This window comes from Bacillus cereus group sp. MG20 (genome assembly GCF_040459885.1).
Taxonomy (GTDB): Bacteria; Bacillota; Bacilli; order Bacillales; family Bacillaceae_G; genus Bacillus_A; species Bacillus_A cereus.
This window is the reverse complement of the sequence record NZ_JARVHF010000001.1, coordinates 2,942,501-3,035,000: the sequence shown is the minus strand read 5'-3', so window position 1 is coordinate 3,035,000 and position 92,500 is coordinate 2,942,501. Positions and strand designations below refer to the sequence as shown.

Sequence of the window (92,500 nt, the reverse complement as noted above, 5' to 3'; positions counted from 1 at the left end):
TTTTCGTCGTTGTATTTTGGCGACTCAATTATCTTATCATACTACATTTTCAAATGCAAGTACTTTTTTAAAGATTTTTTTGATGCGGCCGAGAGGACTTGAACCTCCACGGGGTTTCCCCCACTAGGCCCTCAACCTAGCGCGTCTGCCGTTCCGCCACGACCGCGCGGAAAAAACAAAAGTGAGCCATGAAGGATTCGAACCTTCGACCCTCTGATTAAAAGTCAGATGCTCTACCAACTGAGCTAATGGCTCGTAAATGGCTGGGCTAGCTGGATTCGAACCAGCGCATGACGGAGTCAAAGTCCGTTGCCTTACCGCTTGGCTATAGCCCATCGAAAAAATATCTTATTTTCAAAGACAAATGTTATTGTACCATAATGTCCAATAAAAAACAACTGCCAATTAGCAGAAGTTAAAATGGCGGTCCCGACCGGGGTCGAACCGGCGATCTCCTGCGTGACAGGCAGGCATGTTAACCACTACACCACGGGACCATTTGGTTGCGGGGACAGGATTTGAACCTGCGACCTTCGGGTTATGAGCCCGACGAGCTACCGTACTGCTCCACCCCGCGATAATACTATTCATATAAAATTCATATGGTGGAGGATGACGGGATCGAACCGCCGACCCCCTGCTTGTAAGGCAGGTGCTCTCCCAGCTGAGCTAATCCTCCGAAGTGGTGACCCGTACGGGATTCGAACCCGTGTTACCGCCGTGAAAGGGCGGTGTCTTAACCACTTGACCAACGGGCCAATATGTATGGCAGAGAAGAAGGGATTCGAACCCTCGCACCGCGTTAGCGATCTACTCCCTTAGCAGGGGAGCCCCTTGAGCCACTTGGGTACTTCTCTGTATGGCTCCGCAGGTAGGACTCGAACCTACGACCGATCGGTTAACAGCCGATAGCTCTACCACTGAGCTACTGCGGAATAATGAAGACAATTTGTATCTTATAAAAATTCTTTCTGTAAGTCAAGAAGTTTTTAACAACATCTTGTTCAAACGTGACATGTTTATAATATACTGGATTGCGTTTTTACTGTCAAGATGTTTTCGATATCGGTTTGAGTTTCCCTTTACACTTTCCGCAGACATATCTTTTTGTATTTATTTGACGCCTTCTTACATATTGAAGTAAACACTCCATACATTCATACTTATAAATCTTTTTTTCCTTCTCTTCATTAATCATTCGTTTACAAAAACGAGGTGCATCAACTTTCTTTAACAACTCACGAAAATCTCTGTCCCTGTGCTTATACCCTCTTCCTGTAATATGCAAGTGATAATGACACAGTTCATGTTTGATGATTCCGATTAACTCCTCCTTACCATACATTTCGTAATATCGATAATTCAGTTCAACATTGTGACTCTTCAACAGATAACGCCCACCAGTTGTACGCAGCCTACTATTGAACGTTGCTTTATGTAAAAATGGCATTCCGAAGTATTGTAGCGATACTTCTTCCACTAGCCGTTGAATTTCTTCCTCGTCCATTCTCATTCCTCCTAAACAAAAAAATATTTTTACACTTTTCACGCTTCTTATACATATATTAAATAGTACATATACCCATCCTCATTCAAGACGCGTGGTTTCTAAAAACACAACATGAATAGAAATCCACTCACCAACCTCTCATCAATAGCACTTTAGATTTTTGAGAGTAGGATTAAACAAGGAGGGATTCCTATGCCTACGTGGCTAAAAAAACAGATGCAACGTGCATATTTCGAAAAAAACCGGTATCAAATTAAATTGCTAAATGAATGCTGGTTTTATTATAGCAAAATACATCAAAACTCATAATCCATTACACTTTTTATTCTATAAAAAAAGAGCAGTTTCATCTGCTCTCTTCTCTTACTATTCAATCGGCAACATAGATAGTGCAACGCGTCCTTTTTTTGTATCAATATCATCTACCCATACTTTTACAATTTGTCCTACTGATACAACATCTAACGGATGCTTTACAAACTGTTTACTAAGCTTAGAAATATGCACTAAACCATCTTGCTTTACGCCTACATCAACAAAAGCACCAAAATCAACAACATTACGCACTGTTCCTTCTAGTTCCATACCACGTTTTAAATCTTCTAATTTCAAAATCCCTTTTTTCAGAAGTGGTTTAGGCAACTCATCCCTCATATCTCGTTCTGGGCTAATGAGCGCATCTATAATATCAACTAACGTCGGCTCCCCAACCCCCGTTTCTTGAGACAACTTAGAAATCTCTACTTCTTCCAATCTCTTTTGTAATTGCGGTTGTCCTACGTCATCTATCGATAACCCTAAACTCTTCAATAACAATTCAACATTTTTATATTGTTCGGGATGAATACCTGTTCGATCTAATGGATTCGCTCCTTCTAATATACGCAAGAAACCTATACATTGTTCGTACGTCTTTGCACCTAAACGTGGGATTTTCTTTAATTCCGTGCGCTTTGTGAATTTCCCACCCTCTTCTCTCTTTGCCACAATATTTTTCGCAACAGTTTTCGATAAACCTGAAACATATTGTAACAATGCAACCGAAGCCGTATTTACATTAACCCCAACTTGGTTAACAGCTGTCTCTACTACAAATGTTAATGACTCATTCAATCTCTTTTGAGATACATCATGTTGGTATTGTCCAACCCCAACTGATTTAGGATCAATTTTCACAAGTTCAGCCAGTGGATCTTGCAGACGTCTTCCAATAGAAACGGCACTTCTCTCTTCAACTTGTAAATTCGGGAATTCTTCACGAGCTAAATCAGAAGCTGAATATACACTAGCACCCGCTTCATTTACAATAATATAAAAGACTTCCTGTTTCACACTTTGTAATACATCTACTATAAATTCCTCTGTTTCTCTAGATGCTGTCCCATTACCAATTGCAATCATTTCAACTTGATATTTATCTATAATAGAAAGAACTTTCGTTTTTGCGTCATCATATTTACGAACAGGCGGATGCGGATAAATAACATCAATATGTAGTACTTTCCCCGTATCATCTACTACAGATAATTTACAACCAGTTCTATATGCCGGGTCTACCGCTAGCACGACTTTCCCTTTCATCGGAGGTTGTAATAATAAGTTACGTAAGTTCTCAGAGAAAATATGTATCGCTTGTTCTTCAGCTGTTTCTGTTAATTCTTTACGAATTTCTCTTTCGATTGAAGATTGAATTAATCGTTTATAACCATCTTCAATCGCTAATTGTACATACTGCGCACTTTTAGAATCGTTATCACGAATTACTTTCTTATATAAGAAATTTAATATCTCATCTACTGGTGGGACAACAGAAACTCTCAATATATCTTCTTTCTCACCGCGATTCATTGCTAATACACGATGTGGTACTACTTTTTGCAATGGTTCTTCATAACTGTAATACATTTCATATATATTCTTTTCATCTTTTTCTTCACCTTTTACAGACGAAGACATAATACCTTTTCTAAAAGTAATATTTCGAATCCAACTACGATACGTAGCTTCATCTGAAATCATTTCTGCGATAATGTCTTGTGCACCTTGTAAAGCTTCTTCTGCAGATTGCACTTCTTTCTCTGCATTAATAAATTCCACTGCCTTTTTAGCCGGATCTTCTTTCTTATATAACAACAACCATTCAGCTAACGGTTCTAACCCTTTTTCTTTTGCAATCGTCGCTTTCGTTCTTCTTTTCTCTTTATATGGACGATACAAATCTTCTACTTCCTGCAACTTTGTAGCTTTAACAATTTGCTGCCTTAGCTCTCCTGTCAGTTTTCCCTTCTCATCAATAAGACGAATAACTTCTTCCTTCCTATCTTCAAGTTGCATCATATATTGCCATCTCTCTAAAATCGCACGAATTTGCACCTCATCTAAAGAGCCTGTCCATTCTTTTCGGTAACGAGCAATAAATGGAACTGTATTACCTTCTTCTGTTAATTGAATAACATGACGAACTTGCTTTTCGCTAAAGCCTAATTCTTTCACTAACATTTTCATTAACGCTTGTCGATTATCTACCATTTCCATATACAACCGTAACCTCCTCTATAATAAAAAAAAGTTGCCCTTTAAAGAGAGCAACTTAAACTGCCGATTTAAAAATCTATTAGTCCTAAACTAATTTGTAACGCTTCATCTACACGACTCATCATCACTTCATCTAAATGAGTGATTTTGTCCGTTAAGCGTTGCTTATCGATTGTTCGAATCTGCTCAAGTAAAATAACAGAATCTCTCTCAAAACCATACTTTTTCGCATCAATTTCCACATGAGTGGGTAATTTCGCTTTTTGAATCTGTGCAGTAATAGCCGCTACAATCACCGTTGGACTAAAACGATTTCCGATGTCATTTTGAATGACAAGAACCGGACGAACGCCTCCTTGCTCAGAACCAACAACTGGGGAAAGGTCTGCAAAATACACGTCGCCGCGTTTTACAATCAAAATATTACCCCCCGCTAACTAAGCGTTCTACTGTATGAGCTGCTTCATACTCCGCTAAGAAAGCTTCAGATGCAATACCAAGATTAATTTTTCCCATTTCAATATACCCACGTCGCATTGATTCATGTTGGTAGCGTTTCTTCGTCTTATGTTGACGCAATAACAATTGTGTTGCCTGGCAAATTAGTTCATGGCGATTCTTATTCTCTTGTTTTCCAATTCCGTCCAATTCCGTTACCATTTGCTTTGGCAACCGAACCACGATTTCAGTAGTTACACTTGATTCGGACACAAAAATACACCTCCACCGTCAACTACACACCCAAATATATATATGACACCTATTGTAATAATACCATTGTATGGAGCCTGTTGCAAAGACTTCCTTATTCCTTGCTTATGTTTTCCAATTCATAAACAAAACATTCATCTTCTTAAATTTTTTATCTCATAACTAACTAAAAACAATAGAACTCCTCTTCAAAACTTACGTGTAACTTATATAAAAAATGATTATAAGTAAAAAGCTTCTCATCAAAAAGAGCTTATTATCCAGCAATGAACAGTCACTCCAATGACAAGAAGCAATCATACTACCTTCTATATATTGTTCAAGTAATTAATTATCTCTACAACCTTACCATTCCGTATAAATATTCTTGGCACACGGAAACTGATCGTTGCAATAATTTCATAATTAATAGTCCCTGAATATTCCGCAACCTCTGTAGCGCTAATATACTCATCTCCCTGCCTTCCAATAAGCGTAACTTTCGTACCAAGCGGCACTTCACAAGGAAGATGAATCATGAACTGATCCATTGTTACTCGCCCTACAATCGGTACCCTTTTACCATTTATAAGCACTTCAAATCCTTGTAATCTTCTAAGCCATCCATCTGCATAACCAATCGCTACAGTCGCGATCCATTCTTCAGTTTTCGTTCGATAAGTGACGTTATAACTAATTCCATCACCTTTAATCACCTGTTTAATATGAGCTACTTTCGTATGCAGTGATAGCGCCGGTTCTAATTCAAATGGTAAAAAAGGACGTATTTCTACAGAAGGAGATAATCCATACATTGCAATCCCAATTCGCACTGCATTAAATGTAATCCCTTGAAAACGTAACGTGGCAGCACTATTAGCTGTATGGACAAACTTAGGATCCACTCCGAATTCTTTCAACCAACTTAACTGCTCTAAGAACGTGTTATATTGCTTATCAAAATACGAAGTCTCAACCTCATCTGCCGTTGCAAAATGCGTGTATACTCCTTCTAACTCTAAAAACGGTGCACCTTCTAAACTCTTTAAAAATGCTTTCAGTTCTTTTCTTTCACGTATTCCAATTCTCCCCATACCACTATCAAAGTTAATATGGAATTTCATTACAGATGAACCATCCCAAAGTTTAATTGCTTCGTCCACCCATTCTTTTTGAAAAACAGTTAGCGCTACATCATTTTCAGCAGCTACATTTACATCACGCGGCGGCGAGGGACCTAACACTAAAATCGGCACAGTAATACCAGCCCTCCGAAGCACTAAAGCTTCATCTAAAAAAGCAACTGCTAACCTTGTTGCACCCGCTTCTAATGCCGTTTTAGCCACCGGTACATAATCGTGCCCATATGCATTTGCTTTAACTACAGCAAAAATCTCTACATCACTCGGGATGAACTCTTTAATATGCGTAACGTTGTTATAAATGGCATCTAAATCCACTTCCACCCAAGTGTCACGGTAAAATGGTGCTTCTTCCATAAATACACTTCCTTATACACGATATGCGAAGCTTATTCTTTTATATGCTTCTTTTATGAAATCCACCTTCAAACTAAGAAAAGACGTGGTGCACATATATCACCACGTCTAAGAAGTTTACTTCACCTGCTTCGCTGTAACTGAACGAGCAACCATTAGTAGCTCCTTCGGCTCTAAACCTTTAGACACGAGCATATATTCTACTCCGTTATGCGACCACGTTACAGAGTCTTTCGTCAATGCACCAATCGTAAACCCAAGATCAACTGGTTCTCCACTTACACTTACCGCTGATGAAGCCTCTGCAACTTTTGCCTTTTCTTGTATTAAAGTAAAGGATTTCTTATTTCCAGTGTATGTGAGTATCGCACGCTTGCCACTGTCTGTCTTCAACTCTTTTTCATCTTGCAGATTCATACCTTGCGGTGTATCAAGTGGATACAAAATAGCAAACGGTTTGTCTTCTTTCGCTGTTGTTTGAACATCTACCTGCGCTCTAGACATATTTTGTTTCGTATCAAATGCACCTTTATCAAATTTCGCATCGAATTTCACCTTCGAGAAATCTACTTTTACAAGAACATTTTGATCATTATCCATTAACTTCACTGAAACTGGAGTCAAATCGCTCTTCTTCAGCGTAATCTCTTGTTTCGGCAACATATTTTGATGTTGATAGTTTGTTTTTGTTTTAAAAATATAATACTTATCTGTTTTCTCGAAAGTAAGGTTTTTCTTATCCTGCAAAATATCTCTTACAAGTGATTCATATAAATAAGCCTGGCTGCTATTTTGCGGCCAATCACTTTGAAAACGGAAGCTCTTATTAAGTGCTGGCGTTAATACAAATACACCTTCTTCATTTCTTAAAATGATTTGGCTCTGATCTTTTTTTGCATTCTTTAAATTCACACGATAAAAAGACGGTTCCTTATGCCAAATCTCTACATTATACTCCTGAGGCTCATTTCCTGTTTTAATAGATAATTTCGCTTCAGCTTGATAACTTTTCATCCCTTTTACTTTCGCCTCTAAATCTCTCACGACATCATCTTGTTTCTTTTCCACACAACCCGCCAACACAAAAACGGTCAACAAACCGACAAGAACTAAAAACAGACGCCTTTTCATCACTTCAGCCCCTTTGCCCCTATAAATGAATGGAAGATGTACCTTCCTTATCGCTACCTCAAATATATGAGACAAAGATATAAAATATGCAGACTAGCGTGACGAGCTTTCTAAAACAACTTGAGCAACAGCAAATTCCTTACTATGACTAATTGATAAATGAACAACATACTCTGTACTTGTAATCAGCATCGGCTTACCTCTTTCATCATTTTTCACTTCAATATCTAAAAAGCTCACTTCTTTCCCGATACCAGTACCTACAGCTTTTGAATACGCCTCTTTCGCTGCAAACCTTCCAGCTACAAACTCTGTAAGACGACTTCCTTTCAGCTCCATAGCAACATTACGTTCATTTTCTGTTAAAATACGTTCCATAAATTTAAGCTTTCCATCTAGCATTTTTTCAATACGATTTAATTCAATAATATCGATTCCAATCCCTATAATCATTTCAAAATCCCCTTCTTCTATTTAACTTTCTTCTTTCATATTGATAAGAATAACAGAGAATCTTTCTGATGCAAAAGGGGTGATAGTAACCGTATGCTAATAAGATCTACTCAGATTTCTTTACAACCGACTATTCTCACCTTACTTTTTATTCACTTAGTCATGATGATATTAGGCGACTTTTTCCTCTTCCCACTGGCAGCCTCTAATGAATATATCGCTAAAGGAGAATGGTGGCGTGTCATAACTTCCCTTCTGGTACATGTAGACTTACAACATTTTCTTTCTAATAGTATTTTTTTGTTTGCACTTGGTTCTTCTATCGAAAAGCAACTCGGACACTTTTCTTTTTTTATTCTATTTTTTCTTTCTGGAATTTCCGGAAATATTTCTTCTTATATTATTATGCCTCCTGAATATATTCACGCAGGTGCATCAGGTGGTATTTTCGGACTATTAGGCGCACAATTATTTTTATTGTACAATCGATACCGCTCTTCAAAACCAAAAGAAATTGCCATTTTCTCAATTATGATACTTCTATTACTGCTATTTACTTTCTTTAATCCTTCCGCCAATCCGATCAGTCATTTAACAGGTTTAATAACCGGCGGCATTTTAACTCCTTTTTTAACAAAAAAAAACGATGGTGCAAAGCTTATTTAATATAAAAGCTTGCACCATCGATAATTTCTACATCTACCTGTTCGTTTAAATCCCTCATTAATTGAAATAAAGACTCATCCTTCATCTTCGCCTCAATCATACAATCAATTTGCGGCACACTTCCCTTTATCCTTCTTAAAAAAGATAAAAATGCGTCTACATTAATATAATCTGCATGAGCTCTTGGATCTTTTCCCTCTCTAGGGCTAGAGATATGCATTTTAACCGGTAACAAAGATGTTTCCCACGTATGAACAACACGTGCCCAATCTTCATACCAATCTTCTTGCTCATTATTCATCATATGGTGATGCAAATCAAACACGACGGGAATATCTAATTTTTCTCCTAAATATAATGTTTCCTCTAACGTAAAAGTTGTATCATCATTTTCTAATATAATCATTTCTTGAATACCCCTTGGGACATTAGACCAATTCTCTATAAAACGCTCTAATGCAAGTTCTTTATCTTTATACCCTCCTCCAACATGTAGTACACATCGTTGCTTATGTTCAATCCCCATGCCTTTTAATAATTTTTTGTGCATCTGCAATGTCTTTACAGATTGTTTAAAAACACTCTCCTCAGGTGAATTTAGTACAACAAAATGATCTGGATGGAAATCAATTCGCATATTCATATGAATTGCATATTCACCTAATTCTTTCAATTTTTCTTTTAAAGGACGAATATAGTTCCACTCTAGCAATTCCTCATGATTCGCTAAAGGAATGAGCTTAGAACTAAGCCGAAAGAAAGATATGTCATGTCCCTTATTATGCTTTAATAAACGTAAACAATTTTCCAAATTGGAATTAGCAATTCTTTCAAGTTTACGAATTGCAGCATCACGATCATCTATTTTCTGAAACTGTGCGTACGTCATCGTTTGAGATGGGGATGCATTCTTCAAATGCACACTCATCGCAACGTAACCAAGCCTTACAAGCATATAACAGCCCCTTTTCTATCATAACTACTATGTAGTATGCACAATTACAGAAATAAAAAAAAGAGAATGCCAACAAAGGGCATTCTCTTTTTTATTAAGCTTGTGGACGGCTATGATGTTTTCTTTCGCCGCGTCCATTTGAAGATCCTGGACGACCTTGACCTTCACCTCTACGACCACGACTACCACCATCACGATTACGATCACGGTTTCCATCACGATTGCGATCACGGTTTCCGTCACGATTACGTCCATCACGGTTACGACCATCGCCACCGCCACGTCCGTCACGACTACGATTACGGTTACCATCACGGTATCCGCCTCCGTTACCGCCACGTTTTTTAGAACCGCCACCTCTTGAAACAACTGGTGGTTCTGATGTTAAAGCAATCGGAGTTGTATCCGGCTCTTTAGTCATCATTTTTAAAGCAGCAGCTACTACTGTTACAGAGTCATTCTCTTCTAACATTTCTTCTGCAATACGCTTGTAGTATGATAAGTTCTCATTTTGGATTGTGCTTTGAAGTTTTTCAGCGATTAAACGTTGTTGACCTTCTAATGCCTCATCAAGTGTCGGTGCTTCCATACGATCAACTTTACGCTTTGTTGTACGCTCGATATTTTTTAATTGTCCTGATTCACGTGGTGTTACAAATAACATTGCAATACCTTTTTTACCTGCACGGCCAGTACGACCGATACGGTGAACGTATGATTCTGGATCTTGTGGGATATCGAAGTTGTATACGTGTGTTACGCCTGAAATATCAAGACCACGTGCAGCAACGTCTGTTGCAACAAGAACTTCAATAGCACCTTCTTTAAATTTACGTAATACAGACATACGTTTCGCCTGTGTTAAGTCACCATGAATACCTTCTGCTGCATAACCACGTAAGTTTAATGCTTCTGATAATTCATCAACACGACGCTTTGTACGACCGAATACGATCGCAAGCTCTGGAGATTGAATATCTAGTAAGCGTGTTAACACGTCAAACTTTTTCTTTTCTTGCACTTCTAAATAGAACTGCTGAATGTTTGGCATTGTTACTTCTTTTGCTTTTACTTTAATGTGTTGAGGCTCAGTCATGAAACGCTCAGCAATACGACGGATTGGATCTGGCATTGTCGCTGAGAATAATAATGTTTGATGTGTTTCTGGCACATCTGTTAAAATCGCTTCAATATCTTCAATGAAGCCCATGTTTAACATTTCATCCGCTTCATCAAGAACAACAGTCTCTACGTTTTGTAAGCGAAGTGTTTTACGGTTAATATGATCTAAAATACGACCCGGCGTACCAACAATAATGTGTGGGTGTTTTTTTAGAGCACGAATTTGGCGGTTAATATCTTGACCACCATAAATTGGTAGAATACGAACACGTTTATGTTTACCAATTTTGTATAGCTCTTCTCCAACTTGAATTGCTAATTCACGCGTTGGCGCGATAACAATACCTTGAACTGCTTCTTTATTTGTATCCACTTTATCTAATAGTGGTAATCCGAATGCTGCTGTTTTCCCTGTACCTGTTTGCGCTTGCCCAATAATATCCTTACCTTGCAATGCATGTGGAATTGTTTCAGCTTGAATCGGCGTAGCCTCTTCAAAGCCCATACTTTCAACCGATTGCAGTAAAGACTCACTTAATCCTAATTCTCGAAATGTTGTCAATGTTACTTCTCCTTTTCTATCCTATACTTATCATTTAAAAAAAGGCGTTTTCCGAATTTGCGGAAAAGCCCTTTTCCTGAATGCTCACGTATATAACCGGGCGTATATTCTTCACGAAAATACTTCTAAACGTTATTACACTTTATCAATTATAAGTTTTGTATGTGTAAAAAGCAAACCCAACTGTTACCTTATTTTATATTCAGGGCCTTTTTCTTTACTTTTATTTTTTTATCATTTACTGTAAGCGCTTATTATAAGTTTCTTCTATTTTCGTGACTATCATCCCTATTTATATACACCAATTATTTCAACATCGTAATTACTTCTTCTAATTTCATACCGCGAGATGCTTTTATTAATACAACATCTTTCGCATCGACTACTGCTTGTAAATCTCTTACTAACTCTTCTTTATTATCATACGCCTTTACACGTTCATTAGGGAAATTAATTTTCGCTCCTTCAGCAATTTGAGCTCCTAATCTACCGTATGTGAATACATGTGAGATTTTTGCTGGATCGATTAATTTACCTACCTCATAATGGAACTGCACTTCTTGATTTCCAAGTTCTAACATATCACCAAGCACAACGATTTTTTTAGTAAATCCATCTAAACCATTCATTAAATGGAATGCTGCCTCCATAGCCGTCGGACTTGCATTATAAGCATCGTTGATAATTGTTAATCCACTATCCGTTTTTACAATCTCCATACGCATGCCCGTCATTTGAAGTGTTACTAAACCTTGTTTCATTTCTTCCCACGTCACACCAAAATGTGTCGCAATTGCCATTGAAGCAAGTGTATTGTACACATTATGTTTTCCTAACACCGGTAGGTAGAATGAAATATTTTCATCTCTATTCATTTTAAAATGTGTCCCAGTTGCCTGTAATGTTACAGTTGTTGGATAGTAATCGTTGGCTCTTGCATCACCAAACGTAACTGTTTCCACTGCTAAATTCATTTCAGGAACACGATTCGTTAATAACGGCTCATCTCCATTATATACGAACACGCCACCTTCTTGTAACCCTGTAACAATTTCTAATTTCGCTTCAGCAATGGCCTCACGAGATCCTAAATCCATTAAATGTGCTTCACCAATATTCGTAATGATAGCTGCATTAGGACGAGCTAACTTAGATAAAAATTCAATCTCTCCTCGGCTTGACATACCCATTTCTAATACAGCTACTTCTGTATTTTCTTCTAAGTTTAAAATAGTGAGAGGTAACCCAATATGGTTATTGAAATTTCCTTCTGTTTTTTGAACTTTGAACTTAGTCGCGAGAATACTTGTCACAATATCTTTCGTGGATGTTTTACCGTTACTACCTGTCACACCAACAACTTTAACATCCAATTGATCGCGATAGTTTTTCGCTAACATTTGCAGTGCAGATAGCGTATCTTCTACAAAAATAACCGGAAGATTCTCGGGTGGATTTGCTACATCTTTCATCCACAATGTAGCTACAGCTCCATTTTCAACTGCTTTATCTACAAAAGCATGTCCATCGAAACGCTCCCCTTGAATCGGAACATATAAGTTTCCTTTTTCAATTTTTCTCGTATCAATAGACACGCCTTGAATAATAGTTCCCTCATATTGCTCTGCTAATCCAGTACCATTTACCATCTGTTCTACTTGCTTTAACATTCGCTTTATCATATAGAAACGCTCCTTACATAGAGGAAGCACTATTCCTACGAATAGTGCTTCCTCCTTTTTTTGTTAGATTGTATATTTAATTTTTTGTTTTTCTTCGTGACGTTCAATCGCTAAACGAATTAACTCTTCGATTAACTCTGGATACGGTAACCCAGTATGTTGCCATAATAGAGGGAACATACTAAACGGTGTAAATCCTGGCATAGTGTTTACTTCGTTAATATACACTTCTCCGTCTTTCGTTAAGAAGAAATCAGCTCGCGTTAAGCCTGCACCATCTAATGATTGGAACGCAATAATTGCATCACGCTTAATCACATCAGATTCTTCTTCTGTCATTTCAGCTGGAATAATTAATGCCGTATCACCATCGATATATTTCGACTTATAATCATAGAAGTCCTTTTTCGGAACGATTTCACCTACAACTGAACATTTCGGCTCATCATTACCTAGTACCCCAACTTCTACTTCACGACCTACAATATTTTCTTCTACAATAATTTTGCGATCAAATTGGAATGCCTCTACAAATGCATTCTCAAGTTCTTCACGATTTTTACACTTATTAATACCAACACTTGAACCAAGGTTTGCTGGTTTTACGAAACAAGGATATCCTAACTTATCTTCTACTTTAGAATAAGCTTCCTGACGATCTTTTTCCCATGCACTGCGAATGAAAGACGCATATTTTGCTTGTTTTAAACCAGCCTCTGCAAAGATGTTTTTCATAACAACTTTATCCATACCAGCAGATGATGCTAGAACACCATTTCCTACATACGGAATATTCATCAATTCTAATAATCCTTGAACCGTTCCATCTTCACCGTTTGGTCCATGTAGTAATGGGAAAATAACATCAATAGCGTTTTCCTCAGAAGCTGCAGATGGAATAATCTCTGTACTTAATGATAACGGAGAAATCGCATTTTCTGCACCACTCATTTTTAAAGCTTCAACATCTGTTACTTCACCTTCAATACGCTCACCACGTACCCATTGACCTTGTTCTGTAATATAAATTGGATGAATCTCGAATTTATCTTGATTTAACGCTTTAATAGCAGCAAGAGCCGTCTGTAACGAAACTTGATGCTCAGCTGATTTTCCACCATATAATAAACCTAATTTAATTTTTGTCACTGAAATCACCCTAACCAATTGTTTTCATTTTTCTATTTTAGCACTTTTTATAAAAATAGGTAGTTCCTATTTGAAATAAAATGTAACTTCCACAAATAATTAAATGACACCACTTATTGGTTTTCTACACTTTTTCTATTCCACTACTATACAAAGGTGAATTTTAAAATGAAATGGTAATCCTATCTAGTTATGTACCTAAAATATGTAGAAATCCCCTTTTTTGTGTATGTCACCTATTTACTAAGAAGATTGTTTGGTTAGTGTATCTTTTTGCCTTTGCTCAACAAGGCGATCTAAAGAAATATATACAATACCTGCAACTACACATCCTACAGCTAAAATTGTAAATAGCAAGTGGCCAAGTAATCGATCTAATAAAAAGCCTCCCAAAAGTGGACCAAATGCGCTTCCTGTAATCCACTGCAAACTTGCAGCGCCCATATAAGTCCCTCTCAAATGCTCAGGGGCCAAGTTTGCTACAAATGTCATCTGTACAGGCGACATAATCATCTCACCTAACGTATATATAGCATAAACGAACAGTAGTGTTATTAAAATAACTGTAGCATTTGTATTAAACTCTCCAAACCACTTGGGTAACCACCCTATAAAAAACAATCCAATCCCGAACAAACATGCACCATATAACATCGTCTTCCCGACTGGTTTATCCGTAGCCCATTTTGAAATTTGAAATTGGAATAAAACAACTAATAGTCCGTTTAACGCCATTAAATATGGATATGGATTATTCGCTCCAAAAATACGCTTCATTTCGTTATCAAAATGTAGTGGCAACATGCCTTCTGTTTGAGAAAACCCCATCGAAATGATAATACCTGCTAATAAGTAAATCATTAATGCCTTATCTCGCATGACAATTTTCCAAACTGCCCCAGATTCCTTTTCTTTATGTTCTTCCTTATCTGTCCTCTTTGGCATCGTCTCTTGAATAAGAAGTAATACAAGTAACGCATAAAATAGCATTGTAGAAGAGGCAATAATAAACACAAGATTCTTTGACAACACAACTACTGATGCTCCCATTATCGGACCAATCGCAGCACCTATATTGTGTCCCATTCGTAATAAACCATATGCCTCTGTTCTTTTTTCTGGTGCCGTTACATCTGCGACCATAGCTGATGCAGCTGGATGAAATAAAGAATTACTCAATCCTAAAAAAATAGATAAAATTGCATATGGAATAAATCCTTCTATAAATAGAAAACCGAGCATTAATAATGCATTACTTGCCATAGAAAATATCATAATCGGCTTTCTTCCATATATGTCAGCAATTCTCCCTCCTATAAGTGAACCAAAGCTTGCAGCAATTGGAGAAAGCGCCATAATAACCCCAACTTCCAACAACGAATCTACCTTATCTTTTAAATATAATGCAAAAAAAGGCATTAACATCATCATTGCAATTCCATTTAACGTCTCTCCAATAAATCGAATCCATACGTTACGGTCCATCTCCCTTAACTCACGCCACGTATTTTTCATCATTTCACTCCTTTAGTTAGCCAACAATTATCTTATAATAAATTCAGAAAAAATGTAAATTTTCAAATAAAAAAATCCATTCTAACAGAATTAGAATGGATTTTTTTCGCTTATAAATTCGCAACATCTTCTTCTTTTTTACTATTATTTAAAGCACTATGTTTTCGGCTATATAAGAAGTAAACCGCTATACCAATAACCATCCATATCCCAAAACTAATCCATGCTGTCCCCGATAATTGAAGCATTAAGTATAAACAGAAAATCACTGTTAACGCTGGTAAAAATGGTACAAGCGGAGCCTTAAATGCCCTTGGTAAGTCTGGATGGGTTCTTCTCATTACAATTACCGCAACAGCTACGAGTGCAAATGCTGACAATGTCCCCATGTTTACAAGATGTGCTAAAACATTTAAATCTATTAATCCTGAAATCAGTGCCGCAATAATTCCCGTTGTCCATGTATTTAAAAATGGCGTTTTAAATTTCGGATGAACTTTAGCAAGACGCTTCGGTAATAAACCATCTCGGCTCATCGCATAAGAAACACGAACTTGCCCATACATCATAACTAGCATTACTGTTGTAATCCCTGTAATTGCTCCTACTGAAATTACCCCCGCTAAGCCATCTTGTCCAATAAATTGCAGTGCAAAAGCAACTGGATCTGATATATTTAGCTGGCCGTATGGAACAATTCCTGTCAAAATAAGCGAAACAACGATATAAAGAACTGTACAAATTAATAACGATGCAATAATACCAATTGGTAAATCACGTTGCGGACGTTTCACTTCTTCTGCCGCTGTTGAAACTGCATCAAATCCTATAAATGCGAAGAATACTGTGGCCGCTCCAGCCATTACACCATCTAAACCAAATGGCATAAAAGGCGTCCAGTTTTCAGGTTTCACATAATTAAAACCAGCAAAAATAAAAATAAGAACAACTGCTATTTTAATAAATACCATAATGTTATTTACTCGTGCACTTTCACGAACACCTCTAGATAAAAGAACTGTCATCACTAAAATAATTAGAACTGCAGGTAGATCAATTATTCCACCCTTTCCTGTACCAGGAGCCGAGGAGAGAATAGTCGGAATGTGGATTCCAAACCCCTTTAATAAAGATTGAAAATATGCAGACCAACCGTTTGCTACAGCAGATGTAGCAAGTAAATATTCAAGCATTAAGTCCCAGCCAATTAAAAATGCGAATACTTCCCCCATCGTCGCGTATGTATACGTATACACACTGCCCGAGACAGGAACTGAAGAAGCAAATTCAGCATAACAAAATGCAGCAAAGGCACAAGCTAGCGCGGCAATCGCAAATGATAATATAATAGCTGGCCCAGAATGTTTCGCTGCCACAACACCCGTTAGAACAAAAATACCAGTTCCAACAATTGCTCCGATTCCAAGCATAGTTAAATCTAGCGCGCCCAATGTTCTTGCTAACGTTTTTTGCTTACTTTCTTGCATTAACTTTGCAATTGGCTTCTTTTGAAAAATTTGCTTCATCTTTCACTCCTCCAAGTTTTAAATTTTCTGAAAATTTTTAATTCGCTTTTTTATTTTACTCATTACGCTTTTCCTAGTCAATACTTTTGTCGAAACAAGTAGAAATTCTTCTGAATATGCACTATCCTTATCATTCTTTCTATATATCTTTCGACAACTCTTTTTGGTATTATTATACATGTCGATTCCACAAAAAAGGCATGCTCCCTTATTGAGAGCATGCCTTTTTTTACTTATTTCACAGTATATGAACCTTGTTCAATCCAACTATACATATACTTTTCATCTTCTGTTTCATGTGCTTGTTTTACAATACGAAGCGGACGGAATGTGTCTATCATAACAGCTAATTCAAGTGTCTCTTTCTTCCCGATACTTGCCTCTGTTTTCCCCGGATGCGGCCCATGGGGAATCCCGCTCGGATGAAGTGTAATAGAACCTTCTTCCACACCTTTGCGACTCATAAAGTTTCCTTCTACATAGTAAAGAACTTCATCACTATTAACATTACTATGATAATATGGTGCCGGAATTGACTCTGGATGATAATCGTATAAACGTGGTACGAAAGAGCAAATAACAAAATTATGCCCTTCAAATGTTTGATGTACTGGCGGTGGCTGATGAATGCGCCCTGTAATTGGTTCAAAATCCTCTACATTAAATACCCACGGATATAAATAGCCATCCCATCCAACAACATCTAACGGGTGGTGTCCTAAAACATGTTTATGCATATAGCCTCTTGATTTTGTCATTACGACAAACTCGCCTTTTTCATCATATGTCTCTAATTTTTCTGGACCACGAAGATCTCTTTCACAAAACGGACTATGCTCTAACAATTGTCCGTATTCATTTCGATAACGACGCGGCGTTGTAATTTGGCTATTCGCCTCTACAACAAGAAACTTAGTCTCTCCTTCATCTGGAATAACACGATAAATCGTTCCAATTGGGATCGTTACATAGTCGCCTTTTCTATAGTGAATCGTTCCAAACATTGTTTCAATTTTCCCTGTTCCATAATGAACAAATAACATTTCGTCGCCATCACCATTACGATAGAAATAATCCATTTTTTCTGTTGGGCTCACTACTCCAATTAACAAATCTTCATTTCCAAGTATGAAATTTCGTCCACTTATTGCATCACCACTTTTTTTATTTTCTTTCGTTCGGAAGTGGCGATGAGAAAGGGCAACATCCTCTTCATACTGCAACTGACAAGAATGCGATAATGCAGAATGACCTACTTCTGTTGGCATATAGTGATGATACAAAATAGACTGCGTACCAGAAAATCCTTTCGTTCCCATTACCTGTTCACGATAAAGCGATCCATCTTTTTTACGAAATTGTACATGTCGTTTATGAGGTAGTTCTCCCATGTGACGATAAAACATGCCCATCACCCGCTTCCTTTTCTTTTTTGATCGTATTACGTAGTGTACCTAAACCAGTAATCGACAGCTCTACAACATCTCCATCTTGTAGCCACTCTTCTGTACCAAGTTCTAAAATACAGCCTGTTCCTACTGTCCCAGAACCAATCACATCTCCTGGATATAACGTCACGTCCTCTGAAGCACGTTCAATCATTTCAGCAAATGTATAGTAAATATCTTGGAAGTTTCCCTTTGATAATAGTTTTCCATTTACATGAGCAGTCATTTCTAAATCATATCGATCACCATTACGATAAACATCTAATTCCTCTTTCGTAACAAGATGTGTTCCTAACGAAGTTGCAAAGTCCTTTCCTTTCGCAGGACCGAGACCTACTTTCATTTCTGTTGCTTGTAAGTCTCTCGCACTCCAGTCGTTCATAATACAATAACCAAAAATATATTCCTCTGCTTGCTCACGAGAAATATTTCGCCCTTCTTTTCCTATTACGCAAGCAATCTCCAGCTCATAATCAAGCTTTTTAGACTTTTTCGGACCAATTACAAAATCACCGGAACCAATTACAGCACGATGATTAGTAAAATAAAAAACCGGAATATCATACCATTCAGGCACAACATCTAGTCCTCTTCGTCCACGAGCTGTTTTTACATGTTGTTCAAATGCGTAAAAATCTCGAATACTACTCGGATTAGGCAGAGCAGCTGTCAATTGTACTTCTTCTAAAGCATGTATACCCTTATTTGGATTCTTAATATTCTGCACTACTTCTACATACTCATCAGCTTTCTCTAAAAAAGCCATCATAGAAGAAGGGATTTTCCCTTCACTAACAAGATTCATATCTATTACTTTGTCACCTTCAAGCCATCCAGCCCGTATTTCTTTTGAAGGAAGACGAAATGTAACAAATTTCATCCTGATTCCTCCTTATAAAAATGAAATTTCCACCAGCAAAGGGACTTTTGCTGGTGGATATGAATCTTATAAGTTTCCGCGACGCTCTTGTTCTCTTTCAATTGATTCGAATAACGCTTTAAAGTTTCCTTCACCAAATCCACGAGAACCTTTACGTTGAATGATTTCAATAAATAAAGTCGGGCGATCTACAATTGGTTTCGTAAAGATTTGTAGTAAGTAACCTTCATCATCACGATCTACTAAGATCTTTAATTCTTTTAATTTATCAATTTCTTCATCAATTTTTCCAACTCGTGCAGTTAACTCATCATAATAAGTATCAGGTGTATCTAAAAACTCCACCCCATTTGCACGAAGCGCTTCAACCGTTTTAACAATATCACTTGTTAATAAAGCAAGATGCTGTACACCAGCTCCATTATAGAATTCTAGATACTCTTGAATTTGTGACTTTCTCTTTCCGTCTGCTGGTTCGTTAATAGGAAACTTAATACGGCTTCCATTTGTCATAACTTTCGACATTAAAGCCGAATACTCTGTACTAATATCATCATCATCAAAATGAATCATTTGTTTAAAGCCCATGACATTCTCGTAATAACTAACCCACTCTTCCATTTTTTCAACATTACCAACTACATGATCGACAGCAATTAAGCCAGACTCTTCAAATGGAATATTAAACTCTACCTTTTCGAATCCTGGCATAAATGCCCCTTTATAATTTTTACGCTCTACAAGCGTATGAATTGTATCACCATACGTACCAATAACTGCTTTTTTCAATGTACCGTCCTCATCTGTTAATTCCTCTGGTGGAGCAATTGCGACGGCACCACGTTTCACTGCTTCTGAGTATGCTTTATCAACATCATCAACAAGTAGTGCCACATCCTTGACGCCATCACCATGAGTCTTTACAAACTCTGCAATACGATTTTCACTACTTAAAGCTCCAGACACAACAAAACGCATATTTTTTTGCACAAGAACATAAGATACCTTTTCACGGTTTCCAGTTTCTAATCCAGAGTAAGCCACAATTTTGAATCCGAATGCTCTCGCAAGATAATAACTCGATTGCTTTGCATTCCCTACGTAAAATTCCAAATGATCTACATCACGTACTGGAAAAAAGTCCTCCATTTGTGCAGCTAGCGTATCCATAGATTTTTGTTTCATAATATCTTCATCCCCCTGTAAATAGATTAAATGGTCCATACTTAAAACCAACCGAAAACGCTTCCAACATTAATTAATAGAAATTAGTTAGCAAGCTAACAAATTCTGACCTTTAAAATTTTCTATCTTTTCTGTCAAATTCCTCTTTTTTTCTTACATATAAAATTCGACTTTTTTCTCTTTGAAATAAAGTGAAACTTTAATCAGCCCTCACCAATCAGGCTTTTACTCAGTTGATTTTTGATTATTCGTTGAATCAAGTTGCAACCGCAGCGTCTAATTAGCCATGGATGCTAAATAATGAGGTAACTTTAATACTTGAAGGTATATAAGAAGAAAATAAAAAAGACTCCAACATATTAACTACTTACTAATACGTTAGAGTCTTTATTTTTTTTGAATGGTTGTATTTACATATATCATACTAATACACTTGCAAGGAATAGAATAAATGATGTTAATATTACCGCTCCACCTAAGGATCCTAATAAATCCGTTTTTGTTACTTGAAACACTTGTTCACTGTTCATATCCCTCATTCTCCTTCCATTTTTGTTTGATTTAAAACTTCTATTATACTAATACACTTGATAGAAATACGATTAATGCTGTTAATACTACTGCTCCACTTGCTGATCCTACGAAGTCACCTTTTGTTACTTGTAATACTTGCTCTTTCATATCTTTCATTCTCCCTTCTTTTTCTTTTGTTACAAAACTTCTATTATACTAATACACTTGATAGAAATACGATTAATGCTGTTAATACTACTGCTCCACTTGCTGATCCTACGAAGTCACCTTTTGTTACTTGTAATACTTGCTCTTTCATATCTTTCATTCTCCCTTCTTTTTCTTTTGTTACAAAGTTTCTATTATACTAATACGCTTGATAGAAATACGATTAATGCTGTTAATACTACCGCTCCACTTGCTGATCCTACGAAGTCACCTTTTGTTACTTGTAATACTTGCTCTTTCATATCTTTCATTCTCCCTTCTTTTTCTTTTGTTACAAAGTTTCTATTATACTAATACGCTTGATAGAAATACGATTAATGCTGTTAATACTACCGCTCCACTTGCTGATCCTACGAAGTCACCTTTTGTTACTTGTAATACTTGCTCTTTCATATCATTTATCCTCCCTTTTCATAAGTTATCTATATGTAATTTCTAAGAAATGTTTATTTCATAGTTTTTATGTTAACGTTACATTAAATTTGATAACGTAACGTTTGTAACATTAATGTAACATAACTATTGTTACGTTGCAATATAATAACGTGAAATTTATTACACTTTTTTTACGTTTTTTTATAATAATCCCTGAAAACCTTTATTTAATGCGCTTTTCACTAAACTCACGTTTGTAACATTCGTGTAATATTACAGTCATAAAGTGAAATATAGTCATCCTCCTCTCTATTTTTGTTACAAACAGTTTATTTAGTGACACTAAACTTATCTAATCTTTACTTACTTTTAATATGAGATAAAATACCGTCTTTCCAAGATAAGTTTATATGTTTCCTCTATATAACTATGTATAATAAAAACAAAGAGGTGGTCATTTTGAAATTAATCGCATTAGATATGGATGGTACACTACTATCATCTAATCTTGAAATCTCCAAAGAAAACCTACAAGCAATCCAAACTGCACAAGAAGCTGGTCATATTGTAATGATTTGTTCTGGTCGTGCGAAAGAGGATGCTTTAAAGCTATTGGAAGAATATAAATTATCTCTTCCAGTCGGAGCAAGCAATGGGGCTATTGTTTATGTGGATGGAAAAGTAATTAACTCTCGTTGTATACAAAACGACAAAGTGTACAAACTTGCAAAATTACTAGAATCTGAAGGTTTCCCATATAAGCTATATACGAATAAAGGAGTTTATTCTCCATATACATGGCAAGATCAAGTGATGCAAGCGTTCGAAGAAAATAAGCATGCGCTCGATGTTACATTAGAGGAGCTTGAACGAATTACAGAAAAGCAAAAGAAATCGAACCTAATTACCGATTTCAAAAAAATAGAAGATGTTGTAAATAACCAAGAACTAGAAATATCTAAATTCTTCATTTCAACATTTAATGCAGCGCATCGCGCACAGCTATTAAGCGTGTTACAAGAAGACGCTGATATTATGGTTACAGCATCAGCTCCTACTAACTTAGAAATTATGGATAAGAATGGACATAAAGGAAACGGGCTACAGCAGATGGCAGCTCATTTTAATATCCCTATTGAAGATACAGTTGCTATTGGTGATAATTTTAATGATGTACCAATGTTAGAAGTAGCAGGCTTATCTGTTGCAATGGGCAACGCTGAAGAAGATGTAAAAAAACTATGTGATGTTATAACATTAACAAACAATGAACATGGTGTTTCTCACGCAATCGAGCAATTTGTATTGAAACAAACTTCATCTAGTAAATAAAAAAAGGACTCTTTCCATTTGAAAGAGTCCTTTTTTTATACATGATGACAAGAAACAAAATGATCATCACCAACATTACGAAATTCTGGTATTGTTTTTTTACAAACATCTGTTGCAAACGGGCAACGTGTATGAAAACGACAACCCGAAGGTGGATTTGCTGGACTTGGAATATCCCCTTCTAGTATAATTCGCTCTCGCTTCACTGTTGGATCTGGTATTGGAACAGCTGATAACAATGCTTTTGTATACGGATGTAGCGGATTGGTAAATAACTCATCACGCGGCGCCGTCTCCACAATTGTACCTAAATACATAATTCCGATTTTCGTACATAAATGTTCTACTACACTCAAATCATGTGAAATGAATAAATAAGATAATCCCTTTTTCTCCTGTAACTCACTAAATAAATTAATAATTTGTGCTTGGATAGATACATCTAGTGCCGCCACAGGTTCATCAGCTACAATGAATTCTGGATTTAATACCATAGCCCTTGCGATTACGATACGCTGACGTTGTCCACCAGAAAACTCATGGGGATACCGGTCAATATGATAAGGAGCTAAGCCACATAACTCCAATACTTCAATTACCTTTTCACGAACATTTTCTTTCGTCGCTAATCCGTGGGCCAACATCGGCTCTCCAAGCGCTTCACCAATTCTCATTCTCGGATTTAATGAGCTAAATGGATCTTGGAAAACGAGCTGCATATTAGGGCGATGTTTTCTCAATTCATCCTTGGATAAAGAATGAACATCTTTCCCTTTAAACTTCACTTCCCCCTCCGTTTTTTGAACGAGACGTAAAATTGTTTTTCCTATCGTTGTTTTTCCGCTCCCTGATTCGCCAACGAGACCAAACACTTCACCTTTATTAATAGTAAAACTTACTCCATCAACTGCTTTTACATGCCCAATCGTTCTACTAAATATGCCACCTTTAATTGGAAAATATGTCTTTAGGTTTTTCACCTCTAATAATGGTTCACTCATCGTTCCGCACGCTCCTCATATAACCAGCAAGCTACTTTATGATTTTCATCATTTACATTTAGATTTGGGGCTTCTTTTTCACATATTTCCATACAATGCTCACAACGCCCACTAAAGTAGCAAAACTCACCTAAACCAACTAAATTCGGAACTTGCCCTGGAATAGAATATAGTTTATCTATTCGTTTTCCCATTACTGGTTTTGATTTCAACAATCCTTTCGTATAAGGGTGTTTTGGATTTTGGAATATCTCTAGTACTGGAGCTTCTTCAATAACTTTCCCGCCATACATAACGACAACGTAATCAGCCATTTCTGCTACGACACCTAAATCATGTGTAATTAATAAGATCGACGTTTTAAATTCTTCTTTCACTTGTCTTAGTAAATCCAATATTTGAGCTTGAATCGTAACATCAAGAGCTGTTGTTGGTTCATCTGCAATTAATAACTTAGGATTACAACTAAGCGCAACAGCAATCATAATACGTTGTAACATCCCGCCGCTCAATTCATGCGGATAAGAATGAACAATTTCATTAGCACGGGCTATGCCAACTTTACGAATTAACTCAATTGCTTTCTTATACGCTTCATTTTTACTAAGTAATTCATGCTCCCTTAGCGTTTCTACAATTTGCTCACCTACAGTGAAGACCGGATTTAGCGATGTCATCGGTTCTTGGAAAATCATCGCAATATCATTGCCTCGTAAACTACGAAGTTCTTTCTCTTTCATTCCTAAAAGACTTTTTCCTTCATATAAAATGTCTCCACCTACTACACTGCCAGATTCAGCAATAAGCCCCATAATAGATAAGGCCGTTACACTCTTCCCGCAACCTGATTCTCCTACTACACAAACCGTTTCACCTTCCCGAACAGCAAAGCTAACATGGTTTACAGCCTTCACTGTCCCTTCCTCCGTTTGAAAGTGTGTTTGTAAGTCTTTTAGCTCTACTACCGCTCTACTCATACCTTCTCACCTACCGTCTCATCTTTGGATCTAACGCATCACGAAGTGCATCACCAAGTAAATTAATTGATACAACTGTTATAAAGATTGCAAAACCAGGCGGAATCCATAACCACGGACGCTTTTGGAAATCAATTAATGAGTTAGCTGCGCTAATCATGTTCCCCCATGATGGCGTAGGTGGGACGACGCCGAGACCTAAGTAACTTAGTGCGGACTCACTTAAAATAGATCCAGCCACACCTAGAGTTGCTACAACAATAAGTAACGGAAAGACGTTAGGAATTAGATGATGAATGATTTTCCGAGAATCTTTTAATCCTAATACATCTGCCGCTTGCATAAAGGCTTGCTCCCGCAATGTTAAAATTTGTCCCCTCACAAGACGGGCAAGTCCTGGCCATCCTACTAAACTTAAAATAATCATTACAACATATAAACGGTACTCCGATGGTAATTTCCATTCTGATAAAATTGCTCCCATTATAATAAGTAGTGGTAATCCTGGAATGGACATTAACACATCTGCAACACGCATAATTAAATGATCTACAACTCCTCGATAAAAACCAGCAATTGCTCCTAATAGAGCTCCTAGTATAACGGATAGTAGCATCGACGCTAAACCGATTGTTAATGAAATACGCCCTGCTTGCATAAGTCTAGTTAAAATATCCCGTCCCAACTGGTCTGTCCCAAGCCAATGTGACAGGCTGGGTGGTCTATTAATTTGTGTTACTTGTACTTTCCCATCAGCATACGGTGAAAAGATTGGACCAATAAAACTAAATAAAAACATAAATATTAAAACGTATAAGCCACACAGTGCCATCTTATTTTTCTTGATTTTTTTATACGCTTGGCGCCATGGTGATGATTCATTTCTCTTTTTCCGTTCTTTCTTTTTCTCTATTATAGGTGTAATAGTCTCCATATCTTTCCCCCCTTACTTCAATCGAATTCTTGGATCAACAAACGCATAGACAATATCAGCTAAGAAATTAGCCATAATTGTTAAACAAGAAAGAAACATTGTAAAGGCCATTAATACTGTATAATCACGAAAGTTTAATGCTTCTAATTGAATACTCCCAATCCCTGGCCAATTAAAAATCTGTTCAATAATAATGGCTCCTGAAAATAAACCCGGTAATTCAAAAGCGAGTAATGTAATTGCTGGCAAAATTGCATTTTTCAATGCATGTTTATAAATAACGGTTCTTTCTTTTAAACCTTTTGCACGAGCAGTACGAATATAATCTTGCCTAATAACATCCAACATGCCCGTTCTAAAATAGCGTGTTAACGATCCTACACCAAGAAGCGTTAAAATAAATACAGGTAGAATCATATGACGTAATACTTCTAATATGTATGCTATCCCTGTTGAGTTACTCCCAATATCAATCATGCCACCAATAGGTAATAACTTTAAATCAACTGCTAATAATTTAATTAAAAATAGTCCGATAAAGAATGATGGAAATGACATTGCTGCAAAGACACCGATTGTTACCAATCTATCAAACCAAGAATGCTGCTTTGTTGCAGAAATAACCCCAATAATAAGAGCAATAATCCAAGTGAAAAATAAAGCTGCAGCAGCAACAATAAATGTATTCCAAATGAATTTATTAAGTAATGAAGTTACCGGTTCTTGGTACTGTAAAGAAAATCCAAAATCACCATGCAAAGCATTCACTAGCCAATGAAAATACCTTTCAATAATCGGTTTATTTAAACCGTACAACTCTCTTAATTCTTGAGCTCTCTCTGGTGTTAATTTTGGATTTGAATCGATATAATCACCCGGTAAGAGTGCAAATAAGAAAAAGATAATAATAGACGTACCAAACAATGTAGGAATCATTTGTAGAAACCTACGAATGATATATGTTTTCACCTTTTGTCTCCCCAATCCTATTTACTTAAAAATAGAAGAACATTTTTTCAAAACAGCTACCATTTCATTGCTGTGTGAAAAAACGTCTTCTATTATTTAGGTCAACCCTTATTGTTCAATAGATAACACTGGTAAGTTGGAACTGATGCTATCGTACTTTTCTGGATCAATTCCTTTTATACGTGCATTATGAGCATACAGTAGTTTACGATAGTTTAATAAAATAACTGGTGGATCATCACTTAACTCTTTATACAGCTCTTTATAAATCGCTTTACGTTTTTCAATATCTGTCGTTCCTATACCTTTTACAATCAAATCATCTACTTTCGGATTATTATAACCCGTATCACTTTTTGGATTAGTTGATAAGTACTCACTTACAACTTCACTTGGATCACTAATTCCTGGTGTTGAAACTGCCGCTAAATCGTAGTCACCTTTTCCTACTTTTGAAAGCATCGTATTAAAGTCCATCAACTCTGGATTTAATTCAACACCAATTTCTTTGTAACTTTCTTTTGCAATTGGAATAAAGATATCATTTGTTTTACCTGTATTTGATGCGTAGTATGTTAATTTTAATTTTTGACCATCTTTTTCACGAACCCCGTCAGGACCTACTTTCCAACCAGCCTCATCCAATAATTTTTTAGCCTTTTCTACGTCGTGCGGATATTTATTAATACCTTCTTCTGTATATGCCCATGAAACTGGAGCAATTGGTACGTTAGCGACAGAGCCATAGCCTTGTAAAGCTGTATCCACATACTTCTTACGGTCTAATCCATAAGTAAGTGCTTGGCGTACCTTTTTATCTTTCAAATACGACTTCTTATTATTTACATAGATATAAGCAATATCACTTGATGATTCAAGATTAATATTTGCAAACTCCAATCCTTTTAATTGGTCTATATTTTCAGGGTTCGCTCTAAATCCACTATAGTCCAGTTCACCTGTTTGGAATAATTGGAATCCAGTATCACCTGATGTGATTTTGTAAATAAAGTTTTTAATTTTTGGTTTACCTGCATAATAATTTTCGTTAGCAACAAAGCGGACTTCTTGACCTGGAACATATTTTTCAAATTTATATGGACCCGCTGCAATTGGTTGCCCATATAATGCTTTTAAATAGTCTAAACTTGTATTTTGTTTATAATCTTTTCCATAATAAGCTTTTGATAGCACTGGGCCACCTAAATTCGTTAGCGCCTGTGAATTAACTTTTTCAGTTGTAATTTTAATTGTCTGTGGATCAACAACTTGGATTCCTTCAATAGAAGTTGCTTTTCCTTCTTTATATTCTTTCCCACCTTTAACAGCATACTGAGCAATATCCAATCCACCTTCATACGCTTTATCATGAAGTAGTGTTAATGTAAATGCTACATCATCCGCTGTTAGAGGCGACCCATCACTAAATTTTAAATTTTTACGTAAATGGAATGTATATGTTAACTGGTCAGCAGAAATATCCCATTTTTCTGCAAGATCCGGAACAGGTTTACTTTGTTTGTCTGTTGTTACTAATGAAGCAAAAATAACCGACGTTACATTTCCATCCCAACCATTATCTTGGAAATACGGAAGGAAAACTCCCCCTGGCTTAGAAATGGCTGTAATGAAAGTATCTTTTCGTTGATTTGCTTTCTCTGGACTTTTCTTTTTATCTGTAGCTGGAATTGATTCAATCTTAGAATCTTTTAAATCCTGCTTTTTTACTGGTTCTGTAGAAGCCGTATCCTCCTGTCCCCCACAAGCAGATAACACAAGCGAACTACTAAGTAATACTGAAAATACACCAGCCCATTTTTTTGTCTTTTTCTTCATTGTCCCCACCCTAACTGTTTAATAGTTATACCCTTTGAACTTATTAGCTTATGTATGCCTCCCACAGCACATTTATAGCCAATCGGAAAAGTCGGTTTTAATCAGAAAAAAACAGATGTTTTTGAGGGGTAACAATCTTATCCCGACCTTTCCGGTAGACTTTATGGTTATTAGCTTATATCGTTCAGTATATTTTGTCAATTCTTTCTAAATAAATATTTTTAGAATTTTTCCAAAATTATCACTCTATCCTTATACTTTAAGAAAACTCAGCTATAATTCGTATTAAAAACTTAAAAATCTACTTCTATTTCTTCAGCATGAAACATAGAATACTAATAACCAATTACCAAAAAGGGGGCGAAAATATGGACAACCTATTCCAATACGTCCTGCACTACGTATTATTAACAATTATGATAGTCGGGGCGCTATTACTATTCCCGTTCTTCCCAAAGTTCGTCCTCTTTTTAGCTTTTTTTATCATGCTCGGGATCGCTATTATAATTTCAACAAGAGAAGATGCCACGCAAAAAGAGAGCAGAGTTCAGCGCGTAAAGCTGTAACTTTGCTCTCTTTTCGTTTTCAATCACTAGTCTCTGTTACACATATTTATCCCGCTATTTGCCGGGCAGTAACCCCCCCACTGATTAAAGTTTCACTTTATCTCTCGGGAAATAATTAGCCTTTGTTTTTGTGATTACTCCTATTGAAAAGCCACTAATGACATTTATTTTTCACCTTATCATTTCATACGCTTCTCAAGCTATGCAAATTGAGGAACACGGATTTATCTAAGTTACTGTTTCACGTGAAACACATCGCTTCATTTAATCTTTAAAGCAAAATATCATTATGAAAAAGCCACTTCCTCCAACAAAACTGAAAGGAAGTGGCTTTCTACTCTTTACTCCACAATATTCTCTAACTCACTATATAACTTCGCTCGTAACAACTCTTTCATCGTTTTTTCCTCATATAATTTTTCAAGTCTTTCAACATCAGCTACATGTTCCATTTCACATTCTATTGCATATATATCTTCTTCTACATGCATTAACTCATTTTCAATCTCTTCAAGATTCCTAGCTTTTTTCTCTTTTACTGGAACCATTTCAACACTCTTTCTCCCTTGGCGTTTCTGCTTTATTACTTGCTTCTCAAGCTTTTCTTCCCATTTTTGACGAGCCCATGCATAGTTTCCTGCAAACTCAAATAATTTACATTCATCAATCCAGTACGTCTTTTCAAATAACTTATTTAAAAAATAACGATCATGTGAAACAGCTAGGATTGTTCCATTATATTGCTCAAGGGCTTCCTCTAAAACTTCCCTTGATTCAATATCAAGATGGTTTGTCGGCTCATCTAGAATTAGAAAATTGATGTCTTGATACATAAGTTGCGCAAGTCTTAACCTCATTTTTTCTCCACCGCTCAGTTGCGTTACTTTCTTAAATACTGCTGGACCATAAAATAAAAACTTAGCCAATATATGTCTTGCTTCTCCTTCTGTTACAGCTACATACTCTCTAAACGCTTCCAATACATTACTCTTCACATTTCCATACGTATGCTGTGATAAATAACCAATCTTGACACTACTACCAATTCGAATTTCACCAACGTCTGGATTTATTTCTTTTAATAGTAGTTTTAATAATGTAGTCTTTCCTGTACCATTACGACCAACGATAGCCGCACGCTCTTGAAAACGAACATGTAAATTCGCTTGTTCAAATAAAGGTCGGCCAGCAAAACCTTTACTCACTTCTTTCATTACAACAACATCTTTCCCGCTTCTCTCTTGCCCTTCAAACTGAAGACCCATCTGTTTTCGTTCTAAAATTGGCCTCTTTAATTTCTCTATACGTTCTAACGCACGTTCCATATTTCTCGCTCTTTTATGCAATCCTTCATTCGGAGGGTTCGCTTGATTTGCCCATTCACGTAGACGCTTAATTGCTTCTTTCATTTTCTTTATTTTCTTTTGTTGCTCCTGATAAGCTTGAAACTCTTGAAGTAATCTTTCTTCCTTCTCCTCAACGAACTGAGAATAATTCGTATGGTACACGTGAATCTCTCCATCTTCCAAATCAAAAATTTTCGTTACAACTTCATCAAGGAAATAGCGATCATGTGAAATAACCATAACTGTTCCAGTGTATTCTTTTAAAAATTGCTCTAACCATTCAACTGCAAATAAATCTAAATGATTTGTTGGTTCATCTAATAGAAGTAAATCTGGTTTCTGCAATAGCATATATGCAAGGCTTACTTTCGTCTGTTCTCCTCCACTTAATTCTGTAAATACTCTTGAAAATAAGTCTGTCACTTGTAAGCCATTTGCTACCTTCATTATATTTGCTTCTATTTCATAACCACCAAGAAACGCAAATTTTTCTTGAATGACTCCGTACCTCTCCATTAGCTTTTCCAAAGCAGATTGTTCCTGTTCCACCGCCATATTTTTTTCTAAAGCATGCATTTCTTTTTCTAATTCCTTTTCTACTTTAAAAGCAGAACTCAATACATCATATACAGTCATAGCCTCATCAAACTTCGGAATTTGTGCGACATGACCAATACGTGTACCTTTCTTCATATGAATGGCTCCTGCATCCAAACTCTCCATTCCCGTTAGAAGCCCAAAGATTGTTGTCTTCCCACTACCGTTACGACCAACTAATCCAACACGTTCACCATTCTTTATTTCAAGCGATATATTTTCAAATATAGTGTTTCCACCAAAAGATTTCGTTACATTATTTACACTACAAATAGTCATTTTCCGTACTCCTTTCAATATAAAAAACCATGAGAAAGAAACATTCCCCATGGTTTTCGGCATAGAAAAAGGAAGCCAAATAGCTCCCTTTTCACACGTTTATTAAAAATGGGTGAAGAGATTTCTATCGTTCAATAGTCACTATGCAATTGTTAAAAAAGGGCATACGTATCCCGTTAACAACTACATCATGAAAAATCGCACGACAAAAATAGATAAAATCTAAAAATTTGGCACGTGCAGCTAAAGAACGTTTCATCTCATTCACCCCTTTCGTACGGAATTTAATACTTACTTCTTTATTATACTTTCCAATTTCATGTTTGAATAGTCATTTTTCTGAAAATAATGAAGATAGACTAAACATTTCAATAAGTGACATCAAATCTTACAAAACTGTTATGTTCACGTAATGGAAAACGATAGTACGAAAAGATGCCTCCCTATACAATAAAGATGTAAACAAGAGAGACAAACAAAAGGAGGAAACAAACATGATGAAAGAAATCGTAAAAGCAATCTTTGAGGTATTAGTGAACGGACAAGCAGTTGTAAAAGAACTAAATGAACTATAAAAAGGGGTGAAGAAATATGATGAACATGGTGAAAATGATTTTACACGCTTTAGTCGATGCAAAAGCAGTTAGCCAAGAATTAAACCAACAATAAAAAGGGGTATATGAATATGAAGAAAGCCATTATTATCATTGCAAGCACAGCAATTACTTTATACACAATAAAAAATAGAAAAAAGAAAAATAATGAAAATGTTCTATATTATCCATACACGCTATTAGAGAAAAAATAAAAGACAAGGTACCCTATCGTACTGAGGATATCTTGTCTTTTATTTTTCCCCTATTCCTTTAGAGGATTTCCTTCTCCTTTTCCCGAATGTATTAAGCGGGATTTTTACACATATTTTAAAGGGGCATATATACAAATGGATACACAACAACTATATTTTTTAAACGATATTGGTAAACAAAAACCAGAAAGTATTCGGAATAGAAGCGCTGCATGTCCATTTTGCGATAAAGAACAATTAACGGATATTTTAGCAACTGATGGTTCTATTATTTGGTTAAAAAATAAATTTCCTACATTACAAGATACATTTCAAACAGTGTTAATCGAAACCGATAATTGCGAAGATCATATCGCAACATATACAGAAGAACATATGAGAAAATTAATGCAATTTTCTATTCAACATTGGTTACACTTACAGAAGAACGAAGAGTTCGCATCTGTGATTTTATATAAAAATCACGGTCCATTTTCAGGTGGAAGTTTGCATCATGCACACATGCAAATTATCGGAATGAAATATGTAGATTATCTTGAAAATATTGAAGAAGAAAATTTCCAAGGGTTAATTGTTCAAAAAAATGAATGCATTGAGCTTAATATTTCAGAGCGTCCCATTATTGGCTTCACTGAATTCAATATAATCATTGATAATATTTCATATATAGCTGAAATGGCAAATTACATTCAGCAAACTGTACGTTACATACTGACAGATTTCCATAAAGGATGCAGTAGTTATAACTTATTCTTCTATTACTTAAATGGAAAAATCATTTGTAAAGTTGTACCTAGATTTGTCGTTTCACCATTGTATGTAGGATATAAAATACCGCAAGTTTCTACAAAACTAGAAGAGGTGAAAATACAACTCACGCAGTATTTCACGAAAGAAAAGGATGAAATTATTCATAAAAAAACAGAGTAGGTATAGAAAACCTACTCTTTTATTACACCTTTATTTCGATAGTACACATCTTCTAATCCGATGTTATACTTCATGTTATTATCCGTCCACTCTGGCCCTAAATTCCCTGGCCATCCAGATGTATTCGCTATATATTTCAGTAATGCAAAATCAGTCAAACCTTTTTGCACCCCGCGCTTATATCCTTTCATCAAATGCGGCATTGCAATTTGTGCATTTGTACGTGGATCTTTTAGCTCATCATCAGTTAAATGTTCTGGTGCAAGCCCGCCACCGCGGTGTAGTTGAAACAATCCGAATGAAGTTCCATTATCCCCAACACTTCTTGGATTTAATCGACTTTCGTGCTCGGCAATTGCAAGAGGTATCCATTCTGGAAGATTTACTTTCTTCGCTTCCTCTATAATAATTTGTTTCATCTGTTTTGCTTCTTCTGAATCAACATAGCTTGTTCCATTCACTAGCTTATCCATTCCTTCAGACTTTCCTTGGAAATATAAATATACCCCAAGAACAACTAAAAATCCTACAAAGAATTTCTTCACTACCTCTACCTCTTTCTCCGCTGAAATTTGTCCCCTTTCAGCCTTCCCTTTACAATTACCTACATTCTATTACTCTTTTATCATAGCAAATAACTATACATATTATCATCATGCTTTAGACCGATTTTGTGAAAAAACAGCTGGTAAATGCGTGCAAAAATGTAACTTTCATAGACTATAACGTATTTATTGTATATAATTGTAAACTGAACTCTATATATAGAATAGGAGCATACAAAATGAAAAAATGCCTAACACTCTTGTTCAGCATTTTACTACTCATCCCTACCTACACCTCTGCACAAACATCATCAAAACCAAAAGTACTTGTTTTGTATAGTACACAAGACGATAAAGTTTCAAATAATGTCCAAATCCTTAATACTCAATTAGGACATTTTACAAATGATATAACCGTAAAAAACTTAAAAGAAGCAACTTCAATTAATAACGTATCCTCCTATACACATATTGTTTATATCGGTGAAACAAAAGAAGCGTTTTCTAATGAAACGAAACAATTTCTAGAAAACTTCTCCGGCCCTGTATTAGTATTAGGACAAAATGTTGAACAATTATCTAACCGTTTTTCTTTCATTACATTGAAGAGTGACGATATACGAGTTAACAAAATTGAATATCCAGACAAGAAGCTAAAAAATACCTTAGAAGAGGAACGATTAATTCAATCATTTGATACGAATGGAACTGTGATTGCTAACGCTTTAAGCTCAAATAACACTAATCCACTAATCGTTCAGCATGAAACATCTTATTATGTTGCAACACCTAATCTCTTTGACTGGATGTCTCATTACGTCGGTGAAATGTTATTTTCTTATTTCGGCCAAAAACCAACGACGAATAAAGTTGAAGCTTATTTACGTCTTGAGGATGTTCACCCAGCAGCAGATATAAATCAATTGAAAGAAATTGCTGAATTACTAAAAGAGAAGAAGATTCCTTACATGATCACTGTTATTCCTGTATATGCAGATCCAGATACAGGTAAAACACTACATCTAAAAGATAAACCCGAACTAGTCGATCTTTTACGATCTATGCAAGATGATGGTGCAGCAATTATTATGCATGGTTATACTCACCAATTTTATGACAGCGAAACAGGTGAGGGCTTTGAATTTTGGGATGTAAAAACAGATCAACCAATTCGCCAACCGAAGCATGAAAAACCGAAGACAAAAGATGACTTTCCAAATATAGAGGCATATAACCAATATGTAAAAAAAGGGGAAGAGTTTGAGGAAAAATATACGAAAGATCATATCGAAAAAGGAATTCAAGAACTTGTAGCTGCTAAACTATATCCTGTTGCCTTTGAAGCACCTCATTACACGATGTCTCAAAAAGGATATGAAATATTATCAAGATACTTTTCAACTTATGTAGGACAACTACAGTTAAATGATACAACTTGGAAATCCATGCACTCACCATATTATACAAGTACTCCGTCATTTTTACATGGAATGAAACTATCGCCTGAAACAGTCGGATTTATTGAAGAAGATAAGCCACAAACTATTGCTAAAATGAAAGAACGTGCTCTATCTGTTTCTAAATTATCCGATGGGATTATTGGAGCATTCTATCATCCTTACTTAGGTGTGAAACCATTAAAAGAAGTATTAAAGGATCTAGAAAGTATTCCAAATATAGAATGGATTGATTTACAAAAGGAAAAGAATGAAGTAAAAATGAAAGATATTCATATTACGACGAATAAAGACGGCATTCACGTTGAAAAACCAACCAGTGCGAATGACATAATTGATTATATAAAGCAATATGGCTTCTTCCTTATACTAGGGTTCGTTATCATTGTCTTTCTTTTATTATTAAAACGTGCGAAAAAATTAGAATCCTAATACAAAACCACCGAGCGGAACGCTTGGTGGTTTTTTGTCCTATATCAAACCGTGGCATTTTACTAAATAAATTCAACTTTTACTTTTTCCGTTACATGATTAAAACTATAATTCTCCTATCCTTTCAAATAAAATCGACTTGTATTTTCATATATTGTTTCTGCGACCTTATCAATGGATATGTTTTTTATAGAACTAATTTCCTTTAATACCTCTCGAATCATTCTTGGATGCGTTATAACACCCTCTTGAAATTCCCACGGTCCATCTGTTTCTACCATCATATATTCAAGCGGATAATACGAAACGATTTTTCTAATCTTCTCCTTATGTAAAACATCCGGTGTAATCGAAATATAATAACCATTTCTCATCATCCGTTTCATTGTTTCATCGCTTCCTTTAAACCAATGGAAGTGTGCACGTGAAACTTTATATTTCTCTAGCAAATCACATACAATGTCAGCATCTTCATAAACTGCGTGTAATACAATCGGCAAATTATACTTACTAGCTAGTTCTATAAATTTTTTCAATACAGCTATGTATGGATCTGCAGCAATTCTTTCATCTTCTTTTCTCAAATAATAGGGCAAACCTACTTCACCAATCGCAACAATTTCCTCTGCGTTCTGTTCAATAAGTTGATAAATCTGTTCACACTCTTCTTTATGAATCTGTTGCTCTGGATGAAACCCTATCGCTGGATATATAAAGGGATACTTCTTCGCTAAAGATAACGTTTCCTTACAAGATTGATAATTTATAGATACCGCAATAAGCCCCTTTATTTCCTTACTATTTTCCACCTCTTTTAGTAATCTGCTCTTCTCTTCATCCTTATATTGATTAACATGTATATGACTATCAATCCATTTCATCTTTATGCCCCCATAAAAAAAACAAGAAAGGACTTCCTTTCTTGTTTTAGCATCTATATTATTTAACAATTAAGTTTGTTATGATATCAAATAATCCAATACACACTACGGCAACAGTAAAGTAGCTACAGAAATCTTTAATTGGTAACTTCACTACTTCTTCTTTACGCATCCCATTTTTCTCCCTTCTTACTAGATCCCTAATTATTTTTCTATCTGTATCTATTATGCAAAAAATATGACAAATTTACTATCGAATTAACTTACGTAAACCTTACAATGTTGTAAGGTTTAAAAAAGATCCCCATCTTTATTCAGATGAGGATTATTAAAAATTAGTTGGTTTTTCATTCTTCATTACAAACAGAAAGTAATACATTGAGACTTTCTAGTTACACTATATGAAAATTACTATCTTTTAACTATCGAATTACATTACAGAAGGCTTACATGTTTGTAAGTTATGTGTAATGTAATTCGATAGTTCTCCTTACTTATATTTCGTACAATAAAGTTAGGAAGTAAGCCAAATAAGAAGAACACTCACATAACCAAATTACATTGCTAGTAGCTACTCTTCTTATGCCTTTCACCCATGCTACTACAATGTACCCCCTTCCCCTTTATATAATAAAAAAGCCTTAGTCTATATGGACTAAGGCTTTTTTATTAATCTCAAAAATACCCTTACCCAGTATTTTTATTTTCGACAAAAAATAGCTGGGGGTATATTTCACTATCTCATCGTTAAAAGTTTGCTCTTCGCATTTATAGGAATATTTGCAACCTCAATCTCTTCAATCGATTCACCGTAACGTCCTTTTGCAAAAACCTTTAATGCTTCATCTCTCTTTAACATATGCTTAACCGTTTTCTTTATTTTCTGCTCTCTACCACGTTCATCGAATGCAATAAATTCATATTCATACCACTCATCACCAATATGCTGACCAATTGTATTCACAACCGTATAGTATTCTTTCGTCTTATACAGTGGATTATATTTATCGATAACTGGTCCAAGTTTCGTAGGCAGTAACATTACTACTATCACTATCATCGCTATTATGGTAGTGATCATTTTTTTCTTCATAATAAACATTCCTCCTCTGCAGGATATATATACATCCATTTTAAAAAGGGGGAATAAAATCTACTATTGAATCTCATTACATTACACTTACATTTTTGTAAGAATTAAAAAAGGTGAACGAATTTGCTCGTTCACCTTTTAGCTTGCTTTAAAGCCACCGCCAAGTACATCACGTACATCATGTATAACAACGAAAGCATCTTCATCTACCCGGCTAATAACTTGTTTTAACTTAACAAGCTCTTGTTTATTAATAACAACATATAAAACTTCTTTATTTTTACCAGTATATCCGCCGCGCCCTTCTAATACAGTAACACCGCGTGTCATATTTTTCGTAATAGCTTCACGAATTAAATCTGGTTGATTCGAAATAATCGTAACAGCCGTTTTTGTGTCCATTCCTTCTACAATGAAATCAATCACCTTCGCTCCAATGAACACAGCTACAAGTGTATACATTGCCTTTTCTTGCCCTATTATAAATACAGAACCAGCAATTACAACAATATCAATAATTAGTACACCTTTACCTACACTCCAACCTAAATATTGATTTGCTAACTGAGCTAAGATTGCTGATCCTCCCGATGTACCTCCAGCTTTGAACATACAGCCTAATCCAATACCCACAAATAAACCAGCAAATAAAGCTGCTAATAATGTATCACTATTTACATGATACTCAATATGTTCTGTAACGTATAAAAACAAAGATGTTTCTACAATCCCTAAAATTGTATAAATCATTGTTTTCTTATCAAAAAATTTATAACCAATAGCTAGTAAAATTGCATTTATAGCAAAGTTCACAATTCCTGGTGACCAATCAAATAAGTAGTACGTAACAACCGTTAAACCAATAATTCCACCTTCCGATAAACGGTTTGGAATTGCAAAGTAATTAATACCAATTGCGAATAATAATGAACCAATTGTAATTAGTGTTATTTCCTTTATACGTTGATTAACCATAGTTCATACCCTCCCCCCATTTGACATTGTATCACTATCTCCTAGAGGTTTAGAAGTGGTTTTTATTCCGCTTTTTCCCTCTTAAAAATTGAAATATTATGTTTAAACAGAGGGTTGATTAATTATTCATATTTGCTCTAACTGCACGGACAAATCGCCCCACATTCCCTTTCTGAATATACTTAGCGCGAATGGTTTCATGACTACAAGTAAATTCAAAATACGGATGAAAATCTATGCTATCTATATGCAAATATGAATACTCTTTAAATGTTGAAGAATAGTACGGAAATTTCCCGTAAAAAAGGAGACGTCTAGTAGTGGCAACAAAAATTCCATGTTGATAACATAACATGAAATTATCCTTCTCAAAGATCCCTACTACAAAGGCTAACATTTTTTCGTCATCCTCTATATACTTGTTCACACTTAATAAAAGTTCATTCATGCATATCCCTCCAAATACTATTCTTGAAAAGAATCCATGGATTGTTACAAACCGGTTTAACTCCTTTATAAAGTATGAAACGCGTTTCCTGTCAAAGATATTTCAAAAAAATAATCCGTTATGCGATTATACACATAACGGATTACGATTAAACTGTAGAGCGTTCCACAAGTTCGTATGGAATTTCCAGCTTTTCTTGTTCAGAACTCTCGTCATTCACTTTTCTATGCAACATTTCAAAAGCAGTTTTCCCTATCTCCTTTAAATTTTGATCAATAGTTGTCAATTGTAACACTTGCGAGATAGGTTGATTATCAAAGCCAATAATCGCTAAATCCTCAGGAACTTGAATCCCTAATTTTTCAACTTCTGTCATAACCCCAATCGCAACTTCATCACCTGCTACTATTAATGCTTCAGGAAGATCCTGCATCTCTTTTAACTTATGAGCCACTTTTACACCATCTTCTAGTGTAAAACATTCTGTAAAAATCCATTCTTCATTAACCTCTTCGTCTATAGATTGCAATTGCTGTTTATAAACATCAAAACGTTTTTGGCTACTTGGCCCTAATTTCCTTCCCGTGCAATAACCAATTTTTTTATAACCTTTCTCAATCAAATAATCCATTCCTAATTGAAAGGCCGCTGAATGATTCGTATATACACTTGAGATGTTTGAAATATCATTGTCTTCACAAGCAATTATTGCGCCGTAAGAAGCATATGGTTCTATCGTTTCCCAATCATTTGCACGTGAACAAATAATAAGACCATCCAATTGTTTTGTTTTTAACATATGTAAACTTTTCATTTCTTCTTTTTTATTATAATTCGTTTGGCAAAGTAGCACCCTGTAATTATGCGCTAACGCAGTCTCCATCATTCCGCTCACCATCGCATCAAAACACGGATGATTAATATACGGTAAAATCACACCAACAATATTCGTTTTTCCTTTTGATAAATGAACAGCATTTGCGTTTTGCGAGTAATTCAATTTCTCAACTATCTCTATAACCGCTTTCCTTTTTTCTTCACTTACATATGGGTGATCATTCAACACTCTCGAAACAGTCGTAACTGAAACTCCCGCCATCTTTGCAATATCTTTAATATTAGCCATACACTCACCTCTACCTTTAACTTAATGAATCTCATGAACATATGTCAAATCTTCTTATCATTACACCTTCATTCGTTTCTCTTACAAAAGTGTAATTTTTCTGTAAGCTAATTCGATAGTTACTTTCCGCAACATTTCATACAATTGAGTCAGAAACAGGGTAACAACTATTCGAAAAGGAGCGGATTAATATGATGAACAAAATGAAAACGAACAATTTCTTAAATACAATGGGCATGGTATTTTCCGCTCTTATCGACGCAAAAGCTGTTGCTTCTACATTAAACAAGTAAGGAGAATATATTATGAATAACATCACTTTTAACAAATTAGATTTTTTAGGACTAGCTAGTGGCTCGCTTCTTCTTACTGCTTTTATTTACGCCGCTACGCTTGTATAACTTTGTGTCCCCTTTCCCCTTTATTATAAATAGTAATAGAAAAGACGACCGTCTATGCCCGGTCGTCTTTTCTTATTTTTGATTTGATTGCAAAGCTTCTTTTAACTCCTCAAACTTCTCATTTAATTGATCTGTCATCATTTTCATAGCGGTTTTTCGATCTATTTGTTCTCCAGCCTCAATTTGAATTGGATCTCCAAAAATCAATTGTGCCTTTTTCCCCTTTATTAATTCTTTTACACTTGATGGACCAACATAAGCTGCTGGTACTAACGGAACATTAGAACGCATCGCAATTGTCACAGCACCCGCTTTTAATGAAACATCTTCCGCTGATCTTGTTCCACTCGGAAAAATCCCTACTACCTTTCCTTCTTTTAATAAACGTGATGGAATTTTAAGTGTACTTGGTCCTGGATTCGCACGATCTACAGGGAATGCATTTACATTTTTAAAGAACCAATTTTTGAATTTCCCTTCAAATAATTCTTTTTTGGCCATGTAATGAATTTGAGTTGGATACATTCCTGTAGCTAACATTAATACATCCATAAAACTTGTATGTGTACATGCAACAACATACGGTCCACCTTCTGGTAGCTTTTCTCTTCCTTGTACTTCTACTTTCCCAGCTGTTTTAAATATATATTTCAACAAAAATGTAATTGGTTTGTACATTTATTTCGTTCCTTTCTAAACATCCGAAGTATAATCATATTCTTACAATAATTATAACACTAAGTTTTAGGAGTTGGTAATAAAATTAAGGATGAATTGTTAAATTTCAATTCTTACAAAAGTGTAATTTTCTTGTAAGCTAATTCGATAGTTACTTCTTACTATATTTCATACAATTAAGTCAGAAACAGGGCAACAATTATTCGAAAAGGAGTGGATCAATATGATGAACAAAATGAAAACGAACAATTTCTTAAATACAATGGGCATGGTATTATCGGCTCTTTTCGATGCAAAAGCTGTTGCTTCTGCATTAAACAAGTAAGGAGAATGTATTATGAATAACATTACTTTTAACAAATTAGATTTTTTAGGATTAGCTAGCGGCTCTCTTCTTCTTACTGCTTTCATTTACGCTGCTACGCTTGTATAACTTTGTGTCCCCTTTCCCCTTTATATAGAAAAAGACGACCGTCTATGCCCGGTCGTCTTTTTAATTTTTTCTTTCTTTCAATTCTTTTAAAAGCTGTATCAGCTCAGCTTGTTGTTTTATCTTTTTACGACCATTTCGATTAATTGCTGCAAGCTCACAGGCAACTCCGACGGCGAAGAAAAACAATAAACTTTCTAACATGTGAAATCCTCCATTTGCCTATTAAACAGCTTGACGTAATTGTTCTTCTTGTAAAACTCTCTTATTTATATTTTCTTCTTTTCTCTGGCAAACGTTATTGCGAATAAGCGCTGCAATAACAAGTACAGTCCCTATAATATCAAACATTGTGATCTGATACCCTTGCATCATCATAATAACTAAAGTCGTAATTGGTACAAAATTAATAAATAAAATCCCATTAATGGATGATAAAATTTTCACACCATAGTTCCAAGCAAGTAGCGCTACAATACCTGGCAATGTCATCATAAATAACAAATCATACTTCACAATAGAAATCGTTCCCATACTAGGAACTGAAACATATCCAAGCGACGTAATAATTACCGTTATAATTCCTGTAACAGTCGTACCGAATACACACGTCAACGTAGAATAACGTAATGTTGACCAATCACTACACGTTTGACCACCCATCGTATAAATAACCCAGCCTACAACACCAATAAATATAAATGCTAATGAGAACATATTATCTTTCAATGTTACAAAGAAACTCATGTCACCTTTTGTAATAACAAACACAGCTCCTACAAAAGCAATAACCATACTCGTTATCATATACTTCTTCGGTTTTATATGCTTATATCCCCATAAAATACAAATAGAAATCATCGGCATAAGTGATTCCATAATGGAAGCTACCATTACACCCGACTTACCCATTAACATTTGCCCTAAAAATATGAGGACATTATATACTGTAAATGCCATCGTTCCAAAAAAGACGAGTAACTTTCCTCTTCCCTCTAAACGAAATGCCTGTTTTCCTTCTTTCATTAACAACAATACAATCAGCATTATCGCCACTGCTCCATAACGAATAAGCGAAAAATAAAATGGATCTATGTATTCTAGCGCATGATCAGCAACTGGAAACATCGCTCCCCATGACATACTCGCAATTAAACACGCTAAAGCCCCTATTATCATTTGACCTCTTCTCACCGCAATCCCCCGTTTCTTTCTATTTGCACAAAGAGAATTGTAAAAGAAAAAATATATCACGTAAAATGATTCAAAATGATGTTAACTATCATTTATAATGATAGTTAACATCAAGGGGGATTACAAAATGGAATTAAGAGACTTACAAATCTTTAAAAGCGTTGCCGACCAGGGTAGTGTAAGTAGCGCAGCAAAGGAATTAAATTATGTACAATCAAATGTAACTGCACGTATTAAACAACTAGAAAACGAATTAAAAACCCCACTCTTTTACCGCCATAAACGAGGAATGACTTTAACAGCTGAAGGAAGAAAAATGCTCGTTTATGTTAGTAAAATTTTGCAAGATGTCGACGAACTAAAACAAGTATTTTTAGATAGTGAAACACCCTCCGGTATATTAAAAATCGGTACAGTCGAAACAGTAAGTACACTGCCTACCATTTTATCTTCTTACTATAAAAGCTATCCGAATGTCGATTTATCATTACAAGCGGGTCTAACAGAAGAATTAATTAGAGAAGTACTTGATCATCAATTAGATGGTGCCTTTATATCAGGTCCTATTAAACATCCACTAATCGAACAATACGATGTTAGTACAGAAAAATTAATGCTTGTAACACAAAATAAAGCTTTTCATATAGAAGAATTTACAACAACGCCTCTACTCGTTTTTAACCAAGGATGCGGATACCGTTCCAAACTAGAACGATGGCTGAAAGACGAAGGTTTGCTACCAAAAAGAATTATGGAATTCAATATATTAGAGACAATATTAAACAGCGTTGCACTCGGCCTCGGAATTACACTCGTACCACAGTCTGCTGTCCATCATCTTTCTAAAGCAGGTAAGGTACATTGTCATGCAATCCCTCAAAAATACGGCAGTATTTCAACGGTTTTCATACGCCGTAAAGATAGCTATATGACGAATTCAATGCGTAGTTTTTTAAAAACAATTGAAGAACATCATCATATCAATATGCTGTGAAAGACATTCTTACATGAATGTCTTTTTTTCTTACAAAAGTGTAAGTCTTTCGTAAGCTAATTCGATAGTTGCAAGTGGACATATTTCCTATAATTAAGACATAAGCAGGGCAACAACAATTCGAAAAGGAGCGGATACGCATGATGAACAATATGAAATCAAATAAATTTTTAAATACAATGGGCATGGTGCTATCCGCACTTGTCGATGCAAAAGCTGTTGCAACTACATTAAACAAATAAGGAGAGATTATAATGAACAACATTACTTTCAACAAATCAGACTTTATCGGACTTGCAAGTGGAGCTACTCTTCTTACGGCTTTCATTTATACACTTGCTCAAGGTCTTGTTTAACACTTTGTTTCACCAAACCCCTTTATATATAGAAAAAGCTGCTCGTCTTATAGACAAGCAGCTTTTTAGTTTGTTTCATATATAATTTGACCCGTTTTCGTAATATCATATCCGCCAATCGCATTTAATTCATTATGAAATTCTTCCGATTGCAAAATGTCTTTCACAACTTCAATCAACTCTTCATTTTCTTTATTCTTCAAAATTACTAAATCATACTGTTCTTTCATGATTGGAATAAAGTCCACATTTACAATTTGCGAAAACTTTTCTGAACCTACTCCTACATCAGCTTTTCCATTTGCAACTCGCGTGGCAACACCAAGATGATTCGATTCTTCCCATTCATATCCACTAATATCAGCTTTATTTAATTTTTGGATTCGTAATTGTTCATCCACTAACACTCTAATACCAGAACCCTTTTCTCGATTCACAAACTTTATAGTGGACCCGGATATGTCAGCCCATGTCTTTATTTTCTTCGGATTTCCTTTTTGAACATAAAACCCTACATTTCTGGACAATAAATTAATCATAATACATGGCTGTCCTACTAAAATACGTTTTACGTAAGGAATATTATATGTACCCGTTTCACCATCAAACAAATGCAAACTAACGATACTTCCTTCTCCTTGATACATTTTCACTAAACTTGTTAAGCTACCTTGATACGCTCTTAAAACATTAGAACTTGGCAAACGATTTTCTATACGTTTAGCTAACATATCTAACGTTAGTTCTTGACCACTAATAATACACGTGTTCAAGATACTACTACCATCGTTTTTTACAGGATTAACTTGTACTTTTCCTGTTTTCATTTGCTTTATATATTGATCTAAATCTGCTGCATCAATGCGCATCTGTCTACCAACTCTATAAGAAGGAAGTTCTCCTTTTTTAATTAAGTCGTATACAGTTAATTTTGATACTTTTAATCGCTTTGCTACTTCTTCCGTTGTGTAGGAATGATGATCCATAGACGATTCCTCACTTTCTTCTTTCATTGTAACAAAGAAAAGAATATTTCTCCTATTTTTTAAAAATAGATATATGTTCAAATTATAACTAGTTATATTTAGTTATATTTAGTTATAATTAGATGTGTCAAAACGAAAGGGGATTTTTTTATGAATAAATTTACATTACGTTCGATTGGGGCACTTATACTTTCTTTCCTTCTTATATTTAGCGCTGCTTGTACAAGTGGAGAAAAGCATACAAAGTCAGCTGCTAAAGAGGATAAAACAGTTGAACTGACTATCTCAGCTGCTGCCAGCTTACAAGATGCATTAAAAGAAATCGAAAAACAATATAAAGAAAAAGAGCCAAATATTAAACTTTCTTTTAACTTCGGTGCTTCTGGAGCACTTCAACAACAAATTGAACAAGGTGCACCTGCTGATTTATTCTTCTCTGCTGCAGAAGATAAATTCCAAATCCTTGTAAAAAAAGGATTCATTAATGAAAAAGAAGGGAAAAATCTTCTTGGAAATGAACTAGTTCTAGTCATCCCTAAAGATAGTTCTCTTACAAAATTTCAAGATTTAAAAGATGAGAAAATCAAAAAAATCGCACTTGGTACACCTGAATCTGTACCTGCTGGCAAATATGCAAAGGCCTCTCTAACACACGAAAACCTTTGGAATGATGTTCAAAATAAAGTCGTATTTACAAAAGATGTTCGCCAAGTGTTAACATATGTAGAAACAGGAAATGTCAATGCTGGTATCGTATACAAAACAGATGCTCTCATTTCAGATAAAGTAAAAATTGGTGAAACAGCAGCAGCTACTTCTCATGAGCCAATCCACTATCCTTTAGGTGTTATAAAGGAATCTAAACATAAGAAAGAGGCGACTTCATTTTATGAGTATTTGCAGTCAAAAGATGCACAATCTATCTTTAAGAAATATGGATTTACAGTCCTGTCGTAATTACTATGAGCATTGATGCTATTATATCGCCTGTCTTTCTATCTTTAAGAGTAGCTGCGTGTGCCACTATTCTCGTTACAATTTTAGGGACGATTGTCGGGCGAGCACTAGCTCGCTCCTCATGGCGATATAAAGTACTATTAGAAACCATATTTTTATTACCAATGGTACTTCCACCAACTGTTATCGGCTTCTTTCTCATTATCATCTTTGGAAACAACAGCCCGATCGGAAGGTGGGTTGAATCATTATTTCAGCAGTCTATTATGTTCACATCTACCGCTGCGATCATCGCTTCTACAGTTGTTGCATTTCCGCTTATGTACCAATCAGCGAAAACGGGATTTTCTATCGCAAATGTACAAATTGAAGAAAGTGCTCGTGACCTTGGCGCAAGTGAATATCAAGTTTTTCTGCACGTTACACTTCCGCTCGCATTTCCTGCATTACTAAGCGGGATGATTTTGAGCTTTGTCCGCGCGCTCGGTGAGTTTGGTGCTACACTCATGTTTGCCGGGAATATCCCTGGTAAAACACAGACAATCCCGACTGCAATTTACATGGCCATTGACGCAAGTAATATGCAACTCGCCTGGACACTTGTGGTTATCACTATTAGTATGTCACTCCTATTTCTGCTATGTATTCAGCTTATTAACAAAAGAATTACTAACCCTTAAAGCAGCTTTTTTGGAAGCTGCTTCTTTATTTCTTAGGAAATAAAATATACCACCGGTAAATAACTGAATTTTACCTCTTATTTAAATATACATTTTATTTGAATTCACTTTCTAAAATAGGCAATTTCCTGTTATTATATGGAGGTGTTTCAAAAAATGAAGAAATGAAAACGCATTTATATCGTGAATTCTTCATCCTGTTTTAGCGATCGGTAATCTTCTACTCTATTAGTGGGGCATTACCGATCGTTAGAACGATATGTAACTATATTGGTATAGCAAACCGAAGGGAGTCTTGTAATGGACATTTTATTAGCGCTTCTTCCTGCAATTGCATGGGGAAACATCTTATTAGTAAGCGTAAAAATGGGCGGTGGTGCATATAGCCAAACGGTAGGTATGACAATCGGTGCTCTATTCTTCGCAACAATTATGTATGTATTTACTCAACCAGCTTTAACAATGACAATCTTAATTGTTGGGTTTATTTCAGGTTTATTCTGGGCTTTAGGACAAGTAAACCAATTAAAAACAGTTGAAAAACTAGGTGTTTCAACTACCGTAACAATTTCTACTGGTATGCAACTTGTTGCAACTTCTATCTTTGGGGTTATCGCTTTCCGTGAGTGGACTACTACTACAACGATTATTCTGGGAACGATTGCAATCCTATTAATCGTAGTTGGTGTTGTATTCACATCACTAGATGATAAAGAAAATGCTCAGCCACCAGGACAATTGAAAAAAGGACTTCTTACTTTAATTGTTTCTACTTTCGGCTATCTTGTATATGTAATTATTATTCGTTGGTATAATATCGATGGTTGGTCTGCTATTTTACCACAAGCAGTTGGTATGTTTGTTGGTGCGGTTGTACTGACATCTAAACATAAACCATTTAACAAATATGCAATCCGTAATGCTTTATCTGGTTTACTATGGGGAACTGGAAACTTATTCTTACTTCTTTCATTACCACGTGTTGGAGTAGCAACAAGCTTCCCATTATCTCAAACTGGAATCGTTATCTCAACATTCGGTGCGATTGTATTCTTAGGTGAAAAGAAAACAAAACGTCAATTGATCTTTATTGCACTAGGTAGTGTTTTAATTATCGGCGGCGCTGTATTACTTGGTATGACAAAAGCATAATCTTATATTCTATTAGTAAACCCCTGAAGCATATGTACTTCAGGGGTTTTTAATTCTAATTATTTTCTAGATATAATTATTTGTATGTTCTTGCCCCTTATAATTGCCCTTCCACTCTAGCAAACCAGCTACACATATAAAGAGATTAATAATAGCTAATATTAGCATGACGTATAAACCAGTAGAAATATAAATTACAATGCTAACTACGTTATATAAAATCCATAAATGCCAGTTTTCTAATATTTTTCGACTTAACATAAATTGAGCCACTAGTCCCAATACGGCATTTAAAGCGTCTAAATATGGACTTGTTGACTCTAAATAACGGACTTGATAATAACCCCAACCAATCCAAGCAACTAAAATAAAACTTATATAAAAAGTCCACCCTTTCAAATCTAAACGAACTGTTGCTTTTACCTCTCCCTCCCCACTTCGTGCAATCCAATAATACCAACCATATACATTAAATATAAATTGAAAAGCGGCTAATACTGCCATTGCATATAAACCTTGTGTAATAAAAATGTATAGAAATACCGCAACAGTAATCATGCCAAATAAAAAGTTGGATACTTTTTCTCTCGCTAATAACCAAACATTAATGATCCCCATAATTGATACGAAAATTTCAATATAACTCGATTGAATATACAATCCAACTAATACACAAATAATACTAGAAACAAGTAAAAAAAGTGGACTTCTAACCATATTTATCTCTCCCTAGATGTGTAATAAATTCCCTATTACCAGTATAAGGAATAGCCCTTTCCTTTACCATGAATTTCCGCCTTCTCATTATCCATTCCATCTACGGTAAGTCTTTTCTTTTTACAAAATTCTCTTAAAGATGATATCGTTTTTATAACATATCTCTACTAGAAAGGAATAAAGGATATGCCTAACAAACATCGAATTTTATTTATTGGTGCTGGTCGTATGGCAGAAGCTATATTTTCCGGATTACTTAAAACAAGCAAAGAATATATCGAAGAAATTATCATCTCTAACCGAAGCAACGTAGAAAAGTTAGAACAATTACAAAGGCGATATAATGTGTCTATTACAACGGATTGGAAGCAGCATATTACATCTGTCGATACGGTTGTTTTAGCAATGCCACCTTCTGCTCATGAAGAATTATTAGCTGAGCTATCTCCGTTAATATCAAATCAACTTGTCGTAACAGTAGCAGCTGGCATTGGACCATCTTATTTAGAAGCCAGACTCCCAAAAGGCACACCTGTTGCTTGGATTATGCCTAATACAGCTGCTGAAATTGGAAAGTCTATCTCCTTATATACAATAGGACAATCAGTAACCGAGATGCATCAAGAAACCCTGCAACTGCTTTTAAGAGGTATTGGTACTTCGCAACTTTGTACTGAGGAAGAAGTTCATCAGCTTACTGCAGTTACTGGAAGTGCACCAGCCTTCCTTTATTACTTTGCTGAAAGCTTAATTGAAGCAACAAAAAGTTATGGAGTCGATGAAGAAACCGCAAAACATCTTGTCATTCAAATGATTTCTGGCTCTGCTTCTATGCTCGAGCAAACGCAAAATCCAGCTAACCTCCGCGAACAAGTAACAACGCCAGGTGGTTCCACAGCTGAGGGTCTCAAAACTTTATATGAATATAATTTTTCAGAGGCAATTCAAAAAGCAGTAGAAGCAACAAACAAAAAAGCTAGGGGGAAATAATATGATTTTAACAAGTTTAAAAGATTATACAACATTACATAACGGTGTAAAAATGCCTTGGTTTGGTTTAGGTGTTTTTAAAGTAGAAGATGGTTCAGAAGTAATTGATTCTGTAAAAGCAGCAATTAAAAATGGCTACCGCAGCATCGATACTGCAGCAATCTATCAAAATGAAGAAGGCGTTGGACAAGCGATTCGTGAATCCGGTGTTTCACGTGAAGAATTATTTATTACCTCAAAAGTATGGAATAGCGATCAAGGATATGAAACAACACTTCAAGCATTTGAAACTACATTAGAGAAATTAGGTCTAGAATATTTAGATTTATATTTAGTACATTGGCCTGTAAAAGGGAAATATACTGAATCATGGAAAGCATTAGAAAAACTTTATAAAGATGGCCGTGTTCGCGCTATCGGTGTGAGTAATTTCCACATTCACCACTTACAAGACGTATTTGAAATTGCTGAAATTAAGCCAATGGTCAACCAAGTGGAATATCACCCACGTTTAGCACAAGAAGAGCTACATGCATTCTGTAAAGAACATAATATCCAGCTTGAAGCTTGGTCACCATTAATGCAAGGACAACTACTAGATAATCCAACGTTACAAGAAATTGCGACAAAATATAATAAATCAACTGCGCAAATTATTTTACGCTGGGATTTACAAAACGAAGTTGTAACAATCCCTAAATCAATTAAAGAACATCGCATTATTGAAAATGCAAACATCTTCGACTTTGAATTAAGTGCTGATGATATGAAAGCAATTCAAGCTTTAAATGAAGATCGTCGCGTTGGTCCAGATCCAGATAACTTTAACTTCTAGTAGAAAAACCACTGCCATATGCAGTGGTTTTTTTGTTTAAGGAAACTGAAAATTTAAACTATATTTTATTTGGTTGACACTTCATTATTCAAGGTGTAAGATTTTGAATTATCAAAGAAACACAAAAATTAATAAAATTTATTCGTTTACTCATTGTATCAAGAGAGGTGGAGGGACTGGCCCTTTGAAACCTCGGCAGCAGGTTCATTTTGAATACTGTGCCACTTCCTGCAAGCTTTATGCTTGAAAGATAGAATGAGGGACTTCGTTTATATACGGGTGCATAACTTGTACGTAAAAATCCCTCTTTCTCAATATGAAAAGAGGGATTTTTTATTTTTTATTTCCCTCATCATCATCCAAACTTAATTATTTAGGAGGAAAATCAAATGAAAAAGAAGTTTGTACCCGGTATTGCATCAGTTGTAGGAGTAAGTATTTTATTAACTGGTTGCGGTAGTTATAAAAACGAAGCAAGCGGAGCAAATGCAAAAGACGAGGCACCTAGCAAACAGGTTTTAAATTTATCTTCACCTACTGAAATACGAACAATGGATACGGCCCGTGCTACAGATACTGATTCTGGTCAAGTAATGAGAAACGTATTTGAAGGTTTGTATAATCTTGGTGAAGGTAACAAACCTTTCCCTGGCGTTGCAAAATCTCATGAAGTAAGTGGCGATAAAACAAAATACACATTCCATTTGCGAGATTCAAAATGGTCAAACGGCACTCCTGTTACAGCGAAAGATTTTGTGTTCGCTTGGCAGAGAGCCGTAGATCCAGCAACAGCCTCTGAATATGCATTTCTATTCTTTGATATTAAAAATGCAACAAAAATTAACAACAAAGAACTTCCAACCGACCAACTTGGTGTAAAAGCAGTTGATGACCATACGTTTGAGGTAGAATTGGAGCGTCCTGTTCCGTATTTTATTAGCTTAACAGCGTTCCCAACATTTCTACCAATTAACGAGGAATTCTTTAAAGCACAAGGTGATAAGTACGCTTTAGAAGATAATACAATCTTGTACAATGGAGCTTTTACACTAAGCGATTGGAAGCACGAACAAAGCTTTAAATTTAAGAAGAACCCTACCTATTGGGATAAAGATACTGTCAAACTAGAAGAAATCAATTTTAACGTCGTAAAAGAAAAATCAACAGAAGTAAATTTATTCGAGTCAAAACAATTAGATCGTATAAAACTAACATCTGACTTCGTTGATAAATATAAAAAAGATGCTAACTTTAAAGAACGTCCAAATGTAGGCGTACAATTTTTACGCATGAATCAACAAAACAAAGTACTTCAAAACGTTTCTGCACGCCAAGCAATCGATCAAACAATTGATAGAAAATCCTTTGTAAATACGTTATTAAATGATGGCTCTACACCAACATTTGGTCTCGTTCCAAAAAACTTTGCAAAAGGACCTGAAGGAAAAGACTTCCGTACTGCAAACGGCGATTTAACAAAAGTTGATACAAAATCTGCACAAGAATTATGGAAAAAAGCTAAACAAGAGCTTGGTTCTGAAAAGATAACATTAGAATTATTAACGAGTGATGCTGACCTTGATAAGAAAACTGGTGAATTCTTAAAAGGGCAACTAGAAAAGAATCTAGATGGATTAACAGTAAATATAAAACCGCAACCACGTAAGCAACAAGTTTCGCTTTTATTAAAAGGTGACTACGAAATCGGAATTGACGGCTGGAGCCCTGACTTTGCGGATCCAATTACATTCCTTGAGCTATTTACAACGAATAACCCTTATAACTTAGATCATTACTCTAATAAGGAATTCGATGAAGCAATAGCAAAAGTGAAAACAACTTTAGCTGGTGATGAAAAAGCTCGCTGGGAAGCATTACTAGAATCCGAGAAAATATTATTTAAAGACTCTGTTATCGCTCCTCTTTACCAAAAAGGCGAATCTTATTTAGAACGTTCTTATGTGAAAGGAATTGTGCAAGTAGACTTTGCGGGTCAATTAAACTTCAAATGGGCAAAAATTGAAAAATAAAGTAAAACCGTAATAAGTGGGGGTTCTTCATCCCCACTTATTATTAGCCCACACCAATTGTTTTTTTAGCAAAATATATTAAAAGTAGGTTCTCTCACACAAGAGAATCTACTTTTTTAATATATTATTCCAAGAAATTAACATTCTATTTTTATTATTGACATATAGTTCTTTCCAGTGTTAATATTCTAAATAATCAAATAAACAAAATATTTCACCGTCAAAATATAATGTCTACTAAGTTGAAACATATAACGATAGATTATAGCTCAACATGTATATACATATAGAACACCTGATTACCTATAAACAAATATTTATAATAGGTTCTATCTCCTTCTATAGCTACTTCAAGACATGGACATTATGACGTTACGAACAACACATTTAGGGAGGAACGAACAATGAAGAAAAAAGTTGTACCTGTTGTTGCATCTGTTTTAGGGGCAAGTCTATTACTAACTGCTTGCGGGGGAAATAAAGATAATGCAGGCGGAGCGAAAGCAAACGATAAAGTACCTGATAAACAAGCAATTAACTTATCATTCGCTTCAGAAATTCCAACAATGGATGTTGCAAAAGCAACGGATGGGGAATCCATGAATGTAATGCGCAATGTATTTGAAGGTTTATATGCAATGGGAGAAGATAATAAACCAATTCCTGGTGTTGCTGAGTCGGTTGACATTAGTCCCGATAAAACAAAATATACATTTCATCTGCGTGATTCAAAATGGTCAAACGGTACTCCTGTTACAGCAAAGGACTTCGTCTTTGCTTGGCAGCGTGCCGTAAATCCTGATACAGCAGCTGAATACGCATTCTTATTCTTCGATGTACAGAATGCGAAACAAATAAACCAAAAACAATTACCAATTGATCAACTAGGGGTCAAAGCTGTTGATGACAAAACGTTAGAAGTACAACTAGACCGTCCTGTTCCCTACTTCTTAAGCTTAACGACATTCTCAACATTCTTACCAATTAATGAGGAGTACTTAAAATCTCAAGGCGATAAATACGGTTTAGAAACAAATCATTTAATTTACAACGGTGCTTTCACATTAGATAACTGGAAACACGAACAAAGTTTCCAATTGAAGAAAAACCCTAACTATTGGGATGCTAAAACGGTAAAATTAGAAGAAATCAACTTCAATGTCGTTAAAGATAAGTCTACAGAAGTGAACTTATATGATTCAGGACAAATTGATCGCGTTGCTTTAACTGCAGAGTTTGTTGATAAATATAAGAGCGATCCAAACTTCAAGGAACGCGCTGAAGTCGGCATTCAATTCTTACGACTAAATCAGAAAAATGAAACATTAAAAAATCAACATGCACGCCTTGCTATTAACGGCGCAATGAATAAAAAGGCTTACGTAGAAACAATTTTAAATAACGGTGCTATTCCAGCTGAAGGAATGGTTCCTGCGAAATTTGCAAAGAGTCCAGAAGGCAATGACTTCCGTAAAGAAAATGGAAATCTAGTCAGGGATGATGTGAAAACAGCGAAAGAAAACTGGAAAAAAGCAAAACAAGAACTTGGTACTGACAAAGTAACAATCGAACTATTAACAAGTGACAATGCTTTAGCTAAAAAGACTGGTGAATATTTAAAAGGTGAATTAGAAAAAAACCTAGATGGATTAACAGTGAATTTAAAACCACAACCACGTAAACAACAGTTGAAACTACTATTAAGTGGTGACTATGAAATTGGTATTGACGGCTGGGGCCCTGACTTCGCTGATCCAATTACATTCTTAGATTTATTTACAACAGATAGTGCTTATAACTTCGATAAATACTCTAACAAAGAATACGATGAGCTAATTCATAAAGTGAAAACAGATTTAGCTGGCGATGAAAAAGCACGCTTTGAAGCAATGAAGCAAGCTGAAAAAATTCTATTACAAGACGGCGCTGTCGCTCCTTTATACCAACAAGGTCGTTCTTACTTACAACGCTCTTTCATTAAAGGACTTGTAACGACTGACTTCGGCGGTGAATTTAACTACAAGTGGACAGAAGTTGCAAAATAACAAAAGTAAAAAGGTATCCTACGAAGGATACCTTTTTACTTTTATACAACTTTAACTACAGAGCTTCTTCCCTTTACCATTCCTTTTATAGCTAAAGTCTTCACTGCTACTAATTGTTTAACCAATACAATAACTAATAATGAAATAATATTTCTCTCTAAACTAACTCCTCCGAATATTATTGTATAATAGCCATTTGCTGCATATGTTGCTTGAAATAATTCACCAATCGTTTGGTACGTTTTAGAAAGCATTTCAGTACCTCCTCACAACTTCAATTTACCATATACATACAAATCTTTTTTGATTTAAATTGCGGATTAGTCCTTGTGACTGCAGGATAATAATTTATTTTCAACACATACATAATTACATGTTTTTGGGAAAAACTTGTATAGAACGAATTTACATAAGGAGGAATTTATAATGAGAACTCTACTATCAGTTTTATTAGCTCTTATGCTAGTACCTGCATTAACAGGATGTAAAGCCCCTGCAAAAGAAGACACAACTTCTAATAAAAAGACGACTGAAGAAGCAAAAAATGAGGCTCCTGCAGATTTAAAACTAAACTTTAATGAATTTAGTTTAGATGCAGACTATCAAGATACGAAGAAAGACTACGAAGCTGATTATAAGAATGTAGCCGCTGATAAGAAAATGGAAGCAAAGCTTGAAGACCATAAAACAAATGCAAAGTTTACTGGTGACGAGGCTATTACAAAATTAAGCCCACTTCTACAAGAATTAAAATTTGATAAAGATACTGCTGACCAAGAAGTAATCGATCAAGTAGTGAACGTGTTCAAACTTGATAAAGACTATCAAAAATTTGATTTAGAAGTTGTCTTCTCTGATGGAACGAAAAAAGAATATAAAAGAGAAATAAAATAAAGAAGTAGGCGGTTGCCTACTTCTTTATTTTTGCATATCTTAAATCTGGTTTAGATCCAACATAATATTGAAGTCCAGATACCGTTTGTTTTTGTAAATAGGAATCCGACGGGAATATAATTGGAATTAATGGTGAATCTGTAAACATAATATCTTCCGCTTTATGCAATAAGTCAAAACGCTTATCTTCATTTTGTTCAACTTCTGCTTCCTTCACTAAAGCATCAAATTCTTTATTATGCCATTTTGCATAATTGTTTGGACCATCACCTGCATATAAATCTAATTTAGTAATTGGGTCTAATAAAGAACCGCCCCATCCCATATAAGCTAATTGGAAATCACTTTGCTTATATGTGTCGATGTAACTCTTCCACTCTTTATTTTCTAATTTAATATCTACGCCAAGATTTTTCTTAAACATTTCTTGCATTGCTTCTGCTACTTTTTTATGTTGTGTATCTGTAGTGAATTTTAATGTTACTTCAGGTAATGTAGACCAGCCTTGTTCTTTCATGCCTTCTTCTAATAATTTTTTCGCTTCTGCTGGATCAAATTTAACGTAACCACCTTTTTCTTTACGGAAATCACGCCCACTTTGTGTTTTTGCTCCTTCTGGAACGAATGCATTTGCTTCTTGTGCATTGTTTTTATACAGTTTTTCAACAATAAATTTACGATCAACCGCTAATGAAAATGCTTTACGTACTTTCGCATTTGTAAACGGCTCTTTTTCTACGTTAAACGAATAAATATAAGATGAGAATCCTGCAACACGCTTATATTCTTTATTTCCTTTTTCTTTTTCAATCATCTCTTGTGGTAAACCACTTAGTAAATCTAATTCTTTTGATTTAAATAATTGATACGCTGTTTTAGAATCTGGAATAATACGAAACTCAATTTCTTTTAATGTTACCTTTTTATCATAGTATTCTTTATTTTTTTGTACTGTAATAGCCTGATTATGCTTCCATTCTTTTAATGTGAATGGTCCGTTCGTAATTAACTCTTTTGGATCTGTTTTTAATTTATTATTATCATCAATTGATTTTTTAGATAATGGAATGAATAATGAACTTGCCAATTTTTGTTTAATAGAAGACACTGGGTGCTCAAGTGTTACCTTTAATGTTTGAGGATCAATGACTTGAATGCCAACTTGTCCTTCTTCACCTTTTCCAGTATTGTATGCCTCTGCCCCTTTAATAAAATACATTTCTGTTGCATTCATAGAACCCGTTTTCGGATTTAATAATCGCTTCCATGCAAATTCAAAATCATTTGCTGTAATAGCAGAACCATCTGACCATTTAATATCTTTCTTTAAATGAATTGTATACTCAGTTCCATCAGCATTTACTTCTTCTTTCTCTGCTAATTCATTTTGATATTTCCCATCACTATCTTGCGTATATAAGCTTGAGAATAAATGTCCAATTACATAACCTGAAGTACTATCTGTCGCAATAGCGGAATCAAGTGTATATGGATCGCTACCAATATTCGTTACTAATCGATCTCCTTCTCCCTTACCAGCACTCGCCTTTTGCGTCTCTTTCTTACCGCAAGCGACAGAAGTAATTGCTAAAACAGTCATAATAACAAACAGTAAAAACTTCTTCATCCTACATTCTCCTTTAACCCGAAATTTTTGGTGTTGATGCTAATAATGTTTTTGTATAAGAATGTTGTGGATTACGGAAGACTTCGTCCGTATTTCCAAATTCAACAAGTTCTCCTTTGTATAAGACAGCTACTTTTTCACATAAATAGTGAACCATCGGTAAATCGTGCGCGATGAATAAATATGTATAACCTTGTTCTTTTTGGATTTTTTGCAGCAGATGTACAATTTGAATTTGCAATGAAACATCTAATGCTGAAATTGGTTCATCAAGAATTAATACTTCTGGCTCACACAATAACGCTCTTGCAATAGCAATTCGTTGACGTTGTCCTCCGCTAAATTCGTGTGGATAGCGATCGATATATCGTCTATCTAATCCCACACGTTCTAGCGCATCACCTGCTACTTTATCCTTTAATCCTTTATCACCTAAACCGAATGAAATATAACCTTCCGTTACGCTATCGCGTACTTTCCAGCGCGGATTTAATGCTGCTGTGGAATCTTGAAAAATGAACTGTACTTTCTGTAAAAAATCTCGCCTATGAGCTGATTTCAGCTTGTGAACGACTTGACCGTTATAATCAATTTCACCAGACGTTGGACTCTCAATCCCTGCTATGAGCTTTCCAAGTGTTGTTTTTCCTGAACCACTTTCACCAATAATGCCAAGTGTTGTTCCTTTCGGAATAGAAAGTGATATGTCTTTTAACGCTGTGATTTCTTTACTTTTACTTCCATACGTTTTCGTTACTTGCTTTATAGTAATTAAATCTGTCTTCATGAGGCATTCACCTTCTCTTTTGATTTCGCTTTATTATGCTCTAGAACATGTTGCCAACAATGTGAACTATGCTCCTTAGAATATGTGGTTCTCTCTGGAAAACGATGAATACATTCTTTTATCGCTACTGGACAACGATTTACAAAAGGACAACCAAAGCTATTTAATATTTCAATGGAAGGTGTCGTTCCTTCTATAGCACGTAATACCTTTTCGGAATCATCCATATTCGGAATTGCTTGTAATAAACTTTTCGTATATGGATGTTTAGGAGAACCTATTACCTCCCGTATCGTTCCTTTTTCAACGACACGTCCCCCATACATAACAACTACTCGATCAGCTACTTCACGTACAAGTGCCAAATCATGTGTAATTAATAAAATACTCGTATTTTGTTTTTCTTTTCTTTCTTTTAATAGCCCCATAATTTGTTTCTGAATCGTTACATCTAATGCTGTCGTAGGTTCATCCGCAATAACGAGTTTTGGGTGGCAGGCAAATGCGATTGCTAAACAAATACGTTGCCTCATGCCTCCGCTTAATTGATGTGGGTACTGTTCAAAGCGTTTCTCTGCTTCATGTATCCCTAAATCATTTAATAAGTTAATCGCAATTTCTTTTGCTTCTTTTTTCGATTTCTTTTCGTGTTGCAAAATCACCTCTGTAATTTGCCTTCCAACCTTCATCGTCGGATTTAAAGATGAAAGTGGATCTTGAAAGATAAAAGCAATATCTTTCCCACGAATTTGATTCCATTCTGATTCTTGTAGATTCGTTAATTCCTCTGATTCAAAAGATATATTTCCATCATCAATATGAATTGATTCTTGATTTAAGCCGATAATAGATTGTGCTGTAACACTTTTCCCTGAGCCACTTTCTCCTACAAGTGCAACTATTTCACCTTCGTTAATAGAAAAGGAAACATGTTTCACAATCGCTTGCTTACTATTCTCTTTTTCAACGGCTAACGTTACGTTTTCTAAAGATAAGATTTGTGCCATGTTTTTTCTCCTTTCGATTCCGTTTGACGATTTTTGGATCAATCGCATCTTGCAAACCATCACCAATTGCATTAAATGCGAACATAATGAGTGCAATCATGATTGCCGGGAAAAATAGCTGCCACCATTCTCCGCTCAATAATGTCCCGAGTGCATCATTCGTCATCGTCCCCCAACTTGCCGCTGGTGATTGTACTCCAAGTCCTATAAAGCTTAAAAATGATTCTGAAAAAATAGCTGCTGGAATTGTAAATGATAAATTCACGATAATAATCCCTGTTAAATTCGGAATTAAATGCCCATATATAATTTTCATATGTGATGTACCTAATCGCTCTGCTGCAATAACAAACTCTCGTTGTTTTAAAGATAAAACTTGCGCCCTAACGAGACGTGCCATACCAATCCATCCTGTTAATGCAAGGGCGATGATAATGGTAAAAAGACCTGGTTTCATAACAATTAATAGTAAAATAACAATTAATAAATATGGGATACCGTATAACACTTCGATTCCTCTTATAATCCACTCATCAATTAACGTTCCAAGGCGATTACGCCCTCTCACATATCCACTAAATCCACCAATCAGTACACCAAGACCTATATCGAGGGCAGCTGCTACTAATCCAACTGTTAGTGAAATCTTCCCACCAGCCCAAGTACGTGCCCAAATATCTCTCCCTAGATCATCTGTTCCAAACCAATGTTCACTACTCGGCGGTAAATTTGTTGCCTCTTTTACTTGTTCACTCGCAGTAAATGAAGTTAAACTTTCGCCAATAAGCGAGAAAACAATAATTAGCAATAACGTCACTGTTCCTAAAACTGCGATTGGATTCGATATAAACTTACGAAACACTTCTTTCTTTCTGCTAATCTTTTGCTGATCTTTATTTATCGTTAATTCTTTTTTCTCTTCTTTCGTTAATAACTGTTCATTAATCTCATAAGCCCCCATTTAAATATCCCCCCTCCTTATGTAATAGAACGAATACGCGGATCAACAATGCGATGAATAATATCTGTAATGAAAATACAAGCAATTAATAATGCACTATAGAAAATCGTTGTTCCCATAATCACCGGATAGTCTCGGTTAAAAATACTATCTACAAAATATTTTCCTAGGCCAGGAATTGAAAAGATTTTTTCAATAACGAAAGTCCCTGTTAAGAGTCCAGCCATTAACGGTCCAACAAATGTAAGTACTGGAACAATCGCATTTCGAAGAGCGTGTCTTATAATAATCTTCTTAATTGGTATACCTTTTGCTCTTGCTAGCTTAATATAATCACTCTGCAGTACTTCGATCATATTAGAACGAACAAACCTTGTAATAACTGCGATTGGCCCTAACGCTAATGCAAAGGATGGCAATACCGTATGTTCGAATGTTCCCCAAGAGGCTACTGGTAAAAACTCAAATTGGATAGCGAATACTTGTATAAATAGTGGTGCTAAAATAAAACTTGGAATAGAAATACCTAAAATTGCGAGCAAACTCACACTATAGTCAATTACTCTCCCATGATATAGAGCAGCAAATGTCCCTGCCGCAATTCCTACTAACAATGAAATAACAAGTGCTTGTAGACCAATAATTGCCGATGGACCAAAGCCAGTTGTTATAATTTCTGATACACCTTGCCCGGTTGATTGAACAGATTCACCAAAATCAAAATGAACTACACCGTCTAAATAAGCAACATATTGATTCCATAACGGTTCATCAAGGTGATACTTCGCTCTCATGTTTTGGATCACTTCTTCAGGAAAGATTTTTGCATCTGATGAAAATGGATCTCCCGGAATAATATGCATAATTAGAAATGTCACTGTCGTAATAACCCATAGTGTGAACACCATAACCGATAATTTTTTAATTACATACACTTCAATAACCCCCTAAACACATGAATTTACTTTGTTTTATGAATGTACTTTTTCCATTACTCCCTTTTCTCTTTTTAGAATACAAAAAGCCTTGATCTTAAAAAATAAGATCAAGGCTTAACAAACAAAGGCCCATCACTTATCTTTCAAGACTTGCTTGCTGGAATTAGCACGGTGTTCCTATTACAGAACCCGCTGCTGAGGTGTCATAGGGCCAGTCCCTCTACCTCTCTGGATAAGTAAATTGCTATATTATTATTTGGTTCAAATTGTATATTTCGAATTATAATTCTGAAAAATCGAAAAGTCAATCAAATTGGATAAATTTAGAAAAATCAGTTTTTAATTCATTTATCGAAATTACAGTTTTCGGCTTATAATAAAAAGAAATGATGTTAAAGGAGTTATAAGATGGACCCCTTACTTCTTGCTACTATAGGATTACCCTTAACAATCGTTATACTTGTCATGATCGGCTCCTATAAACTCTTTATTAAAAAGAAACGTATTACTTCTTTTTATACTCCTTTCGATAATATTACCGGGCAAACTATTTCCGAATTTCACGAAGAACAGAAAATATTAGCATCTGAGGATGAAGACGGAGATGGCAAGAAGAAAAAATAACCTTGCACAGGCAAGGTTATTTTTTCGTTTCTGCTTGAAAACGTTTATAGTATGTCGATGCTGTTGCAAAGTTAATTTCTATATCCCGAATCAACGATGAATCTTCTTCTTTAGCTAACTTCTGTAATTTTTTCATCGCTTGTTCTGATTCATTCAAGAAACCAACATATACCTCATGTTCTTGCTCTTTCGACTTCGGAACACGAATTTCTTTACGTATATGATCAATATCTTCTAACATGCTCGTTGTTACCTTTTGCACGTCTTCTTTATATGTAGCATTCGTTATTTCCTTACCGCCCTTTTCTTTTGCCACTTCAAATAACTGCAGTGCTTTATTAATTTCTTTATTCATTTTTATATCGTATTTTTCATGTACTGCAAGGTATTCTTTCATCTCTTCTGTTTGTTCAGTAGATTGCTCTACCTTTTCTTTCGGTTCTTTCGGTTCTTTCGTATCTTTATTTCCATTACATCCTGCTAGAAGGATCATACTTCCCATTACAGCAATACCCAAAACCTTCTTCATCTCTTCTTCTCCTTTTATCTACAGCTATTACTCATTATAGTTTCTTTTATCTCCACTTGTTATTATACCGAGAACGCCCTACTTTTTACACTTAAGACGACATCGTAATATATATACCAACATGTTTGTCACAGTATCGTCACTTTATACAAATAACTTTTGCAATGCTTTACTACATCACCTTACAAAACTGTAAGCACACATAAAGAACAAACCATGCTAGACTTACATATGCATAACGCAAACATATGTAAGGTTTTAAGGAGAATCATCTATGTACAACACAATGCCTTTTATGGGAGAAGATATTCGTGTCCTTATTCGCGAAAAATCACTTCATATCGAAAATACAGAGAGCCTTCGCCGCGTATTAAAGAAGAAGCATGCTCCATTTAAGTTAGCTCAATATTTAAAACAACAACATACAAATCAATTTCATACCGTGCTAAATATATCGGATAAATCATTAACAATCGAAATCATCGGTCATGTCTACATTGGAAACTTTGCAGATACCTTAAAGGAAATCCCACGTATACCGAAGATTGCTCCTATTATCGTTAAAAAAGCGTATAAAATTACTGACCATACCGATATTATCGACTGTGGGGAAAAAGAAGTCGATAGTAATCGCTGGGTGTGGGATAAACTTGCTGTTTTATATGATACGATTATGAATAATATGTATGAGGTATTTCAAAGAAATGAAAAAAAGAACTGATTCAAACATTCCCTTTGAATCAGTTCTTTTTTTTTAAGCCTCTAAATTTTGTCTTTGTTGCAGTTCAAACTGCTTCTCACTTCTTCTGGCCATAAATAGATAACATAATACTGCTCCTACTTCACAAAGCGCAATAACAACACCCATCGGTAACGCTGTATTACTCCCACCAATACCTACTAGCGGAGCGACAAGCGCTCCTGAAATGAACTGTAATAAGCCTAATAAAGCTGACGCTGTTCCTGCAGCTTGCTTCTGATTTCTCATCGCTAATGAGAACCCAGTTGTTGATACAACCCCGACACTTGATACAACAAGGAATAACGAACATAAAACACCGATTAAACCTATTCCTAGTACGATTGTCAGTAGTAAAGATAGGCCACCAACAGCTGCGATAATAATACCAGCAACAAATAATGTCTTCTCATTCACTTTCCCCGCTAAACGACCCGTTACCTGACTAGCAATAATAATACCGATGCCGTTAATCGCAAAGAATAAACTAAATTGCTGTGGTGATGCTCCGTATATGTTCTGCAACACAAATGGTGAGCCCGAAATGTATGCAAACATTGCCGCTGTTACTAATCCTTGTGACAATGCATATCCCATAAACAGACGGTCCTTTAACAATTTTCCGTACGTCGCCAAAGTCCCTGACAAACCACCCTTTTCTCTTTCTTCAGGAGGTAATGTTTCACGCAATACAAAAGTAGCTGAGATTAACATGAATACGCTAATTGCTCCAAGAACGATGAAAACACCGCGCCACGTTGTAAACTGTAATAATTGCCCCCCAATAATCGGTGCCAAAATAGGTGCTGCTCCGTTTACTAACATAAGCAGTGAGAAAAACTTCGTCATTTCAGAACCTGAGTACATATCACGTACCATTGCACGTGATATAACAATCCCGGCTGATCCTGAAGCTCCTTGTAGGAAGCGCAATAATACTAATGTCCAAATAGATGGCGCAACAGCACAAAGTAAAGAAGAAGCAACATAAATAATAAGAGCAATAATAAGTGGTTTGCGTCTTCCGTAAATATCGCTAATTGAGCCAACAAATAATTGTCCTACTGACAGCCCAAGCAAACAAGCTGTTAATGTAAGCTGCGCTAGGGATGCACCTGTTTGCAAATCATCCGTTAACTTCGGTAATGAAGGCAAATACATATCAATAGATAATGGCCCAATCGCCGTAAGTGTTCCTAATACAAGAATCATCCATAACCTGTTTGCCTTTACAGGTTTATATATTTCGTGATTAACTTCATTCACTTTTTCAATTCACCCTTTCCTATACACACTGAATCGTAACAATTATAGTTACATCATAAACATACGTCAAGTACAGCGCATTTTCCTCTTTCATAATGTAAAAAAAGCGATAGAAATTCTATCGCTTTACTTTTTCACATTGCTATTCGCAAATTTAGATACCGAGGCCATCGTCTCTCCTGTATCTAAATATGTAATTTGAATTGGGTCTCCTACTTCTGTAAACATAGCATACGGGAATTTCTTCACTGGTATCATAAATACCTTTTGTTCATTCTCTAAAAGTACGTACACGATTGTATTTTCACCTGATTTCTCTTTATATACACGTTGTACAATACCTTCTTTTTGCGCTTCTTTTCCTGTTGAGGTTGGTCTAAAGGTATCACCATTACCGCTCATTACGTTTTTATAATTCTCAAGCGCTTCTTTCTGCGTCGAACCTGTCGCAAATATTTTTGCATTAGCAGCATATACAACTGTATGTGCACGTACTAGGCCTCCGTCATCAACAACCGGAATAATCCAAGCTGGTTTTCCGTATACGTTATAAATGACAGGCATTGTCCCATGCCATTTCTCTCTCTTAAAGGAATTATCCACTACTTCTGTAGCTGCTGAACCATCCATAATCCCCTTCACTTCTTTTCCATTATAGTAATATAGCTTGCCTGTGCGTGCATCTACTAATGAATAGCCTAGGGCTGAATCTACTCCTTCTTTTGGAGAAGTAAAGTCTGTAAAATAATACAGTGTTCCATCTTTACCAAAGATTGGGGTCACGCCTTCTTTCGTTCCCCACTCAGTCGGAATTTTCATATCTGTTTGTGAGAATTTCGTATTCCAAAATCCGTGAATATATTTACCAAAGTACGTATTTAACGTAGATGCAGTCTCATGATTTAATACACCATCAACAAATTTAGGTGCCTTTCCTTTATCATATCTTTTCACTTCACCTGTTTGTGCATCTACTACGACAACACCTTCTACCTCAAATCCAGATCTTCCTGAAATAAATTCACCATACGTCATTGTATAATATGGTTTTCCTTTATCATCAACCTCAAATTTAGGTTTTCCTTTAAAGATTAAATTTGGTTCTGCTTGCCTTACCACACGCTCTAAATTATTACCAAAAAACATGCTTGGCACATATTTCATTTTATAACCGAGGTGCAGTTTCGCTTCCGCATCAGGATTCGTACCTGACATCGTTACATACCCTGGAATTGTCTCAGCTTTACGCGCTTTAAAAAATCCTGAAACTTCAATCGGCGCTACATATAAAGCTTCGCCGTTTACCATTTGTGGCGTTAATTCTCCTAGCTCAAAATAAGCTACTTTCGGAATATCACCAAATACTTTTTTCATCTTATTCTCCGCTGTCTTTGGCGGCACTGTAAACGGCTGATCATTTTCAGTAAATGGCTCTGAAATATCTTTCTCTATCTTAACAACAGAATCATATTTCTTTTGCGAGATTACTATATCGTGCAAATAACCAAAGTAGCCGTAACTTGCGAGTAAAATAAACATTAGAAGTCCTTTTAATGTACCTTCTAATTTCCCTATTTGATCTTGTGAAAATAAAACAAGCCCAATTAAAATTGCTACTGCAACAGAATAATGAGTAAGAATCGAGTCTACTCGATCATCAATTAGCCAAAAGTATTCATAGATTGCAATACCTATCCAAAATAAAACCGGAATAACTAAAATAGATGATTTCTTACCCTTTACAACCTTCTTATCTCCCTTCTTATCCACTGCTCGAAGCTTACTACTACTTCTTGTCCATGGAATCAAAAACAAAGTAAGAATAGCTAAAACTACAAATTTCATCAAAGGCACTGTCCCCTTTTCTTTTGTATTCCCTTTTAGTATAACAAATAAAGGGTATTAAGGTGAAAATAGGAATAGTTATATTTTTTTACTACTTAATACAATCCCGCTCACTACATATAGAATAGATGCAATATAAAAAATTGTACCGATCGTAAAGAAATCTACTAAATATCCCGTGGCAATAACCGCTACTGCTCCGCCAATGGATGTCCACACATGGTATTTTCCAATCTCATAACCAGCCTTTTCCTGCGCAACCTTTCGTGCTAATGAAGTCTTCTCAGTATTACGCTGCACAGCACCTAAAACTCCCATTACAATTTGAAGAATATACACATGCCATACTTCCGTGGCAATCGGAAAGCAAAGCATTAAGATTGCCATGGACCAAGCGTATATGATTAATAATTTTTTATCACCTACTTGATCAGATACCTTTCCCACTAGTGGATATACAAGTGCTGATGTTAAAGCAAATAAGCCATACGCCCAGCCAAATTGCGAGAAGCTATTTCCAACGTTTCGAAGTAATAATATATAAAAAGGAAATACCATACTTCCTGCCATCATGATAATACTTTGCGAAGCCACAAATCTTCTATATGTCATTTCGTATACTCCCTATAAAATAAATTAACAAATCTCTCTTCTGAATCTACTTCCTTCTTTTTCTTGAGAAATTCTTCAATACGAGGATATGCCCTTTTTAACTGCTCTTTCGTTGGATAAGAATAGTACGGCAAATAGTAACTACCGTTATGCTTTAAAGTAACATCAATCATCTTCCGAATGACATCCTCTGTTTTCTTTATCTCACTCTCTGAGCGTCCCTGGTTAATCAAAAGAACCAGCGCAAACATATCATCTTTCGCATAGGACAAAACTGCATTTTCATTCTTTTCCACGTAACGAATCGTAATGTTGAGTAAATTAAACTCTTCTTCATTTAATGCGTTACGTAAATCATCTATATACTCCGTGAAAGCATCTATAGGCACAAAGTATTCTTGTAACACTTCGGTCCTATTTGGATTTTCATATTCCATAAAAGCACTATCTGATCTCATAACATTATTACGCGTCTCATACTTTCCATCTGTACGTTCAAAATAACCTCTTTGTATATCCCAAAATGTATTCTTTCCCCAATCACTATAACGTGATAACCCAAGTAAAAATTTAGGTGCAGCTATAATATTTTCTTCCTTTAATTCACTGTACTCTTCTCTCATATTTTGATTTTGTGCCAAAGTATAATCCGTCACATACATCTCTTTTAAAAATGAATTTGGAGCAACAGAAATACGCGCTAAGTGCATACGAACATTCTCATCTCTTTTCACTTTCTCTTTGAAATAAGATGCGTATTCTTTATAATCTATCATTCTCGTGTGCATTTCATATAATTCATCATCTGTTAACTTCAGCGTCACATCTAAAATAACTCCAAATAAACCGTAACCCCCAATGACATATGGAAATAACTCTGCATTTTCTTCTCTACTTACATTACGTATCGTGCCATCTGCCATTAACAATCTAAATGAATCTACTGTATCAATTAGTGCCTCATGACGAATATCACGCCCATGTACATTTACACTTAATGAACCACCAACAGTAAAAATATTTTGAGACTGCATGACCTGTACCGCAAGGCCATATGGATTTATTTTCTTCTGAATATCATTCCACGTGACACCACTTTGAACTGTAATACGCTTCTTCTCTGGATCGAATTCTAATATTTTATTATATCCTTTCATATCGAGCATCGTGCCATTCGGATAATATGTCTGTCCTCCTTGGCTATGTTGCATGCCTGCAATGGAAATTTTCTCTCCTGAAACTTTTGCATCTCGCACTAATTTTATTAACGAGTGCTCTTCCGTAGCACTTTCAACACGTTTTATTTTTGTCGGAAGCAATTTACCTACATCACTCATAATAGGATGATCAATTTGTTTTTTATACGTATGTACAGACATTGCAAGCAAAACCGTATATGCGACAATGACCACTACTATCTTTCTTTTTTTCAAAGGACACTCTCCTTATTAGCAACAAAAAGAGATACCCGTTCTTTCAGGTACCTCTCTTGACAGTGATTACTTTGCTGCTGGCAATTGTATTGGATCAAATTTATCATACGATGTAAACTTCGCATCCGTAATAATGTGCGCTTTATCCTCACCATTGCTACTCATAACCATATCTATCTTTGCTGATTCATATTTAAAATCTTTTGTAATAATATATTCTCCATCTATTTCTTCTATCTTTGCATTTTGGCCTTGTAGCATTTGTTTCTGCTTTTCATCTATACTAGCTAACATACTCTCTGTCTCTTGCCCTTTTAATGCAAACTTCAGCTTATAATTATCTCCACTTTTCTCCATCTTCACTTTATTTAAAATTTCCGATGGAATCTCTAAATTATCTACCATTCCTTGAGTTGCATTCATTCCGTTAGCATTTAATTGTTCCTCTGGTACAGACATCACTTCACCCGTATTAGGATTTTTCAACTGACCAGCAATTTTGCCACCCACATCATAAACAACAACCTCTGTACCAGAAACATTCATTTCAGAACGAGAATTTTTTTGCTTCGGCTCTAATTGCATTTTGGCCTTTATTACATTCATCTCTGTTCCTTCAGCCTTTATTCCCACATCATATGTCATCGTTACATTTTCTTCGTTTTTAAAAGCTTCATTCGCTTTATTGAAAACATCCTTCGCTGTTAATTCCTTTTCTTTCTGCACAGCTTCTTTTTTCGGCTCATCAGTCTTTTTTGTTTTCTCATTACTACACCCTACTCCTAGACCGACTGCAAGTACTAAACTTGAAATTAAAATAAATTTTTTCATAACGTCCCCTCCTTCCCAAAAATAATATCATCTCTTTTCCTATGAAATCTATATAATTCGTAATATTCTTCTTTAAATTTATTTCCTATATAGCAACATGTTTGAGAAAAAGTTTAAATATGATGTAAATAATAACAACTCATTTCAGGAGGTCATTATGAAAGCTATTATTTGCACAAAGTATGGACCACCTAATGTTCTCCAGCTTCAAAATATAGAAAAACCTACACCTAAGAAAAATGAAGTATTAGTTAAAATTCACGCAACAAGTGTATCGACTGGAGATTGTAGAATACGTAGCTTTAATAGCCCCCTCTTATTTTGGATTCCTATGCGGATCATATTAGGTTTCAGAAAACCGAGAAAACCTATACTTGGCGTAGAGTTATCCGGTGAAATCGAAGACATTGGATCAGATGTAACACAATTTAAAAAAGGAGATCCAGTTTTTGCATTAACAGAACTAAACCTTGGTGGTTATGCGGAATACACATGCGTGCATGAAAGTGGATTAATAGCATTAAAACCTACCAATGTGACATATGAAGAAGCTGCCGTTATTCCTTTTGGCGGAACTTCAGCATTGCACTTCCTTAGAAAAGGACAGATAAAAAAAGGGCAACGAGTACTTATATACGGCGCCTCTGGGTCAGTAGGGACAGCTGCCGTACAGCTTGCTAAATACTTCGGGGCGACTGTCACAGCCATTTGTAGTAGTTCGAATTTCGATTTAGTAACAGCTTTAGGGGCAGACAACGTAATTGATTATATGAAAGAAGATTTTACTAAGCGGGGCGATCACTACGATATTATATTTGACGCAGTTGGAAAATATAAAAAGTCTCTTTGTACAGATGCATTAATGCCTAATGGAAAATATGTATCTGTGAACGGAATGATGGCAAAAGTCAGTAAAGAAGATATGAACCTACTAAAACAACTAGCTGAAACAGAAAAGCTAAAACCTGTTATTGATAGAACTTACCGATTAGAAGAAGTTGTAGAAGCCCATACGTATGTAGAAATGGGCCATAAGAAAGGAAATGTTTCGATTACCTTAAAATAAAATATATTCTGAAAATATTATTGACAATTCTTTTTGTAAGATTTACTATTAGTACCATATTCAAAACTACATACACATACTCTTATCAAGAGTGGCGGAGGGACTGGCCCGATGATGCCCGGCAACCGAGCTTATGACGTATAAGCTAAGGTGCTAATTCCTGCAAAACGAGTTTTCGTTTTGGAAGATAAGAGAGGAATCTATTTCGTCTATTCGGCACCTCTCTTATTTTTGGGAGGTGCTTTTTATTTTGGAACGTATATGAAGGGGGATTTATAGATGAAAAAGGTATTATTAAGCATTGTAAGCGGAGCAGTATTATTATTAGGCGCATGTAGCGTGAGTTCAGATAAAGAGGTAAAAGCATTAGACGAGAAAAAGATTACTGTCGGTGTAACAGGTGGACCACATGAACAAATTTTTGAAAAGGTAAAAGAAGTTGCAGCAAAAGATGGTCTGGAAATTGACATAAAAGTATTTAATGATTATGTAGCGCCAAACGTATCTTTAGATGAAAAAAGCCTTGATGTAAATAGCTACCAAACGAAATCGTATTTAGATGTATTTAAAGCTGAACGCAATATGAAATTAGCTGAAGTATTTTCAACAGTAACATTCCCTATGGGCGTATATTCTAAAGATATAAAAGATGTAAAAGACTTAAAAGACGGCGATGCAATTGCTGTACCAAATGACCCAACGAATGAACTTCGAGCTTTAAAATTATTTGAAAAAGCAGGGGTTTTAAAAGTTGATCCAAAGGCTACAGAAAAAGCGACTGCAAAAGATGTAATTGAAAATCCAAAAAAATTAAAGATTGTCGAATTAGAGGCATCTCAATTACCAACGCAACTAAGTGAAGTGAAAGCAGCTGCAATTAACACAAACTTTGCATTAGGTGCAAAATTAAGTCCAGCGAAAGATTCTATTTTCCGCGAAGGAAAAGATTCACCATATGTGAACTGGGTCGTTGTTCGTACTGAAAATAAAGATGATGCCGTTGTAAATAAATTAAAGAAAGCTTATCAATCTAAAGAAGTAAAAGAGTTTATCGAGAAAAAATTTGATGGTTCAGTTTTACCATCTTGGTAGGAGCTGACGATAATGATTGAATTAAAAAACATATCAAAAGTATTTACAACAAAAAAAGGGAATGTTGAGGCTCTTAAGTCTACTTCCCTTAAAGTAGAAAAAGGCGAGGTATTTGGAATCATTGGGTATAGTGGCGCTGGTAAAAGCACATTGATTCGATGTGTAAATTTATTAGAAAAACCAACGACAGGAAATATCATTGTAAACGAACAAGACTTAACAACGTTATCAACAAAAGAACTAGCAAAAGCGAGACAAAAAATCGGAATGATCTTTCAAGGATTCAATTTACTTAAAACTGTTAGCATCTATGAAAACATTGCATTACCTTTACGCCTTGCTGGTATTCCAAAAGTGGAAATTAAAAAAAGGGTAGAAAAATATTTACGCATTGTCGATCTTTTCAATCGAAAAGATGCTTATCCAAGTGAACTTTCTGGCGGTCAAAAACAGCGCGTTGCAATTGCACGTGCACTATCACATGAGCCTGAAGTGTTATTAAGTGACGAAGCAACGAGCGCTTTAGATCCAGAAACAACTGATTCTATTCTTGATTTGTTATTAAAGATTAACGAAGAAATTGGAATTACGATTTTACTCATTACACACGAAATGAACGTTATCCAACGTATATGCGACCGCGTTGCCGTTATGGAACATGGATCTGTAGTCGAAAGCGGGACTGTGAAAGATATTTTCACAAACCCACAACATGTAACAACGAAGAAATTTGTAAATAGCGCCTTTGCAGCTAAAATTCCAGAAGAGGTACAGAAAGAACTACAGAATACTGGAGAAATTGTAACACTTTCATTTATTGGCACTACTTCAGGTGAACCTGCCTTAGCTGTTGCCACAAAACGTTTCCAAGTGTATCCGAATATTTTATCCGGTAATATTACGCAGTTAAAACATGAAGCATATGGGAAACTAGTCGTTCATATGCAAGGAGAACAAAATGAAATCCACCGTGCTTTATCATTTTTACAAGAGCAAGGAATCATTGTAGAAGGAGGTAGAACAGATTATGGGAAACAAGTCCTTTTTGGATGAATGGGGTAAAGTCATATGGGAAGCCACAATTCAAACCTTTCAAATGACATCTATTTCATTACTCATCTCAATCCTTATTGCACTGCCACTTGGCGTCACACTTGTTTTAACGAGACCTGGTGGGCAGCGTGAAAATAAAATCATCTATCCTATTCTTAATACAATTATTAATATCATTCGCTCTCTTCCATTTATCATTCTATTATTCTTCATCTTACCTTTTACAAAGTTTCTAATGGGAACATCCATTGGCGTACAAGGTGTTATTGTACCGCTTGTCGTCTTCACAGCCCCTTATATCGCACGTTTAATGGAGACAGCTTTACTAGAAGTCGATCGCGGTGTCATTGAAGCCTACCAAGCGATGGGAGTCTCTACTATAAAAATCATTTGGCACGTCATGGTTAAAGAAGCTCGTCCCTCCCTTGTACTTGGATTAACAATCGCAACAATTGGCTTAATTGGCGCAACAGCAATGGCTGGCCTTGTGGGTGCCGGCGGGCTAGGGGATTTAGCATACCGCTTCGGACATTTACGCTACGAGCCTGAAGTAATGTATGCAACTGTCTTTATTTTAATTATCCTCGTTCAAGGATTACAGTCTTTAGGAAATGGTGTTGCACGAAGACTGAAGAAAGATTAAAAAAGAAGGTATCTCACTAAGGTGAGATACCTTCTTTTTTATCTTTTAAACCCACCTTCTGAATGAATAACTTGCCCAGTAATCCACTCAGCTTCTTCACTTACTAAAAATTTAATGAGTCTAGCTGCATCCTTTGGCTCACCAATTCTGCCAAAAGGAAACATCGGCTTTAACCCTTGTTTTATCTCTTCAGTCATCCATCCTGTATCAGTTGGTCCTGGATTAATTGCATTCACTGTTATTCCTAAATGAGCTACCTCTGCTGACAACGTACTAGTAAGAGCATCAATAGCTCCCTTCGTTGTCGCATAAGCTAGTTCTCCTGCCATAGGACCTTGAAATTGCCCCGAAGTCATATTCACAATTCTACCACCATATTTCTTATCAAATCCTCGGGCAAATTGACTACTGAGCAATGTAGTCGCACGAATATTCACCATATAATGCTTATCTAATTCTTCAGCAGTCAACATAGAGAAATCATTATTCGTAGAATATGCTGCATTATTAATTAATATATGAGGGTACCCTAATTGTTCAGTAACTTTATTTATAAGCTCTTTCGGTGCATCATTCCAAGTTAAATCTAACTCCATGCTCGATACTCTAACACCGTTTTGTAATAGCTCTTCTTCTAATTGTATTTGTTCATTTTTCTCAACGCCCCAAGGCATCCCTTTATCATACTCTGTCCAATACGTAAAAAATATATCGTATCCTGCTCCAGCTAATTCTTTACAAATCGCTGCTCCTATACCGTCTAGACGACTTACGCCTGTAACAACTGCTACTTTATTTTTTAATTGGTTCATCATATACTCCTCCAAGTTTAAAGGACGCATATTTTATATAAGAGATATAAATTTCCCCACCTAGACCTCTGTCCTTACAAAAGGAATGTACAAGCCAACTATGCAGTCCTTGCATGATTTACAAATAGCTAAATAAACCCTCACTTATGAGAGAAAAATTCATCTATCCAATTTCTAATCATTACAAGTTCATCCACATATCGAGTCCTTGTCTCCTTTCCATATATCTCTGTTTCTATCATACCAATATGATGTACTATTTCAAATGATAAAAAAATAAAAACCAATATTCCATTCCAAACTTCTATCGAATTTATTATATTATAATATAATAAATAATGGAAATAATCAGAAAAATACTGGTAAATATTGACTAACCTTCTTATAATAAAACGTGGGGCTAATGTGAGAATTTAGTTTTAAACAAATAGGGGGAAGAAATATGTCAAAAAAATTACTTTCTTTATTTTCTGCAGTAATCGTAGCAGCTTTTGTAATAACCGGCTGTGGTCAAAGCGATACGACAAATAAAGAACAAAAAGAGAATGCAACAAAAGAAAGCAAAACGGAAAAAACAGATACAACGAAAGAAAGTAAACCTACTGAAAAAAAATCCGAAGATAAAAAAACTGAAGATAAAAAGCCTGAAAATACAGCTACTGGATCAAGCGACTACTCTAAGCTGATTTCCTATATGGAAAAAGAAACAGGTGGTAAAACAAAAGTTCTTTTTGAAAATAAAGAACCACAAGTCTATAAAGCTGAAGATGTTTCAGTATCAATGAATAGTTACACATTAGTTGAATTAAATGGATTCCATACAAACTTCGATATTCCGTTTAATCGTCAAACAGAAGGCGGAGTTATTCTTGTGAACTACAGCGTAAAAAATAGTTCAGCTAAAGATATTTATTATATGCCAGCATTGGACATGTCATTTACTGGCGCGCAGAAAGCATATAGTAACTATAAAGATTTAATTCCAAAAGAAGATCAGCTCCCAACTAAACTTGCTCCAACGAATGATTACTTAGTAAAAGCAGGAGAAACTATTTCTGGTTATATCGCTTATCCATTCGGAAAAGATGATCTAGCGAAAATTTCAAGTCTCTCAACAGTCTCAGTCACAGTCCCAACTGCACAAGCTAATAAAGGAAAATTTGATGCTCCAATCGGAAATCCTGGAAGCTTTTCATTAAGTTTAAACAAACAGGGTGCTGAAAAAGTTGCAACAGATAATACTTTCTACCAAGATAAAGCTACAGCTAATAACATGGGCGATAAAAAAATGTTAAAAGAGAAATCAAGTATTAATAACAACCAAGAATTAGGCGCTGTTAATGTTACATTAGACGGATACCAATTCACTCAATTCACACCAAATTCCGTCGAAGCTCCACGCTTTGCAAATTTTAAAAACGGTCTTGTTCTGTTAACAGTAAAATTCAAGCTTGATAACAAAGATGTTCAAGACGTTTCACTATCTCCTATAAGCTCTACATTAAGAGTGAATGATGGTACACAATATACGATTAATGAAGGTATGCTATTAAATTATGACTATAATGCTGCAGTTAAAACTGGAACATCTGGAGAGTTACTACAAGTATATATTTTAGATCAAGAGCAGTATGAAAAGATTTGGAAAGACAAAAGCTTTGAGATTGAGTTAGGACCTATGAGAAATAAAGAAGCTAAAGATATTTCACAAGGTAAAAAAGCTAAATTTACATTACCTAAATAAGTTACTAAGTATATATTAGAAAAGGCATATAACATATGATTGTTATATGCCTTTTCTATTTGTATAAAGAACAAAACTTTAATTTAAGTTTATACATTTATCATTACCTATCCGTTGTATAAGTGTAGGGAGGAAAAATGATGGGAAAAGAAAATATATTGACCTCCTATCTTATCAATTTAGGAGAGGAAGTGTTCAAACTATTATTAGCGAAAGGGGCTATAAAAGAAGATGCAGAAGACATCATCCAAAATACTTTTTATAAAGTATATACGTTGCTAGATGACCTAACCGAGAGTAACATACGGCCATGGTTTTTTAGGGTCGCATTAAATGAATACATTGACTTGAGGAGAAAAAAAGAGCAGCAAAACATCTATTTAACTGAAGAAATTTATTCAAAACTACAATATACAGATCGAGAATTGGATGCTGTTTTAAATAAAGATGAGATTTTCTATTTATTAAAAGATATAAAACTGGAATATAAAGAAGCCTTCTTTTTAAAATATTATTATGATTTTTCATATGAAGAAATCGCCCTAATACTAGATATTCAAGTTAACAGCGTCATACAAAAATTACATCGTGCACGTAAAGCAATTCACTCAAGAATAGGAGGAAAACCTTAATGGATACTTCTTTAAAAGATGCATTAAAAAAAGCTAAAAGGAAACAGTTACTTAAAATCATCATTACCTCTATAATCGTTGTAATCGTGCTTATCCCTATACTTTATAAGATTGGTAATTATTTCGCAGCTAAAAGCTCTACGAAGCTTCACGAAAATCTCTTTTTACATAACGCAATTGCAGAACCGAATGTGCAAATTGATTCTCAAGTAACGAGTAATTCATCTATGTTTGGCGGCAATATTATATCAAACCGTTCCAAAAATGTTAACGGTTATGTAGTCCCATGGAACACATTAACAAGCTCTTATGGTTGGTTCCTGACTCATATTGACTTCAATGAGTTAACGCCTGGTTTTTATTGGTCCAGGTCCAATGCAGAATTTTATGAGTACGATAAACAAACAAAGAATAAATTTGCGACATTTTATAACCCGAATATTAAAGATTATCATGATGGTGTCCAAAATGAATTAGGTGAAGTTTCACAAATGAACAACTATGTTGCCGAAGTTGCCATCTCTTTCAATCAACCCTATACATTAAAAGAAGTTCAAACAAAAATACCAGATAACTTAAATATCGTATGGCTATATATGACCTTACCCATTGGAGATGAAAGTAAAGGACCTGCCGGTATGCCAGTTTACGGATTCAATCCAGACAAGTCCCCTAAAGAAGCGTACAAAGAGTTCGTTGATTCACTCAACCAATACGATGACGGTGGACATGACGAAGATATCCAGAAATTTTTAAAAGCAAACAAAAACAAACCATTCGATCAAGTGAAAATTTTAGGTGTTATGCTAACAGGAAAAACCGAAAACTTTAAGGCATTAGAAAACCAAAACTTTATTCGCGGTGCTTCTGTAGGGGTGACTGCGCAAATTGTTCCTTATATAAAGCCAGAGAAATAATACGTAATGCCCAGATACGCTAAAAAAACTACATGAATCTGTTTACTCTGGGAGCTTTCTACTAAAATAGATAGCTCCCATACCACATTTATTCTTCACCTTCCAAAAATAAACTTCAAAATGCTTTATGTACAATTTTACAAATAAAAAATCATAAATTTGTTCACATTATATCCATTGTGAATCTTTTCACAATGGATATATAATAAACTTGTAAATACAATATTGGAGGGATTTCAATGATTATCAATTTTTTAAGAACTGATAAACGTGCTGCTTTCATATTATTATTTTTACGATTTTACATAGGATATGCATGGCTCGCTGCTGGGATAGGCAAAGTCTTCGGACAATCTTTTGACGCAAGTGGTTTTCTAAAGGGCGCTATTGCTCAAGCATCAGGTGACCACCCTGCAGTACAAAGTTGGTGGGCAGATTTTCTTCAACATTTTGTTCTTCCAAACGCAGACCTATTTAGCTTTTTAGTTCAATGGGGAGAAATTTTAGTAGGTCTAGGTTTAATTTTAGGCGGATTAACAAAAACAGCTGCATTTTTCGGAATCATAATGAATCTTTCATTTTTATTAAGCGGAACTGTTAGTGTAAACCCAAATCTGCTTATTTTAACTATGTTCATTTTAGTTGCAGGGCAAAACGCTGGACGTATTGGATTAGATGGCTATGTTTTCCCTAAACTTTTCCGTAAAAATAACCACGGAACATATAAATTAAGTAAAACTGCGTAGTAACAGTTTACTTTTAAAATATAAATAAGAAAAAGAGCCTGAGTATAGGCTCTTTTTCTTATTTATCCTAATTTAAACTTTTAACGAGCCACGAAAACCTCTGGCAGCGTAATAGGAATCTGCTCCATTGTGGTACACGAAAACATGTCCGAAGCGATAATCGCAAAATAGAGCACCACCGAGTTCTCGAATATCTGAAGGTGTTTGTACCCAACTTGATGATTTCATGTCAAAATCCCCAAGTTGTTGCAATTCCCGATATTGTTCTTCCGTTAATAGTTCAATGCCCATAGCATTTGCAACATCAATAACATTATTTTCTGGTTTATGTTTTTTTCTTGATTCTAACGCTTCAAGATCATAACAAAGACTTCTGCGGCCTTTAGGACTCTCCTTTGAACAATCGTAGAAAGTATATTCGTCCTTTTCTTCATCATAACCGACAACATCCGGCTCACCGCCAGTTACTTCCATTTCGTTAAGTGACCATAATTTTTCAGCATTAGCTTCTATCTTAGCTTCAACCTTAGCCCATTCAAGACCTTCATGGCGGTTCATATTTTTCTCAAAACGAGCTTGCAATACTTTCAATAACTCTTGACGTTTTTCTACTTGTAAGTCATTTTTATTTCCTGTCATATTAGTCCTCCCTGATGTGTGTACAGATATTAGTTTAAGTATATATTTTATAATAAATCATCTCAAGATGAAGACCGTTTCAGCCTTATGTCTTGTACAAACATCCATTATAAAGTTCTAAAACCCTCCATACTTTCTCCAAGAATATAGTGTGAAAACCACATCAAATTCTGCTTCATAATAGCTACATTCATTCCCGGCTGATTAGGACTATATGCCATTCCTTTAAATATAATTAATTCTGTATCCACTTCCATATCCATTAATCCTTGATATAGATCATATGCATTTGTAATTGGAATTCTTGCATCCTTTTCTCCATGCTGAATTAAGGTAGGCGTACAAGCTGATTCAATATACGTCATAGGTGATGTCTTCGTATATATCTCTGGATCATTCCATGGAGTATTTCCTAAATACATTCTAATAAAGTAAGGTATATCTGTATTTACATAATGGGTACTCCAGTTAGTGATTCCACCGCCAACTGAAATAGCTTTAAATCGACTACTAAATGTAGAACAGAAAGCTGATACATATCCACCGTTGCTCCATCCCATAACTCCTACTCTATCCTTGTCTACCATCCCTTTTTCTACTAGTTCATCCACTCCAGATATAACATCATCGTAGTCAGCAATCCCCTGTTTTCTATAGTTAGCTTTTAAAAATTCATTACCATAACCTGAACTTCCTCTGTAATTTGGTTCTAAAACGATAAAGCCTTTTTCAATAAACTGTTCAATCGGATATTTCTCATTGAAGCAGTCTGAAAATATCGGAAAAGACGCCCAAGCCGGACCGCCGTGAATTACTACTAATAAAGGATATTTTTTATTAGTATCAAACTCTACTGGCGTTGATAAAACACCTTCTATTTCAAGACCATCGCTACTTTTCCATGAGATGATTTCTCTGTTACTTTTAAGTTTCCCTTTGAAAAAGCTATTTTCATCCGTTATTTTTTTATCGTCTAAATAGATTTCAAAGGTTTCATTTGTTCTAGCCTTATTATAGGATATATGTTTTCCATCCTTTGTTATAGAAGCATCCATTATAAAGCCATCTACTTTTTCGCTTAATATTTCCACAGTTCCATCTTCAGCTAGCAGCAACCCAATAAGATAATTTGTTTTATTCTGCCATCTAATTAAAATCCCTTTAGCTGTCCACTGTAATGGCATAACCGTACTATCAAAATCTGTTAAAGGTTGAATTACCTCTCCATTATGAATATCATATATCCCTAACGTACTATCTTGTATATAGTTTCTATAGTAATCCCTCTCTCTTATGCTTGCTGAGTAACAAATTTTGCTGCCCTCTGGAGAAAAGCAAACACTCCCTCCCAACAATTTATCCACATTCAGCTTTTGTAGCTCTCCAGCTTTAATATGGAGTATGTATAGATCTCCATTTATATAATCTGCCATATTTGAGCTTGGTGTCGCCATAAATACAACCTTTTTACCATCATTTGAAATATCAAATTCATGGATATGAAAATCCTTACCATCAGTTAATCGATAAACAACTCTGTTCTCGTGTTCATCTGTATCACTTTGTATCACCTTTTCTATTTCAATGTAATATAAACAATTATTCTGGTGTTCCTTACTTACATGATGGAAATCTCCATATAATTCCTTACGTTTCTTTATTTCCTCACATTCTTTTGACTGTGCAACATAATAAAAACCTTTACCAGCAGGATCCCATTTGAATGTACTAATTCCTTCCTTCTCATCAGTAATTTGAACCTCGCTATAACCATCTAGCGACTTAACAAATATCTGATTTTTCCCATCACCAACTGGACTAAGATATGCGATACACTTAGCATCTGGAGACCATAATGGGTGTGTACTATCTATATCCCCATTTGATAATGGGTAACTCTGCTTCTTATCTTTTTCATATATCCATACATGATTCCTATATGTATTGTCTTTCCAATCAGCCGTCTTCTTTACAAATGCTACGTTTTTACCATCATCACTTATGTTTGTACTTGATAAGGTTGGTAATGAAATAATCTCTTCTATACTTAGATATGTTTTTTTAATCGTTTTCATCAATATCCCCCCTGAAATGTCCATAAATCTCTCGTCTCTTTTTGTCGTAATAAAAGAAATTGTTCATGAATACCTAAAATAATAACGGAAGATTCAGATAAATAAAAGTGAATTCGATAAAGTAAAACTTTAATCTATAGGCTTCTATCCACTTACCAAGTCTAGATGTTATTTTTCGACACAAAAACACCCCTTTAGATAAAATATCTAAAGGGGTACAAATTTGTAAATTTATTTTAAAGCTACAACTATATTTATTAACCTACCAATCTCCTACTCAACAGTAACAGACTTAGCTAAGTTACGTGGCTTATCAACGTCACACTCGCGGTGAAGTGCTGCGTAGTATGAGATAAGTTGTAATGGAATAACTGCTACTAGCGGTGCTAGTGCTTCGTGTACAGCTGGTAATACGAAGCTGTCTCCTTCCATTTCTAAGCCTTTCATTGAGATGATACATGGGTTAGCTCCGCGTGCTACTACCTCTTTCACGTTGCCGCGAATTCCAAGGTTTACGTGCTCTTGTGTAGCAAGTGCGATAACTGGTGTACCGTTTTCGATTAAGGCGATTGTACCGTGTTTTAATTCTCCTCCAGCAAATCCTTCTGCTTGGATGTAAGAAATTTCTTTTAGCTTTAACGCACCTTCTAATCCTACGTAGAAGTCTACGCTACGTCCGATGAAGAAACAGTTACGAGTTGTTGCTAAAAATTGTTTTGCTAATGCATCCATTTCTTCTTTTTGATCACAAAGTTCTATCATTGCATTTGCTACAAGCCCTAATTCGTGTGTTAAATCGAAATCAAGAACTTCACCTTTTGCTTTAGCAATGTCCGCAGCTAAAATTGAAAGTACTGCAAGCTGTGCTGTGTAAGCTTTCGTTGATGCAACTGCAATTTCTGGTCCAGCGTATAACGGAAGTGTATAATCAGCTTCACGAGAAAGCGTAGAACCAGGTACGTTTGTAATCGTTAATGCTTTATGACCCATTTCATTCGTTTGTACAAGTACTGCACGGCTATCAGCTGTTTCACCACTTTGTGAAATGTAAATGAAGAATGGTCTTTCTGTTAATAATGGCATGTTATAAGAGAATTCACTTGCTACATGCACTTCAACTGGCATTTTTGCAAACTTCTCGATAAATTGTTTTCCAACAAGACCTGCATGATAGCTCGTTCCACATGCAATGATGTAAATACGATCGCTATCTAAAATCGCATTGCGAATGTCTTGATTTAATTCAATCTCGCCATTTTCATCTTGATACTTTTGAATTATATTACGGATTACAAGTGGTTGCTCATCGATTTCTTTAAGCATGAAATGAGGGTATGTTCCTTTTTCAATATCACTTGCATCTAATTCCGCTGTAAACGGTGCACGTTCAATCGTTTCACCTTGTAAATTTTTAATTGTAATACTTTCTTTCGTTACGATTACGATTTCTTTATCCATTAACTCAATAAATTGATCTGTAACTTGTAACATCGCCATAGCGTCGCTCGCCACAACATTAAAGTTGTCACCAACACCTACTAATAGCGGGCTTTTGTTTTTAGCAACATAAATCATGTTTGGATTTTCAGCATCAAGTAATCCGATTGCATAAGAGCCATGTAAAAGAGATAGCGTATTACGGAACGCTTCTTCTACACTTAATCCTGTGCTCACTTGTTGTTCCATAAGCTGTACGATAATCTCTGTATCTGTTTCACTTACGAACGTTACATCTTGTAAATATTCCTTTTTCACTAATTCATAGTTTTCAATTACACCGTTATGAACTAGTGTAAAGCGTTTTGATGTACTTTGATGCGGATGCGCGTTTACTTTACTTGGAACACCGTGTGTAGCCCAGCGTGTGTGTCCGATACCTACGCTTGCTGCTACGTTCTCATCTACGATTTCACGAAGTTTTGCGATACGGCCTTTTTCTTTGTATACAACAACACCGTTCTCTGCTTGTACTGCAATACCTGCTGAATCATATCCACGATATTCTAGCTTTTCTAAACCTTTTAATAAAATTTCCTTTGCATCTTGCTCTCCAATAAATCCTACGATTCCACACATGTTTAGTCGCCGTTACAAATGCTTACACTGCTCTGCGAACATGTAACGACATAGTCCGATACCATTTTTATTTATACTAAAAAAACGGATTACATATTGCTAGCCCTGTAAGCTTGTAACGGCTTTCACCTTCCTCTCGATTGGGTTTAAGTCCGTATATACTTATACAGCTAGTTTTCATCCGTTCCTCTTCTCTCATCACACTTTCACCTTTGTCCACTAAGTCACCTTAATGATTTAAGTAAAAGTTTGCGGTTGTGATGAACAACCGGGAGTCATCCGCCGAAATCTCGATAAACCCCACCTCGTCAACTACACTATTTGTAGTTCTGGCGCTTTTATAATTTACAATATTTCCTTTGAGAAAAAGAACAAGACCATCTTATAACAAACATGGATAAACCGTCAATGAATTTTTTTTCATCGTCTATAAAACATATGAAAAAGGAGCACTTTTTGTGCTCCTTTTTCATATAAATTCAGCTAATTACTCAGCGCCAACTTCGGCTTTCACAACTTCTACAATGCGATGTACATATGCATCACAAACTTCTTGTGTTGGTGCTTCTGCCATTACACGAATAAGTGGCTCTGTTCCAGATGGACGAACAAGAATACGGCCATCACCGTTCATTTCTTCCTCTACAACACGAATAATTTCTTTAATTTTTTCATTTTCTAATGCTAATTTTTTATCTGTTACACGAACGTTTACTAGCAATTGTGGGAATTTCGTCATTTCTCCTGCAAGCTCAGATAATGGTTTTTTCGTCATTTTCATGATGTTTACAAGTTGAAGTGCACTTAACATTCCGTCACCAGTTGTAATGTAATCAAGTAAGATAATATGGCCTGATTGTTCTCCACCTAAGTTGTAACCACCGCGTTTCATCTCTTCCATTACATAGCGGTCACCAACTGCTGTTTTATCACTTGTAATATTGTTTGCTTCAAGTGCTTTGTAGAAACCTAAGTTACTCATAACAGTTGAAACAACTGTATTATGTTTTAATTGACCAGTTTCTTTCATGTACTTCGCACAAATAAACATAATTTGATCACCGTCAACGATGTTTCCTTTTTCGTCTACAGCAATTAAACGGTCGCCATCGCCATCAAAAGCAAGTCCGATATCCGCACCTTTTTCTTTTACCAATTCAGCTAAGCCTTCTGGATGTGTAGATCCTACACCCTCGTTAATATTCATACCGTTTGGAGAAGTTCCCATTGTTGAAATATCAGCTTCTAGGTCTGCAAATAAGTATGGAGCTAGAGAAGAAGTTGCACCATGTGCACAATCTAAAGCGATATGTAGGCCAGAGAAATCTTCTTCAACAGTTTGTTTAATGTACTGTAAATATTTTTGTCCACCTTCAAAGTAATCACTCACTTGTCCAAGATTAGTACCTGTCGGACGTGGTAGTTCATCAACTTCTTTGTCTAATAAAGCTTCAATCTCAGCTTCTTGCTCATCTGTTAATTTAAAGCCGTCTGAACCAAAGAATTTAATACCGTTATCTTGTACTGGATTATGAGATGCAGAAATCATAACGCCTGCTTGTGCATCTAGTGCTTTTGTTAAATAAGCAACACCTGGTGTAGAAATAACGCCAAGGCGCATTACTTCTGCTCCAGTTGATAATAGACCTGCTACTAAAGCTCCTTCTAACATATGGCCAGATACACGTGTATCACGACCGATAATTACTTTTGGACGATCTGTATCTTTTGTTAATACATAACCACCAAAACGCCCAATTTTGAAAGCTAATTCAGGTGTTAACTCCTTATTTGCAACTCCACGTACTCCATCTGTACCAAAATATTTACCCATTATGATTCGCTCCTTTTTCTTGCTCTTTTTGATTATGGTTATCTACCGTTGGTTCTTGACTAGTTTCTTTATCTTTATCTTGATTTTGATTTTGATTTTGATTATTTTCCTGTTCCGTTTCTTTTTCTTGATTGGATTCAGGATTTTTTGGCTTCTCATTTTGATTTTCTTGATTGGTGTTTGAATCCGGTTGTTGACCGTTACCCTGTACTTCTTTATCTGGTTTTTCTTTCTTTACAATAGTAACTTTAGCACTTTTTTGTTTTGGCTCTATTGAAATATTACCAGGTCCACTCACTTGAATAGAAATATCTTTCGTCCCTGAAGATACATTTTGCAAATTAATTACCGCTGTTATTTGGGCAGCTGTTATTTTATCTACTATACTTGCTTCTCCTGAAATATCAACACTTATCTTTCCATCTTGCGGCGAAATTAGCTGAGCCGTAACATCTTTAGAAAGTCCATTTTTTTGGATTGGGATGCCATCAATCGTTTTTGTTTTCGTTTGTTTTGTTTTTTGCACTCCCACCGAAACCTTCACTTGATTCGGTTTTGCACTGGTTACACCCTTGGGTAATAAAACAGAGGCATCGAATGTTGTAGACTCTGTCAATTGACTAAGATCTACTTCGACCCCCTCTAGCGATTGTATATTATCCAAAATATCTTTTGGACCAGCTATCGTTACTTCTCTCGGCTCGACACTGATATTTGTAACTGCCAATCCTTCTGCTAAACTCCCCTTCTTCGTATACGTTACAGGAACAGTTTTTTCAGTATTATTGGCTGTAGTTTGCGTTGCCACATTCAATGTTACACTAATTTTAGATGGACTTGTTCTTACATTTAAACGTTTTCCTTCTTTATTGTATAATGTAACTTCGGGCGTTTTTGTAACAGTTTTATTAACACCTTTTAAATCAACATACGCTTTGGCAGATGAAATGCTTTCAATTTCTTCTTTCGTCCCAACTACCTCAACAGTATCCGGTTTAATGCTTGATTTTTCGAGAGTAGCCCCCGCTGGCATTTGATCCTCATTTGATAATTTCAAATCTACATGAACATATTTTCTCGCCTTTTCATGAAGAGTAACTTTAATTGTTGATGGCTGAACTGTTCCTTTCACATCGTCTGGAAGCCCGTTCGTTTTTAAAGAAATCTCATAAGTTCCTTTTGGACTATCTCGCAAATCAATTGGTATGTCAAATTGTTTTTTTGCTTTTGCTGTAGCAACTGATGCTTTTGGGCCTTCTAACTTCACCTTAACGCCCTCTGCTGGAATACCACTTACAATATATTTCTCCTCATCATACTTAAGATTAATCTCATAATTAGTTAATGTTTCTTTCGTATCATTTGCAAAAGGTAATATACCTGATGTCGTATTTTTCTCAGTTAACGTCGCTGACATAAAAAGCATACACGCCAATAGTAATGAGATCCCTTTTAAAAACCAATGATTCTCCATTAACTTATCCATGACGCTTTCTCCTCCAATTCCATAAAGACGAAGAAGTCGTTTTTTCGTTCCCACTAAATTCAGCTAATAACATATCCTTCAGCTGTTCTGTCTTCAAATCACGATGCAACTTACCATTTTTCGTTAAAGAAATTTGACCAGTTTCTTCAGACACAACTACTGTAATACTATCAGTAACTTCACTAACTCCCATTGCAGCACGATGTCTAGTTCCTAATTCTTTAGAAATAAACGGACTTTCTGATAATGGAAGATAGCATGCTGCTGCTTTAATTGTAGTTCCTTGCATAATTACCGCTCCGTCATGAAGAGGTGTATTTGGAATAAAAATATTAATAAGTAATTCCGATGATACGTTTGCATTCAGCGGAATACCCGTTTCCACATAATCACCCATACCGGTCTCTTTTGACAAAGTAATTAATGCACCTATTCTACGTTTCCCCATATATTCGGTTGCTTTTGCTATCGCTGTTGCAACCATTTCAGGTTCATCATCCTCATGCGGTCCAACACGCGAAAATAAACTCCCGCGCCCTAGCTGCTCAAGTGCTCTTCGCAATTCTGGCTGAAAGATAATAATAACGGCTAAAAATCCCCATGTTAATACTTGTTCAGTTAGCCAAGATAACGTATGCAATTCAAGGAAAATACTAATCATCTTAACGACAATGATAACTGTAATCCCTTTTAAAAGTTGAACAGCTTTCGTCCCTCGGATTATGAGAATCAGCTTATATATAATAAACCATACAATGGCAATATCTAATGCCGTACTAAGATATTTCAAAATGGTCGTATCTTCAAAAGGCATGCTATCCCTTCCTCCTACTTACGAGCAATTCTATCCATATATTGAAATATTGTTTTATGCTCTATCTGTATGTATTTCCAACAACTAGTTAATTATACCATACATGAAACAAACGACAATTACAAACAACCCCTTTAGCTCAAATTGGTAAGATGTCAAACATTTTTATCTTACAGTATAATATAAATCATTATTATACGCCTATTTTCAAATAAAAAAAGCAACTTCTCAGTTGCTTTTCTTACATTTATTTTAGTTTTTCACCGAATAAAGAACCCATTAAAGCAACTGCTGTTGTTGCCGTTCTATTTCTCTCATCTAAAATCGTATTTACCTCAACAAATTCAGCAGATGTGATAATATCCGCTTCTGCTAACATTTCCATCGCCAAGTGGCTTTCACGATAAGATAGACCACCAATTACAGGCGTCCCAACACCTGGTGCATCATGAGGATCAAGACCATCTAAATCTAATGATAAGTGTACACCATCAGTATGAGATAAATATGCGATTGTTTCTTCCATAACAGCCGTCATCCCCATACGATCAATTTCATGCATTGAGAACACTTTAATACCTTCATTGCGAATGAAATCTTTTTCTCCTTCATCCAATGCACGCGCACCGATAATTACGACATTCTCTTTTTTCACCTTTGGATATGCTCCATATAAATCTACAAGTGAAGAATGTCCATAACCTAAACTTGCTGCAAGTGACATACCGTGAATATTTCCAGATGGTGAAGTTTCCTCTGTATTTAAATCACCGTGTGCATCATACCAAATAACACCTAAGTTTTTATAATGTTTTGCTACACCAGCTAATGTACCGATAGCAATACTATGGTCACCACCTAATACAAGTGGAAAACGACCTTCTTCTATAATATGATCCACCTTACTTGCTAATTCATTACATACAGTTGCAACTTGTGTAAGGTTTCTTAATTTTGTATTTTCATCTATCTCTTTTTCTCTCTCTATACATATATCTCCCATATCTTTAACGTCATATCCAATTTCTTCAATTCTTTCAATTACCCCTGCATAACGGATTGCGCTCGGTCCCATATCAACGCCACGACGCATCTGCCCTAAATCCATTGGAACTCCAATAACTGAGATTTCTTTTTTCATAGATAGTATCCCCCTTCTGTGCCTTCACTAAATATTTTAAATCTTTTATATAGTCTGACTCAACTCGACATTTTTCTGTATGGATATACAAATTATTCACTTATATTCACGTTGAAAATCAAATTTCAAGACTATTCTATGTATAAAGTTAACTTAATGAAACAATCACAATCACTATTATTAAATAATAATAAAAAAACACCCCTACATTTAGAAGTGTTTTTGTGACGCTATTTTCCATACTGTTGCAATATTCTTCGTTGTCATTTCGATATTTTCTTCTGCTACTCTATATGCTTCTTCTAGTGTCATCGGTCTCGTTGTAATACTAAATACCGCATCTATTCCTTTCTCGTACACGGCTGAATAATCAGATGATACAGACCCTCCAATAGCAATTACAGGCACAGAGAAACGTTTCGCACGCCCCGCAACACCAACAGGAGCCTTCCCATATGCAGTTTGTTCATCTATTCTACCTTCACCAGTTATAATGAGATCTGCATCTTCTATATGTTTATCGAAATTTGTATAATCCAATACAATTTCAATGCCCTTTCGCAAGTCTCCCTTTAGCACTGAAATAACAGCCGCTCCCATTCCTCCTGCTGCCCCTGCACCAGGTATTTCAGATACATCAGAAGATACATATCTTTTAAGGATATTCGCATAATGTTTTAAATTCTCATCTAGCTCTTTCATCATCTCTACATTCGCACCCTTTTGTCTCCCAAATACGAAAGATGCTCCCTGCATTCCGACTAATGGATTATCCACATCACATGCCGCTTCTATCTTTACCCCCTTTAAGCGTGGGTCCATTTGTGAAAAATCAATAGCAACAATCGAATGTAACGTACCTCCAGATGGATCTATTACTTCACCCTTGTCATTTATAAATCTTACTCCTAAAGCTGCTAACATGCCTGCCCCACCATCATTTGTAGCACTTCCTCCAAGTCCTAAAATTATGTACTCCGCCCCTTGATTTAGCGCATGTAATATAAGTTCTCCTGTTCCTTTTGTCGTTGCAATAAGTGGGTTTCGCTTTTCAACTGGAACGTGCTGTAATCCTGATGCTGCTGCCATTTCAATAAACGCTGTCTTTTTATCTTTAGACACGCCATAAAAAGCTTGTACACTTTCTCTAAGCGGTCCTGTCACACTAATTGATATAATTCTCCCCCCTGTAGCATCAACAAGCGATTCAACCGTCCCTTCTCCTCCATCTCCAATTGGTATTTTCACATACTTTGCATTAGGAAAAATTGCTCTAAAACCTCTTTCAATAGCTTCACATACTTCTATAGCTTTTAGGCTTTCTTTATATGAATCAGATGCAATAACAACTTTCACAATTATCCCCCATCCCTTATTTTTACGTTTTCTTCATTTTAAACGATAAATATAAAAGTTGTCTTTTTAAACACAAAAAAGCTTACATCATATGATGTAAGCTTTTTCTATTTAGATGGAGCCTAGCGGGATCGAACCGCTGACCTCCTGCGTGCAAGGCAGGCGCTCTCCCAGCTGAGCTAAGGCCCCTTAGTAATAAAGCGGAAGACGGGATTCGAACCCGCGACCCCAACCTTGGCAAGGTTGTATTCTACCACTGAACTACTTCCGCGAAAATGGTGAGCCATGAAGGATTCGAACCTTCGACCCTCTGATTAAAAGTCAGATGCTCTACCAACTGAGCTAATGGCTCGTAAATGGCTGGGCTAGCTGGATTCGAACCAGCGCATGACGGAGTCAAAGTCCGTTGCCTTACCGCTTGGCTATAGCCCATTAATATTTACTAGTATGGTTATCTTCTCAAAAAAATAAACCCTTTCAGGTTATTTTTAAGAAAATGGTGGAGGGGGGCAGATTCGAACTGCCGAACCCGAAGGAGCGGATTTACAGTCCGCCGCGTTTAGCCACTTCGCTACCCCTCCGACATTTAAACATATATGGTGGAGGATGACGGGATCGAACCGCCGACCCCCTGCTTGTAAGGCAGGTGCTCTCCCAGCTGAGCTAATCCTCCAAAAGTGGTGACCCGTACGGGATTCGAACCCGTGTTACCGCCGTGAAAGGGCGGTGTCTTAACCACTTGACCAACGGGCCAAAAATTTAAAAACTTTTCCAAGCTTCCAACCGGGCTTGAACCGGTGACCTCTTCCTTACCATGGAAGTACTCTACCAGCTGAGCTATGGAAGCATAATGGCTCCGCAGGTAGGAATCGAACCTACGACCGATCGGTTAACAGCCGATAGCTCTACCGCTGAGCTACTGCGGAATAATACAAGCCTGGCAACGTCCTACTCTCACAGGGACAAGGTCCCAACTACCATCGGCGCTAGAGAGCTTAACTTCCGTGTTCGGTATGGGAACGGGTGTGACCTCTCTGCCATCATTACCAGACTTTTATCATTATACACATTCTTTTCAGAATGTCAAAAGGAATTTTAAATATATATTCCTTCAAAACTAGATAACATTGCTACATATTATATGGTTAAGTCCTCGATCTATTAGTATTCGTCAGCTCCACATGTCACCATGCTTCCACCTCGAACCTATCAACCTGATCATCTTTCAGGGATCTTACTAGCTTACGCTATGGGAAATCTCATCTTGAGGGGGGCTTCATGCTTAGATGCTTTCAGCACTTATCCCTTCCGCACATAGCTACCCAGCTATGCCCTTGGCAGAACAACTGGTACACCAGCGGTGCGTCCATCCCGGTCCTCTCGTACTAAGGACAGCTCCTCTCAAATTTCCTACGCCCACGACGGATAGGGACCGAACTGTCTCACGACGTTCTGAACCCAGCTCGCGTACCGCTTTAATGGGCGAACAGCCCAACCCTTGGGACCGACTACAGCCCCAGGATGCGATGAGCCGACATCGAGGTGCCAAACCTCCCCGTCGATGTGGACTCTTGGGGGAGATAAGCCTGTTATCCCCGGGGTAGCTTTTATCCGTTGAGCGATGGCCCTTCCATGCGGAACCACCGGATCACTAAGCCCGACTTTCGTCCCTGCTCGACTTGTAGGTCTCGCAGTCAAGCTCCCTTATGCCTTTGCACTCTACGAATGATTTCCAACCATTCTGAGGGAACCTTTGGGCGCCTCCGTTACACTTTAGGAGGCGACCGCCCCAGTCAAACTGCCCACCTGACACTGTCTCCCGGGTCGATAAGACCCGTAGGTTAGAATTTCAATACAGTCAGGGCGGTATCCCACCAGCGCCTCCACCGAAGCTAGCGCTCCGGTTTCAATGGCTCCCGCCTATCCTGTACAAACTGTACCAAAATTCAATATCAGGCTACAGTAAAGCTCCACGGGGTCTTTCCGTCCTGTCGCGGGTAACCTGCATCTTCACAGGTACTATAATTTCACCGAGTCTCTGGTTGAGACAGTGCCCAAATCGTTACACCTTTCGTGCGGGTCGGAACTTACCCGACAAGGAATTTCGCTACCTTAGGACCGTTATAGTTACGGCCGCCGTTTACTGGGGCTTCAGTTCAGAGCTTCGCTTACGCTAACCCCTCTCCTTAACCTTCCAGCACCGGGCAGGTGTCACCCCCTATACTTCGCCTTACGGCTTCGCAGAGAGCTGTGTTTTTGCTAAACAGTCGCTTGGGCCTATTCACTGCGGCTTTCCGTTAAGAAAGCACCCCTTCTCCCGAAGTTACGGGGTCATTTTGCCGAGTTCCTTAACCAGAGTTCTCTCGCACACCTTAGGATTCTCTCCTCGCCTACCTGTGTCGGTTTGCGGTACAGGCACCTTTTATCTCGCTAGAAGCTTTTCTTGGCAGCGGGGAATCAAAGACTTCGCTCCATAAGGAGCTTCCCCATCACAGCTCAGCCTTCACGATAAGCGGATTTGCCTACTTATCAGCCTAACTGCTTGGACGTGCACAACCAATCGCACGCTTCTTCTATCCTTCTGCGTCCCTCCATTGCTCAAACGATAAAGAGGTGGTACAGGAATATCAACCTGTTGTCCATCGCCTACGCCTGTCGGCCTCGGCTTAGGTCCTGACTAACCCTGAGCGGACGAGCCTTCCTCAGGAAACCTTAGGCATTCGGTGGACGGGATTCTCACCCGTCTTTCGCTACTCATACCGGCATTCTCACTTCTAAGCGCTCCACCAGTCCTTCCGGTCTGACTTCACTGCACTTAGAACGCTCCCCTACCACTGATACCATTGGTATCAATTCGCAGCTTCGGTGGTGTATTTAGCCCCGGTACATTTTCGGCGCAGAGTCACTCGACTAGTGAGCTATTACGCACTCTTTAAATGGTGGCTGCTTCTAAGCCAACATCCTAGTTGTCTAAGCAACTCCACATCCTTTTCCACTTAATACACACTTTGGGACCTTAGCTGGCGATCTGGGCTGTTTCCCTCTTGACTACGGATCTTATCACTCGCAGTCTGACTCCTAAGGATAAGTCATTGGCATTCGGAGTTTGACTGAATTCGGTAATCCGATGAGGACCCCTAGTTCAATCAGTGCTCTACCTCCAAGACTCTTACACTTAAGGCTAGCCCTAAAGCTATTTCGGGGAGAACCAGCTATCTCCAGGTTCGATTGGAATTTCTCCGCTACCCACACCTCATCCCCGCACTTTTCAACGTGCGTGGGTTCGGGCCTCCATTCAGTGTTACCTGAACTTCACCCTGGACATGGGTAGATCACCTGGTTTCGGGTCTACGACCACGTACTAAACGCCCTATTCAGACTCGCTTTCGCTGCGGCTCCGCCTCTTCAGCTTAACCTTGCACGGGATCGTAACTCGCCGGTTCATTCTACAAAAGGCACGCCATCACCCATTAACGGGCTCTGACTATTTGTAGGCACACGGTTTCAGGATCTCTTTCACTCCCCTTCCGGGGTGCTTTTCACCTTTCCCTCACGGTACTGGTTCACTATCGATCACTAGGGAGTATTTAGCCTTGGGAGATGGTCCTCCCAGATTCCGACGGAATTTCACGTGTTCCGCCGTACTCAGGATACATTCAAGAGAGAACGAAGTTTCGACT

The 92,500-nt window shown here is 36.1% G+C and carries 89 protein-coding genes, 18 tRNA genes, 2 rRNA genes, 1 pseudogene and 3 riboswitches (1 of these 113 only partly in view); of the genes and pseudogenes, 29 read left to right on the top strand and 81 right to left on the bottom strand.

From position 1 onward, the window contains the following. Positions 1-83: 83 nt before the first annotated feature. The 10 genes from QCI81_RS15710 to QCI81_RS15665 all read right to left on the bottom strand — a co-directional run bounded on the left by QCI81_RS15710 (position 84) and on the right by QCI81_RS15665 (position 1,507). Positions 84-166 (bottom strand) — tRNA-Leu (locus QCI81_RS15710). A 16-nt stretch (positions 167-182) separates the two neighbouring features. Next, positions 183-255, bottom strand: a tRNA-Lys gene (locus QCI81_RS15705). A gap of 5 nt (positions 256-260) precedes the next feature. Continuing rightward, positions 261-335, bottom strand: a tRNA-Gln gene (locus QCI81_RS15700). An 86-nt stretch (positions 336-421) separates the two neighbouring features. Continuing rightward, positions 422-497, bottom strand: a tRNA-Asp gene (locus QCI81_RS15695). Between the two features lie 3 nt (positions 498-500). Beyond that, positions 501-577: transfer RNA gene (locus tag QCI81_RS15690), tRNA-Met, on the bottom strand. Positions 578-603: 26 nt separating this feature from the next. After that, positions 604-679 (bottom strand) — tRNA-Val (locus QCI81_RS15685). A gap of 4 nt (positions 680-683) precedes the next feature. Further along, positions 684-758, bottom strand: a tRNA-Glu gene (locus tag QCI81_RS15680). Positions 759-766: 8 nt separating this feature from the next. Continuing rightward, positions 767-857: transfer RNA gene (locus QCI81_RS15675), tRNA-Ser, on the bottom strand. Between the two features lie 3 nt (positions 858-860). Further along, positions 861-935, bottom strand: a tRNA-Asn gene (locus tag QCI81_RS15670). Between the two features lie 113 nt (positions 936-1,048). Next, positions 1,049-1,507: a SprT family protein gene (locus QCI81_RS15665; RefSeq protein WP_016083957.1), complete on the bottom strand. Its 459-nt coding sequence runs from the start codon at positions 1,505-1,507 to the stop codon at positions 1,049-1,051. Between the two features lie 195 nt (positions 1,508-1,702). Between QCI81_RS15665 and cmpA the strand changes: the two genes are divergently transcribed. Next, positions 1,703-1,819 (top strand): cortex morphogenetic protein CmpA, encoded by a 117-nt coding sequence (cmpA, locus tag QCI81_RS15660; RefSeq protein ID WP_001143640.1) that lies wholly within the window; start codon positions 1,703-1,705, stop codon positions 1,817-1,819. A gap of 57 nt (positions 1,820-1,876) precedes the next feature. Here the strand turns inward: cmpA and QCI81_RS15655 are convergent, their stop codons facing one another. From QCI81_RS15655 to acpS, 6 genes are all read right to left on the bottom strand, one after another. Further along, positions 1,877-4,045, bottom strand: a complete 2,169-nt coding sequence (locus tag QCI81_RS15655) for a Tex family protein (protein ID WP_065481543.1) — start codon at positions 4,043-4,045, stop codon at positions 1,877-1,879. A 68-nt stretch (positions 4,046-4,113) separates the two neighbouring features. Next, positions 4,114-4,464 (bottom strand): type II toxin-antitoxin system endoribonuclease NdoA, encoded by a 351-nt coding sequence (gene ndoA / locus QCI81_RS15650; protein WP_000635965.1) that lies wholly within the window; start codon positions 4,462-4,464, stop codon positions 4,114-4,116. A gap of 4 nt (positions 4,465-4,468) precedes the next feature. Further along, positions 4,469-4,756 (bottom strand): antitoxin EndoAI, encoded by a 288-nt coding sequence (locus QCI81_RS15645; RefSeq protein WP_000004570.1) that lies wholly within the window; start codon positions 4,754-4,756, stop codon positions 4,469-4,471. Positions 4,757-5,064: 308 nt separating this feature from the next. Continuing rightward, positions 5,065-6,234 carry an alanine racemase gene (gene alr / locus QCI81_RS15640; RefSeq protein ID WP_000390593.1) on the bottom strand — a complete coding sequence of 390 codons (1,170 nt, stop codon included), beginning with the start codon at positions 6,232-6,234 and terminating at the stop codon, positions 5,065-5,067. A gap of 117 nt (positions 6,235-6,351) precedes the next feature. Next, the gene (locus tag QCI81_RS15635) at positions 6,352-7,302 is read right to left on the bottom strand and encodes a LolA family protein (protein ID WP_071731890.1); all 951 of its coding nucleotides are present in this window, start codon (positions 7,300-7,302) and stop codon (positions 6,352-6,354) included. A gap of 156 nt (positions 7,303-7,458) precedes the next feature. After that, the gene (gene acpS, locus QCI81_RS15630) at positions 7,459-7,818 is read right to left on the bottom strand and encodes a holo-ACP synthase (RefSeq protein WP_000583419.1); all 360 of its coding nucleotides are present in this window, start codon (positions 7,816-7,818) and stop codon (positions 7,459-7,461) included. A gap of 93 nt (positions 7,819-7,911) precedes the next feature. Here acpS and QCI81_RS15625 point away from each other — a divergent pair, with 93 nt between their 5' ends. Next, complete coding sequence (locus QCI81_RS15625; RefSeq protein ID WP_000908525.1) at positions 7,912-8,484, top strand: rhomboid family intramembrane serine protease; 573 nt, start codon at positions 7,912-7,914, stop codon at positions 8,482-8,484. Here QCI81_RS15625 and uvsE read toward each other — a convergent pair. The 14 genes from uvsE to QCI81_RS15555 form a co-directional block, all read right to left on the bottom strand. Continuing rightward, complete coding sequence (gene uvsE, locus QCI81_RS15620; protein ID WP_000961144.1) at positions 8,477-9,439, bottom strand: UV DNA damage repair endonuclease UvsE; 963 nt, start codon at positions 9,437-9,439, stop codon at positions 8,477-8,479. The genes QCI81_RS15625 and uvsE overlap by 8 nt on opposite strands. Before the next feature lie 94 nt (positions 9,440-9,533). Beyond that, positions 9,534-11,123, bottom strand: a complete 1,590-nt coding sequence (cshA, locus tag QCI81_RS15615; protein ID WP_000206602.1) for a degradosome RNA helicase CshA — start codon at positions 11,121-11,123, stop codon at positions 9,534-9,536. Between the two features lie 305 nt (positions 11,124-11,428). Next, a complete protein-coding gene (murF, locus tag QCI81_RS15610) occupies positions 11,429-12,805 on the bottom strand; it encodes a UDP-N-acetylmuramoyl-tripeptide--D-alanyl-D-alanine ligase (protein ID WP_353810847.1) in 1,377 nt (458 codons plus the stop codon). Positions 12,806-12,868: 63 nt separating this feature from the next. After that, positions 12,869-13,954, bottom strand: a complete 1,086-nt coding sequence (locus QCI81_RS15605; protein WP_071731892.1) for a D-alanine--D-alanine ligase — start codon at positions 13,952-13,954, stop codon at positions 12,869-12,871. A 243-nt stretch (positions 13,955-14,197) separates the two neighbouring features. Further along, entirely contained in the window at positions 14,198-15,469 is a 1,272-nt protein-coding gene (locus tag QCI81_RS15600) for an MDR family MFS transporter (RefSeq protein ID WP_000799720.1), read from the bottom strand. 110 nt (positions 15,470-15,579) lie between these two features. Next, a complete protein-coding gene (bcaP, locus tag QCI81_RS15595; RefSeq protein ID WP_000809361.1) occupies positions 15,580-16,995 on the bottom strand; it encodes a branched-chain amino acid transporter BcaP in 1,416 nt (471 codons plus the stop codon). 233 nt (positions 16,996-17,228) lie between these two features. After that, the gene (locus tag QCI81_RS15590; protein WP_014481934.1) at positions 17,229-18,401 is read right to left on the bottom strand and encodes a homogentisate 1,2-dioxygenase; all 1,173 of its coding nucleotides are present in this window, start codon (positions 18,399-18,401) and stop codon (positions 17,229-17,231) included. Beyond that, a complete protein-coding gene (locus QCI81_RS15585; RefSeq protein WP_071731893.1) occupies positions 18,367-19,323 on the bottom strand; it encodes a fumarylacetoacetate hydrolase family protein in 957 nt (318 codons plus the stop codon). The genes QCI81_RS15590 and QCI81_RS15585 overlap by 35 nt, the downstream gene beginning before the upstream one ends. 66 nt (positions 19,324-19,389) lie before the next feature. Further along, positions 19,390-20,508: a 4-hydroxyphenylpyruvate dioxygenase gene (hppD, locus tag QCI81_RS15580; RefSeq protein WP_053565411.1), complete on the bottom strand. Its 1,119-nt coding sequence runs from the start codon at positions 20,506-20,508 to the stop codon at positions 19,390-19,392. Between the two features lie 419 nt (positions 20,509-20,927). After that, complete coding sequence (locus QCI81_RS15575; RefSeq protein WP_001083691.1) at positions 20,928-21,038, bottom strand: DUF3948 family protein; 111 nt, start codon at positions 21,036-21,038, stop codon at positions 20,928-20,930. A 43-nt stretch (positions 21,039-21,081) separates the two neighbouring features. Beyond that, a complete protein-coding gene (locus QCI81_RS15570) occupies positions 21,082-21,198 on the bottom strand; it encodes a DUF3948 family protein (RefSeq protein ID WP_000654250.1) in 117 nt (38 codons plus the stop codon). A gap of 34 nt (positions 21,199-21,232) precedes the next feature. Then, positions 21,233-21,349 carry a DUF3948 family protein gene (locus QCI81_RS15565; protein WP_000654250.1) on the bottom strand — a complete coding sequence of 39 codons (117 nt, stop codon included), beginning with the start codon at positions 21,347-21,349 and terminating at the stop codon, positions 21,233-21,235. 34 nt (positions 21,350-21,383) lie between these two features. Next, positions 21,384-21,500 (bottom strand): DUF3948 family protein, encoded by a 117-nt coding sequence (locus QCI81_RS15560; protein ID WP_000654250.1) that lies wholly within the window; start codon positions 21,498-21,500, stop codon positions 21,384-21,386. 34 nt (positions 21,501-21,534) lie between these two features. Further along, positions 21,535-21,642, bottom strand: coding sequence for a DUF3948 family protein (locus QCI81_RS15555; protein ID WP_000664237.1), 108 nt, complete (start codon positions 21,640-21,642; stop codon positions 21,535-21,537). A 441-nt stretch (positions 21,643-22,083) separates the two neighbouring features. Between QCI81_RS15555 and QCI81_RS15550 the strand changes: the two genes are divergently transcribed. Continuing rightward, a complete protein-coding gene (locus tag QCI81_RS15550; protein ID WP_071731305.1) occupies positions 22,084-22,956 on the top strand; it encodes a Cof-type HAD-IIB family hydrolase in 873 nt (290 codons plus the stop codon). A 35-nt stretch (positions 22,957-22,991) separates the two neighbouring features. Here QCI81_RS15550 and QCI81_RS15545 read toward each other — a convergent pair whose 3' ends face one another. The 5 genes from QCI81_RS15545 to QCI81_RS15525 all read right to left on the bottom strand — a co-directional run bounded on the left by QCI81_RS15545 (position 22,992) and on the right by QCI81_RS15525 (position 28,673). Continuing rightward, positions 22,992-23,957, bottom strand: a complete 966-nt coding sequence (locus QCI81_RS15545; protein WP_001294500.1) for an ABC transporter ATP-binding protein — start codon at positions 23,955-23,957, stop codon at positions 22,992-22,994. Beyond that, positions 23,954-24,934, bottom strand: a complete 981-nt coding sequence (locus tag QCI81_RS15540; protein ID WP_000085617.1) for an ABC transporter ATP-binding protein — start codon at positions 24,932-24,934, stop codon at positions 23,954-23,956. The genes QCI81_RS15545 and QCI81_RS15540 overlap by 4 nt, the downstream gene beginning before the upstream one ends. A gap of 10 nt (positions 24,935-24,944) precedes the next feature. Beyond that, positions 24,945-25,868, bottom strand: coding sequence for an oligopeptide ABC transporter permease (gene opp4C, locus QCI81_RS15535; protein ID WP_071731304.1), 924 nt, complete (start codon positions 25,866-25,868; stop codon positions 24,945-24,947). A gap of 12 nt (positions 25,869-25,880) precedes the next feature. Further along, positions 25,881-26,837 (bottom strand): ABC transporter permease, encoded by a 957-nt coding sequence (locus QCI81_RS15530; RefSeq protein ID WP_000860687.1) that lies wholly within the window; start codon positions 26,835-26,837, stop codon positions 25,881-25,883. Between the two features lie 108 nt (positions 26,838-26,945). Next, entirely contained in the window at positions 26,946-28,673 is a 1,728-nt protein-coding gene (locus QCI81_RS15525; protein WP_071731303.1) for an ABC transporter substrate-binding protein, read from the bottom strand. Positions 28,674-29,041: 368 nt separating this feature from the next. Here QCI81_RS15525 and QCI81_RS15520 point away from each other — a divergent pair, with 368 nt between their 5' ends. Further along, the gene (locus QCI81_RS15520; RefSeq protein WP_000369254.1) at positions 29,042-29,239 is read left to right on the top strand and encodes a hypothetical protein; all 198 of its coding nucleotides are present in this window, start codon (positions 29,042-29,044) and stop codon (positions 29,237-29,239) included. 341 nt (positions 29,240-29,580) lie between these two features. Here the strand turns inward: QCI81_RS15520 and abc-f are convergent, their stop codons facing one another. Both abc-f and QCI81_RS15510 read right to left on the bottom strand, forming a co-directional pair. Then, positions 29,581-31,512, bottom strand: coding sequence for a ribosomal protection-like ABC-F family protein (gene abc-f, locus QCI81_RS15515; protein WP_140155682.1), 1,932 nt, complete (start codon positions 31,510-31,512; stop codon positions 29,581-29,583). Positions 31,513-31,585: 73 nt separating this feature from the next. Next, positions 31,586-31,720: an RAxF-45 family protein gene (locus tag QCI81_RS15510; protein WP_000830643.1), complete on the bottom strand. Its 135-nt coding sequence runs from the start codon at positions 31,718-31,720 to the stop codon at positions 31,586-31,588. 420 nt (positions 31,721-32,140) lie between these two features. On the opposite strand from QCI81_RS15510, the gene QCI81_RS15505 reads away from it, so the two are divergent. After that, positions 32,141-32,269 (top strand): hypothetical protein, encoded by a 129-nt coding sequence (locus QCI81_RS15505; RefSeq protein WP_001998915.1) that lies wholly within the window; start codon positions 32,141-32,143, stop codon positions 32,267-32,269. A gap of 135 nt (positions 32,270-32,404) precedes the next feature. After that, positions 32,405-33,199, top strand: a complete 795-nt coding sequence (locus QCI81_RS15500) for a DUF4931 domain-containing protein (RefSeq protein WP_000381022.1) — start codon at positions 32,405-32,407, stop codon at positions 33,197-33,199. Between the two features lie 11 nt (positions 33,200-33,210). On the opposite strand, the gene QCI81_RS15495 is transcribed toward QCI81_RS15500, so the two are convergent. Then, positions 33,211-33,744, bottom strand: a complete 534-nt coding sequence (locus QCI81_RS15495; RefSeq protein ID WP_000713249.1) for a transglycosylase SLT domain-containing protein — start codon at positions 33,742-33,744, stop codon at positions 33,211-33,213. Between the two features lie 239 nt (positions 33,745-33,983). Between QCI81_RS15495 and QCI81_RS15490 the strand changes: the two genes are divergently transcribed. Further along, positions 33,984-35,633, top strand: a complete 1,650-nt coding sequence (locus QCI81_RS15490) for a DUF2334 domain-containing protein (RefSeq protein ID WP_071731302.1) — start codon at positions 33,984-33,986, stop codon at positions 35,631-35,633. A 116-nt stretch (positions 35,634-35,749) separates the two neighbouring features. Here the strand turns inward: QCI81_RS15490 and QCI81_RS15485 are convergent, their stop codons facing one another. The 5 genes from QCI81_RS15485 to QCI81_RS15465 form a co-directional block, all read right to left on the bottom strand. After that, the gene (locus tag QCI81_RS15485; RefSeq protein WP_071731301.1) at positions 35,750-36,514 is read right to left on the bottom strand and encodes a TatD family hydrolase; all 765 of its coding nucleotides are present in this window, start codon (positions 36,512-36,514) and stop codon (positions 35,750-35,752) included. A gap of 736 nt (positions 36,515-37,250) precedes the next feature. Continuing rightward, positions 37,251-37,607 (bottom strand): YxeA family protein, encoded by a 357-nt coding sequence (locus QCI81_RS15480; protein ID WP_016083971.1) that lies wholly within the window; start codon positions 37,605-37,607, stop codon positions 37,251-37,253. A gap of 138 nt (positions 37,608-37,745) precedes the next feature. Further along, complete coding sequence (locus tag QCI81_RS15475) at positions 37,746-38,582, bottom strand: YitT family protein (protein WP_071731300.1); 837 nt, start codon at positions 38,580-38,582, stop codon at positions 37,746-37,748. Positions 38,583-38,700: 118 nt separating this feature from the next. Beyond that, positions 38,701-39,030: a PH domain-containing protein gene (locus QCI81_RS15470; protein ID WP_071731299.1), complete on the bottom strand. Its 330-nt coding sequence runs from the start codon at positions 39,028-39,030 to the stop codon at positions 38,701-38,703. Positions 39,031-39,178: 148 nt separating this feature from the next. Next, positions 39,179-40,156 carry a LacI family DNA-binding transcriptional regulator gene (locus tag QCI81_RS15465; RefSeq protein ID WP_001273903.1) on the bottom strand — a complete coding sequence of 326 codons (978 nt, stop codon included), beginning with the start codon at positions 40,154-40,156 and terminating at the stop codon, positions 39,179-39,181. A gap of 305 nt (positions 40,157-40,461) precedes the next feature. Between QCI81_RS15465 and QCI81_RS15460 the strand changes: the two genes are divergently transcribed. Next, complete coding sequence (locus QCI81_RS15460) at positions 40,462-40,557, top strand: DUF3948 family protein (RefSeq protein ID WP_001060007.1); 96 nt, start codon at positions 40,462-40,464, stop codon at positions 40,555-40,557. 72 nt (positions 40,558-40,629) lie between these two features. On the opposite strand, the gene QCI81_RS15455 is transcribed toward QCI81_RS15460, so the two are convergent. Continuing rightward, on the bottom strand, positions 40,630-41,235 hold the full coding sequence (locus tag QCI81_RS15455; RefSeq protein WP_000277778.1) for a lysophospholipid acyltransferase family protein: 606 nt from the start codon (positions 41,233-41,235) through the stop codon (positions 40,630-40,632). A 337-nt stretch (positions 41,236-41,572) separates the two neighbouring features. On the opposite strand from QCI81_RS15455, the gene QCI81_RS15450 reads away from it, so the two are divergent. Beyond that, entirely contained in the window at positions 41,573-41,668 is a 96-nt protein-coding gene (locus QCI81_RS15450; protein ID WP_001060007.1) for a DUF3948 family protein, read from the top strand. Between the two features lie 60 nt (positions 41,669-41,728). Here QCI81_RS15450 and QCI81_RS15445 read toward each other — a convergent pair whose 3' ends face one another. Then, positions 41,729-41,869, bottom strand: a complete 141-nt coding sequence (locus QCI81_RS15445; protein WP_000894065.1) for a YrzO family protein — start codon at positions 41,867-41,869, stop codon at positions 41,729-41,731. A 21-nt stretch (positions 41,870-41,890) separates the two neighbouring features. Next, positions 41,891-42,859, bottom strand: coding sequence for a DMT family transporter (locus tag QCI81_RS15440; RefSeq protein WP_002004285.1), 969 nt, complete (start codon positions 42,857-42,859; stop codon positions 41,891-41,893). A gap of 127 nt (positions 42,860-42,986) precedes the next feature. Between QCI81_RS15440 and QCI81_RS15435 the strand changes: the two genes are divergently transcribed. Next, the gene (locus QCI81_RS15435) at positions 42,987-43,853 is read left to right on the top strand and encodes a LysR family transcriptional regulator (protein WP_071731298.1); all 867 of its coding nucleotides are present in this window, start codon (positions 42,987-42,989) and stop codon (positions 43,851-43,853) included. A 254-nt stretch (positions 43,854-44,107) separates the two neighbouring features. Next, the gene (locus tag QCI81_RS15430) at positions 44,108-44,209 is read left to right on the top strand and encodes a DUF3948 family protein (RefSeq protein ID WP_001060018.1); all 102 of its coding nucleotides are present in this window, start codon (positions 44,108-44,110) and stop codon (positions 44,207-44,209) included. Between the two features lie 65 nt (positions 44,210-44,274). Here the strand turns inward: QCI81_RS15430 and QCI81_RS15425 are convergent, their stop codons facing one another. Further along, positions 44,275-45,195 carry a substrate-binding domain-containing protein gene (locus tag QCI81_RS15425; RefSeq protein ID WP_071731307.1) on the bottom strand — a complete coding sequence of 307 codons (921 nt, stop codon included), beginning with the start codon at positions 45,193-45,195 and terminating at the stop codon, positions 44,275-44,277. 150 nt (positions 45,196-45,345) lie between these two features. On the opposite strand from QCI81_RS15425, the gene modA reads away from it, so the two are divergent. The 3 genes from modA to QCI81_RS15410 all read left to right on the top strand — a co-directional run bounded on the left by modA (position 45,346) and on the right by QCI81_RS15410 (position 47,984). Then, complete coding sequence (gene modA / locus QCI81_RS15420; protein WP_071713803.1) at positions 45,346-46,152, top strand: molybdate ABC transporter substrate-binding protein; 807 nt, start codon at positions 45,346-45,348, stop codon at positions 46,150-46,152. Between the two features lie 5 nt (positions 46,153-46,157). Beyond that, complete coding sequence (gene modB / locus QCI81_RS15415) at positions 46,158-46,832, top strand: molybdate ABC transporter permease subunit (protein WP_002152004.1); 675 nt, start codon at positions 46,158-46,160, stop codon at positions 46,830-46,832. Between the two features lie 300 nt (positions 46,833-47,132). After that, positions 47,133-47,984 carry a GRP family sugar transporter gene (locus QCI81_RS15410; RefSeq protein WP_000353544.1) on the top strand — a complete coding sequence of 284 codons (852 nt, stop codon included), beginning with the start codon at positions 47,133-47,135 and terminating at the stop codon, positions 47,982-47,984. A 66-nt stretch (positions 47,985-48,050) separates the two neighbouring features. Here QCI81_RS15410 and pnuC read toward each other — a convergent pair whose 3' ends face one another. Next, positions 48,051-48,701 (bottom strand): nicotinamide riboside transporter PnuC, encoded by a 651-nt coding sequence (pnuC, locus tag QCI81_RS15405; RefSeq protein WP_071731297.1) that lies wholly within the window; start codon positions 48,699-48,701, stop codon positions 48,051-48,053. A gap of 186 nt (positions 48,702-48,887) precedes the next feature. On the opposite strand from pnuC, the gene proC reads away from it, so the two are divergent. The 4 genes from proC (at position 48,888) to QCI81_RS15385 (ending at position 54,601) form a co-directional block, all read left to right on the top strand. Then, positions 48,888-49,691: a pyrroline-5-carboxylate reductase gene (proC, locus tag QCI81_RS15400; RefSeq protein ID WP_063546217.1), complete on the top strand. Its 804-nt coding sequence runs from the start codon at positions 48,888-48,890 to the stop codon at positions 49,689-49,691. 1 nt (position 49,692) lies between these two features. After that, positions 49,693-50,526: an aldo/keto reductase gene (locus QCI81_RS15395; RefSeq protein WP_000604196.1), complete on the top strand. Its 834-nt coding sequence runs from the start codon at positions 49,693-49,695 to the stop codon at positions 50,524-50,526. 152 nt (positions 50,527-50,678) lie between these two features. Next, positions 50,679-50,783: riboswitch (SAM riboswitch) on the top strand. Between the two features lie 132 nt (positions 50,784-50,915). Then, positions 50,916-52,556 carry a peptide ABC transporter substrate-binding protein gene (locus QCI81_RS15390; RefSeq protein WP_071731296.1) on the top strand — a complete coding sequence of 547 codons (1,641 nt, stop codon included), beginning with the start codon at positions 50,916-50,918 and terminating at the stop codon, positions 52,554-52,556. Between the two features lie 404 nt (positions 52,557-52,960). Then, positions 52,961-54,601: a peptide ABC transporter substrate-binding protein gene (locus QCI81_RS15385; RefSeq protein WP_071731295.1), complete on the top strand. Its 1,641-nt coding sequence runs from the start codon at positions 52,961-52,963 to the stop codon at positions 54,599-54,601. A gap of 41 nt (positions 54,602-54,642) precedes the next feature. On the opposite strand, the gene QCI81_RS15380 is transcribed toward QCI81_RS15385, so the two are convergent. Then, positions 54,643-54,855, bottom strand: a complete 213-nt coding sequence (locus QCI81_RS15380; RefSeq protein ID WP_071731294.1) for a hypothetical protein — start codon at positions 54,853-54,855, stop codon at positions 54,643-54,645. Positions 54,856-55,027: 172 nt separating this feature from the next. On the opposite strand from QCI81_RS15380, the gene QCI81_RS15375 reads away from it, so the two are divergent. Beyond that, complete coding sequence (locus QCI81_RS15375; protein ID WP_065481507.1) at positions 55,028-55,495, top strand: YusW family protein; 468 nt, start codon at positions 55,028-55,030, stop codon at positions 55,493-55,495. 16 nt (positions 55,496-55,511) lie between these two features. On the opposite strand, the gene QCI81_RS15370 is transcribed toward QCI81_RS15375, so the two are convergent. The 5 genes from QCI81_RS15370 to QCI81_RS15350 are packed head-to-tail and all read right to left on the bottom strand — an operon-like array spanning position 55,512 to position 60,812. Next, a complete protein-coding gene (locus QCI81_RS15370) occupies positions 55,512-57,122 on the bottom strand; it encodes a peptide ABC transporter substrate-binding protein (protein ID WP_071731293.1) in 1,611 nt (536 codons plus the stop codon). 13 nt (positions 57,123-57,135) lie between these two features. Then, positions 57,136-57,909 (bottom strand): ABC transporter ATP-binding protein, encoded by a 774-nt coding sequence (locus QCI81_RS15365; RefSeq protein WP_071731292.1) that lies wholly within the window; start codon positions 57,907-57,909, stop codon positions 57,136-57,138. Beyond that, positions 57,906-58,916, bottom strand: coding sequence for an ABC transporter ATP-binding protein (locus QCI81_RS15360; RefSeq protein ID WP_098852989.1), 1,011 nt, complete (start codon positions 58,914-58,916; stop codon positions 57,906-57,908). The genes QCI81_RS15365 and QCI81_RS15360 overlap by 4 nt, the downstream gene beginning before the upstream one ends. Further along, positions 58,873-59,877, bottom strand: coding sequence for an ABC transporter permease (locus tag QCI81_RS15355; RefSeq protein ID WP_063546211.1), 1,005 nt, complete (start codon positions 59,875-59,877; stop codon positions 58,873-58,875). The genes QCI81_RS15360 and QCI81_RS15355 overlap by 44 nt, the downstream gene beginning before the upstream one ends. A 17-nt stretch (positions 59,878-59,894) precedes the next feature. Beyond that, complete coding sequence (locus QCI81_RS15350) at positions 59,895-60,812, bottom strand: ABC transporter permease (protein WP_000289326.1); 918 nt, start codon at positions 60,810-60,812, stop codon at positions 59,895-59,897. A gap of 136 nt (positions 60,813-60,948) precedes the next feature. After that, positions 60,949-61,054: riboswitch (SAM riboswitch) on the bottom strand. A gap of 169 nt (positions 61,055-61,223) precedes the next feature. Between QCI81_RS15350 and QCI81_RS15345 the strand changes: the two genes are divergently transcribed. After that, positions 61,224-61,439 (top strand): DUF3951 domain-containing protein, encoded by a 216-nt coding sequence (locus tag QCI81_RS15345; protein WP_071731291.1) that lies wholly within the window; start codon positions 61,224-61,226, stop codon positions 61,437-61,439. A 16-nt stretch (positions 61,440-61,455) separates the two neighbouring features. Here QCI81_RS15345 and QCI81_RS15340 read toward each other — a convergent pair whose 3' ends face one another. Further along, positions 61,456-61,968 carry a hypothetical protein gene (locus QCI81_RS15340; protein ID WP_071731290.1) on the bottom strand — a complete coding sequence of 171 codons (513 nt, stop codon included), beginning with the start codon at positions 61,966-61,968 and terminating at the stop codon, positions 61,456-61,458. Between the two features lie 274 nt (positions 61,969-62,242). Between QCI81_RS15340 and QCI81_RS15335 the strand changes: the two genes are divergently transcribed. Continuing rightward, complete coding sequence (locus QCI81_RS15335) at positions 62,243-62,689, top strand: hypothetical protein (RefSeq protein ID WP_000282869.1); 447 nt, start codon at positions 62,243-62,245, stop codon at positions 62,687-62,689. Positions 62,690-62,722: 33 nt separating this feature from the next. Here the strand turns inward: QCI81_RS15335 and QCI81_RS15330 are convergent, their stop codons facing one another. The 5 genes from QCI81_RS15330 to QCI81_RS15310 all read right to left on the bottom strand — a co-directional run bounded on the left by QCI81_RS15330 (position 62,723) and on the right by QCI81_RS15310 (position 68,694). Continuing rightward, positions 62,723-63,982, bottom strand: a complete 1,260-nt coding sequence (locus QCI81_RS15330) for a multidrug effflux MFS transporter (RefSeq protein WP_223259190.1) — start codon at positions 63,980-63,982, stop codon at positions 62,723-62,725. A 117-nt stretch (positions 63,983-64,099) separates the two neighbouring features. Then, positions 64,100-65,818 (bottom strand): DUF3981 domain-containing protein, encoded by a 1,719-nt coding sequence (locus QCI81_RS15325; RefSeq protein WP_064531591.1) that lies wholly within the window; start codon positions 65,816-65,818, stop codon positions 64,100-64,102. Positions 65,819-65,896: 78 nt separating this feature from the next. Then, positions 65,897-66,430 (bottom strand): MFS transporter, encoded by a 534-nt coding sequence (locus QCI81_RS15320; RefSeq protein WP_000222367.1) that lies wholly within the window; start codon positions 66,428-66,430, stop codon positions 65,897-65,899. Next, positions 66,427-67,863, bottom strand: coding sequence for an FAD-binding oxidoreductase (locus QCI81_RS15315; RefSeq protein ID WP_071731289.1), 1,437 nt, complete (start codon positions 67,861-67,863; stop codon positions 66,427-66,429). Before QCI81_RS15315 ends, QCI81_RS15320 begins: the two co-directional genes overlap by 4 nt. A 66-nt stretch (positions 67,864-67,929) precedes the next feature. Then, on the bottom strand, positions 67,930-68,694 hold the full coding sequence (locus tag QCI81_RS15310) for a DUF6612 family protein (protein ID WP_071731288.1): 765 nt from the start codon (positions 68,692-68,694) through the stop codon (positions 67,930-67,932). Between the two features lie 157 nt (positions 68,695-68,851). Here QCI81_RS15310 and QCI81_RS15305 point away from each other — a divergent pair, with 157 nt between their 5' ends. The 4 genes from QCI81_RS15305 (at position 68,852) to QCI81_RS15290 (ending at position 72,548) form a co-directional block, all read left to right on the top strand. Next, positions 68,852-69,760 (top strand): NAD(P)-dependent alcohol dehydrogenase, encoded by a 909-nt coding sequence (locus tag QCI81_RS15305; RefSeq protein ID WP_071731287.1) that lies wholly within the window; start codon positions 68,852-68,854, stop codon positions 69,758-69,760. Between the two features lie 79 nt (positions 69,761-69,839). Continuing rightward, a riboswitch (SAM riboswitch) is annotated at positions 69,840-69,954 on the top strand. A gap of 85 nt (positions 69,955-70,039) precedes the next feature. After that, positions 70,040-70,852 carry a MetQ/NlpA family ABC transporter substrate-binding protein gene (locus tag QCI81_RS15300; RefSeq protein WP_071731286.1) on the top strand — a complete coding sequence of 271 codons (813 nt, stop codon included), beginning with the start codon at positions 70,040-70,042 and terminating at the stop codon, positions 70,850-70,852. A gap of 12 nt (positions 70,853-70,864) precedes the next feature. Beyond that, positions 70,865-71,905 carry a methionine ABC transporter ATP-binding protein gene (locus QCI81_RS15295; protein WP_069354751.1) on the top strand — a complete coding sequence of 347 codons (1,041 nt, stop codon included), beginning with the start codon at positions 70,865-70,867 and terminating at the stop codon, positions 71,903-71,905. Further along, positions 71,880-72,548 carry a methionine ABC transporter permease gene (locus QCI81_RS15290; RefSeq protein WP_000527151.1) on the top strand — a complete coding sequence of 223 codons (669 nt, stop codon included), beginning with the start codon at positions 71,880-71,882 and terminating at the stop codon, positions 72,546-72,548. The genes QCI81_RS15295 and QCI81_RS15290 overlap by 26 nt, the downstream gene beginning before the upstream one ends. A 38-nt stretch (positions 72,549-72,586) precedes the next feature. Here QCI81_RS15290 and QCI81_RS15285 read toward each other — a convergent pair whose 3' ends face one another. Then, positions 72,587-73,363 (bottom strand): SDR family oxidoreductase, encoded by a 777-nt coding sequence (locus tag QCI81_RS15285; protein WP_071731285.1) that lies wholly within the window; start codon positions 73,361-73,363, stop codon positions 72,587-72,589. A gap of 439 nt (positions 73,364-73,802) precedes the next feature. Here QCI81_RS15285 and QCI81_RS15280 point away from each other — a divergent pair, with 439 nt between their 5' ends. From QCI81_RS15280 to QCI81_RS15265, 4 genes are all read left to right on the top strand, one after another. Then, positions 73,803-75,104, top strand: coding sequence for a DUF5068 domain-containing protein (locus QCI81_RS15280; RefSeq protein ID WP_071731284.1), 1,302 nt, complete (start codon positions 73,803-73,805; stop codon positions 75,102-75,104). A 140-nt stretch (positions 75,105-75,244) separates the two neighbouring features. Beyond that, positions 75,245-75,736 (top strand): RNA polymerase sigma factor, encoded by a 492-nt coding sequence (locus QCI81_RS15275; RefSeq protein WP_353810846.1) that lies wholly within the window; start codon positions 75,245-75,247, stop codon positions 75,734-75,736. Beyond that, positions 75,736-76,653 carry a sigma factor regulator N-terminal domain-containing protein gene (locus QCI81_RS15270; RefSeq protein ID WP_071731282.1) on the top strand — a complete coding sequence of 306 codons (918 nt, stop codon included), beginning with the start codon at positions 75,736-75,738 and terminating at the stop codon, positions 76,651-76,653. The genes QCI81_RS15275 and QCI81_RS15270 overlap by 1 nt, the downstream gene beginning before the upstream one ends. A gap of 239 nt (positions 76,654-76,892) precedes the next feature. Beyond that, positions 76,893-77,399 (top strand): DoxX family membrane protein, encoded by a 507-nt coding sequence (locus QCI81_RS15265; protein ID WP_023520830.1) that lies wholly within the window; start codon positions 76,893-76,895, stop codon positions 77,397-77,399. Between the two features lie 72 nt (positions 77,400-77,471). Here QCI81_RS15265 and QCI81_RS15260 read toward each other — a convergent pair whose 3' ends face one another. The 20 genes and pseudogenes from QCI81_RS15260 to QCI81_RS15165 all read right to left on the bottom strand — a co-directional run. Continuing rightward, the gene (locus tag QCI81_RS15260) at positions 77,472-78,038 is read right to left on the bottom strand and encodes a DUF4256 domain-containing protein (RefSeq protein ID WP_065481481.1); all 567 of its coding nucleotides are present in this window, start codon (positions 78,036-78,038) and stop codon (positions 77,472-77,474) included. 107 nt (positions 78,039-78,145) lie between these two features. After that, on the bottom strand, positions 78,146-80,113 hold the full coding sequence (locus QCI81_RS15255) for a S9 family peptidase (RefSeq protein WP_071731281.1): 1,968 nt from the start codon (positions 80,111-80,113) through the stop codon (positions 78,146-78,148). A gap of 273 nt (positions 80,114-80,386) precedes the next feature. After that, positions 80,387-82,189, bottom strand: a complete 1,803-nt coding sequence (glmS, locus tag QCI81_RS15250) for a glutamine--fructose-6-phosphate transaminase (isomerizing) (protein WP_000334155.1) — start codon at positions 82,187-82,189, stop codon at positions 80,387-80,389. Between the two features lie 12 nt (positions 82,190-82,201). Next, positions 82,202-82,388: pseudogene (locus QCI81_RS15245) on the bottom strand (hypothetical protein). Positions 82,389-82,676: 288 nt separating this feature from the next. Continuing rightward, the gene (gene glmM / locus QCI81_RS15240; protein ID WP_000521476.1) at positions 82,677-84,023 is read right to left on the bottom strand and encodes a phosphoglucosamine mutase; all 1,347 of its coding nucleotides are present in this window, start codon (positions 84,021-84,023) and stop codon (positions 82,677-82,679) included. Then, positions 84,016-85,509: a CdaR family protein gene (locus QCI81_RS15235; RefSeq protein WP_071731280.1), complete on the bottom strand. Its 1,494-nt coding sequence runs from the start codon at positions 85,507-85,509 to the stop codon at positions 84,016-84,018. Before QCI81_RS15235 ends, glmM begins: the two co-directional genes overlap by 8 nt. Next, a complete protein-coding gene (gene cdaA / locus QCI81_RS15230) occupies positions 85,502-86,323 on the bottom strand; it encodes a diadenylate cyclase CdaA (protein ID WP_071731279.1) in 822 nt (273 codons plus the stop codon). The genes QCI81_RS15235 and cdaA overlap by 8 nt, the downstream gene beginning before the upstream one ends. A 247-nt stretch (positions 86,324-86,570) precedes the next feature. After that, positions 86,571-87,464 carry an arginase gene (rocF, locus tag QCI81_RS15225; protein WP_000711563.1) on the bottom strand — a complete coding sequence of 298 codons (894 nt, stop codon included), beginning with the start codon at positions 87,462-87,464 and terminating at the stop codon, positions 86,571-86,573. A 210-nt stretch (positions 87,465-87,674) separates the two neighbouring features. Further along, positions 87,675-88,820 (bottom strand): glycerate kinase, encoded by a 1,146-nt coding sequence (locus QCI81_RS15220; protein ID WP_353810845.1) that lies wholly within the window; start codon positions 88,818-88,820, stop codon positions 87,675-87,677. A gap of 116 nt (positions 88,821-88,936) precedes the next feature. Continuing rightward, a tRNA-Ala gene (locus QCI81_RS15215) sits at positions 88,937-89,009 on the bottom strand. Between the two features lie 10 nt (positions 89,010-89,019). Then, positions 89,020-89,091: transfer RNA gene (locus QCI81_RS15210), tRNA-Gly, on the bottom strand. 5 nt (positions 89,092-89,096) lie between these two features. Further along, positions 89,097-89,172, bottom strand: a tRNA-Lys gene (locus tag QCI81_RS15205). Positions 89,173-89,177: 5 nt separating this feature from the next. Then, positions 89,178-89,252 (bottom strand) — tRNA-Gln (locus QCI81_RS15200). 65 nt (positions 89,253-89,317) lie between these two features. Then, positions 89,318-89,401, bottom strand: a tRNA-Tyr gene (locus QCI81_RS15195). Positions 89,402-89,417: 16 nt separating this feature from the next. Continuing rightward, positions 89,418-89,493 (bottom strand) — tRNA-Val (locus QCI81_RS15190). Between the two features lie 5 nt (positions 89,494-89,498). Beyond that, positions 89,499-89,573, bottom strand: a tRNA-Glu gene (locus QCI81_RS15185). A 21-nt stretch (positions 89,574-89,594) separates the two neighbouring features. Continuing rightward, a tRNA-Thr gene (locus QCI81_RS15180) sits at positions 89,595-89,667 on the bottom strand. A gap of 4 nt (positions 89,668-89,671) precedes the next feature. Beyond that, a tRNA-Asn gene (locus QCI81_RS15175) sits at positions 89,672-89,746 on the bottom strand. Between the two features lie 9 nt (positions 89,747-89,755). Beyond that, positions 89,756-89,871 (bottom strand): 5S ribosomal RNA (gene rrf / locus QCI81_RS15170). A gap of 90 nt (positions 89,872-89,961) precedes the next feature. Beyond that, positions 89,962-92,500 (bottom strand): 23S ribosomal RNA (locus QCI81_RS15165); it runs 383 nt beyond the window's last position.

What these genes read in the sequence shown, in the direction of transcription:
- QCI81_RS15665 (WP_016083957.1), bottom strand. Translation starts at nt 1,507, where the DNA reads ATGGACGAGGAAGAAATTCAACGGCTAGTGGAAGAAGTATCGCTACAA.
- cmpA (WP_001143640.1), top strand. Translation starts at nt 1,703, where the DNA reads ATGCCTACGTGGCTAAAAAAACAGATGCAACGTGCATATTTCGAAAAA.
- QCI81_RS15655 (WP_065481543.1), bottom strand. Translation starts at nt 4,045, where the DNA reads ATGGAAATGGTAGATAATCGACAAGCGTTAATGAAAATGTTAGTGAAA.
- alr (WP_000390593.1), bottom strand. Translation starts at nt 6,234, where the DNA reads ATGGAAGAAGCACCATTTTACCGTGACACTTGGGTGGAAGTGGATTTA.
- acpS (WP_000583419.1), bottom strand. Translation starts at nt 7,818, where the DNA reads ATGATTATAGGGATTGGAATCGATATTATTGAATTAAATCGTATTGAA.
- QCI81_RS15625 (WP_000908525.1), top strand. Translation starts at nt 7,912, where the DNA reads ATGCTAATAAGATCTACTCAGATTTCTTTACAACCGACTATTCTCACC.
- uvsE (WP_000961144.1), bottom strand. Translation starts at nt 9,439, where the DNA reads ATGCTTGTAAGGCTTGGTTACGTTGCGATGAGTGTGCATTTGAAGAAT.
- murF (WP_353810847.1), bottom strand. Translation starts at nt 12,805, where the DNA reads ATGATAAAGCGAATGTTAAAGCAAGTAGAACAGATGGTAAATGGTACT.
- QCI81_RS15600 (WP_000799720.1), bottom strand. Translation starts at nt 15,469, where the DNA reads ATGAAAAATACGTGGCGTGAGTTAAGGGAGATGGACCGTAACGTATGG.
- bcaP (WP_000809361.1), bottom strand. Translation starts at nt 16,995, where the DNA reads ATGAAGCAAATTTTTCAAAAGAAGCCAATTGCAAAGTTAATGCAAGAA.
- QCI81_RS15590 (WP_014481934.1), bottom strand. Translation starts at nt 18,401, where the DNA reads ATGTTTTATCGTCACATGGGAGAACTACCTCATAAACGACATGTACAA.
- QCI81_RS15585 (WP_071731893.1), bottom strand. Translation starts at nt 19,323, where the DNA reads ATGAAATTTGTTACATTTCGTCTTCCTTCAAAAGAAATACGGGCTGGA.
- hppD (WP_053565411.1), bottom strand. Translation starts at nt 20,508, where the DNA reads ATGAAACAAAAATCTATGGATACGCTAGCTGCACAAATGGAGGACTTT.
- QCI81_RS15575 (WP_001083691.1), bottom strand. Translation starts at nt 21,038, where the DNA reads ATGAACAGTGAACAAGTGTTTCAAGTAACAAAAACGGATTTATTAGGA.
- QCI81_RS15570 (WP_000654250.1), bottom strand. Translation starts at nt 21,198, where the DNA reads ATGAAAGATATGAAAGAGCAAGTATTACAAGTAACAAAAGGTGACTTC.
- QCI81_RS15565 (WP_000654250.1), bottom strand. Translation starts at nt 21,349, where the DNA reads ATGAAAGATATGAAAGAGCAAGTATTACAAGTAACAAAAGGTGACTTC.
- QCI81_RS15560 (WP_000654250.1), bottom strand. Translation starts at nt 21,500, where the DNA reads ATGAAAGATATGAAAGAGCAAGTATTACAAGTAACAAAAGGTGACTTC.
- QCI81_RS15555 (WP_000664237.1), bottom strand. Translation starts at nt 21,642, where the DNA reads ATGAAAGAGCAAGTATTACAAGTAACAAAAGGTGACTTCGTAGGATCA.
- QCI81_RS15545 (WP_001294500.1), bottom strand. Translation starts at nt 23,957, where the DNA reads ATGAGTGAACCATTATTAGAGGTGAAAAACCTAAAGACATATTTTCCA.
- QCI81_RS15540 (WP_000085617.1), bottom strand. Translation starts at nt 24,934, where the DNA reads ATGAGTAGAGCGGTAGTAGAGCTAAAAGACTTACAAACACACTTTCAA.
- opp4C (WP_071731304.1), bottom strand. Translation starts at nt 25,868, where the DNA reads ATGGAGACTATTACACCTATAATAGAGAAAAAGAAAGAACGGAAAAAG.
- QCI81_RS15525 (WP_071731303.1), bottom strand. Translation starts at nt 28,673, where the DNA reads ATGAAGAAAAAGACAAAAAAATGGGCTGGTGTATTTTCAGTATTACTT.
- QCI81_RS15520 (WP_000369254.1), top strand. Translation starts at nt 29,042, where the DNA reads ATGGACAACCTATTCCAATACGTCCTGCACTACGTATTATTAACAATT.
- abc-f (WP_140155682.1), bottom strand. Translation starts at nt 31,512, where the DNA reads ATGGGGAATGTTTCTTTCTCATGGTTTTTTATATTGAAAGGAGTACGG.
- QCI81_RS15510 (WP_000830643.1), bottom strand. Translation starts at nt 31,720, where the DNA reads ATGAAACGTTCTTTAGCTGCACGTGCCAAATTTTTAGATTTTATCTAT.
- QCI81_RS15505 (WP_001998915.1), top strand. Translation starts at nt 32,141, where the DNA reads ATGAATATGAAGAAAGCCATTATTATCATTGCAAGCACAGCAATTACT.
- QCI81_RS15500 (WP_000381022.1), top strand. Translation starts at nt 32,405, where the DNA reads ATGGATACACAACAACTATATTTTTTAAACGATATTGGTAAACAAAAA.
- QCI81_RS15490 (WP_071731302.1), top strand. Translation starts at nt 33,984, where the DNA reads ATGAAAAAATGCCTAACACTCTTGTTCAGCATTTTACTACTCATCCCT.
- QCI81_RS15485 (WP_071731301.1), bottom strand. Translation starts at nt 36,514, where the DNA reads ATGAAATGGATTGATAGTCATATACATGTTAATCAATATAAGGATGAA.
- QCI81_RS15480 (WP_016083971.1), bottom strand. Translation starts at nt 37,607, where the DNA reads ATGAAGAAAAAAATGATCACTACCATAATAGCGATGATAGTGATAGTA.
- QCI81_RS15475 (WP_071731300.1), bottom strand. Translation starts at nt 38,582, where the DNA reads ATGGTTAATCAACGTATAAAGGAAATAACACTAATTACAATTGGTTCA.
- QCI81_RS15470 (WP_071731299.1), bottom strand. Translation starts at nt 39,030, where the DNA reads ATGAATGAACTTTTATTAAGTGTGAACAAGTATATAGAGGATGACGAA.
- QCI81_RS15465 (WP_001273903.1), bottom strand. Translation starts at nt 40,156, where the DNA reads ATGGCTAATATTAAAGATATTGCAAAGATGGCGGGAGTTTCAGTTACG.
- QCI81_RS15460 (WP_001060007.1), top strand. Translation starts at nt 40,462, where the DNA reads ATGAATAACATCACTTTTAACAAATTAGATTTTTTAGGACTAGCTAGT.
- QCI81_RS15455 (WP_000277778.1), bottom strand. Translation starts at nt 41,235, where the DNA reads ATGTACAAACCAATTACATTTTTGTTGAAATATATATTTAAAACAGCT.
- QCI81_RS15450 (WP_001060007.1), top strand. Translation starts at nt 41,573, where the DNA reads ATGAATAACATTACTTTTAACAAATTAGATTTTTTAGGATTAGCTAGC.
- QCI81_RS15445 (WP_000894065.1), bottom strand. Translation starts at nt 41,869, where the DNA reads ATGTTAGAAAGTTTATTGTTTTTCTTCGCCGTCGGAGTTGCCTGTGAG.
- QCI81_RS15435 (WP_071731298.1), top strand. Translation starts at nt 42,987, where the DNA reads ATGGAATTAAGAGACTTACAAATCTTTAAAAGCGTTGCCGACCAGGGT.
- QCI81_RS15430 (WP_001060018.1), top strand. Translation starts at nt 44,108, where the DNA reads ATGAACAACATTACTTTCAACAAATCAGACTTTATCGGACTTGCAAGT.
- QCI81_RS15425 (WP_071731307.1), bottom strand. Translation starts at nt 45,195, where the DNA reads ATGGATCATCATTCCTACACAACGGAAGAAGTAGCAAAGCGATTAAAA.
- modA (WP_071713803.1), top strand. Translation starts at nt 45,346, where the DNA reads ATGAATAAATTTACATTACGTTCGATTGGGGCACTTATACTTTCTTTC.
- modB (WP_002152004.1), top strand. Translation starts at nt 46,158, where the DNA reads ATGAGCATTGATGCTATTATATCGCCTGTCTTTCTATCTTTAAGAGTA.
- QCI81_RS15410 (WP_000353544.1), top strand. Translation starts at nt 47,133, where the DNA reads ATGGACATTTTATTAGCGCTTCTTCCTGCAATTGCATGGGGAAACATC.
- pnuC (WP_071731297.1), bottom strand. Translation starts at nt 48,701, where the DNA reads ATGGTTAGAAGTCCACTTTTTTTACTTGTTTCTAGTATTATTTGTGTA.
- proC (WP_063546217.1), top strand. Translation starts at nt 48,888, where the DNA reads ATGCCTAACAAACATCGAATTTTATTTATTGGTGCTGGTCGTATGGCA.
- QCI81_RS15395 (WP_000604196.1), top strand. Translation starts at nt 49,693, where the DNA reads ATGATTTTAACAAGTTTAAAAGATTATACAACATTACATAACGGTGTA.
- QCI81_RS15390 (WP_071731296.1), top strand. Translation starts at nt 50,916, where the DNA reads ATGAAAAAGAAGTTTGTACCCGGTATTGCATCAGTTGTAGGAGTAAGT.
- QCI81_RS15385 (WP_071731295.1), top strand. Translation starts at nt 52,961, where the DNA reads ATGAAGAAAAAAGTTGTACCTGTTGTTGCATCTGTTTTAGGGGCAAGT.
- QCI81_RS15380 (WP_071731294.1), bottom strand. Translation starts at nt 54,855, where the DNA reads ATGCTTTCTAAAACGTACCAAACGATTGGTGAATTATTTCAAGCAACA.
- QCI81_RS15375 (WP_065481507.1), top strand. Translation starts at nt 55,028, where the DNA reads ATGAGAACTCTACTATCAGTTTTATTAGCTCTTATGCTAGTACCTGCA.
- QCI81_RS15370 (WP_071731293.1), bottom strand. Translation starts at nt 57,122, where the DNA reads ATGAAGAAGTTTTTACTGTTTGTTATTATGACTGTTTTAGCAATTACT.
- QCI81_RS15365 (WP_071731292.1), bottom strand. Translation starts at nt 57,909, where the DNA reads ATGAAGACAGATTTAATTACTATAAAGCAAGTAACGAAAACGTATGGA.
- QCI81_RS15360 (WP_098852989.1), bottom strand. Translation starts at nt 58,916, where the DNA reads ATGGCACAAATCTTATCTTTAGAAAACGTAACGTTAGCCGTTGAAAAA.
- QCI81_RS15355 (WP_063546211.1), bottom strand. Translation starts at nt 59,877, where the DNA reads ATGGGGGCTTATGAGATTAATGAACAGTTATTAACGAAAGAAGAGAAA.
- QCI81_RS15345 (WP_071731291.1), top strand. Translation starts at nt 61,224, where the DNA reads ATGGACCCCTTACTTCTTGCTACTATAGGATTACCCTTAACAATCGTT.
- QCI81_RS15340 (WP_071731290.1), bottom strand. Translation starts at nt 61,968, where the DNA reads ATGAAGAAGGTTTTGGGTATTGCTGTAATGGGAAGTATGATCCTTCTA.
- QCI81_RS15335 (WP_000282869.1), top strand. Translation starts at nt 62,243, where the DNA reads ATGTACAACACAATGCCTTTTATGGGAGAAGATATTCGTGTCCTTATT.
- QCI81_RS15325 (WP_064531591.1), bottom strand. Translation starts at nt 65,818, where the DNA reads ATGAAATTTGTAGTTTTAGCTATTCTTACTTTGTTTTTGATTCCATGG.
- QCI81_RS15320 (WP_000222367.1), bottom strand. Translation starts at nt 66,430, where the DNA reads ATGACATATAGAAGATTTGTGGCTTCGCAAAGTATTATCATGATGGCA.
- QCI81_RS15310 (WP_071731288.1), bottom strand. Translation starts at nt 68,694, where the DNA reads ATGAAAAAATTTATTTTAATTTCAAGTTTAGTACTTGCAGTCGGTCTA.
- QCI81_RS15305 (WP_071731287.1), top strand. Translation starts at nt 68,852, where the DNA reads ATGAAAGCTATTATTTGCACAAAGTATGGACCACCTAATGTTCTCCAG.
- QCI81_RS15300 (WP_071731286.1), top strand. Translation starts at nt 70,040, where the DNA reads ATGAAAAAGGTATTATTAAGCATTGTAAGCGGAGCAGTATTATTATTA.
- QCI81_RS15295 (WP_069354751.1), top strand. Translation starts at nt 70,865, where the DNA reads ATGATTGAATTAAAAAACATATCAAAAGTATTTACAACAAAAAAAGGG.
- QCI81_RS15290 (WP_000527151.1), top strand. Translation starts at nt 71,880, where the DNA reads ATGGGAAACAAGTCCTTTTTGGATGAATGGGGTAAAGTCATATGGGAA.
- QCI81_RS15285 (WP_071731285.1), bottom strand. Translation starts at nt 73,363, where the DNA reads ATGATGAACCAATTAAAAAATAAAGTAGCAGTTGTTACAGGCGTAAGT.
- QCI81_RS15280 (WP_071731284.1), top strand. Translation starts at nt 73,803, where the DNA reads ATGTCAAAAAAATTACTTTCTTTATTTTCTGCAGTAATCGTAGCAGCT.
- QCI81_RS15275 (WP_353810846.1), top strand. Translation starts at nt 75,245, where the DNA reads ATGGGAAAAGAAAATATATTGACCTCCTATCTTATCAATTTAGGAGAG.
- QCI81_RS15270 (WP_071731282.1), top strand. Translation starts at nt 75,736, where the DNA reads ATGGATACTTCTTTAAAAGATGCATTAAAAAAAGCTAAAAGGAAACAG.
- QCI81_RS15265 (WP_023520830.1), top strand. Translation starts at nt 76,893, where the DNA reads ATGATTATCAATTTTTTAAGAACTGATAAACGTGCTGCTTTCATATTA.
- QCI81_RS15260 (WP_065481481.1), bottom strand. Translation starts at nt 78,038, where the DNA reads ATGACAGGAAATAAAAATGACTTACAAGTAGAAAAACGTCAAGAGTTA.
- QCI81_RS15255 (WP_071731281.1), bottom strand. Translation starts at nt 80,113, where the DNA reads ATGAAAACGATTAAAAAAACATATCTAAGTATAGAAGAGATTATTTCA.
- glmS (WP_000334155.1), bottom strand. Translation starts at nt 82,189, where the DNA reads ATGTGTGGAATCGTAGGATTTATTGGAGAGCAAGATGCAAAGGAAATT.
- glmM (WP_000521476.1), bottom strand. Translation starts at nt 84,023, where the DNA reads ATGGGTAAATATTTTGGTACAGATGGAGTACGTGGAGTTGCAAATAAG.
- QCI81_RS15235 (WP_071731280.1), bottom strand. Translation starts at nt 85,509, where the DNA reads ATGGATAAGTTAATGGAGAATCATTGGTTTTTAAAAGGGATCTCATTA.
- cdaA (WP_071731279.1), bottom strand. Translation starts at nt 86,323, where the DNA reads ATGCCTTTTGAAGATACGACCATTTTGAAATATCTTAGTACGGCATTA.
- rocF (WP_000711563.1), bottom strand. Translation starts at nt 87,464, where the DNA reads ATGAAAAAAGAAATCTCAGTTATTGGAGTTCCAATGGATTTAGGGCAG.